This window comes from Lysinibacillus zambalensis, from assembly GCF_040183165.1.
In the GTDB taxonomy this organism is placed as follows: Bacteria; Bacillota; Bacilli; order Bacillales_A; family Planococcaceae; genus Lysinibacillus; species Lysinibacillus zambalensis.
Map to the genome: position 1 here is coordinate 1 of NZ_JBEGDG010000012.1, position 115,343 is coordinate 115,343.

Here is a 115,343-nt window from a genome sequence, read left to right on the forward strand (position 1 = left end):
ATTTTCACTACTTTCAATAAAACGCAGTGTAGTAAAATCATGAATTTGCTGCGGATTTATCGATGGTTGGAAGTCAATATGGAAGTGAGTCGTTAATTTTTGGTGAATGTACAGTTAAAGTTGGATTCTTCTTTAATAGATTCTCTTCCATGCAGTATCGGTAAAAAGATTTTAATGCTGTTAATTTCAAATTAATAGATTTCGCCTTAAGACCTTTTTCTTCCATAGAAGCAAGCCAAGCTCGTATTTCCATTGCTTTTACTTCGTCATAATTTTTCTCACAATGTAAAAAAAATTGTTTAATGGATATTTTGTAACTCCGTATTGTTTCTGAGCTAAATCGAGCTTGGTAATCATTGAAAAAAGATTGTTGAATTTCATTATTCATACTTTCACCCCATAATATTATGATAAGCTAACATTATATCTTCTGTTGGAATCCGTGCGTAAACTCGAGTCGTATTTAAATCTGCATGCCCCAATTCATCGGCAATAAATTGAAGATCTGCTCCTCTTGCTAGCAAATTTGTCGCAAATGTATGCCGACAACAATGAGGAAATAAAGGTTTTGAAAGTCCGGCCATTTCCCCTAGCTTTCTAACAACATTATAGATCCCATTCGATTGAAGGTTATTTCCAAATTTATTCATAAATAAAGGATCTTTTTTTTCATATGTTCTAGTTAGTAAATACTCTTTTAAAATAATGGCACATTCCACTGAAAAGTGTATTTGTCTATATTTATTCCCTTTTCCTAGTATTTCAGCTGTTCTGCGATCCAAATTAACATTCTCAATACATAGTTTCGCGACTTCTGCTCTCCTACATCCTGAAGAAAATAGAAAAAGAAATAACGCTCGGTCACGAAGAGGCAATTTTTCTGCGGCCAATTTCACCTGAGCATATTCTTGCTCATTTAAATAGTTAGGTAATCCTTGAGCTATTTTAAGTCTCCATCATGTTTTCATTACCATGTTTTCTAAATACTCTTCCTCTAGACAAAATTGAAAAAAAGAAGAAAGAGTTGATAAAAAGAGATTTAATGTTTTCGTATTTTTGCCAGGTGAAAAATTATTCAACCATGTATGTACATCCCCCGATGTTAATTCTCCCAAAGAAACTAAACACTCCGAAAAGAATCTCTCTAGTATCCATCGATATTTTGTAATAGTGGCTTCTGCTTTATTAGTCAACATTAAACTCAATAAATATTCATTTATAACTTTTCTTGTTAATATCGGGATATCTTCTCGAGTGCTTTCCAAGTATTTCAGTGTCACTTTTAGTCTTTTAACTCCTTTCAGGTTAATAAATTAGTATAGTTATTTACCAAATTTATATTTTTTAAACCTTTAAATAAAAATGGGATAGTTATATAAAAAGAAAAGTTTAAATGTTCATTCGAAATATAATCTATAGGCATATCTATATTTATGCTTAAAAATACAAAACAAATTTGAAAAAGCTTCTTTTAGAAAAGACAAATTAAGACTTTTTAACATTACAAAACTGAGCTATTGATGGAACAATTATAAAACCATTCTCATGAGATAAAATAAAAATAGGTCTAATCTTTATAAGAGGAAATGTTCTTCGATAGTGGAAAATAAGATTGTGGAAATCCTTGAAGATGAACAAGTAGTTGAATTTGTTGATGAAATAACGAGGAGATTATGTCTGTTATTTATCGTTTATACGATAAGACTTTAAGGGATTTAGTAAATCGCTAAAGATTTTTCTATTACTCCAAACCAAAATCATTTTGTTCTTCAACAAAGGTAAAGGAAATTGACTAACTAGGCTGTAACAGGGCTAAGCCCATACAAAGTTGTTGTACATACTATATAATTTGATTAACATCGTATTGGTATTTCAATGGAGTATAAAAAGGAAATAGCTAGCTTTTGCTATTTTAAACACTTTCCCTCTTCATATAGAATAAGTTTTTTTACATCCATTCATTATACATTTCCTTACGAACATGATTGAACAATTTGGTATATATACGGATAGTTTGTTACTTTTCATGTCCCAATACGATCCGAATACACTCGATTGGACTTTTCAAGTAATTACAAAACCATACTTACGCAACTTTAACATTGTTGTAGGTATACCGTCAGAATTGAATAGTACAAATAAGGCGGGGTAATTATCTGTCCACTGACCCTACAGGCAAGAGAGTTATATTTTAGTATTAAATCAATCGGGAGATAAATATTAAAACTTACATACAGAAGTCACCAAAGTTAGATAACCTTTGTACATAAGTTTTATTTAGTTTAAAATTAGTATTTTTCGATAAACTAGTGCCTATAAAATATTTTTTGCAAAAGGAAAAAAGCTCTGAAGAGATGTCTCAACAGAGCTTTTTTCTTGTTATTTAAATCTTTGATGCAAGTTAAGCTTACTTAGTAACAGTTACGTTAATAGTACCAGCTTTGATAACTTTACCGTCAGCTTTGTCTTTCACTTGAACAGTGATAGTTGCGTTACCTTCTTTAACACCAGTTACTTTAATTTTTCCAGCATCTTCAATTACTGTAGCAGTACCAGTAGCAGAAGAAGTTAAAACAAGAACTTCAGTGCCTGAAACTGCAACAGTATCATTAGCAGTATCATTAGCAGCTTCAGCTAAAGTTACATCTTTTAAATCGATTTTTGCAACTGTAGCAGCAGCATTGTAAGCTTCAATAGCAGTATTTAAAGCTGCTTTTGCATCATTTAAGTCTTTTGCTGTAGCAGCTGTATTGTTTTTAACTAATGTTGCTGCATCAATAGCTTTTTGTAAAGCATCTTTAGTTCCTACAACTTGGTTACCAGCTTCTACACCTTCAGTACCAGTAGCTTTTGCTGCTACTGCATTAGCGATTGTAGTGTTTAAATCTTTTTTGGCAGTATCAAGTGCTGATTCTGCACCTTTTTTATCCAACTCTACAGAAGCTTTTTCGATTTTAGCAATAGTATTACCAGCTACATCAGCCACAAAACGTGGGTTTGCAACTTCAACTGTTGCAGCAACTAAATTTGGATCGTTCTTAAGAGTTAAGATAACAGTTTTACTAGTATCCACACCATCTACCTGAGTTGGTTTATCTAATTTCACACCAGTAATTTCAATTTTATCTTTTGTATCTGTATCTAGACCATTTAATACTTCGAAATCTGTTTTTGCGTCACCTGTAAGTTTAACAGCTTCGTTGAAAGTAATTTTAATTTCATTTTGGCTATTTTCAACAGAAGTTATATTTTCAGCATCAACAGTAGCTGCAATTTTGTCAGCAACTGGAACTGGTGTTTCTGTTTTATCAATTTTGTTACCTAATACATCAATAGTTGATGGATTTGAAACAGTTAAGAATACTTTAGTATTATCTTTTGTAACTGTAGCATCTTCATTTAAATCTGATTTTAATGTGAAAGTTGCTGTTTTACCATTACTAGAAAGTTCATAATGAGCAATTTCAGAATCAGTAAATTTGAAGTCACCTTGAACTAGTGATTGAATTGGGTTAGCGAATTCTACTTCAACTTTATTTTTTGCAGTAGCTTTAACTGTTTTAATAGCAGTTGCTGTATGTGGCTCAACAACTCTCTCTTTAGTTAATCCATCTAAATGATTGCCAGCTAAGTCTTTAACAAGTTGTACTTTTACTCTGAATTTAGAGTTTTCATTATTTTTCTCTGCTTCTGGAAGAGCTTTAGAGAAGTTAAGAATAACTCCTTTTGCATCTTGAGTTACAGTAAATCCTGAAATCGTTAATTTTTTACCATCTGTGTCAGTTACAGTATATTTATCTACATCAACGATGTTACCGTCTCCACTTGTAGCCATCGCTTCACTAAATGCAACATAAAGTTGTTTTTCGCCTAAGCGTGTTACTTTGTCAAATGTTGGTGGAGTAACATCTTTAACTGATAAAGTTGTAGTGTATGGAAGCATTACATTTTTCAATGTAGTGTTATCAGCTACACCATTTACACTTAATGTGTAATCAGTAGTATCTTTTAAATTACCAAGTAAAGTAATTGTTACTTCTTTATCTTTATCTACATTAACAGTAGTAGAGATTGGTTGAACTTTACCATCTTTATCTTTAATCACATAGTTAGCAGCTTTTTTAGCTGTATCTTTATCTAATGATTTTGTAAATTTGATAGTGATTTGTTTGTTGTTAGAATCTTTAACAAATGTAGAGCTAATTACTTCTGGACGAGTTTGATCGATTACAGGAGTTACTTGAACTTTAGTATCTTTATCAATTGCGTTACCAGAGTAGTCTTTTACGTTAGTAACATATAAATCTGTTGTGTAAACAAGTTTATTGTCACCAGCAAATGTTAATTCATATTTATCATCAGCAAGTTGTTTTAAAGAAGAAGCTTGCTTTTTAGTTCCACCTTGCATCCAGTAGATGTTTGAAGCAAATACTTGTTCAACTGGCTCAGAGAATTTAAGAACTACTTTCTCAAATGAAGCACTAACAACTGATACAGTTGGAGCAGTTTTATCTTCAACAACATTGAATTTAGTGTCAGCTTTCACTGTTTTGAAGTTGTTGTAATCTTCAGTACCTTCAGCAGTTAGAGTGTGTTCTCCATCTGTTAAAGTATTAGATAATTTAAGGATTACTGTGTTTAAGTTAGGTTGGATTGAACCAACAACTACTTTACCATCAATTTGGAATTGTGATGTTGTAGCATTTCTAACTGGCTCGCTGAATTGAACGCGAATAGTTTTATTACCTAAAGCTTCAACTTTAGCTACAGTTGGTACTGTATTGTCAAGAGGCTTGAATTTTAAATCTTTTTCATTTAAAACTTTATCGCCAGCTTTAATGTTGTTAAGAGTTAATTTATATTCAGATTGATTCTCAAATTGTTGTTTAAGAGTTAACGTTACAGAGCGACCATCTTCAGAAACTACTGCAGTATCAACTTCTGGATCGTTAGTACCAGTAATTGCATAGTTACCCTCTTCAGAAGCTGTAGATGGATCAACTTTACCGTCAAATTCTACTACTACTTGTTTAAGGTTAGTTGCAGATACAGATTTAACAGCTGTAGCTGTTGTTACTACGAAAGTAACTTTTGCTTTGTATTCTACATCTTTGATTTTGAAAGTAACTTCTGTTTCTTTGTTAGGCTCTAAAGCTTTTTCTAAAGTAACAGTTTCTTTAGTACCATCTGTTAAAGTTACGTTTAAAGTTTTAGCGTCAACTACTTCGATTTTGTCAACTTTCACTTCTGGATCTGCAATCTCAAGAGCACGAGAGAATACTACTGCAAATTCTTGACGAGTGATTGAAGCATTTGGGTTTAGGTTTGTTTTACCATTAACTTCAACACCTTTGATAATGCCGTTTGCAACAGCAACTTCTAGGTAAGATTTAGCCCATGGTTTAACAGTTGAAGCGTCAGCGAAATCTTTAAGATCTGCTTCACCTTCTAATTCGAAAGCTTCTACAAGAATTTTAGCTGCTTCTGAACGAGTTAAGTTTTTAGCTGGTGCGAATTCAGTTGCACTTACACCTTCAAAAATTCCGTTTTCTACAGTAGCTGCGATTGCATCATAGTACCAAGCGTCTTTTTTAACGTCTTTGAAATCTACAGTACCTTCAGCTTCTAATTCAAAAGCGCCAGTGAAGATTTGAGCTGCTTCAGCACGAGTAATTGATTTAGTTGGGTTGAAGTTTCCTTTTTCATCCCCTGAGATAATTCCTGCGTCAACTAAAGCTTTAACATCTTCTTTTGCCCAATCTGAAACTTTATCGAAGTCCTTGATTGTTGTAGTTGATTCTGCTGCTGATGCTGCAGGAACGATTGCTGCTGCAACAAGTGCTGCTGTTGCTGATGCCGCGAAAAACTTACGGCCTTTGTTTTGCTTTGCCATTATTGTATTCCTCCCTAACATTTCCTTTAAATTGGTATTATCCTAACGAAGACTATAGTACTGCTTTGCCTAAATGTATGTATTATAGCTTCCTTGAATAATAATAAAACCTACAAGCAAATTTTTTTAGTAAAATTCACCAGAAAAACAGTATTAGAATGCCATTCTAGTAAATTTATTCACTTTCCACAATAATATAACACTATCTTTCTCTAAATTCAAGCATTATGACATAAATTTAGATATAGAAGATTTTTTTACCGGTTATATTATGGTAACCACTATAACCCAATATTTTTACCTTATTCAGGTTGGTAACATATAGAACCATTACCTATTATACCTGACTCTCAACATTATCCAAGCATTTTCTGGAATAGATACGAAATTGTCAAATATTAAAGACTTCCGTAAATAAATAGTCATAATTGTAAAGAAACAGAAATATATAACGCGATTTCCAAAGGAGGAATGTATTTTTCTTCATTATTATTACTATAAAAATGTATCTGTTCCCATGTTGTAACAATAGATTACCTATTTTTATGCTACACTTTTAATAGTTTGATAGGATCTTATCAACTATTGAAAGGGGCTTAAAGAATGAAAGGTAAACTCTCGATTTTCGGGGCCATGCTTATTGCGTTGTTCTACTTCGCACCTACAAATGCTGCAGCAGAAGATATTTCTAAGCACTGGGCCTACTATGAAATGAACTATCTGATCACACACGATTTAATGAAAGGTGATGATTCAGGCAATTATCGCCCGAACGATTCCGTCACTCGTGCTGAATTCACCGCATTTCTCGTAAGAGCACTTAACTTACCAGAAGTATCTACGAAACCGAACTTCTCGGATGTACGTGAAGGAGATTGGTATTATGGTGTCATAAAGCAAGCGAGTCACTATCAATTAGTTAAAGGCAATGCAGATGGAAAGTTTAATCCAAATGATAAAATTGATCGTCAGCAAATGGCTGCCATGCTAAAAAGAGCTCTCGATTACAAAAACATCAAGACGACTGCTTCCCCACTTAAGTTTAATGACAATGCTAGTATCGCTAAATGGGCCTATGCCGATGTACAAGAAGTCGTGTCATTAGGGCTGATTGTCGGTAAGCCGAACAATTCATTTGCGCCACTTGCCCAGGCAACACGTGCTGAGTCAGCTACTGTACTCTATCGATTGATACATTTAAAGGCACCTGAAGCTGGTGGCAAGCAATATACTACTACCAACTACTCACAGGATTACAAGGCTGTGGTGAGTAAACAGGCAAACAATAATCCAAAAGTAGATGGTGCTGGCGTTTTCACAGCTAGCGAGGCACTAGTGTCATACTATGTACACCCTAAAAGTTTTATTCAGGATAGCCCGTCCTTTTATCAATTCTTAAAATTATCGACGGCTGTTCCGAATCTAAATGAAAAAACAATCAACGAAAAAGCTCTTTATAATAAAGGAAGCTTAGTCGGTACAGCAGACGCCTTTATTCAGGCCGGTGTTGACCATAATGTCAATGCCATCTATTTGTTATCACATGCTTTGCATGAAACAGGCAATGGCGCTTCAGCACTAGCGAATGGTATTGAAGTTGGTCTTGATAAGGACGGTAAAGCAGTAATGGTTACGACTGAAAATCGAAATAGCCTGACTGCTGTTAAGAAAACATACAATGTATATGGCATTGGGGCTATTGATGCCAACGCCAATAAAAATGGGGCTGAACGAGCTTATACAAATGGATGGTTCACGATCAAGGATGCGATTATTGGCGGGGCCCAATTTGTGAAAGATAAATATATTAGTAAAGGGCAGGACACATTATATAAAATACGTTGGAATCCTGAAAACCCAACGGTCCATCAGTATGCAACACATGTTATGTGGGCAGTGCTCCAAGCGCAAAAGATTTATGACATGTATGAATTAACGGGCGCCAATACTACGACTAAGTTAGTATTTGACGTTCCTGTTTATCAAAACCAGTCTTCCCCTACTTCGTTACCTACTCCTGCCAAGCAATATGCGGTAGATACAGCTTTAGCTGAGGCTACTGGACAGGCTACGGTTGACGACCTTAATATGAGAACTTATCCGAATACAACGGATGCTTCTTCGATCATCACGAAATTACCAAAGGATACATCGTTCACTTTGCTCGGTGAAAATGGCGGTTGGTACAAAGTTAAAGTGAATGGACAAGAAGGTTGGCTATTTAAAGATTATGTAAGTCTGAAAAATGGATTGCAGATTGTCGATATGAACATCACGCTAAATGTAAGAAGCGAGCCATCTACTACGTCTACCATTTTAGGTACCGTAAAACCAAAGAGCTTTATCATCGGTGTTGTAGATGCTAATGGTGATTTTGTAAAAAACGGTAACTGGTATAAGGTGATTTATAATGGCAAAACAGGATGGGTTTTTGGTGATTATATTGTGAATAATAAGTCACTTGATTCAAAATAGGTTTATAAAGACGGAGAGTGCGAATCAAAATGATTCGCACTCTTTCTTTATATACACCCAATTTTTTACACCCAGGTCCCCCCTGAAGATACGCTTATTTCTCTATAATATTTATATGCTATATATAATAGAAGAAACTCAAAATAAGAGGATTTTTTTACCATTTTATTTTATATCTTTCCGTCTTTTGAAAGGCACTTTATTAGATTAATCACTTTAAAATTGAAACTACATATTGGTAATTTATAAGATTGTGCAAAAAGTTGATTGGAGTGGAGACTGGTCGACTCCTCGGGGATCAGCAATAAAGGAACGAAGTGAAGGAAGCGGATCATCGGACGCCCCCAGGAAGCTCTGCTCTGCGCGAAAGCGAAGCGACAGCAACAAATGTTTTATCTGTACGAAAGCGAAGCGACAGTAACAACAAAGCGACCAGTCGGAACGGAAATCAACCCTCAATTTTAGTAATAAGCCTAATATGCCATAGCAACTTTCCCTTCCCCTTCTCTTCACAATTCCCTCAATATTATTCTCCTGACGCAATGCCCATCAATCACCGAAAATTTCCTGTCAATATTGCTTTTGTGGTATTATAGATTGCAGATCAATTATGCCTTGGCATAATTGCGTCCGGTATCGGCTTTGTGCTTAGGCCTGCACGATGTAGGTCAGTTAGCCGTTATCGCATGGATGCGATGATTTTAGGCTAACATCCCCTAAGCAATCCTTGCCGATTTCGTGACATCCGCCGGAGGCTTTCACTTCTTTCAGCGGGTGTTTGGACACCCGCTGAAAGAAGTGAAAAAGGAATTAAAGAAAGGTTTGAACACTATATGAAGCATGTAACGATTATGGGCGTACCCTTTTTACATAGTAAACAGCAAGAGTTTGTTGATTTACTCGTTAATCGTATTGAACATGAAGAAAAGACTTTCGTTATTACAGCAAATCCCGAAGTCGTGATGCAGGCAAATGAAAATCCTACTGTCATGAATTATCTGAAGCAAGCTACTTACATTTGTGCAGATGGTATTGGCGTTGTGAAAGCTGCACAAATACTTGGTGATCCGCTTCCTGAGCGTGTTACTGGTTACGACACGATGGTACGACTTTTAGAAGTCGGCAATACAAAGCGCTTTAAGATTTATCTGTTAGGCGCGCAAAATGAAACGCTTGAAAAGACTGTAAAAAATATTCATCAAACGTATCCAAATGTTGACGTAGTAGGCTATCATGATGGATTTTTTGATTGGAACAAAAATGATATTGCAACTGAAATTGCTGCGTTACAGCCTGACCTTGTATTTGTTGCATTAGGTGTGCCAAGACAAGAAAAATGGATCACTGAAAATTTAGGTCAATTTAGCAAAGGTGTATTTATGGGGGTTGGTGGTTCCTTTGATGTTATTGCAGGAACAGTCAAACGTGCTCCTATGATCTGGCAAAAATTAAATCTCGAATGGCTCTACCGACTCCTTCGTCAGCCAAGCCGTTTTGGAAGAATGCTTGTCCTTCCTCGATTTGCTTTAAAGGTTTTCGCAATGAAATTTAAAGGTCAGGGAGCACCAAAATGAGTCAGTCCACATTTGTCAAAAGTACTCTTGTTCTAACAGTTGCTATGCTGCTTTCTAAAGTCATCGGTAGTATTTTCAGAATTCCGCTACAAAATATAGCGGGCGATGAGGTTCTTGGTATATTCAGTTTAGTGTATCCCGTTTATATGGTGGCACTCTATTTATCTGTTGCTGGAATCCCTATTGCCATTTCGAAGCTTATTGCGGAGGCCAATGCAAAAAAAGAAACAGATCAAGTGAAGAAAATTTATGTTACAGCAAGCATCCTAGCACTATGCTTTGGCGTCTTAAGTTTTGCTATCATTTATGGCTTTTCAACTGAAATCGCAAATGCTTTAGGGGGTCCGTCAACAAAAATTGCGTTAATTGTTGTTGCTCTTACATTGCTCGTTGCTCCTTATATGGCCGTCTATCGAGGATTTTTCCAAGGTTATGGGGATATGCGTCCGACTGCGATTTCTCAGGTAATTGAACAGTTAGTACGTGTTGCTCTAATTTTAATTGTTGCCTATTTCCTAGTTGCAATGGATTATTCAAATGACATTGTCGCTGGGGGTATTATGGCAGGCTCTGTCATTGGGGCTGCTGCATCACTCTTCTATTTACGCTTTAAATATTTCCGTTCTTCTGTAAAAGTAACGAGTAAGGAGAAATATAAATTTAACGATTTCTCACTCTGGGGTAAGACAATTTTAAAAATATCGATTCCGATTGCCATCGGTTCTGTCACAATGGCACTCTTTAACTTTGTTGACTCCTTTACAGTAACGTACGGCTTAAGAAGTGCTGGTGCTGACTCAAGTGAAATTAGTTTCCTTTATGGGATTTATGGTCGAGGCTTAACGCTTGTTCAAATTACAACTGTTTTTGCGTCCTCTATCATATTACCGCTTGTTCCACTAATTACGACAAAGCTAGCCGAACGTAAATTAGATGAAACACGAGGGATCATTGAGCGAACACACCGTATTACACATCTTATTTCCTGGCCAGCTGCTTTAGGGTTGTTAGCATTAACCTTACCTTTAAACCTCGCTCTTTTCACAGACTTAGAGGGAAGCTTAATGTTAGCGATTATTAACCTTAGCTCTGTATTTACATCTCTGACACTACTTGGTACAGGTATTTTACAAGGGATGAATGCTGCCAAAACAGGAGCCATCATCATTATTAGTGGCGTTGTACTAAAGGTATTTTCAAACATCTTCTTTATCCAAGCGTTCGGATTAGATGGGGCTGCCTATGCAACACTATTTGTTTACTTTGTTTTATTTATTGTAAATTCTATTTTTATTTATCGTGCAATTCGCTTCACTGTATTGGGGAAAGATACGATCAAAATCATCCTATCTTCTATGCTAATGGGAGCTGCAGTCGGTTTACCTACACTTTGGTTTGATATTGAAAACTGGTCAAGACTGTGGGCAATGGGTTATCTAGCTGTTGCAATTGCAATTGGATGTGTTATTTATTTCCTATTATTATGGCTAATGAATGCCATTCATGAAGAAGATTTAAAGAAAATTCCGGTTATCGGGAAAAAGGTTGTCATAAATAAGAGAGGTAGAAAATCTATGTCGAAACAGAAATGGCTTTGGGGAATTGTCATCCTATTGCTCGTCGTGTCTTCACCTGGAATTATGAAGAGGTGGAATGCTGAGCAAGCGAATGATGCCTATGAAATAGTGATTCCTTATGATGAAATTCAAGTAGTAAACAAGGAAAGCGATTTAACAATGGATAAAATCCTTTCCTCTTTAAAAAATGCAGGGCTTACAACAGTTAGCCTAGAGCCTTTAACATTAAAGGAAATGGAACATCAAAGCCTGATTTCCATTTACGATGAAAATGATTTAGCGGCACAACTACGTTTCACACCATATAAAGATGCTATAGATGTCAATAAGAGTGGATACTATATTAGCGTTCCTGAAAACGCAAGCTATCAACAGCTTATTAAAGACAGCATTAAACCAGAAGAAGTACAAATTGGAGATGAGTCTTTCTATTATCTTCCGAGCTCAAACCATCGTTATGGTTTAAAAACACCAATCGGTTACGATAAGCTGGCAGTTGAGATGATCAACAAGCATGATCTGTCACTCATTTTTAAAGTAGAAAATGCAGACAATAAAGCAGCCAACGATAAGACCGTTAAGCAATTGCTTGAATTAAAAGATTCATCAGCAGGCCGTTTACTTGGTTCAGGGGATGAGGCAATCGGATTTGGTCAAAAATCAGGTGATGCATACATTGAACAGCTAAGTAATGCAGGCTATTATTTCTACACAATTGAAAGCAATCCCCTTAAGGGTGAAGACAAAATTGCCAAAATGACTGATTATAATATGATTCGCTTGCACAGCATCAATGTAAACAGAGAAACAAAGTTAAAGCTTAATGCAAGCATTGATCGTACAACACGCGCTGTGAAAGAGCGAAATATTCGATCTATCTTCTATCATATTAAAACAAAAGGTAATGCTGAGAAAAATTTAGATGAAACAATTAAATATTTAACAGGCGTTCAAGAACAAATGCCAAATCATTTCAAGTCTGGCACGCCAAAACTATTTGATGTTGTTACAGTCCCAACATGGGTAACAGCACTTGTCTTATTAGCAGGTATCGTATTTACTTTCCTTATCTCAGAACTAGTGAAATGGATGCCACTTCGTATAGCAGCAGTTTTATTTATGAGTGCTTTAGCCATCGCGTACTTCCTTCTGAAAAGTACACTTTTCTTACAAGCATTCGCATTAATTATTGCAGTTATGGCCCCAACGTATGCAGTCATTAAAGCAGCTAAGGGCTCTAAAAATATTGCTTCGATCTTACTACAATATTTAAAAGCAGTAGCTATTAGCATCATCGGTATCGTTATTGTCATTGGATTATTAAATGGCAATGCATTTATGACAGGCTTTGAAGCATTTAAAGGCGTTAAGCTTGTTTATGTTGTTCCAATCGCAGGTGTATTAGTATTTGTGCTACTAGAACTTAACCGTCTAGTTGATCAAGATCTAAAGAAAACACTTTCGAACACCGTTACTTTATTAAATAAAGATTTAAAATATTGGCATGTTTTACTGGTAATGGTCGTTGCAGCTATAGGTTTATTCTATATTAGTCGAACTGGTAACTCTGGTTCCGTTAGTAATGCAGAATTGGCATTTAGACAATGGCTTGAGAACATCTTATATGTTCGACCAAGAACGAAGGAATTTTTAATTGGTTTCCCATTCTTTGTTTTATCGCTATATGTGATGGGCATTAATCGAAAATGGGGCAGTATCCTTCTAGTACCAGGCGTTATTGGATTCTTGTCTATCGTTAATACTTTTACACATTTACACATCCCTGTTGAAGTGTCGGCATTACGTACACTTTATAGCGTTATACTTGGTTTTGTCGTAGGACTAGTATTTATCTTTATCTTCAAGATCGGTTACCGTTTTATTTCTAAAGCAGTCGCGAGGTGGTCATAATGCATGTTGTATTATCTGGCTACTACGGATTCGATAATGTCGGCGATGATGCGATCCTGCTTTCCATTATCCAAGCTCTAAGAAAATGTCAACCTAATATAGACATTACGGTATTATCGAATAATCCAGCGGCCACTGAAAAAACATATGGCGTGAAGGCCGTGAATCGTTGGAAAATGAACGAAATCAAACAAGTGCTAAAAACAGCAGATGGGCTCATCAGTGGTGGCGGTAGCCTCATGCAAGATCAAACAGGAATGAAGACGATTCCTTACTATGCGGGCGTTATTCAAATTGCAAAATGGTTAAAAAAACCTGTATTTGTTTACGCTCAAGGTATGGGTCCAATCAATCATCCTGTAAGTAAATTTATTGTCCGCAAAGCCTTTAATAAGGTAAAAATAACAGTACGAGATAAAGCCTCACAGTCTCTTTTAACAGAGATTGGTGTCAAAAACGAGTCTTTAATAGTACCGGATCCAGTTATCGGCCTTAACGGTAGCACCTTCCATACTGATTGGTTAGCAGATGCGTCCTTATCAGCGAACACTTATATTGCTATAAGTGTTCGTGACTGGCCATCAACAGTAGATTACAAACAAAAGATAGCGAACAGCCTCGATCAATTAGTACGTCATGGTGAACAAATTGTCTTCTTGCCAATGCACGGTGAGCACGATGCAAAGTCTTCACAAGAAGTAGCAGCACTTATGCAAGAAAAGAGCATCATTGCCCCTGCTGATTTATCGATCGAAGAAAAAATTGCAGTAATTGGTCAATCTAAATTGTTAATTGGGATGAGATTGCATTCACTAATTTTCTCATCCATCTACGCTACCCCATTTATTGCGATTTCTTACGATCCGAAAATCGATGCATTTGCTGAAATCATGGATCAACCCATTGTTGGACATGTTGAAGTAAATAATTGGGACGGGACGTTATTGTTCGAACAAACTGTAAAAGTAATTGAACAATTACCGACCATCCAAGAAAACATGCGTCAAAAAGTCCAAGCGTTCCAAGCTGCCGCAGAGACGACAGCAAAACTAGCATTAGAGGCTTTCACAAAAGCATAGAAGTTAAATAAAAATGATGAATTTCAATAAAAATTGAAATTCATCATTTTTTTTGGAACTCTAACAATTTTAAAATGGATTGAGCCTGTTGCATATGCATCGCTAGTACATATTGACTTGCCTGCATTAGAATTTGGGCCTTCACCATATTCATCATTTCTTTAGCGATATCTGCATCACGAATGCGAGACTCCGCATCTTGTAAATTTTCTGCCGTGTTTACGTTCGCATTATAAGCATGCTCTAGACGATTTTGATAGGCACCTAGTCTTGAGCGCTCGCTTGATACACGCTTTAAAGCCTCGTCCATTGAGGAAATAGCTTTATCGGCATCCTCACGAGTTGCAATAGATGACGTATCGTCCAAGCCCAATGCTCCAGCACCCATATCGTTAATAAACAGCTCGATACTTTGACCTGAGTTAGCACCTGCCTGAATTTTAATACCATTTGTAGCATGATCCCCATTTAGCAATGTCTTCGTATTAAACTCCGTATCCTTCGAGATGCGCTGAATTTCTTTTTTTAACTCCTGATATTCTAAATCAAGATTCTTCCGATCACTATCCGTTAATGTGTCGTTGGCAGCCTCGACTGCGAGCTCACGCATACGCTGAACCATATCATGTACTTCATTTAGTGCTCCCTCAGCTGTTTGAACAAGTGAAATACCGTCCTGAATATTCTTCGCAGACATGTTCAAACCACGAATTTGCGCCCGCATTTTTTCAGAAATCGCAAGTCCCGCTGGATCATCAGCAGCACTATTAATACGGTACCCAGAAGAAATTCGAAGCATTGCCTTACTCATTGCCCCGTAATGTCTATTCATATTATTTAAAATGGACATCCCCGTTGCTGACCACTTCCCAATCATCATTTCACCACCCCCTATTGATAAGTATATCGGTCTTTGTGACATTCTCTTTAACTCATTTTGGTAATCGTTTCTAATTTAGTAAGCCCTATATAGTAATAGCTTCTCATCCGCTTTTATGATTTCGACTTTAGACCCATATCGATTTTACGTTGGCGCAATTGTGCCCGGCTTTAGGGCAACAGTGGTTTTTGTGCGAAAGCGTAGTGTTAACGTAGCGACAGCAAAAGTGGTTTTTGTGCGAAATCTTACTATCAGCAACTAGATAGCTTTTGGCGAAAGCGTAGCGACAGCATGATGTTGGTTTCTAAGGCGTTTTGAAGTTCTTAGCCTGTGTTTCCCTATTTCAGCAGGAACCTCATCACCTTCAGAGGTGGAAGTCTTTCTGAAGATAAAAGCACCCACTTCTCTTAAATAGAAAGGGTGCTTACATAAAATACCGTGTATTCAATTTTCGAAACCTCCGAGTTGATGGTTCTTCTGTTGTAGTAGTTCAAAAAAGAGATCTTTATTATGATCTAGTAATGCCTGGTCGATTAAATAATCAATGTTTTTCTGCTCCAATTCTGTAATGAGCTGATCTACTTCGCCAACAGTCACTGAAGATACAAGTGGTAACTGAGGCTTCGGCGTAGCGCTTTCAAGAATTGGTGCTAGATGATCATGAACATTTGTAATTAATAATAATTGATATAATGGCAATCGGATAAAACGATTCCCTTTCTGGAAAACAAACACCTCAGATATATTTTCAATTTGCTGTGTATTCAAGTTGATAATCATCTCTTTACCTTCAATGGGAATGAAATGGAAAATCTCATTCTCTTTTAATATAGAGAAATATTGATAAGCAAATACTAGACGCAGTTTATCTCCAGTAATCTTCGTATAAAATGGCTTCATATATTGAACTTGCATCATCCTTCATCCCTCCCTATTTATCTGATTATTCAGATTTTAACACAAATAAATTATCTTGTTAACTATCTTCTCCTTGATTTTTTTCTTTCAAATCATTCGGCTTATCATGAACGCATTTTAATCGTATAATGGAAGGACAGTCTTTTTTTCTTTATACTTACATGCCCACTAGCTATACATTTTGAAAGGAGTGAGGTTATGGCATTGTCTATTGCCCAATTAGCTAAGGAACACCAAGAATTTATCCTTGCCAAATTACAGGAAGCTGAACAGGCGTTACATCCTTCCTCTACTGAAGACGAAGAGCTAGTGCGTCGTGCTGTTTTTTCAGTGCGGAACAAATCAGTTGTCTTTGAACGTTTTAATGGAGCAAGTTCTATATTATATGCAAGCGTACAGGATGTCAGACCTGCTTCTGTAGAAATTGATTTTGCCAAAGAGGAGTTGAGCTGTAACTGTCCTCAGCTAAAATGGTGCAGACATCAAGTTGGCGCATTGCTTGCCCTCTATCAGTATTTTGATTCTGTGCAAAATTGGTCAAGCGCTTGGCGTGCGCAAAAATCAGTGCAATTAAAATCATTAGCAGAAGAACGAAGTCCAGAAAGCTGGAAATTGATGGTTGATGAAGTCATGAAACGTTTATTACCACCTGGGCGTATTTTAGAAGGGTATAGCCTTTCTGCTATACGGACAGATGCACTGGAGCGACTTCAACGGCATATGCCGTTTGAGCGTGAGTGGCAGCCACTTTATAAGCTTTTTATGGAGCTATCGATCTTTAATACAATATGGCGTCATTTAAATGAGACAAAAGGACATTCGTTAGATTCTCCTTATATGAAATATTTTATTGATCAAAGTGTCCAATCATTCGAAAGTATTTTGACCGAACTAACGGGCCGATCACGACTTTTTGCCACTGACCCATTCTATGATGCGATTCAGGAATTAGTTAGGAAGTTTTTATTGGAACGACAAGGATTGTTTGCGGAGCGACTACAAATTTATATGCTGCTTTGGGCAGTACTTTTTTATGAAAAGCCACGACGCGAACAGGAATTAGCACTTATCAATAACCTTGAAAATCCTTCATCTGAGATTTCTTTGCAGTCCTTACAACTGCTATTTTATGTACTGCTACAAAAAGAAAGTTTAATACAAGAAAGAATTGCTCATATTGATGTACAACAAATGCAGGACCTTTTTGAACTAGCTACCTTTGCAAAACGTGCTGGTGAATCACTTGCACAAGCCATTATTTTACGTGCGATGCTACCATTTACCGAAGTCTTTTTACAGCAAACTGTGCCAGTTGTAAAGCGAGCTCAATACGTACGTCAATTCCAGCTTTTATACGAAGACATACAGCTTACAGAGGAAGAGGAAGCTACATTATATAGTGCATTTGGTGTTTACGGGCTTCAGCCGTTTTCGTTCTTTCTTATTAAAAAAGGACGTTATCGTGATTGGGCAGCCCTTCATCAGCTAAACCTCTCCTCCCTTTCCTATTTAGAAATGTGTGGATTAAAGGATGTGCTTCAAGTTGCTCCTGCAACAGTATTGCCCTTATATCATCTATATGCTATGGCTGAAATTACACAAAAATCTCGTCTGAACTATAAGCAGGCTGTACGAATTTGGAAAAGTATGCGCAGTGCAGCAAAGCGTGCTGGTAAAACTGCTTATTTCGAAACATATATGCAAACCATTCGTGCAGAGTATAAACGACTCCGTGCATTACAAGAAGAAATTGAGAAAGGAAACTTAGTATGATGACTATAAATGCTCCTTCCCCGTTTTCAAAAAAATTACAGCTTCGGATTCATGCTGCACAGGAAGGATATTTTACGTTACAGGGATTTACTGCTGATGGTGCAGCAATGGACGCAGACTCACTCATTTCTTCATTATTTTTTAACTATGAAGCGAATGTCTATGGGATATTAACCAATCGTTCAGAGCTTACTATTGAGGTTTCAACTTCTGAGCTCCTTGATATTTTTTCACAGCGTTATCTACACCCTTTTATTGAATGGCAAGGTGTAAACACAGAAAGTCAGGTGTTGCTAGAAAAAGCATCTTCTTTACAAACGTATTGGCAGGAGCCATCGCTCTGGTCACATGCAGTTATTGCAGATGATTTTTCTTCACTAACATTCCCTCTGGACGGTGTTGAAACAGCTTTATTAGAAACAGCCGTGCAGCAAAAACTGGCTCAAGCAGGTCTATTACTGTCTGATTTACCAAAACTAGTACCATTTTTCTTGCGTGGTGGCTGGCCATTAGACCAGGAACGACAAGCAGGTACAGTTAAAGTCTCCCTACGCTTAAGTGAGCCTGAGGAAGATTCAGATGTGTGGCTTTTAGAAACAGTACTGAGCACGGCTACAGCTAAGAACTACTGGACACCTGCTATGCGAAAGCAATCACTACCAATCGCTGATGCTCTACCAGCAAAATGGGAAATGTATGCTGAAGCTATTGAACAACAACAAGGTCAAATTGTAGATCTTCTTTCTATCGAAGATGTAAGTAACGATATTTTCATCCGTATTATGCTTGAAGATTTACAAGTTCGAACATTTTTACGTGAAGATTTAGCAAGATTACAGGCACTCGGCTTTGACGTTGTATTACCGGCTTGGCTTAAAGATTTAAAACAGTCAAAAATGCGTGTTCGTGTAAGTACTGGCAATGTATCGACAAAGAAGGTTGCTGGACTAGATGATATCTTAACATTCAAATGGCAGTTTTCTATGAACGGACAGTCCATTTCACCTGAGCAATTTAAAAAGCTTGTGGAAGAGAAACGCGAATTCATTCGTATAGGTACTGAATGGTTTAGAGTCGATGCAAACTGGATGCAAGAGATGCGTACATTGATGCAGCAAGCAGAAGATGAAAGCTGGACTGTTCGCGAATTACTATTTCGTGAGCTACCAGAGGATTTATCCTTACCTCTTGAAGAAGAGGATGCCGATGATGAAATGCGGGATGACCCGATTTTTGCATTTGAATTGCAACAATCGCTTAAATCCTATATGGAACAGCTTCAAGAGAAAAAAGGACTTCCTACAGTACCCGTTCCTACACCTTTACAGGCTGAATTACGACCTTATCAGCATGAAGGCTTCGAATGGCTTGTCTTCATGCGCGAACAAGGCTTTGGTGCGTGTCTAGCGGATGATATGGGCCTTGGTAAAACGGTTCAGCTTATTTCATATTTGCTTTATCTTTATGAATCAACTGAGGATACAAAGCCAGCCATCATTATTTGTCCTACTTCAGTGTTAGGCAACTGGCAAAAGGAACTTGCCCGTTTTGCTCCTTCCTTGATTGTGCATACGCATTATCAGGCGAATCGAGCAAAGGAGGATGCTTTTAAACAGCTAGTAGAAAGAGAAAAACCACATGTGATTTTATCTACTTACGGCACCGTATCTCAGGATGCTGAGTTTTTACAGGAAGTAAACTGGGCAACGGTTGTACTGGATGAAGCTCAAAATATTAAAAATATGCAAACGCTCCAATCAAGAGCTATTCGTAAATTAAATGGTAAGCATCATATTGCTTTAACAGGTACACCGGTGGAAAACCGTTTATCTGAGCTATGGGCAATTTTTGACTTTATCCATAAAGGCTATTTAGGTAGCTTCGGTCGCTTTAACGAAGAGTTTATTTTACCAGTAGAACGAGATGAGTCTGAGTCACATAAACAGAAGTTACGTACAAAAATTCAACCGTTTTTACTTCGTCGTACAAAACGTGATCCACACTTACAGCTTAACTTACCAGATAAACAAGAGTCTCATGATTATTGCCCATTAACAACTGAGCAAGCCTCTCTATATGAAGGATATATATTAGAGACGCTCGATCAGCTCGAGCAATTAACAGGCTTTCAAAAAAAGGGACGCGTCTTAAAGATGCTCAGTAAGCTAAAGCAATTATGTAATCATCCTGCCTTGTATTTAAAAGAACCTTTCGAGGATGCAGAATCAATGCTGACTCGTTCTACGAAATTAGAACGTATCGTGCAAATGGCTACAGAAATTGTGGACAACGGCGAGCAATGCCTCATTTTCACTCAATATATTGGAATGGGACAATTACTACAGCATTGTTTTAGTGAACTATATAATATTGATGCACCGTTCTTAACAGGTGCCATGCCTAAGCAGCAGCGTGACCGCTTAGTTGAGGCTTTTCAGGCAGGAGATTTCCCAATATTTATCCTTTCCTTAAAAGCAGGTGGAACAGGGCTAAATTTAACAGCTGCAAATCATGTATTACACGCAGATCGCTGGTGGAATCCAGCTGTTGAAAATCAAGCGACAGACCGTGCATATCGAATTGGTCAAACACAATTTGTGCAAGTGCATAAGTTTGTGACTATTGGTACGATTGAAGAAAAAATCGATAAAATGCTAGCTCAGAAATCTGCATTATCAGAAGAACTAATTCAATCAAGCAAATGGTTAACTGAATTAGAAGATGATGAACTTCGTGATTTAATGACGCTCGATTTTTAAAGATTTATATATGTGCGCCAAGAGCAAAACGTTCTTGGCGCTCTTTTTTTTTCAGCGGACATTGCTGTTACTTCTTCCCTACTTACTTCATATTAATATTTAGTTGTGTTTAAGGCTCATTGCTGAGCGGTCTTCAGCAATGAACTACGTTATTTGAAAGGTATACATCATTCCTCTCTAAATTGATTACGGTGCAAGTATAGAAGGAAAATGGCGGATCAGACAGCTTGTACTTGCCCCGTATGTACCATTTAGGACTGCGATACTACTGGTAATTGTACTTCTACCTCAGGTAGTACAAAATCGGTTAAGCCGTCCTGCTCATCAGTTGGCTTTGGCAATACAATAGCCCCATCACGATCCCTTGGCTTAAGCTGATAAAATCGGACATCTTCTACGACTACTTCTGTTATAAAAACCTTTGTGCTATTTTCATTTAAAAATGATCTTGATTGAATACGACCATTCGCCCCAATTAATGAGCCTTTTCCGCAATATTTGACGATATGCTCTGCCAGCCTTCCCCAAACTGAACAAAGAATAAAGTCAGCATCCACTTCCCCACGACTGTTTTTGTAATTGCGATTAATGGCTAGTGAAAAATGTGTTTGCACGCGGTTTTCAGATAGGTGTCGTAACACTGGATCCTTTGTTAACCTTCCGACCAGTCCGACTTGGTTCATTGATTCACCTCCTTTGCTGTTGATTGCTCTCATCATACAAAAATTAATTCAGCATTGGCAAAAGTCGATTTTTATCATTTCCTTCAGTTTTTAATCATAAATTGGGTAAATTGAGGCTTTTACTTTTCTAGTATTGAATGATTTTTTGAGCTGAATGCTTTACCCTGTAGTTGCAAATGCTAATTGTTGAAATATGCAATTTCGCAGTTTTTATTCAATGCGCAAAAAACTGCATGGACCCTTCCATAAACAGGGCTAATTGAATATGTTATACTAAAAAGGATGACCGACTTAGGAGGATATTACATAATGAAAACATTTAAGATGCTTTCCTTTGACCTTGTCACAAAAGAGGGCAAGCAACCTTTCCCTTTAGTCGATGGTATTATTATTAACCAGGAAAATAGCCATCAATCTTGGATTCTTGAGCTGTTTATGGACCGACAATATCGTTCAACTTTTGATGAACTTTTAGCGAATGCTACTGTCTTTAATGTACGTGCAGTTATTTCATTTCCAGATAATGAGCCTGCTCCTTTCCAGGTTGCCGTACATACAGTTCAAGAAATTGGCGAGCACATCTCTGTCCTGTTAAAAGGGAAGCTCAAGATAAAACGCTCGAAATATGCCGAACAATTGCTCGCCGAATTGCTAGCTGAGGGTGTCACTTTAGATAAGTTATTGGACCGCTTCTCACACGATATGAAAGAACGACCAAAACTAAAAAATGATTGAACTTCATTTAACGATGCAAATGTATTTGCATCGTTATTTTTTATTGGACAGGTATAAATTTTAAGGTACAATACGATGTAAAAATTAGAGGAGGTAACTATACTTGACTATTGCTATTAGGAAAAAGCCCGTAAAATTACTGTGGCTTGAGGCTTTAAAGCGGCGGTTGTTCGATGAGGACCCTGATTTTGATTATTATAATGAGCAATTTCGACGATTCGATGCCGGCTTTGCTGGTGAAAGGAGAGTTGACCGTGAATGGCTTGAATTAATATGTTCCTATACTTTTTTAGTATTACATAATTTAATTCTGATGAATACGGCACAGCATTCACATCAACTCGATACACTCTTCATTTGCCAGAATTTTATGCTAGTAATTGAAATTAAAAATATTAACGGACGCCTTGATTTTGACGAAACTACTCATCAGTGTATTCGTACAAAGCCAGATGGTACTGTTGAAGGATTTCCAAATGCACTTACTCAGACCCAACGACATATGCAATTTCTTAAAGTTATTTGCCAAAACTATTCTCTCCCCATCGAGGGCGCAGTTGTTATTTCCAACCCCTCCGCTATCATAGCAAGTCATCCAAACACAATCCCTATTTTCCATGTTTCAGGACTTCACAAACATCTTCAATCCCTATTTAAAAAATATACACAAACTATTTTAAGCGAAGAACAGCTAACACAAATTGCTCAACAACTTCTCAGTCTACATCAGCCATCGAAAATTCCGGCTTCTCTTGATTCTTCACGATTCCGACAAGGCGTGCTTTGTCCAAAATGCCAATACAAATCCCAAATGCATTTTGCTCGTGGGATTTGGAAATGTTCATACTGCCACTATGCAAGCGAAGAAATTTTCGCTGAAGCCTTACAAGATTATCGATACTTAGTTGGACCGACCATTACCAACAAACAGTTACGAGAATTTTTCAATATTCATTCCAGTGATGCTGCCAATCGTTTACTTAGAAAATTTCAATTTCCCTATACAGGTTCTTATAAAAATCGCGTTTACCAATTACCTGAGAATTTGGTGGACTATATGAAGCCGTTTTTCAGCTCTTCTTGAGGGGGTACGTGTGGGAGAGTGGCTTTGCTTCCACTTTGTGGGGATTTCTTATCTTTCGCGGGGGATTGTTTCTCCTCCGCGGGATTTACTCCTTCCGCGGGTATTTGCTTCCCTTCCGCGGGTATTTCCTCCCCTTCCGCGGGTATTTGCTTCCCTTCCGCGGGTATTTCCTCCTTACGCGGGTATTCGCTTCCCTTCCGCGGGTATTTGCTCCCCTTCCGCGGGTATTCACGTCCCTTCCGCGGGTATTTCCTCCCCTTCCGCGGGTATTCGCTTCTCTTCCGCGGGTATTTGCTCCCCTTCCGCGGGTATTCGCTTCTCTTCCGCGGGTATTCGCTTCTCTTCCGCGGGTATTCGCTCCCCTTCCGCGGGTATTCGCTCCTCTTCCGCGGGTATTTGCTTCCCTTCCGCGGGTATTCACGTCCCTTCCGCGGGATTTACTCCTTCCGCGGGTATTTGCTTCCCTTCCGCGGGTATTCACGTCTCTTCCGCGGGTATTTGCTCCCCTTCCGCGGGTATTCACTCCTTCCGCGGGTATTCACGTCCCTTCCGCGGGTATTCGCTCCTCTTTCGCGGGTATTCGCTCCTCTTCCGCGGGTATTCGCTTCCCTTCCGCGGGTATTCAAATTAAGCCCATATAATTGTGTAAAAAGAAAAAGATCACACACCCTTCATCAAAGCGATTTGAAATAAAAAAAGAGTGTTCCATTGGTTGGAAACACTCCTTTTCAAATTATCGCGTAACTTTCTCTTCAACGATCTTTTCTTTAACTTCACCAGTAGTATTTGTTCCTGGTGTCGTTGTTGTACCTGGTGTTACAGTACCTGGTGTTGTTGTTGTACCTGGTGTTGTAGATTCTGGAAGAATATTGTTACGGTTAGCATCATTAACGTCACGATCGTAATCGCCGTTTCGTGATGGATCTAATGCGTCTTCTACTCTGTCAGCTCCTCGGCGAACGTCGTTCTTAACGTCATTGTTAACGTTGTTATCCGCTGGTCTATCTTCTACAGCTCTATTTCCCCAGTTACAACCTCCAAGGAATAATGCAGCAAGAATAATTGCCAAAAATGACATTCTCCACATATGAAAAAACCTCCTTCCTCCGGTGCTATGTCATCAAATACAAATGTATGTATTTGTGATCCTACATAGATTGCCCGGGAAAGGAGGGAACTATCCGATTTTTTTACAAACTATTTTTGTTTTTCTTTTAACAATTGTTCAATGTATGCTGCTTCTGCTTTACAGTTGTAGCTATAACTTGTACCTAGCTCTTTTTGCAAGGCCTCAATTGTTTCAATTTGTTTAGCTGTTGGTTCTTCATTTAAAATTTTTGCAATTACTTCGTCGATTTTCTGCGCCATCTCTTCATGGAATTCAGTATTCATCAAAACATCTGCTGGGATTTTTTCGATCCATGCGGCATTTTCTTGAAAATAAGTTTGCCAGCTAGCAATGAAGTCTTCCATAGAAAAACGCTCCTCTTTCCAATCAATACTTGCTAAGTATGATTCAAAAGATGTTGAAATCGAACGCGTAATGCTAATTTTAACACCTGAAGACAATTCCTTATACATCTATATAATCCTCCTACGTTTAAAAACAAAACTACATGTATTATTCACAATCACATATAGCGCCATTGCATTTTTATAAAATACCGTAATACCTTTAATTGTACTCCCTCTAATAAACTATTAGAAGATTAACAGTTAAGACAATTTTCGATATAATTATTTTAAATCTTTTAGCCTATAATTGCAAATTACACCTGTTTTGGTTGTGCAGGTCCAATAGCGAATAAAATATCCGCTTCACATACTAGTTCCCCATCAACTGTCGCCACACCGTGACCTTTGCCCATAACTCCACGTAGTTTCACGAACTCTACTTCTAATCGAAGTTGATCTCCCGGTACTACTTGTCGCTTGAAACGACAGTTATCAATACCCGTCAAGAAAGCTAGACGACCTTTGAATTCCTCTGCGTTTAATAATGCTACGCCACCAACTTGTGCTAGTGCCTCTACAATTAAAACCCCAGGCATTACTGGATAGCCAGGGAAATGTCCATTAAAAAAGTCCTCGTTCATAGAGACATTTTTTAAACCGACTGCACGCTTACCTTCTTCTAATTCAACGATACGATCAACGAATAAAAAAGGATAACGATGTGGTAAAATTGCTTGAATTTGTTCTGCTGTTAACATTTCTTTTCCCCCTTGAATGCTTAATATCAATTTCGCCTTGGCGTAATTGCCGCTGTCGCTTCGCTTTCGCGCAGAAAACATTTGCCGCTGTCGCTTCGCTTTCGCGCAGAAAACATTTGCCGCTGTCGCTTAGCTTTCGCTACAGATAAACAAAGTGTCCGGATTTTGAATGGTGCCTAAAAAATTATGTAACATCCGCCGGAGACTATAATCTTCATTCAGTAAATAAACCATTACATAAATAATTATGTAAAACAAAGTATGGTAAAGAATATTATTATTCTTTACCATTCATAATATCAAATATATGCTGCCATGTTTCTGGTTTGAAAACGTCCATGGCTTTACCTTGTCCAATTACACTATAGCCAATTATTGTACCTAAAATTGCGGCAACAACAACTAAGATGATAATAAGTACAACGCGTAGCCAAATCGGAATCAGCCGTATTTGCACCCATCGAACCTCTCGTTGCTCTCCATTTGAGCCGTGTTCCTTCTCTTCTGGTGGCGTATCGGTTTCTTTTGTTTGCATAGAACCTCGACTTGAATCGTTTGTCATAAATTGTACTCCTCTTCATTCCTTACTAAACAGTAATTATGGATTTACTATCGAATACCATTAATGAGCCCAAGCATTTGATCTGCTAAAGTGACAGTTCTTGCATTGAATTGATAAGAACGCTGTGTTTGAATTAAATCCGTCATTTCCTTTGAAAGATTTACATTCGACATTTCTAGCACACCGTTCTGCATACCAATTTGCTGACGATTTGCACCTTGTAAATTAGTGACAACTTCAGCTTGCGTATATCCTAACTGAGCTAGGTTATTCGGCAATCCAACATAGGATCCAGAAATGTCCTCCATAAGCTGTGGCTTTTGGAACTCTGTCACCCCTACATTAGTACGAATAAAATCTCCATTTGGATATGATGCCTCTAATACGCCCCCATCACGAATCGCGAAACTTTTTACATTATCCGGTAATGTAATAGCTTGCCCGTTTTCGTTTGCCAATGGATATCCATCTGCAGTTACAACCATTACTGTTCCATTATTTAATGGTGATAAATAAAAGTCACCTTGACGAGTATACACTGTTTTTGTGCCATTTTCACCATCTGGCATTAAAATATTGAAATATTGTTTTGCTTTTGTAAAAGCTAAATCAAGATCTCGACTTGTTGTTTGTAGAGAACCTTGTTTTTGATTAGATTGGATTTGTCCAAGCATTGCACCTGAACCGTAACGGATACCCACAGGTGATTGTCGATCAGCACGATCTTGCTTGTCATTGTTAAATTGCTGATAAAGCAATTCATTAAATGTAGCTTCTTTTGATTTATAGCCCTGTGTATTGCTATTGGCAATGTTATTACTAATTGTATCTAGTCTGTTTTGTAATTGCCCCATTGTGTTTGTTGCAGTCATCATTGTACGTAGCATGATCAAACGCCTCCTGTTCGCCTATTAAACTTTCCCGATTTCATTAGCAGCTTTTTCCATACTGCGATCATAAGCTTGTAACACTTTTTGGTTAGCCTCGAAAGCGCGATATGCTGTCATTAAATCGGTCATTGTGCGACTAGAATCAACGTTTGAGCCCTCTAGATAATTTTGACGCAGTGTAAAGGATACGCCATTGGCACCGTAAGCTGTCGGTAAGTTCTCACCGTTTTCTGTTCGAATTAAACCATTATCCTGTTTACGTAGCATGTTCGGATTCGTTGCATATGATACGCCAACACGAGCTACTTGCTGATCATTAACATAAATTGCTCCGTTCTCATCTAAGCGGAAATCATCATTCGGTAGCTGAATGCGTTGGCCTCTGTCTGATAACACATACAGTCCTTGTGGATTTACTAAATAGCCTTGACCATCTAATGTGAAATTCCCGTTTCGTGTATATGCTTCTCCGCCTTCTGGATGTGCTAAACGGAAGAAAATAGATCCGGTAGTACCATCTGCATTTTGCGGTAAGTTTCCATCGATCAAAGCCATATCTGTCGTGAAATCAGTGCTATAGATTTGGCCTTGTATGTAATTTGGCAATGTTTCTTGCATATAAATCCCTGTATTTAATGCGCCAACTTGGCTCATATATTGAGAACCCGCTTGCTGATTAGCAGGTGCATTCGTTTTTCCTACACTTGACATGAGCATGTCAGGAAATGACCGAATTGTTGATTGGTCTGCTTTAAATCCTGGTGTATTCGCATTTGATAAATTATTACTTAGCAATTCTGTTCGTCTTTGTTGTGCAATCATACCAGTTGCAACTGTATAAAACCCTTTAAACAAAGGACTCACCTCATTATCTTTTTATAAGGATGCGGGAACTCGATCAATATTTTCAAGCATAATTCCTGTACCAATTGCTACACAATCCATAGGTTGTTCAGCAATGAACACAGGTACCTTTAATTCTTCGATTAATAGTTGGTCCATACCGTGTAGTAAAGCACCACCGCCAGTAATAATGACCCCACGATCAATAATATCAGCTGATAACTCTGGTGGCGTTTTTTCTAATACATTTTTTGCAGATTGAACAATCATAGCAACCGATTCATGTAAGGCACGTTCAATCTCTTCAGAATGAATTGTTATTGTACGCGGTAAACCTGTCACCATGTCTCGACCACGAATATCCATTGAATCGTTTCGGCTACCTTTAAAGACTGTACCGATTGTAATTTTAATGGCTTCTGCAGTACGTTCACCAATTAGTAATTTGTATTCTTTTTTAATATATTGCAAAATATCATTATCAAAAATGTCTCCGGCTACCTTAATGGACTCACTCGTTACAATATCACCCATTGATAAGACTGCAACATCTGTTGTTCCGCCGCCAATATCGACTACCATATTGCCGCTAGGTTGGAATATATCCATGCCTGCACCGATTGCAGCCACTTTTGGTTCTTCTTCTAAGTATACTTTTTTTCCACCTGATTTTTCTGCGGCTTCACGGATAGCCTTTTGCTCAACACTAGTAATGTTCGTTGGACAGCAAATTAAAATACGTGGCTTAGCTAAAAATCCTTTTACATTTAACTTATTGATGAAATGTCTTAGCATGGCTTCTGTAACGTCAAAATCCGCAATGACCCCATCTCGTAGTGGGCGAATTGCAGTAATGTTACCAGGCGTACGACCTACCATTTGGCGAGCCTCTTCCCCCACAGCTAATACTTTATTTGTTTTTTTATCAATCGCCACAACAGATGGTTCATTTAAGACGATTCCTTTACCTTTAACGTGTATTAATACGTTCGCAGTTCCTAAGTCAATGCCAATATCTTTCGAAAACATTTTATAATTTCTCCTTCCCGCCATTTCCAACTACAAAAACGTTCATTTTTATCTGTTTATCTAGAATATTCTATCACAACCTATTGGTAATTTCACCTAATTTTAGTGAATAGAACTTCATTCCTTTTAATTATATGAACACTTCATGAAAAGAAGAAATTGTTAAACAATTTTTTCAAGGTCCATCATCAAATAGTTTAAAATGTAATTTTTTAATAAACGTTATGTGAATAGGTTGATTGAAGTGGAGACTGGGTGACTCCTTGGGAATTAGCGTCACAGATGAGACCCTGCAGCGAGCAACGCGAGTGAAGCGGGTAGAGGAACGAAGGCTAAAAGCATCACGTCCTGTGATAACGCCTTCGTGACCAACATCCTGTTGCCCCGACGCCCCCAGGAAGCTTTGCTCTGCGCGAAAGCGTAGTGCTAACGTAGCAGCAGCAATTGTTTTAACTGTGCGAAAGCGTAGCGGCAGCAACAACAAATGTTTTTAACTGTGCGAAAGCGTAGCGACAGCAACAACAAATGTTTTTAACTGTGCGAAAGCGTAGCGACAGCAACAACAAAGCGCCCAGTTGGAACGGGAAATCAACCCCTCGTTATTGTGAGCAGCTATTTATGAGGAAATGGAAATATGTATCTAGCTTGTCCTTTGCATTTAAAAAAAGAACGAATCATTCATGACTCGCTCTTTCTTTCCACTTGTTTTTCGTTGCCTCTCCTCCGCGAATATGACGTACGGCCTTATGGTAGGCGAGTATTTCCTTTACTTGCTCAGCTAATCCTTCATGAATTGTTGGCAGTCGCTCTGTTAAATCTTTATGCACCGTACTTTTTGAATAACCTGTCATTTTCGCGAGGACACGCACAGTCTCACGCGTCTCAATCAATAATTCACCGAGGCGTATACAGCGCTTCCGAATGTGCTCGTGCACGTTCTTCGTCCTTTCCACACAAATTCACAAATGGCGTTGGCATCAGATGCACGTCTGCGCATTTCTTCACATTATGTGAGGACAAAGCTGTTCAGAACACATTTTACATTTTCACGATAAAATACTGATTTTTTATGCATTTTTTAGTATTCGTTTCTCACATAGAAAATGATCATTTTCATTGTTTAGAAGAAAACAAAATGGCCTATTATCAATTATACCTCGGCATAATTGATAATAGGCACGTTGTTGGGCATAAATTCCTCTATTTCAGCAGCCGCTGAAGTAGGTTAAAAGCCTAGTAATTTTTTCGGATTAATATATTTTCCGTTTTCAAGTACTTCGAAATGCAAGTGAATGCCAGCTGCTTGGTTCCACTCATTGTCAGTCGCTTTTCCTAGAGCTTGACCTTGTGTTACCTCATCGCCTTCTTTGACAGCAATGTCTTTTACAGAGCTATACTGTGTTTCCTTACCATTTGCGTGCTCGATCACAATTTTATTACCTGTAAATGCGTCAAGCTTTACTTGTTTTACTTTACCGCTTAAAGCAGCAAGTACTTCGAATTCTTCACCATTCATAGAAAGAGAAATACCAGAAGATGTCGTAAATGTTTGATTAAATACCATTAGTGCTTTTTCACGTGACTCAGCATTTGCCTCTACATCATAAAACTCTTGTGAAACTTGAATTTTATTAAGATTTGCTTCCTTGAACGGGTACTTCATATTTTCTGTTCTTGCATTGGTTTCAACTACAGGACCTGAATCTACTTCTGCTACTTCTGGTAATGGAGCCTCTTCTACTTTTGATACAAGACTATTGTAACCAAGTAGTATACCTGCTAGCATTAGAGCTCCACCAGCGTAAACAGCTGGCCAAAACCATGGTTTCTTCTGTAATTGAACTTTTTCATCTTGATTTTGAGAAGTTTTACTATTTTTATCCTCTCTCATTTTCATCACCTCTAGTTGCAGTGTGAACAACTAGAAGTTATTTTAAACATGCATCTATCTTTTTTATCTCAATATCTTGATAATAGTAGTGTAAAATTTCGGCAGCAGTTTTCCCATCGCTTGCCATAGCATCTGCCCCATATTGACTCATCCCTACCCCATGCCCGTATCCTTTCGTGCTCACCAACACTTTTCCAGCAGTGGAATTATATGAGATTTTAAAGTCTGTTGATGCTATTCCCAAAAGTGTTCGAACCTCTCGCCCTGACCATATATTCTTCCCTAACTGCATGCGCTCAACACGTCCTGAATCATTTAAAAAGAACTGTACACGGTTGAAATCATTTGCCTGCCATTTAACAGGCCACAATGCATTCCACTCAGCCAATGTCCATTCTTTCATCGCTGCAAACTTTGGTGATGATTGATCCGTATTACTCGCGACGCTTTGTAAATAGGGTACATCATTGCCACTAAAACCGTAGGCACTTTCTGTTTTCCCATTACTAGTAGAGTGAAACATTGCCGTAATTAATTCATTATTATATAGAAGAACTTGTCCTTTCGTTTCGTTAATCGCCTCGACAATTTTCTTTTCATTCCCCGGGAAATTGCTAGTCCAATTCTCTTTTCTTTGTTCCTTATTGTAAAAAACTTGTCTAGCAACAGTAGGAGCGATAGCTATTTTACCGTAATTTGTCGATTTCAACGCGTAAGTTCTCGCAGCAATAGCCTGTGCCTTTAAAGCTTCTTTTTTAAATGAAACAGGCATTTCTGCAGCTACCACACCAGTCACATACGTTTCTAAAGGGATTTTCTCCGGTTGTCCCTCCACTTCTATGAAGATTTCACAAGCTTGTTCTGTTGTTGCAGGCGCATCCTCAACCGTACGTCTCTCACCAAATGCCACAGGAAGCATATATAATGCTCCAGTCAAACAAATTATGCCTATACTCATTATCCATTTTTTCATAAGGAATAATATGCTGAAACTTTTCAAAATATGCGATTGAGGGCTCTCATAAAAATCTCTTATCACCATAATGTGAAGTTGATTTCCGTTCCGGCTGGGCGCTTTGTTGTTGCTGTCGCTACGCTTTCGCACAGTTAAAACAATTGCTGCCGCTACGTTACCACTACGCTTTCGCACAGAAAACACCCGCTTCGCTCCAGGGTCTCGGGCCAACAGATGTTTTTTGCGCGAAAGCGAAGCGGCAGCAGAGGGTTTTGGTTCTGTTTGTGCGAAAGCGCAGCGACAGCAACAGCACGATGTTGGTCACGAAGGCGTTATCACAGGATGTGATGCTTTTAGCCTTCGTTCCTCTATCGCTAATCCCCAAGGAGTCGCCCAGCCTCCACTCCAATCAACTTATAACTTGACATACGTTTTAGAAACGCTAAATAGCAACTAACATCCTCTTAAATGGTAGAAATACTCTTCTTTTAGCAGATACATTGTCACCGTTAAGACAGGTTTAGTCCTCTTTCCATCTAATGATTACTAAAAAATCTTCCTGCTTTACTATCGTCAGCTTGGATTAAACTATAAAGAAAAAAACCCTTTGCTCTTAAGCAAAGGGTTGGGAAATCTATTTAGTTTGTTGGTAATTCTACAGTTGTTTTTTCTTCAACGATAACGTCCTCTACTGGTACACGTTCAATTTGTGCGCCAAGTGAAGCCAATTTGCCGTGGAAATCAACATAACCACGATCTAAGTGATGAAGTTTTGTAACTCTAGTCACACCTTCAGATACAAGGCCAGCTAAAATTAGTGCAGCCGCAGCTCGTAAATCAGTCGCCATTACTTCAGCACCCTGAAGATCTATTGGCCCTTCGATAAACACAGAACGTCCTTCTATTTTAGCGCCGGCATTCATGCGACGGAACTCCTCAACATGCATAAAACGATTTTCAAAAACCGTTTCCGTAATAATACTCGTACCTTCAGCAGTTAACATCAAGGCCATCATTTGAGATTGCATATCTGTTGGGAAGCCTGGATGTGGCATAGTTTTAATATCAACAGCTTTTAATGGTTTAGGAGCGCGTACGCGGATTCCTTCATCTAGCTCAGTGATTTCTACACCCATTTCACGCATCTTTGCAATTAATGCTGTCATATGCTCAGGAACCGCATTTTCAATCGTTACATCACCTTTTGTAATTGCTGCTGCAACCATAAATGTACCAGCTTCAATACGGTCAGGAATAATCTGATGCTCTGTTCCATATAATGTATCGACTCCTTCAATACGAATTGTATTCGTACCTGCTCCGATAACACGACCACCCATATTATTAATGAAGTTTGCAAGATCTACAATTTCAGGCTCTTTCGCTGCATTTTCAATTACAGTCGTTCCTTGCGCTAACGCTGCAGCAGTCATGATATTTTCAGTTGCCCCAACGCTAGGGAAGTCCAAATACACATTTGCGCCTTTTAAACGTCCATCTGCCTTTGCCTCTACAAAACCATGACCAAACGAGATTTTTGCTCCCATAGCCTCAAAGCCCTTTAAATGTAACTCAATTGGACGAGAACCGATTGCACAGCCCCCAGGTAAAGCAACACGAGCATAACCATTTCGAGCAAGTAAAGAACCCATCACTAAAATCGATGCACGCATTTTACTTACATATTCAAATTGAGCTTCACTAGAAAGTTCTTTTGTTGTGTCGATATATACTGTATTATCCTCAGGTATATATGTAACAGCCGCATTTAGACTTTTTAGTACTTCATTTATAGTAAAGACGTCTGCTAAGTTAGGGACTTCCTTAATTACATTTTCTCCTTTAGAAGCAAGTAAAGCTGCTGCTAGGATTGGTAACACCGCATTTTTTGCGCCCTCTACGCGTACTTTCCCCTGTAGCTGTTGGCCGCCAGTCACTATTATTTTTTCCACCCTATGTCCCTCCGAATTCAATCTATTAACCTATCAAAATTTTATTTTAAAAAGAAGTATAATGTCATAATCAGTAAACAAACAACTTTATAGTACAACTTTTCTTACGCTCGTTCAAGCGTCCAAATCACTATTTTACGTCATTTTTTAATATTTTGCTATTTATTTATTGTACGCATGATTTTTTTTTTTGTGAATGACCAATAACATGGAAGATAAGCGTAAATTTTTAATATATACCCAAAGATTTGTGAACAAAAACCGAAATCTCACAAATTTCTTTTATTACATATTTCAAAGGACCACATAAATTATTTTATAAAGCCCTGTGAAATATGTAGATTCAACAGCTAACATATAAAAAGTAGTAAGGGCCTCTTAAAATAAATACGGAAGCTTCCCAGACCAATTTGAAAATTGGAGAAAGAAATTTGAAACGGCTGATCCTATTGCCACACTTAATAAAATATAAATTAATTGGACTTGAAATACTTTATTCTTCTTAAAAAGCTTTTCTAACATAAACGCTTGTAGTGCATAAAAGGTAATAGCGATAAAAAATATGTGCGATAAAATACCTATTAAAGCTTCCTGCCCTACTGCCCTATATAATTCCATGTTGTTCCTCCATATTCCTTCCTCTAACCACTGTGGAATAATGTTAAAAAACGGACAGATGTTGAATCTGCCCGTTAAAATTTGAATTAGATATTACCCTCATGAACGTTGATACGATTCAACGCACGTTTTAATGCTAGGTCAGCACGTTTGAAATCAATGTTATCTTGTTTATCTTGAAGACGTCCTTCAGCACGTTTAACGGCTTCTTTAGCACGTTTAACATCGATGCTTTCAGCAATTTCAGCAGATGGCGCTAAAATTGAGATTTTTTCAGGGCGAACTTCAATAAAACCACCGCTTAAAGCTACAAGTTCAGTTGAACCGTCTTCTTTTTTAAGCTTCACTGCACCAATTGCAAGTGGAGCGACCATAGGAATATGGCCTGCAAGAACACCGATTTCTCCTGAAGTTGTTTTTGCGATTACCATTGATACTTCAGAATCGTATACTGGGCCGTCGGGAGTGACAATATTGACTTGAACTGTCTTCATATTTTTTCCTCCTCGTCCCTAGTATTAAACCTCTACGCCCATGCTTTTCGCTTTTTCAACTACTTCATCAATAGAACCAACTAGACGGAAAGCATCTTCTGGTAGGTGATCCCATTTGCCATCAAGGATTTCCTTGAATGAGCGAACAGTTTCTTTAACAGGTACATAAGAACCTTTTTGACCAGTAAATTGCTCCGCAACGTGGAAGTTTTGAGATAAGAAGAATTGAATACGACGAGCACGTTCTACTGTTTGTTTATCTTCATCAGATAATTCATCCATACCTAAGATAGCAATGATATCTTGTAATTCACGGTAACGTTGGATTGTACGTTGTACACCAGTAGCGATAGCGTAGTGCTCAGCGCCTACGATTTCAGGTGATAAAGCACGAGAAGTCGAAGCTAATGGGTCAACCGCAGGGTAGATACCCATTTCTGATAATTTACGCTCAAGGTTAGTAGTTGCATCTAAGTGGGCGAAAGTTGTAGCTGGAGCCGGGTCAGTATAGTCATCGGCTGGTACATAAATCGCTTGGATAGAAGTTACAGAACCTTTGTTAGTAGATGTGATACGTTCTTGTAATTTACCCATTTCAGTTGCAAGTGTTGGTTGGTAACCTACCGCAGAAGGCATACGACCTAATAGGGCAGAAACTTCAGAACCTGCTTGTGTGAAACGGAAGATATTGTCGATGAATAAAAGTACGTCAGCACCTTGCTCATCACGGAAGTATTCTGCCATTGTAAGACCAGTTAAAGCTACACGCATACGTGCACCTGGTGGCTCATTCATTTGACCGAATACCATCGCTGTTTGCTTGATAACGCCTGAATCGCTCATCTCGAAGAATAAGTCGTTCCCTTCACGAGTACGCTCACCTACACCAGCGAATACAGAGATACCTGAGTGCTCTTGTGCGATGTTGTTGATTAATTCTTGGATTAATACAGTTTTACCTACACCGGCACCACCGAATAGACCGATTTTACCACCTTTGATATATGGTGCTAATAAGTCTACTACTTTGATACCTGTTTCAAGAATTTCAACTGTAGTTGAAAGTTCATCGAAAGATGGCGCTTCGCGGTGAATTGAATCACGACGAACGTCAGCTGGAATCTCTTCACCTAAGTCGATTACTTCGCCTAGTACGTTGAATACACGACCTAAAGTAACTTCACCAACTGGTACTGAGATAGCTTTTCCTGAATCTGTTACTTCTGCTCCACGTTGTAAGCCATCAGTAGATGACATTGCAATTGTACGAACAGAATCATCACCTAAATGAAGAGCAACTTCTAATGCAAGAATTGTTGGTTCTTCATTAGGACGTTCAATCTTAACTGTTAATGAGTTATAGATTGCTGGTAATTGGCCATTGTCAAATTTTACGTCAACAACTGGACCCATTACTTGAATAACATGTCCTTTATTCATTACTGTGTATCCTCCTATCGTATTCTTATACGACATTGGGAAGCTGGGCCTATTCTAAGGCTGCAGCTCCACCAACGATTTCTGTAATTTCTTGTGTAATCGCCGCTTGACGCGCACGGTTATATTGCAATGAAAGATCTGAAATAAGATCAGATGCATTATCAGTTGCATTTTTCATAGCCGTCATACGAGAAGCATGTTCACTTGCTTTTCCATCTAATAATGCGCCGTAAACTAAGCTTTCCGCGTATTGTGGAAGTAATACTTCTAGAATTGCTTCACCAGATGGCTCAAATTCGTAAGAAGCATTACTGCTAGCAGGTGCAAGATCCGTTAATGGAAGAAGTTTTTTCTCTGTCACTTCGCTAGCAATAGCGCTGACAAAGTGATTGTAGTACATATAAAGTTCATCATACGTACCGTCAATGAACATACCAACAGCTTTACGAGCGATTTCTTTAATATCAGCAAATGATGGTTGGTCCGGAAGACCGATAACATCGCTGATGACATTATGATCACGTTTCACAAAGTAGTCACGAACAACACGACCTACCGCTAGAATCACGTATTCGTCTTTCGATTTATGACGCTCATCAATTGTACGTTGTACTTGACGTAGGATACTTGAGTTGTAAGCACCTGCAAGACCACGGTCAGAACCAATGACTAAGTAAGCTGTTTTCTTAACAGGACGAGCAGTTAACATTGGATGTCCACTGTCTTTTGTCCCTGAAGCGATCGCGCCTACTACGTCCTGGATTTTTTCCATGTAAGGAACGTACGCTTTAGCGTTTTGCTCTGCACGACGTAACTTTGAAGAAGAAACCATCTGCATCGCTTTCGTAATTTGTTTCGTACTCTTTGTAGAATTAATACGACCTTTTATTTCGCGTAAGTTTACCACTGGTATTTCACCACCTTTTGTTTTTTAATCAAGTGACTGCTCGAACTTATTCTGATTTAGCGAAAGTTTTTTTGAATGCATTGATTGCTTCAACGTAATCCGCATCAGGAGCAAGCTCTTTTGTAGTACGAACGTGATCTAAAACGTTTGTGTGGTTTGAATCTAACCAGCTTAAGAATTCATTTTCAAAGCGAACGATATCTTGTACTGGAATATCATCTAAGTGACCTTTAGTTAATGCATAAAGGATGGCAACTTGTTTTTCAACTTTAAGTGGTTTGTTTAGGTCTTGTTTAAGAACTTCAACCGTACGTTTACCACGCTCAAGTTTAGCAAGTGTAATTTTATCTAAATCTGAACCGAATTGAGCAAATGATTCAAGCTCACGGAATGCAGCTAAGTCAAGACGTAGTGTACCCGCAACTTTTTTCATCGCTTTAATTTGAGCAGATCCACCTACACGTGATACAGAAAGACCGGCGTTAATCGCTGGACGTACACCTGAGTTGAATAAGTCAGATTGTAAGAAAATTTGTCCATCAGTAATTGAGATTACGTTAGTTGGGATGTATGCAGAGATATCCCCAGCTTGTGTCTCAACGAATGGAAGAGCTGTAATAGAACCATTTTGATATGTTTCATTTAACTTCGCAGCACGTTCAAGTAAGCGGCTGTGTAAGTAGAATACATCACCAGGGTATGCTTCACGACCTGGAGGACGGCGTAGAAGAAGTGAAAGTTCACGGTAAGCTGATGCTTGTTTAGAAAGATCATCATACACGATTAAAACGTGCTTACCTTGTAACATGAATTCTTCTGCCATAGAAACACCAGCAAATGGTGCTAAGTAAAGTAATGGAGCTGGTTGAGACGCAGCAGCAGTTACAACGATTGTATAATCTAATGCACCGTGCTTACGTAACGTTTCAACTACACCACGTACAGTTGATTCTTTTTGACCGATAGCAACGTAGATACAAATCATGTTTTCACCGTTTTGGTTTAAGATTGTATCGATTGCTACTGATGTTTTACCAGTTTGACGGTCACCGATGATTAACTCACGTTGACCACGACCGATTGGTACTAAAGCGTCAATCGCTTTGATACCAGTTTGTAGTGGTTCGTGTACTGATTTACGAGCCATTACACCGAAAGCTGGGCTTTCGATTGGACGAGATTTTGTTGTGTTGATTGGACCTTGTCCATCCACTGGTTGACCAAGTGGGTTTACAACACGGCCAATTAGTTCTTCACCAACTGGTACTTCCATGATACGACCTGTACGACGAACTTCATCGCCTTCTTTGATGTCAGCATATGGACCTAAGATTACGATACCAACGTTACCTTCTTCTAGGTTTTGAGCCATACCCATAACACCGTTAGAGAACTCTAAAAGCTCTCCAGCCATGGCGTTGTCGAGGCCATGAGCAAGTGCGATACCGTCACCAATACGGATAACTGTACCAACTTCGCTTACTTTAAGTTCAGATTCATAATTCTCAATCTGTTGTTTAATCAGACTGCTGATTTCTTCAGCCTTGATGCCCATGTATGTCACCTCTCACATTTCTAAATTATTAACCGATTAATTCACGTTTTAAGCGCTCAAGCTTGTTCGCTACTGAGCTATCATAAATATGATTACCGATTTGAACACGAATACCACCAAGAAGTGATGGATCAATTTCGTTTGTAATGTTTAATGTTTGTTTCCCTACAAGTTTCGCAAATGTTGTAGAAATATTAGCGCTTTCTTCAGCAGAAAGTGCACGAGTAGAGAATACTGTTGCATCTGCAGAACCTTGTGCCTGTGCAGCAAGCTCAGCATATGCGTTCGCAATAAGCTTCACTTCGTTTACACGTTTTTTCTCAACAAGTAGTTGAACTGTGTGTAAAACCTCTGGAGATGCACCTGCAAAGATTTCAGCTACCATTTGTTTCTTACGTTCGATAGAGAACTTAGGAGCATTTAAAAGTGTTAAAAAATCAGGAGATTCTTTGACTACTTTTGTTAGCTCGTTTAAGTCTGCTCCAACTTCAGCAAGAATGTTTTTTTGTTGCGCTAATTCAAATAGCGCTTGTGCGTAACGTTTTGCTACAGTTGAATTACTCATCGAGCTTCCCCTGCCTTCGCAATCGTCTCTTCAATTAGAGCACGGTTGTCTGCCTCAGAAATCTCTTTGCTAAGGACTTTAGATGCTGCAAGTACAGATAATGAAACGACTTCATCACGTACAGCTGCAATAGCTTTTTCTTTTTCAGACTCAATTTCACGTAAAGCCGATTCTTTTAAGCGGTTTGCTTCATTGCGAGCTGCAGTAAGAATTTCTTCTTTTTGCATTTCGCCTTGCTTCTTAGCGCCCTCAACAATCGATTGTGCTTCCGTACGAGCTTCTTTAAGAAGGCTCTTTTGTTCTTCTAAATATTGGTGAGAATCTTTGCGAGCTTTTTCAGCTGCTTCGATTTCACTAGCTACTAATTCTTCACGTTGTTGCATGATGCCCATAAGTGGACCCCAAGCAAACTTTTTAAGTAAAAACATTAACACTAGGAAAATGATTAATGTTGCTGCGATGTCACCACCGTTGAAACCGGCACTAGCGCTGCCTAGTACAAGATTATCTAAAAACACGATTGTTTCACTCCCTTCAAGAGCTTTGACTTCAACATAATAAATTAATTAATTACTTGAAAAACTACCTATTTTAAAAAGCTATATTTACACATAGCTTTTATCAGTTCCAAAATGAAGGGCGAAGTTTCATCTAGAGATTTCTGCTTCGCCACTAGAATTCAGTGTAAAACTGAATTATTTGTTCATTACGATGAATGCGATTACTACTGCGATGATTGGTAGGGCTTCAACTAATGCTACCCCGATGAACATTGTAGTTTGAAGAACGCCACGAGCTTCTGGTTGACGAGCGATACCTTCTACTGTTTTTGAAACGATAAGACCGTTACCGATACCTGCACCAAGTGCACCTAGACCGATTGCGATTGCTGCTGCTAATAAACCCATTTGAAAATTTCCTCCTTGGAATTGTTTGTTTTTTTGGTTTAAGCATAAGAATTATGCTTTATATTAATGGTCATCGCTCACTTTATGAGCCATGTAAACCATTGTTAACATTGTGAAGATAAAGGCTTGGATAAAGCCGATGAAAATAGAGAAACCTTGCCATGCCATCATTGGAACAATTGCTCCGATGAATCCAATTGGACCCGTAACAGCTAAACTTGCGATTAAGCCAAGTAAAATCTCACCTGCATAAATGTTACCGTAAAGACGAAGACCTAATGTTAAAGTGTTCGCAAACTCTTCAACGATTTTTAGCGGGAACATGAATGACATTGGTTTGAAGAATGTACCAACATAATGGCCTGTCCCCTTCATTTTAATACCATAGAAATGTGTTAAGGCTAAAATCATTGCTGCAAGCGTCATTGTAACAGTTGGGTCAGCTGTAGGTGATTTCCACCAAAGTTGGTGATCATAGACGATAGAGAATGGAAGACCTAATAAGTTAGATACAGCGATAAACATAATTAACGTGATACCTAAAATATGGAATCGTCCACCAGTTTTCCAGTCCATGTTGCTTTTGATGATGTTCTTTACGAAATCCATAATCCATTCCATAAAGTTTTGCATACCTGTAGGTTTTAACTTTAGGCTTCTAGTTGAGATAAATGCGATTAAGAAAACGATTACAGCTGCAACTAGCAACATCATTACAGTTGAAAGGTTGAATGTTAGTGTAAAAAGACCGAAATCAACTACTTTCAATGGAGCTTCATGATTCATTGTTATTTTTCACCTCTCTTTCTAATTTAAAGCACATTAGCGGTTCCTTACATGGGACACAATTCTCTCGACAAAGAGAAAAAGGTACGGAATCATTAGCCCTATGACCGTGCTAATTAAGTGAAAATAGTTTGGCAACGAAATGGCTAGAGCGACTGCCGCTACACCTGATCCAAAGCGGAGCATTGTACCAAGTGAGCCTATTTTCTTCCCTTCACTAATGGATCGATCAAACTTCTCCATACGGCGAACTAAAATCCAAAAATTATACGTACCAAATAATGCACCGATTGCGATGCCCGCAAAAAACGTCTGATAGGGCGTAAATCCCCAGCCTAATGCACAGAGTGCGAGCAAAAAAAATAACGCTCTCTTCTGCATAGCAAAAATGTGATGCAAATCTAGCATTGGTTTATAATCTCCTGAATCATTTTTTCGAGTAAAGAAACATTTGCTGACCACTATGTGAAATCAGAAAAGAGCAGTGAAAAACACTACTCACAGCGGAATAGTAACGGGAGAGCGTCATTTTGAAATTACAGGTGTAAATCCCAAAAAAATCTTACACCCCGAAACGCACAAAACGTTGCAAATCGACAGCTTTTGGTTTGAACTGTCAATTTAGTAGAAACTTGATGTAACAAGTGTTTCAACCTCTATTTACGAATAGAAACCCTTATCATTCTTACCCTTTGTAAGCATACAATAGGAGATATTTGAAGTCAATTAGTAAAGTAGAAAAACTTCACAGCCACTATAGTCTTGACAAATTGTTGACAAATTTGTGTATGGAAATTCATAGTTTCAAAAACACAGTCAACGTTTATGCAAAAAAAAGCTAATTTGCGACACATATATGCTCGCAAATTAGCCCGCCTACCGCAATTAGTACATTAGACTCATTTTTCATTTCTGAAAAGGGATATTACTTGCTTTTTTGTAAAAAATCCAAAAGAGCCTTCACAATATACTCTGAAGCATGTCCATCTCCATAAGGATTTGACGCTTTTGACATAGCTTCATAAGCATTTGTATCTTCTATTAATTGTTTAGCTAGAGAATAGATAGTATCTTCTTCCGTTCCTGCTAGCTTTAGAGTCCCTGCTGCAATACCTTCTGGGCGCTCCGTTGTATCTCTTAGTACTAGAACTGGTTTACCTAATGAAGGTGCTTCCTCTTGGACACCACCAGAATCCGTTAAAATCATATAAGAATTAGCCGCAAAGTTATGGAAATCAAAGACTTCAAGAGGTTCAATTAAATGAACACGCTTATGATCTCCTAAAATTTCATTCGCTATTTCTCGTACAGCTGGATTCATATGAACTGGGTAAACTACTTGTACATCGTCATGCTCTGCTAAAATTCTTGTTATCGCTCTGAACATATGACGCATAGGTTCACCTAGATTTTCACGACGATGTGCTGTTAATAAAATCATACGGTCTGTGCCTATTTTGTCTAAGACAGGATGTGTGTAATGTTCACTTACTGTTGTAGCTAATGCGTCGATTGCTGTGTTACCAGTGACATAGATAGTATCAGGGTTTTTATTTTCATCTAAAAGGTTTTTCTTTGATACTTCTGTCGGTGCGAAATGAAGATCAGCCATAACGCCTGTTAACTGGCGATTCATTTCCTCTGGGTATGGTGAATACTTATTCCAAGTTCGAAGACCCGCTTCCACATGTCCGATAGCAATTTGGTTATAAAATGCAGCTAGACTTGCAATGAAAGTCGTTGCTGTATCACCATGTACTAAAACAATATCCGGTTTTGCTTCTTTCATGACTTTGTCTAAGCCTTGTAAAGCATTCGTCGTCACGTCAATTAATGTTTGACGATCCTTCATAATATTCAAATCGTAATCAGGTGTAATTTTAAATGTTTCTAAAACTTGATCGAGCATTTGGCGATGTTGGGCTGTTACCGTCACAATCGATTCTATTTGCTCAGGATGCTTTTGTAATTCCAATACTAGTGGGGCCATTTTAATAGCCTCTGGTCTCGTACCGAAAATCGTCATTACTTTCCATTTTTTCATCAAAACGATTTGCACCGTCCTTTGTTATATTTGTATGAAAAGTGCTTTACTTCCATTGATCTGCGTCATTTGTGGCAAGATCGAACTTTAGATAGAAGTAATTCGCCTAACATACTATGAAACGTCCTTCAATAATGAAGGACGCTCTCTATAGTTATAAGTTTCCTAAAAATTACATACTGAACGAAATTATCAAAAAAGTGTTCAGTATTATTTTGTACCGAATAGGCGGTCGCCTGCATCACCTAGACCTGGGACAATGTAGCCATGGTCATTTAATTTTTCATCAAGTGCAGCAATATAAATATCTACATCTGGATGATGTTTTTGAATTTCTTTTACACCCTCTGGCGCAGCGATTAAGCACATGAATTTAATGCTTTTCGCACCACGTTTTTTCAGTGAGTTGATCGCTTCCACTGCTGATCCACCAGTTGCAAGCATTGGGTCTACAATGATGAAATCACGTTCTTCTACATCTGCTGGAAGTTTTGCATAGTATTCTACAGGTTTTAACGTTTCTGGATCACGATAAAGACCGATATGACCAACTTTAGCAGCTGGAATTAGATTTAATACGCCATCTACCATGCCAATACCTGCACGTAAAATCGGTACAATCGCAAGTTTCTTACCAGAAAGTACTTTTGTCTTAGCAACAGTAACCGGTGTCTCAATTTCAATTTCTTCTACTGGCATCTCACGTGTAATTTCGAATGCCATTAATGTTGCCACTTCGTCTACTAGCTCACGAAATTCTTTAGTTCCTGTATTCTTATCACGAATATAAGTTAACTTGTGTTGGATTAGTGGATGATCAAATACGTATACTTTGCTCAAAGGGATTCTCTCCTAACCGTTCGGATTCATTTTTATCTCAACTAGTATAACAGAAAAAAGGAGTCGTCTCAAAAATAAATTTGGGCCAACTCCTTTTCAAGAATGTTTCCTACATATGCTAGCGATTATTTATCAAGTATTGTATCTACTTGTTCTATTGTCATTGGTTTGTAATAAAAATATCCTTGTCCTACTGTACAGCCTAATGCGCGTAAAATCTCAACTTGCTCTTTGTTTTCAATACCTTCAGCAACCGAAGTCATTCCTAGGTTTAATGCTAATTGAATAATAGATCGGACAATAGCGAGTGTCGCACCATCATCAATAGCATTAATAAAGCTACGATCTATTTTCAATTCAGTAAATGGCAGTCTTTGTAAATAACTTAAAGATGAAAAGCCTGTGCCAAAGTCGTCCACCGAAGTTTTAAAGCCGTAGCCCTTTAATTCCTGGATAATAGAAAAAGCTGTCTGAAAATCAACTAGGCCAATATTTTCCGTCACCTCTAAAATGATATATTTCGGATCAATATCATATTTCCGAACGAGCCCCAATGTATCCTGTACAAAATTAGCATAATAAAAATGATCCGGCGAAATATTGACAGCCACCTTCACTAATTTTTTCCCTAATGTCTTTCGCTTTGCTAACCATGAAAGAACCAACTCTAATATTTGAACATCGATTTCGCGTACCTTTCCTGCACCTTCTGCCACTGGAATAAAGATTGCCGGTGACACGAAACCTAGTTTTGGAGAAATCCAGCGAGCAAGCGCTTCAATACTATGAATTTCACCTGTTCGTAAATCAACCTTTGGCTGCAAATTCACTGAGATTTCTTTATTTTTTAATGCCTGTGCCAAATGGTTTAACACGGTCATTTGCTGCTCAAGTACATCATTTCTTTCTTGCGTAAATATTTCCGTATGAGTACCCGGTTTATTGGCAGCAAAGGATACAGCATTATCTGCAAAGCGAATTGCATCAGCCATTTTGATCTCATCGTTATATAAAGCAATACCCGTTTTTAGCGTAATATAAATGTTCTTACCACCTATAATAAAAGGCTGACGAATAATCTCTTTAATGCGCCTTTCATAATAGAAGAAATCTTCATCAGCTGTTGCATTGGACATGATTAAACTAGAGCTTGTAAATCTAGCAATATATTCGTTACGCTCATACTTCTCTTCATTTAAACGTTTGGCAATTTGCCTTAACAGCTCGTCTCCCGCTTCACGTCCATATAACTCGACAATATGATGGAATTCGCTTGGCTTTAAGATTTTGATGTTACCTTTTTGACTGCACTCTTTTTCTACCTTATTTAAAAAACCGTGTCGATTCGGTAGCCCTGTTGTGATATCGACATAGGCTAAATCCCATATCTTTTTTTGTGTTTTTGCATACGAATATGCCAACGCAACAAGAGCACCGATTTTTCGAAACATAAATTCAAAAAACTTCTTTTCATCACCATGTTGCTCTAACAATATTGCAAACAATCCAATTGCTTGCTGTTGTTGATTGTATATTGGCATAAACCACCCAAATGACTTTTTAGATAAATTGGCAAACCTTTTGTATTCTATCGGAATATCAATATCATCCAAATTTTTCACTAGAATGGACGTCTCCCCTTGCATAACACTCTTAAAAAAATCATTGTTTTCACAACAATCGGGTAAACCTTTTATTTTATCGTTCCCTCTATAAATCTGTAATTGATTTGCCTCCGTTTTGACAAGTACCATACTTGATATATTCGGCATAAAAAATTCATCTAAACTACTGCAAACAATGCTCATCTTTTTATCAAAGGAATTGTCCTTTTCAATCGCTTCGTACATACCATTCTCAAGGCGCATTAAAAACTCTACGTTGTGATTGTACGTAACATCCTTCACAAGTACTAAAACAAATAATGTTTCATCTTTATTATTTTGAAATGGGAGTGCTTGTACCTCTGCCCAAAAAAGAGGTTTATCGAAGCAACTATGGTGCAATTTTGCTTGTACCAAAACTCCACTATGTATTTTTTGTTTAATCTTTTCAAGAGTTGTCTGTTCTTCGTTTGACAACAATGCAAAATAATCGCTATTTATTATTTGCGAACGTGTAGTATTTGTCAGCGTACAAAAAGAATCATTACATTCCAATACGCAATGATTATTTGTCGCATCAAAAATAACGTAGCTTTCTTTAGAATGATCCCCTAACCTACGAATTGTATTTAATAATATTTCATTTTCTATGGACATCGTTTTAGTAACCATACAGCCCCTCCTCCCTCTTACATTGTACATAAAAATTCAATAAATTGTCACTTTTATAAAAAATCCTTTTTTCACAAGGACATTATCTGTCTCACTCTTCTATACTATATCCTTTTATACTAAGTTTATGTAAATAAATTCAAAAATAAAAGTATTTTATTTCCATTCCAGAAAAATAACTTATCCTCGATACATTTTGTCGAGTTCCATTCCGCAGGCGTCCGCGAGAGTAGCTCGCAGCAGTGCCAATAAAAAAAGCTGTGATTAAAGTGCAAAGTACACTTTAACCACAGCCTTATCTTCTATTAAATTATGCGTATAATGGATGTTTGTCCGTTAAAGCTATTACGCGAGCTTTCGCTTCAGTTTTAACTGCTTCATCCTCTGGATTTTTAAGAACTGTAGCAATAATTGCCCCAACTTCTTTCATGTCTTCCTCATTGAAGCCACGAGATGTTACTGCTGGTGTACCAATACGGATACCAGAAGTTACGAATGGAGATTCTGTATCGTAAGGAATTGTATTTTTATTTGTTGTAATCCCTACTTCATCAAGTGCGTGCTCTGCTACTTTACCTGTTAAGCCAAGAGATTTCACATTAAGAAGTAATAAGTGGTTGTCCGTACCGCCTGATACAATTTCAACGCCTTCAGCCATTAATACTTCTGCTAAAGCTTTAGCATTCGCTTTAAGTTGTTTTGCATACTCTTTGAATTCTGGTTGTAACGCTTCACCGAATGCAACAGCTTTTGCAGCGATTACGTGCATTAATGGTCCACCTTGGATACCTGGGAATACAGATTTGTTAAGCTTTTGCTCCCATTCTTTCGAAGCAAGGATTAAACCACCACGTGGGCCACGTAATGTTTTATGTGTTGTAGATGTCACAAAATCAGCGTATGGCACTGGTGATTGGTGCTCACCAGTAGCTACAAGACCTGCGATATGTGCCATATCCACCATGAAATATGCTCCTACTTCATCAGCAATTTCACGGAATTTAGCAAAATCGATTTCACGTGGGTATGCAGAAGCACCCGCCACAATTAGTTTTGGCTTATGCTCTAATGCTTTTTGGCGTACATCTTCATAATCGATTACTTGAGTATCTTTTGTTACGCCATATTCAACGAAATTATATAGAATACCTGAGAAGTTTACAGGAGATCCGTGTGTTAAGTGGCCGCCATGAGATAGGTTCATCCCAAGTACTGTATCTCCTGGTTCTAAAATTGTGTGGTATACAGCCATGTTTGCTTGTGCACCAGAGTGTGGTTGTACGTTTGCATATTCTGCACCAAAAATTTCTTTCACACGATCACGTGCGATATCTTCCACAACATCTACGTGTTCACAACCGCCATAGTAGCGTTTACCTGGATAACCTTCAGCATATTTATTTGTTAGAACAGAACCTTGTGCTTCCATTACTGCTTCTGATACAAAGTTTTCTGATGCGATTAACTCAATATTTGCTTGTTGACGTTTTTTTTCCGCAAGAATTCCGTCTAATACTGCTTTGTCTTGTACTGCTAATTTTTCGTATGCCATGTTTAAAAAAGCCTCCTAAGTATAATCGTTATTTGTATACCACTGTTTTCAAAGGTAATTTTATTTATACACTGCACGCTCTCCGCCAATCAGCTTCGGACGCGTTGTTGCTATTGTCACAACCGCTTCTCCTACCATTCGCACAGAAGTACGAACCGGAACAGCTACTGCCTTTAAATGCATACCAATAAGAGTTTGACCAATATCAATACCTGCATTTGCTTGCACAGCTTCCACTACAACTGGATTTGTAAATTGCGTAAACGCATAAGCGGACATCGAGCCACCCGCAGTACGAACTGGTACAACTGTTACCGGTTCATAACCAAAACGTTCTGCCGTTGTTTCTTCCATAGTAATAGCACGATTAATATGCTCACAACCTTGGAACGCTAGATGTAGTTGATGTTTCTTGGCAAATGCCTGCAACGGCTCAAAAATCGCCTCTCCAATTTCAAGCGCGCCTGCTGTGCCAATTTTCTGACCAATCACTTCAGATGTCGAGCAGCCTACGACAAAAATAGTATTCGGTCTTAGGGTTACCTGCTCTTCAAATTCACTGAGTAACTGAGTCAAATGTGTTCGTATTTGTTGTACAACCACTATGCTCAGCCCCTTATTTCTAAATTATTTATATCCCACAGCTAAAAAGCTCTTTGAAGAACTTTCTAGCGTAGGACAAATGTTAACAAACTTAACTGCTTTTTATTGCTCAAGTTCAGCGATTTTTTCAACGCGTCGCGTATGACGACCACCTTCAAAATCTGTTTCAAGCCATACTTTAGCGATTTCACGTGCAAGGCCTGGCCCAATAACACGCTCACCCATTGCTAAAACATTTGAATCGTTGTGGCAACGAGTTGCTTTTGCACTAAATAAATCATGTACTAAAGCACAACGAATCCCCTTAATTTTATTTGCAGCAATAGACATACCAATGCCTGTACCACAAATTAAAATACCTTTATCAAATTCCCCGCTAGCAACACCTTCAGTAACTGGTTTTGCATAATCAGGATAGTCTACTGAATCCGCAGATTGTGGACCAAAATCTTCGTAGCTGATATTTAACTCACCTAACAGCTGCATAATCTCACGACGTAAGTTATTGCCTCCGTGATCAGAAGAAATTGCTATTCTCACTGGGTTCCCTCTTTTCGAAATTATAGTCAACACTAGTGTACCACTTCTTTCCCAAGAATAACATGATTTTTCTTGCATTTTTATGCTGATTTCTCCTGAAAGACGAACATTTCTTGTAATTGTTCATAAAATCATTCACTTTCAAGGTTGTTTTCCTGTGGATATTGTGAATATCATGTTGATAAATTCGGATAACGGCATTTTGTTGTAATATTCTATCTTCTAAAGTTTGTTTCCTTTTTCAATTACAGTGGACATACTATATCAGTATTTTTTCTATGTATTACCAGTGTTTGATGGTGTAGAACGTTCGGTGAGTAGATGTGGGTGCAGCGGGGTGCGCCGGGGTGCGAATTCTTTTTAGGTTGAAGCTCTATCTGACGTTTTGACGGTTTTATCCGCGCTTTCGGCTTTCTATCCATCATTTTGGCGGTTCTATCCACGATTTTGACGATTCTATCCACGATTTTGACGATTCTATCCACGATTTTGCGGTTTATCCGTCGGTTTGGCTGTTCTATCCGTCGCTTGGCCGACTATCCTTCGATCACGCTTTGCTTTCCGTCGCTCTCCTCTCTTTATCCGTCGCTTCCGCCGTTCTATCCGTCGGTGCTGCTCTTCTTTCCGTCGCTTGGCCGACTATCCTTCGATCACGCTTTTCTTTCCGTCGCTCTTCTCTCTTTATCCGTCAGTTCTACCCTTCTTTCCGTCACTTGACCGACTATCCTTCTCTCCAGCTCCTCTTTCCGTCGCTCTCCACTCTCTACCCTTCGCCCCGCTGTTCTATCCGTCAACACCGCTCTTCATTCCATCACTCTCCTCTCCAAAAGCCACCACACACAATCCCCTCACCCCAACAAAAAAACTGTAGCAAACTCAAACCTCATCTGAGTTTATCTACAGTCTATTATCTTCGCATTTAGGCTTGTCTATCGAATTGTTGAATCATTTTGTGTAGTTCTTCAGATTGTTTCTTTAGGCCTTCTGCTAGTTTTTCTACTTGCTCAATGGCGTATGCTTGTTCTTCTGCTGCGCTGCGGACTTCTTGTGCGCTGGCTGACGTTTCTTCTGCGATGGCTGCCACTTCTTGGGATTGATGGGCAGTTGTTTCGATGTTGTGCATTTGTTGTTCGATTAATGAAGAAATTTCTACAATGGCTGTTGCCATTTCGTGTACGCTTGAAGACATGCCTTCTACGGCTGTTGTCGTCTCTGATACGCGAGCAGCTTCTTTTGTCGCAAATGCCACTTGCTGATTCATTTGTTTGACTACAACCTCAACGTTTTGTTGCATTGATTGAATAAGGGTTGTAATGCCTTGTACTGCTTTCGCACTTTCATCCGCTAAGCCACGAACTTCTTCTGCTACAACAGCAAAACCTTTTCCATGTTCTCCAGCACGCGCTGCCTCAATAGAAGCATTTAACGCTAGTAAATTTGTTTGTGCTGCAATATCGCCAACTAGGCTAATGATGCGTTCTACCTGACCAGCGTTTTCCTCTAGAAGATGAATGCTTTCTAATGCCTCATTATTGCCAGCTGCAATTTGTTGAATACTATTTACTAACGTTTCGATTGCATTTGTTGTTGTCGTTAAATTATGTAGAATCTCTTTGGATTGCGTTGCTGATGCTTCTGCTCTACTATTGACTTCTGTAGCTAGGGCTCGTACATCTTCAATTGCTTCGGCTGTATCTTGGACTGCCGTTGCTGATGTCTCTGCACCAGAAGAAATATGCTTTACTGTAGAAGCAATATTCTCTGCTTTTTTTGTTGCAATAGCTGCTTCATCAGATAGTTGGATAATTGATTGATTGGTTTGCTGGAAGTTACTATCTATGCTTTCCACCATTCCTCTTAAGTTTAACACCATTTGTTGGAATGCCTCTGCGACAGAACGAATTTCATCACTTGTTTTCGGCATTTCTACATCCTGTCCAATTTTCCCTTCCGCTACTCGGGAAGCTGAATTTTCGAGCTGTTGTAAAGGTTTAATTAAGATTACACTGAAAATTGCAGCCAAAATGCCTGACCATACTATCCCTGACACATAAGTAAAAATTTCAAACAGTTTACGATTGATTTCTGGGAAAAAGGTAGGTTGTAAATATTCGATAAATATAAAACTAATACTGTAAGTGATTAGTGCAAGAAAACTAACAAATAATACTAGTTTAAATCGTAAACCAAACTGCTTTTTCATAGCGACCCTCAATTCTTTTCAATTTTTTTTACTAATCGTTCTACTAATGTTGTTAATTCTGCAAATGTTTCTTTATAAATTCCTATACTACCACCGTAAGGATCTACAACATTTCCGCCACTAACTTCGCTTGCATATTCTTTTAAAGTAAAAACTTTTTGTTCAGCATTTGGGAAATTAGCAATAATTGTATCTTTATGAGCTGTTGTCATTGTTAAAATTAGATCAGCCCACTCCATTTCAGTTATTGATAATTGCGTTGCTAAATGCTGATGCGTCATATTTGCTTCATATAATACTTGTTGTGCATGTGCAGACATTTCTGCATTTGGCATCGCATAAATGCCCGCCGAACGAACTTCTACATTGTCCAATTGTTTATGTTTTAAAATAACCTCTGCCATAGGACTGCGACAAGTATTCCCGGTGCAAACAAATAGTATTTTCACACTTATCACCCTCCACTGATTTTTCTATTGCCGGATAGCTAGGAAACCCATAATAATGAAAAAAATTCCTGTTATGATTTGAAATTTATTGCCAAGTAACGTCTGACTTTTACGCGCAATGACTAATGACCCATAAGAGCAAATAAGTGCACTGACACCCGCACTTATAATAAATACCATTTTCTCTAAGTTTAGCATACCAAATGAAACACTTACTGAAAAGGTATCTAGGCTTGCAGTCACGGCTAAAAGTATTGGTGAAATTGTAACTTTTTCATCTTTCCTCGAAAATAATAGCAAATGTATGCCCATACAAAATAATAAAATACTTGATATCCATTGTCCCCATTCTAAGAGGAAACGCATTAAATAGCTTCCTAATTCGAAGCCTAATAGCGGGAAAAGCATATGCAACGCAGCTGTCCATACTGATAAAAAAAATCGATACTTAACATTTGGCAGTAATACATATAAGCCAATCACATCTACAGACGTTATTATACCCGCAAGAATTCCCTGCAAGAAAGCACTCCTTCGCTCTCTAATATTTTATCATTTTATGCTCGAAAATACAGTAATATCATAATACAATTTCCTTACAATATGGTGCTAAAAGTCACTCTATCAAAAAAACAATCAGCTTCCACTATGGTAAAAACTCGCTATACTTGCACAACTACAGCTCAAGTACAAAAGTCTAAGTAGATACCCCCACTGATTGATACAAAAAAATAGTATGCCAGAGTTACCTCTAACATACTATTTTCTAGGTAGTTTATTTACGAAGTATACCATTTCCCGCCAGCTGCTTTCTCAAGTCGATTCATAATTGCAGCCCCTACTCCTTCAGTCGATGTAGTAGTCGCTAGAATTATTGTAGCCGCTGTTTTATCGCAAGCTCTTAGGGCATGATACAATGCCGCACCCATTTCTTCTTTACTACCAGCTTCTCCTACTGAGAAATAATAATCAGCCTTGCTGTCAACAAAACTAGCTGGTGCAAGTAACGCTACTTTATGTCCTTGTTTTTGTAATTGATGTACAGCCTCATGAACTTTTTTCAAATCACAATCAATTAATAGCACAGGGGCGTTAGGTGCATAGTGTGTATATTTCATACCAGGGGCTTTCGGAGTAGTCTCTAATGTCTGCTCTGTTTTTGAAGGTTGAAGTACTGGACCGATTTTAGCCTCTAACATTTCTTTTGTAATTCCGCCTGGACGCAAAATTACTGGAGGTTCGTGTGTAACGTCTAACACTGTGGATTCGAGCCCGATCCCAGTAGTACCTCCATCTAAAATATAAGGTATGTACCCTTCCAAATCATCTTGAACATGTACAGCTTCTGTAGGACTCGGCTTCCCACTACGATTAGCACTTGGCGCAGCAAGTGGCTTTTTTAATTGTTGCAGTAAGTCGAGTGCAACTGGATGATCTGGCATACGGATGCCGACAGTAGTAAGACCAGCTGTCACACTGTCTGCCAACACATTTGGCTTTACAGGCATGACAAGTGTCAGTGGACCTGGCCAAAATAAATCCATGCATTTTTTTGCTACTTCTGAAATATGCTCGATATAGAGTTCAACTTCCTCTTTCGTGCCAATGTGAACAATTAGCGGATTGTCTGAAGGACGACCTTTTGCTTCAAATATCTTTTTGACTGCTGTATCAATTGTTGCAATAGCTCCAAGCCCATAAACCGTTTCTGTTGGAAATGCTACGACCTCACCTGCATTTAAGATATCCACAGCCTGTGCATAATTTGTCTGACTATTCACATTTCTATCCACAATTTTGCAAACGGTTTCCATAATTAAAACCTTCCTTCAATTATTCGTTTTTACTGAATTATCCACATAATGTTTATAACTTATTAAAAATTGTGCATAAGTTATCTGAATTTGTAAACAATTCATTCAAAAAAACCTTTTATCCATTCCCATATAAAAAATGTAACTGGTTCCTTTTCTTCTTTTATTTCTTCTTTCTGTTCATCTTTATCGGGCTCACAAATTGAGGGGAATATGCTACACCACCAGTTATCACCACGTGCATCACCGATTTTCACAACAATCGATTGATATAAATTTTGTGGATAAAGTACTGCGTTATGTCTCTTCGGTGGAAATAAGTTATCCCCAATTACAACCTGTGTATGAAGCTGTGGATAATTCTTTTTGATTTCCGCTTCAATTTCCTGTTTCAATGAAAGCATTTGCTCGTTATCCACAGTTTTAGCTCCAGCACTTGCAACTACTTGCTTAAAATACGGCTTTAAATTTTGGACAAGCTGTTCCTTTTCAAGCTGATCTTGTGTCGTATTGCTATTTGCAATCACGCGTATACGAAAATCATTTTCTTGCTCTTGATTGCTAGCTTCTTTCGCAAAACCTACTAATGATGGAATATATAAAATACATAATTGTAAAGAAATCGCAATGACTACTAATCTTGCAAAAGCTAAAAAGATATTTTGTTTTGGTAATCTAATAATCTTGTATTCGTTTAACATAAAAATCCCTCCTTGCTCCACATTGTGGGCAAGAAGTAGATACTTTATACATGAATTTCACAAAAAATCATTCGGGGCTTACCGTTTATATCTTTTTCTATCGAAACTGTAGCCTGCGGAAAACTATTTTTAAAGAATTGAGTGACCTGCTCCCCTTGTGTATATCCGATTTCAAGACCAATGAGGGCTGGTTTATTCATAAGGGGTGGAAGCTGTTCAGCCAATTTTCTATATAAAATGAGTCCGTCTTCTTCTGCAAAAAGAGCACTATGTGGTTCATGCTCTAGCACAGTATTTGACATCTCTTTTGCTTCATCAAAAGCAATATACGGCGGGTTCGATAAAACGATATCAAATTTCTCACCTGACAGAGGTTTCGTTAAATCCCCTAGTCGAAAATCAATATCCGCCGCCAATCTTTGTGCATTTTTTTGCGCCGTAGATAAAGCAGCCTCAGATAAATCAGTGGCTACGACTGTTAGCTCTGGACATTCTAACTTCATAGAAAGAGCAATTGCACCACTACCGGTACCGATATCCGCAAGCTTCAAGCTTTGGTTTTCAAATATTTTGTTCATACGATTAATCGTTCCAAGTACTAATTCCTCCGTCTCCGGTCTAGGAATAAGTACTGACTCATCGACAATAAATGAACGGCCATAAAATTCTTCACTACCGATGCAATACTGTACAGGTCGTCCACTCGCATGCTCTTCGATAAGTTCTTTAAATTTCTCTTGTTGTTCAGCTGTTAATGCGTCTTGAAGGTGTAACATTACTTCTGAATAGCTAGTGCCAAGTATATGCTGCATGACAATACGTGCCGCTGTTTCCTCACGACCATTATCCACTAAAAAAGAAGAAGCCCATTGAAGGGCCTCCATTACATTATTATAGGTCATCATTTAATCGCTCTAACTTCGATGCTTGCTCTTCTAAAATGAGCGTATCAATGATTTCGTCTAGTCTACCTTCGACGATTTGATCTAGTTTTTGAATCGTTAAACCAATACGGTGGTCTGTAACTCGGTTTTGTGGATAATTGTATGTGCGAATACGCTCAGAGCGATCGCCTGAACCTACAGCTGATTTACGTGTAGCATCGATTTCCTTTTGTGCTTCTTGCAAATACATATCAGCAACACGAGCACGCAGAATTTTCATTGCCTTTTCACGGTTTTTAATTTGTGATCGTTCGTCCTGCATCGATACAACAACACCTGTTGGTAAGTGGGTCATACGCACAGCTGACATCGTTGTATTTACCGATTGACCACCGGCACCAGAAGATGCAAATGTATCTACTCGGATATCTTTCTCATGGATATCCACATCTACTTCTTCAACTTCAGGTAAGCAAGCTACTGTCGCTGTCGATGTATGGATACGCCCTTGAGATTCTGTTGCTGGTACACGTTGTACACGGTGTGCGCCATTTTCAAATTTGAATTTTGAATATGCACCTTGACCGTTAATCATAAATATAACTTCTTTATAGCCGCCCATTGGGTTTGGCGTCGCTTCCATTATGTCAATTTTCCAGCCTTGTGTCTCTGCATAACGAGAATACATACGGAATAAATCGCCCGCGAAAATATTCGCTTCGTCTCCACCAGCTGCCCCACGAATCTCCATAATAACGTTTTTATTATCATTAGGATCTTTTGGAATTAATAGAATACGTAAACGGTCTTCTAACTCTTCTTGCTGTTCTTTTAGAAGGTTGAATTCTTCTTTCACCATTTCATGCATATCAGGATCTTTTTCATTATCTAGCATCTCACGAGTATCAGCTAATTGCTCTTTTACACTTTTATATTCACGATATGCATCTACAGTTTCCTGGATATCTGATTGTTCTTTAGAATATTCACGTAATTTTTTACTATCATTTACAATATCGGGATCACTTAAAAGCTCTGTTAACCTTTCGTAACGATCCTCTACTGCTTGTAATCGATCGAACATGGATTTCACCTCTATTAAATTTTTTATGGATCATCACCAAAACGTGTGGTTGATTTCCGTTCCGTCTGGGCACTTTGCCGCTGACGCTTCGCTTTCGCGCAGAGCAGAGCTTCCTGGGGGCGTCGGGGCAACAGGATGTTGGTCACGAAGGCGTTATCACAGGACGTGATGTTTTTAGCCTTCGTTCCTCTATATTGCTAATCCCCGAGGAGTCGCCCAGTCTCCACTCCAATCAACTTATTTACATAGTGGACGTTTTAACAAAAGTCATCCATAACTTTTGGTGATGAACCTTTTTTATGAAGTTTGCTCTTACTGAAAAAGAGAAACTTACATTAATATTACGCTAAACGCGGAAGAATTTTTTATAAACATTTATTATTTCCACTACTTAGTATAAGGAAATCTTCGCATGTATGCTACTTTTTCTTCGTTCTATCAACTGGAGCATTTTGCCTTATAGCGGCGGATTCGCGTGACATTTACGACACACCGGATAGTATGAATCATTCCCGCCAATTTGAATTTGATCACCTGTATAAACAGGCTTTCGACTTTCATCAACACGTAAATTCATTGTCGCTTTTTTATGACAGAACCAGCAAATCGTTTTCATTTCCTCAATTTTATCTGCATATGTAAGCATATACTGACTGCCTTCAAAAAGCTCATTTTGGAAATCGTTTTTTAGACCGAAGCCCATAACTGGAATATCTAACTCATCTACGATATATGCTAACTGCAAAACATGTTCTTTTTTTAGAAATTGTACTTCATCAACAAGTACACAGTATGGTTTTACAGCATTGTTTTTTACTAGCTCAAAAATATTTGTATCATCATTAACAGGAATGGCTTGTTGACGTAAGCCTACTCGACTTGAGATAAAGCCTACTTCATCTCGCGTATCTATGCCTGGTGTAAACATCATTACAGGTTTTTGTTGTTCTTCATAGTTATGCGCAACTTTTAAAATTTCTATGGATTTACCACTGTTCATTGCACCGTGTTTAAAATATAGCTGTGCCATTTTGTCTTCTCCCTTTCTTCATGTCGAGCTGGATACTGAAAAGACTCGCATCAACGTATTTCTTTAACTTCTTTCAGTAGTTGTTTCCCACCTCTGTCGGGGCGAGGTGAATGCGGATTAAAGGCGTTCTTTGTGCAAGTACAAAGCCGATTCCTGACGCAATTATGCCGAGGCATAATTGATTATACTGAAAAAAATACCTGCCAAGCACATGCTTGGCAGGTATTAAACTAACATTAGTTTTTAAGACCGTATTTTTTGTTGAAACGATCCACGCGACCATCAGCAGACGCGAATTTTTGACGGCCAGTATAGAATGGGTGACAGTCGTTGCAGAACTCGACAACGATGTTTTCTTTTACTGAACCAGTTTTGAAAGTATTACCACAAGAGCAAGTTACTGTTGCTTCTTTGTAATCTGGATGAATTCCTTGTTTCATATTCGTTTTCTCCTCTCGCCCTGAACCATCTGGAACAGAGTATTATCGAACTGTACCTTACATAGCCCGAATATGTCGGCTACATATGTACACGTTACATACTTTGCAATATTACCATATGAAATATACATTTGACAATAGTTTTGAATGTATCAATGATTAGTTATTTAAAAAATTTAAACACTTCTCCGACTGCAGAGTCTATCATAAATGAGAAAACAATCGAAGATAAAATAACTGTTACTACTAAATAGAAAATAAAACCATAAAAACTATCAATGTTTTTAGATTTATTACTTAACAACTTAATCATGACAAACATAGGGATAATACCAATAGCTAACGCAAATCCAATGTATATCATCGTTGTTGAATACGAGAATGATTTCAACAATCCTAATAAAATACTTAAAACCATAATAGCTATAGGTAGTGTATAATAATTTCCTATTTTACTAATAACATTTGTAAAACTTAGACTTTCAGAAAATAGTTTTGCCGTTAAAAATATAGCAAAGATACTTATTACTATTAGTAAAGAAATGAATAACGACATGTAAAAAAATACTTGAATGAAGGATGGAGCAATGCTTTCAAAGAAACCAAATCCTCCTGAAAAGAATTGTTTTATTAATGTGAATACTGATATTGCTGTTAATACAACATAGATAATCATACTAATAATACTATTTTTCCAAGTAGCTTCTACATTAAAATTTGCGGATGGCATTTTTAATTGTTCTACAAAATAATTAACGTATAATTTAGATTGCTTTTTAATTAATTCAATTTGCTCATTACTTTGCGTAGTATTCTGAGCAGTCTGCGTATATTGTGAGTGTGGTTGTTCATCACTCATGCTATGCGTTGTTGCTGCTCGTTCTTGTGCAGCATTTTCAATCGGAGCTCCACATTTCCCACAAAATCTTCCGTCATCCTGCGCATGACCACATGCTAAACAGTTTTTCATATGTACACCTCATTAACATTTTGTCTTTTTCGTTTGTAAGACGAAAAGACATATTTCTTTTTTATGTTCATAACTAGTGGAACCTTCTTTATAGCTCGATTGCAACTTTACTACAGTATGTACAAAACAATACTTCCTCACTATTTTGCTCCCCGCAATTTGTGCAAAATTCCACTAATAATACCCATTACCTATATATTATAACAAAACTATACAACGAAAAATTGCAAAATAATAGATTTGTTTACTAATTTATTCAACCTTGGATGAATACTTTGGAGATTTATCGGAATAAAATCTCATTTTATCGGAACAATCTTGGCTTTTACCGGAATAACTTCAGTTTAATTCACGTTATCGTAAAAAAATCACCATCAATTATTGCTAGTCGATGGTGATTTTTTATAGTTAACCTCGTACTTCACGATAGTCATTATCCACTAATCCTATTTTTTTATTTCGTTCTTTGAATCGAATATTGTGGGAAGACACGTACGCCACTTTTGGTGCATCTGGCTCTAAATAAAGCTTTGCACTATTCAACGCTAAAATACCATCCGTAAATGCACCCGCTATTAATCTTACCTTAGAAGGATGATCTACAAAATCTCCTGCACCATAAACCCCTTCTATATTTGTTTCACGCTTTTCGTTGACAATAGCTACTCCGTCTTGAATATTTAAACCCCACTCTTCAAGTGCGCCATAATCACATTTTAAGCCATGATTAACGATGACTGCGTCCACTTCTAATTGTTCGACTTCGTCTGTTTCTTTATTGGCAATTGACACGGACTGTATTAAATCACCATCACCATGCAATTGCACCACTTCGTAAGGTGTTTTTATAGATATAGAGGATTCGCGCATTTTTATAACATTTTTTTCATGACCACCAAATTCATCACGTCGATGAACAATTGTTACACTAGCAGCAATTGGCTCTAGCTCATTTGCCCAATCCACAGCAGAATTACCACCACCAGAAATTAAAACATGCTTATTACGGAAAATTTCTAATTCCTGTACTGTGTAATATAAATTTGTCACCTCATAGCGATCTACTCCAGCTATATCGAGCTTTTGCATAGAAAGTACACCATATCCAACTGCTAAAATGACCGTTTTCGAATAGTGTTTCTCGCCTGTTGAGGACGTTAACATAAATGTACCATCACTCTGCTTTTCTAATTTTTCAACTTTTTGATTTAATACTATCGTTGGATCAAATGTTTTTGCCTGTTCAACTAGTTGTTCGATTAGCTGTCCACCTAATATTGGTGTTACAGCACCAACATCCCAGATCATCTTTTCAGGATAAATTAACATTCGACCACCAAGCTGAGAGCTATATTCTATAATTTTTGTCTTTAAGTCGCGCATCCCACTATAAAAAGATGTATAAAGGCCTGCGGGTCCCCCACCAACAATCGTTACATCATACATTTCTATCGTCATATTCGGCATTCCTCATTTCATCTTTTATTTTTCACTCTTTTTCTTTTCTAACAGCATATTTGTCACTTCTTCTACTTGGGCAAGTACAGCAATCGGGTCAAACGCCCAAAATCTTTCTGCATCTAAATAAAATACATTGTTATTTTTCACTGCATCCATTGACTTCCACAAAGAATCTTCTCTGTTTAACTCGGCACCATTCGATTCATCTAAGAAAATATAATCTCCCGCATATTCAGGTAATACTTCATAAGAGACTTGCTTGTACGTTTCCCCAGTTTCAATTAATTCCTTTTGAGTACTTTCGGGTGCTTTTAGTTGCAATTGCTTATAAATTGCTTGCCCACCACGATAAATACCATCACCGTATAAATAAAAGTCTTTGCTGTATGCCCCAAAAATTGAATACGTTTCATTTGGATCTAAAACTTCTGCTAACTTTTCACGATTTTCTGAGACTTTCTCTGCAAACATTTTCAGCCAAGCTTCTCCTTCAGCTTGTTTTCCTAAAATTTCAGCGAGCCCTTTTACTTCTTCTTCCACACTACGGTAGGTTTCATAGGGCAATACAACAGTCGGTGCTATTTTGGATAGCTTTTCATACGATTCTGCATCCGCTTCAGCTGTAATAATTAAATCTGGCTTCAAAGCTAAAATAGATTCAACTGCACTTTCCCCTGTATTTTCTATATCATCAATTTGGTCTTGAATGTGGACATTATCTAAATCCCGTTGTGTCGCACCTACTGGCTTTATCCCTAATAGTAATGAAGTTGGCAAATATGCATCCACTACAAGTCGCTCAACTTTTGTAGGAATTTCAATTTCTCCATTAATAGTGGATATCTTTTTCGTCGTTGCTTCTGTCTCTGCTTTAGGATCACCGTTCACCGATGTCTCGTCATTGCTACTACATCCCACAAGCATAAGTGCTACTATAATTAAAAATATAGTTCGTTTTTTCATCATTCCACTCCTCCGAAATTGAAATACTCCCTTTTATTCCTTTAAATGCGCTAATAAATATAAGAAATAGGGTGCTCCTAAAACTGCTACTACAATCCCGGATGGAATTTCTGATGGCTCTAAGATTAAGCGACCGATTGTATCAGCCATTAAAACTAATAATCCACCTAAGAGTGCGGCAGCAGGCAGTAAAAACTGATGTTTAGCCCCAACGAGCTGACGTGCCAAATGTGGAGCAATTAATCCAACAAATCCAATCCCCCCACTTACTGACACACTTGCCCCAGCTAATCCTACAGATGCTGCAAGAAGCCAGCGACGCTCCCTTTCAATTGAAGCTCCCAAACCGACTGCTGTTATTTCTCCTAAATTTATCACGTTCAAAACGCGGGATTTTGAATACACAAACGGTAGTAAAATTAGTAACCATGGCAATAAAGATAATACGAATCTCCAATTTGATCCCCAAATACTCCCCGCTAGCCACGTTGCAACGAATTGATAATTTTCAGGAGTTAAACGCAGCGTCAGCACAATCATCGCTGAGCTAATACCCGCAGCTACTGCAATACCTGTTAATATTAAGCGCATTGGGGTAATTCCTTCATGACGTCGATAAGAAAGTATATAAATTAAAACAGCTGTCATCCCTGATCCTACAAATGCTAACACCGGCAGTAAAAATACAGGTGCTGCTTTAGTAGATGGAAAAAATGAAATATAAAGCATAACTGCAAGTCCAGCTCCTGCATTTATACCCAAAATGCCTGGGTCAGCTAGAGCATTTTTAGAAATACCTTGTAAAATAGCCCCTGAAACTGCTAAGCCCATCCCCACTAAAACTGCAATAACGATACGAGGCAGCCTAAATTCAAACAAAATAAGTTGCTGTTGGGCATCGCCCTGACCAAAAAGTGTTCGAATAACCTCCATTGGTGTTAGCTTTATAACCCCTGTATTCATACTAATGACAAATGTGATGACTATTAGTAAAGCTAGTGTACCTAGAATTAAGAAGTTTTTCTTTTTAGCTTTTTGTTGAGTTACTGTTAAAAAACTATTACTCATAGTTCTTTTCCTCCTTTACGGGCTATATATAGGAAGAATGGAACTCCGATAAACGCAATTAGCGCTCCAATTGGTGTTTCGTATGGTGGATTGATCATCCTTGCAACAAGATCAGCCAACACAACAAGTAATGCTCCATAAATTAATGAACATGAAATAATCCAACGATAATCGTGTCCAACTATGTATCTCATAAAATGCGGAACTATTAAGCCAACAAACCCGACTGCTCCAACGACTGATACTGCTGCTCCTGCCAACACTAAAACAATTACCATTCCCCATATTTTTACTACGGTAGTACGTTGTCCAAGTCCTACGGCAATTTCTTCACCTAAACTTAGTAATGTAATGGAACGTGATAAAATTAGAGCACCAATCATTGACGCCAGTATCCATGGCGATAATATTTGAAGATGATACCACTTTGTACCTGAAACACCTCCTGCATACCAGAAGGCTAAGTCTTGTCCAATACGATAATAAAGAGCAACGCCTTCTCCTAGCGCACCTAATAGAGCACTTACGGCAGCACCTGCCAACACTAATCGCATCGGCGTTAGGCCACCTTTTGATAGCGAACCTACGCCATAAACAATCGCAACACCTAAGCCCGCTCCAATAAATGACCATAAAACTATATACATGTACGATAAATTAGGGAAAAAAGCAAAGCAGATTGCTAGCATAAACGCAGCCCCAGAATTTAACCCTAATAATCCAGAGTCAGCCAATGGATTGCGTGTCATGCCTTGCATAATCGCACCTGCGACCGCAAAGCATCCACCTACTAATCCTGCGCCTAACACTCGTGGTAATCGAATATCATGTATAATTTGATGCGTTGTTACATCCGGTGAAAAATGAGTAATAGCTGTCCATACAGTACTCAATGAAATATCTGCGGCACCAAATGAAATAGACAAACCGATTGCAAATATTAACCCTATCACCCCAACAATTAAAGCTACTACACCACGGACTGGATGAGATCGCTGTTGTAGTTCATCTAAATCTCTGAGCCCTCCTACTCCTGTCGACGTAGTCATACACTTCCTCCTTAATCCTTACAATTCAATTTCCTACTTAACGCTATTCTTTCATGTCGTGCAGTTGGTAAGATAAGCAGATAGGATTTTTACTATATGGGCAGACAGCCATTTCTGCATCAATATTGAACACCTTTTGTAAATTTTCCTTTGTCATCACTTCATTTGGCTGACCATTCACAATTAAATGTCCATCTCTCATAGCAATCATAAAGTTTGAAAAACGAGAAGCATGGTTCAAATCGTGTAATACCATCACAATCGTTCGTCTTTCCTCTTTATTTAGCTTTTGTAACAGTAATAAAATATCGAGCTGATGTGCTAAATCTAAATACGTAGTAGGTTCATCAAGTACTAAAATATCTGTTCCTTGAGCTAATGCCATGGCAATCCATACTCGTTGACGTTGCCCACCGGATAGTGCCTCTATCGGACGATCACTAAACTCTCTAAGACCTGTAACATCGATAGCCCAATGAATATATTCATAATCTTCCTTGTGCAATGTACCAAACCCTGCTTGATGAGGAAAACGGCCATAGGATACTAGTTCAAAAACTGTTAATCCCCCTGGAGCTGTTGCTGTTTGAGGCAAAATTGCCATTCTTTTTGCTACTTCTTTTGTCTTTAATTGATGAATTGCTTTTCCATCTAAGTAAACTGCTCCATCTTGGGTCCGTAGTACACGTGCAACTGCCTTTAATAAGGTAGATTTGCCACAGCCGTTTGGACCAATAATCGTTGAGATTTGTCCTTTTGGAATTTCCACACTTAAATCATGAACAATGAGCGTCGAGGAATAACCAATAGCTACACGATCTATTTCAAGAACTGACATATAAACCTTCCTTCCTTTTATCAATTCGCCTTGGCGTCATTGCGCTAAGTGACGATAAAATGACAAATTACTAGCTTAGATTTGTAAGCCAAATTGCGCTGTATACAAACCATAATAAGCATTTTTTCTATCCATTAATTGCTCATGAGTGCCTTCTTCTATAATTCCTTTTTTCGATACAACGACAATTCGATCAGCATCCTTTATCGTTGCTAAACGGTGTGCAATCACTAATGTTGTACGGCCTATTGCGAGCTCGTTTAAAGCTTGTTGAATTGCCTGCTCGGTTTCTGTATCCAAAGCAGATGTTGCTTCATCCAAAATCAATACTTTAGGATTTTTCAAGAATATACGTGCAATCGATAATCTTTGCTTCTGTCCGCCTGATAATTTCACGCCACGTTCACCAATTAATGTATCCATGCCATCAGGTAGCGCTTTAATGACATCTGTAAGCTGCGCTCTCTGTGCAGCAAACCAAATATCTTCCTCACTCGCGTTTAAATTACCATAAGCAATATTTTCTCGAATTGTGCCATCAAACAAAAAGACATCCTGTTGAACAATTCCTATATGTGAACGTAAAGATTGCAGCTTAAAATCTCGTATATCGATGCCATCAATTTTTATTGAACCTTCATTTACTTCATAAAATCGTGGTAATAAACTGCAGATGGTAGATTTCCCTGCACCAGATGGACCTACAAGCGCGACTGTTTCACCAGGATGTACCTTTAAATTAATATGGTGTAAGGTATGATTATTTTCAGAGTAACCAAACGATACATTAGTAAATGTAATTTCTCCTCCAATTTCATCAATAGCTTTTGCCTCTGGACGATCAGCAATTTCAGGTGCCGTTTCTAGAAATTCAATGTATCTTCTAAACCCTGCCATTCCTTTCGGATAACTTTCAATAAACATATTAATTTTATTGATTGGGTTTAAGAGAATACCTGATAATAAAATAAATGCAATGAATTCACCATTTGTTAAATGGCCTTCTAAAACGAAATATGCACCTACAAATAGCGTGAATAATGACAAAATTTTTGTGAGAATGCCTGAGATTGCTTCATTCCAAGCCATTACTTTATAAGAAAAAAGTTTTGTCATTCGAAATCTTTCATTGTTTGCTTTAAATCGTTTAATCTCATGCTCTTCATTCGTAAAGGCTTGTACAACACGAATACCACTTACATTGTTTTCAACACGTGCATTAAAATCTGCAATATCCCCAAACATTTGACGGAATGCTTTGGACATTAACTTCCCAAAAATAATCGTTAAAATTAAAATGATTGGAACCAGTAGGAAAATTAGTATTGTAAAGGTTGGATCAATGTAAAACATAACTCCGAATGTACCTACAATCGTCATTGCAGCAATAAACATATCCTCTGGTCCATGATGTGCAAGTTCACCAATGTCCATTAAATCATTCGTCAATCTTGAAACTAGGTGCCCTGTTTTATTGTTATCGAAATAACGGAACGAGAGCTTTTGAACGTGACTAAACGCTTCCCTTCTCATATCCGTCTCAATATTGATTCCTAACATATGTCCCCAATACGAAACGATAAAATGTAAAATAGAATTAAAAATATATAAAACAAATAATAATAAACTAGCCATAATAATCCACTTTAGTTCACCGTCTGGTAGAATATCATCAATCACCTTATTTAAAACGATTGGAAATGCTAATTCGATAAGGGCTACTAGTATGGCACAGGAAAAATCCAAAATAAATAATCCTTTATAGGGCTTGTAATATGAAAAAAAACGCTGTAATAACATTGAGGAAGCCTCCTATTATCAATATCATTCATAGTATTCTATAAATAAGCTACCCCATCATACACAGGTAGCTCACATTTCTTTGCCATCTTCATTCAGATGTGGTGATTAACCGTTTTTTTCATTCAAATTAATTCGAAAACGCTGATTTCCGCTACAGGCTACTCACTTTGTTGCTGACGCTTCGCTTTCGCACAGATAAAACATTTGTTGCTGACGCTTCGCTTTCGCACAGATAAAACATTCGTTGCTGACGCTTCGCTTTCGCGCAGAGCAAGGCTTCCTGCGGGCGAGCGCTGAGCCGCTTCCTCCGCTACGCTTCGTGCAGGGTCTCGTCTGTCTCGCTTTCCCGTGGGAATCGAGTAGCCCTACGCTACAATCAGTTAAAAACGGGAATATATTAGCAAAATAGCAACAAAAAAATCCTTTTATTATTGCTCAATATTAAATCTATTTTTTCTAATCAACACACCTGATCTTCATTACTTTTGTTGAGCCTTTGAAAACTCTACTATTTTTTCAGCCATATCTTCGGCTTGATGTAATCCAGAGAGTGGATCAGAAGCAAAATAATATTCTGGTTCTAATTCTATTGTTTTATTATTTTTGACAACATCTAGATTTTTCCAAGTGGAAGGGAATTTCTTCTCTTTATTAAAGAAATTAATAACAAAAACATAATCCCCAACATAGTCTCCTACCACTTCATAGGAAATTTCATAACGCCCACCTGTAGATTCTTTTGTATCGAAAAGCTCCTGTACCTTTTCCTGAGGCTTCATATTAAGCATTTGATAACGTGCTCTACCACCTGACACACTTGAATTCCCTACAACCGTTGCATTTTTTTCGAATACGTCATAAATAGTAAAAGTAGCTCCTTCTGGGATAACATTATTTATTTTTTCCTGTGCTTGCGCTATACGTTTCTCAAAATCTTGAACAAATGCGTTAGCTTCGTCCTTACGACCTAAATATTCTCCCATCGCTTTAACTTCCTCGGTAGCCGATTTATGCGCTGTTTCCGAAAATACAATAGTTGGAGCAATCTTTTCATATTTTTCTACATCTTCTTTATTCCATGTAATGATTAAATCTGGCTTTAATTCTAAGATCTTTTCTAATGATGCACTCCCATCTGTACCAATATTGGAAATATCACCTTCCTTGTAATAAGATTTTAAAAATGCTGCAAAGTCTAAGTTAGCTGTCACTGCTCCTACTGGAATAACATCCAACGCTAGAATTTGTCCAAGATACCAGTCTGTCACTACCCGTTCTGCTTTAACTGGAATTTCTACTTGTCGTCCACTATCATCTGTCACAGTTCTAGTCTTTACTTCTTCTGACTTAGGCTCATTTTCTTTATGTTCAACAGATTGTTTTGTATCTTCTCCACATGCTGCAAGTAAAACGAATAAACTTAGCAAAAATGGTATCTTTACATGCCTACTTATTTTTTTCATCATTATGTTATTTTCCTCATTTTCATATTGTTTTGCTTGCGCGAGCTGATTCTTATTGTATTGAAAATGATTCTCATTTGTAATGGCGATTTCGGACAAGTTTGATGTATATTTCAGCCTAAAATTACTTGGTGCCATGTTTGTTGCCTTTTTAAAAACCCGACTAAAATAATATTCATCTTCAAATCCAAGCGAAATAGCTATTTCTTTTATGCCGTATTGATTTTCTACCAAGTAATGCTTCGCCTTTTCTATTCTTAGTTGCTGTAAATAAATTTGTGGACCTACTTCATAACGAGCCTTAAAAATACGTAATAAATGACGTGCACTAATGTTTAGTAAATCAGCAAGTGCCTGTATGGATAAAGATTCATGTAGGTTTTTCTCTATATACAGACGTGCTGCTTCTGCCCTATCAATGTCGTGCGGTTCCCCCTGCCCCTCAGCCAGTTCTCGAAAAACACGGTAGACGAACTCATAAAAGGATGCTTTCACTGATAAATGCTCTTGAATAGAGCCCGACTGCCATTTGCTGTACATATCTTGCAAAATTGTATGTAAGGCTACTGGATTTGCAGGTATACAAGAGAAAGTTGTTTGGAATGGCTGATATTGTATCTGTAAATGTTGCATAAAAGCATCTTTGTAAATTACATCCCCTTTATAGGAGATAAGGAAGTAGCTAATGCTTTTTGGTGCCGTAATATGAAAGGATTTGGACTTTCCAATATGGAAAATACTAAAGTGCTGTACATGATAAGGTTGCTCATCAATGACAATTTCTGCATCTCCTGCTGTGATGATAAGGAATGCGCTATTTTTTAAAACCTTTGTCATTCGAACATCGGTATTACTAACATAGTCAATTTGCTTTAACTGGATATTTGCATTTTGCCATAGAAGCATATAAGCGTCATAATTCATTTCCGTCTCCTTTTAAAAATAGAATTATATGGAACCATTATATTGATAATGATTATCAATTTCAATTATTTTTGATTAAATAAAAAAATCACCATCGACTATTGCTAGTCAATGGTGATTCATGGTTATAGTAGGCCTTTGCCTTTAGTAGCTTTTTTCATATCTTCATTTAGCTTATCAAAGAATTCTTCATTTGATTTTGTTGTACGTAATTTTTTCATGAAGCGCTCCGCGAAATCAGGTGCGTCCGAGAATGTTTTACGAATTGCCCATAGCTTTTCAAGTTGCTCAGGCTCAAGTAGAAGCTCTTCCTTACGTGTACCTGAACGGCGGATATCCAGCGCAGGGAAAATACGACGCTCTGCTAATTGGCGATCAAGATGCAGCTCTAGGTTACCTGTTCCTTTAAATTCTTCATAAATGACCTCATCCATACGAGATCCTGTATCTACTAAAGCAGTCGCTAAAATTGTTAAACTACCGCCTTCTTCAATATTACGTGCCGAACCGAAGAATCGTTTTGGTCGATGGAACGCCGCAGGGTCAATACCACCTGAAAGCGTACGACCGCTCGGAGGAATAACTAAGTTATACGCTCGTGCTAAACGTGTAATAGAATCCATTAAAATAATAACATCACGCTTATGCTCAACTAAGCGGCGTGCACGTTCTAACACAATTTCTGCAACTTTCACATGATTTTCTGGAACCTCATCGAAAGTCGAGCTCACTACATCAGCATTCACTGAACGTTCAATATCAGTTACTTCCTCAGGGCGTTCGTCAATTAGTAATACAATTAACTCTGCATCTGGGTAATTAGTTGTTATCGCATTCGCGATTTCTTTTAATAATGACGTTTTCCCTGCTTTTGGTGGTGCAACGATCAATCCACGCTGCCCGAAGCCTACAGGTGCCACTAAATCCATAATACGCGTCGATAAATTGCGCTGTGTAGTTTCAAGCTTAATTTGTCGATCAGGATATAAAGGCGTTAATGCAGGGAAATGCACACGTTCTTTAGCTACTTCTGGGTCTTCACCGTTAACAGCGTCTACTTGTAGTAGTCCGTAATAGCGTTCATTTTCTTTAGGTGGACGTACTTTACCAGATACCTTGTCCCCATTTCGTAGGTCAAAACGACGAATCTGAGAAGCAGAAATATAAATATCCTCTTTACTTGGAGAGTAGTTAATTGGTCGAAGGAAGCCAAAGCCTTCTTGCGAAACAATTTCTAGTACACCTTCCATAAAGAAATAGCCTTCTTGCTCCGAACGAGTTTTCAAAATAGCAAATATTAATTCTTTTTTCGTTAGCTTGCTATAATATGAAATTTTATATTGGCGTGCTAGGGCATAAAGCTCCTTTAACGTCATGTTTTCTAATTGAGCGATTGTCAATGCAGACATGTGCACAACTCCAGTCTTTTTCAAAATATAATTTTCATTTTTGGGGTTTTCATAGAAGTTTTTTGCGATAGGCCTATATCACCTTGGCATAATTGTTACACTTTACTTTCAATACAATAGCATTTTGCTACATGAAGATAAAGTTAATCTTTTCGTACCTGTCAGCATTTTCAGTTGTTCGTTAGAAATTAAGCAGGGCGATAGATACTTCAATTAACTAGGCAAAGCATTGAAGCATAACATGGCCTTATAAAACTATGGGATGGTTGAAAATTTAGAAGAAGGTACCTAGTGCAAAAAAGATGCACTAGGTATATTTTAGAAGAAAATTTTATTTATAGCTAGGTTTTTTATCAAGAGCATGACGACCTTCTACAAATCGTACAGTTCCAGATTTAGCTCGCATAACTACTGAATGAGTTAATGCGTAGGCTCCTTTATACTGAACACCTTTTAATAGCTCACAATCTGTTACAGCAGTCGCTGCAAAAATAGCATCGTCACCTTTAACTAGGTCATCTAAATAAAGAACTTTTTCTACGTCTACACCCATTTTTTCACAGCGTTCTAACTGTTCAGCATCTTCTGGCACTAGCTTCGCTTGGAAGTCTCCACCTAGACATTTTAAAGCAACAGCTGAGATAACACCCTCTGGTGCACCACCTGTACCAAACATAATATCAATGCCAGTTTCATCAAAAGCAGTATTGATAGCTGCTCCAACGTCACCGTCTTGAATAAATTTAATACGTGCTCCAGCTTCTCGGATTTCATCAACAATTGCTTGGTGACGTGGTCGATCTAAAAGTGTAGCTACTACGTCCGAAATATCTTTATTTTTAGCTTTCGCTACTTGTAATAAATTATACGTAACAGAAGCGTTAATATCTACCTTACCAGCCGCTTCTGGTCCTACTGCAATTTTCTCCATGTACATATCAGGCGCGTTTAACAGATTCCCTTTATCTGCAATAGCAAGAACTGTCATTGCACCATTTGTACCCTTCGCTACAATATTCGTACCTTCTAATGGGTCAACTGCAATATCTACTTTAGGACCACCATTGCGTAAGCCAAGCTCTTCACCAATATAAAGCATTGGCGCTTCATCCATTTCACCTTCACCAATCACTACTGTAGCATGCATTGGAATTGTATCGAACATTACGCGCATCGCTGTCGTTGCTGCATCATCTGCCTCAATTTTTAAACCGCGACCCATCCATTTCCCGGATGCGATTGCTGCTGCCTCTGTTACTCGTACTACTTCCATCGATAAACTACGTTCCATTGTCTTATTTGCCTCCCGTTATCGGCATGTTTCTTCGCCGAAACATTCAAATTACCTCTATTGTAACATAGTTAGTTCAAAACTTTTAGCTCTCATTATTCCTTTGTCTCTGCTACGCGTGCCATTATTGTTTCACGTCGAATATCAGCGCCTAAATCACGTAATTTCTCAATAAGTGAGCTATACCCACGTTCAATATGATAGATATCGTGAATTTCTGTTTCACCTTCAGCTAAAAGCCCTGCTAATACTAATGCAGCACCAGCACGAAGGTCTGTAGCTGTTACAGTTGAACCTTGTAATTTATTAGGGCCTGTAATAATAGCTGTATTTCCTTCAACGCGTGCAATGGCATTCATACGACGAAGTTCATCAATATGCTTAAATCGAGCTGTATAAATCGTATCTGTTATCTTTGAGGAACCAAATGCTTGAGACATTAATACAGAAAGTGGTTGCTGAATATCAGTCGGGAACCCTGGATACACTAATGTTTTTACATCGACGGCCTGCAATGAGGAAAGGTCCGTTTTGGGTACAAAAATACTTTCTTCATCAATTTCGATTTTTACACCCATTTCACGAAGCTTTGCAATAATCGCCTCTAAATGCAATGGAATAACATTATCAATGGTAATGCCTTCACCTAAAGCGGCAGCCATTATCATAAACGTAGCAGCTTCAATACGATCTGGAATAATTGTATGCTCCGTACCATGAAGCTCCTCTACGCCTTCAATACGGATAACACTAGTACCCGCACCTTTAATATTAGCTCCCATGTTAGTAAGAAGAGTTGCTACATCAATAATCTCTGGTTCTTTTGCTGCATTTTCAATAACCGTACGTCCTTTTGCAAGAACAGCAGCTAACATAATATTAATGGTTGCTCCCACACTGGCAACGTCTAAAAATATTTTGGCACCAATTAATTCATCAGCACGTAAATAAATCGCTCCATGCTCATTCGTAACTTTCGCACCCAATGCCTCAAAGCCTTTAATATGTTGATCAATAGGACGTGGCCCTAAGAAGCAGCCTCCCGGTAAACCAATCACAGCTTTTTTAAAACGCCCAAGCATGGCTCCCATTAAGTAATAGGAAGCACGAAGTTTTTTCACGTTGCCGTTCGGTAATGGTAAAGCAATCATTTCCGTTGGATCAATTGTCATTACGCCATCCTCAAATGACACTTCCCCACCGATTTCCTCTAATAATGCCTTTAACGTCCACGCATCAGAAATTTCTGGTAACCCTCCAATTGTCACTGGAGAGTTCGCCAAAATCGATGCAGGAATTAAGGCGACTGCACTATTTTTTGCACCACTAACTTTTATTGTACCCTGTAGGCGATTTTCGCCTGTAATTTTATAAACATCCATTTTGCGTTCTCCCTCATGATTGGAAAGTAATTTTTTCTGCAATTGGCTCACTATATAATCTTATTATTCGCCTTTTCTCTTATTCCAATCCGCTAAAAATCCTTCAATTCCTTTTTCCGTTAGTGGATGATTGAAAAGTTGCTTTAATACTTTAAATGGAGTAGTCGAAATATGTGCACCTGCAAGTGCTGCAGCTGTTACATGTTGCGGATGACGAATAGATGCAGCAATAATTTGCGTATCGATATTATGGATTGTGAAAATATCTGCAATCGTTTCAATTAGTTCTACACCGTTTTGACCCATATCATCTAAACGACCGATAAATGGTGATACATATGTAGCACCTGCACGAGCAGCCATTAATGCTTGGTTGGCACTAAAGATTAATGTTACGTTCGTTTTAATACCTTTGTCTGCAAAGAAGCGACATGCCTCTAAGCCAGCTGGAGTCATTGGCAGTTTAACTGTAATATTCGGAGCAATTTCAGCCAATTCTAAGCCTTCTTTAATCATACCTTCTGCATCTAGAGCGATTACTTCCCCACTCACTGAGCCATCTACAAGCTCTGAGATTTCACGAAGTCGATCATGGAAAGAAACATTCTCTTCTTTTGCAACTAATGATGGGTTTGTTGTAACACCTGATAAAATACCCCATGCGTGTGCTTCTTTAATCTCTTCAAAGTTTGCTGTATCTATAAAAAATTTCATTATTTTTTCCTCCTAATCACTGTTTTGACTCATCATCCTACTTGAAGTTGATTTCCGTTCTGACTGGGCGCTTTCTTAGGACCAATCAGTTGGAACGGCAATCAATTTACTATACAACTTTTGGGATAAGCCTGCTATTTAAATTTTTGCCAAAAATTTTTTATTTCAAAAACAAGAGAAGGTCGATAACAACATCAACACTTCTCTTATATGTGTATTCATCTCTGTTTTTTTTGCGTATTAGATACTAAAATTATGCTTTTTGCGCACTGCCAAATTCACGGATTTTCCCAATAACTGTCGCTTTAATCGCTTCACGTGCTGGTGCAAGGAATTTACGAGGATCATAAACAACTTTATCGTTTTCAAGAACTTCACGAATTACTTTTGTAGCAGCAATTTGATTTTCAGTATTGACGTTAATTTTTGCTGTACCTAATGAAATTGAACGTTGAATATCTTTTGTTGGGATACCTGTACCACCATGTAATACTAATGGAAGGTCTGCTAAGTTTGAGATTTCTTCCATTTCTTTAAAGCCTAAGTTTGGTTCGCCTTTATAAGGACCATGTACAGAGCCAAGTGCTGGCGCTAAACAATCGATATCTGTCATCTCAACCATTTTACGGCATTCTTCTGGATCAGCGTACATAATACCACCGATTACGCCATCCTCGTCACCGCCTACTGTGCCAAGCTCAGCTTCAACAGAAACACCTTTCGAATGAGCATACTCAACTACTTTTGAAGTAGTCGCAACGTTTTCCTCAAATGGATGATGAGAAGCATCGATCATTACAGAAGTAAAGCCTGCATCAATAGCTTCTTTACATTTTTCAAAGCTTGAACCATGGTCAAGGTGAATAGCTACAGGTACCGTAGTACCATAAGATTCCATTAAACCTTTTACCATGTGTACAACGGAAATAAATCCGCCCATATATTTTCCTGCACCTTCAGAAACGCCTAGAATAACTGGAGATTTTTCCTCTTCTGCTGCTTGTAAAATTGCTTGAGTCCACTCAAGGTTGTTAATGTTGAACTGACCAACCGCATAACCTTCTGCTTTTGCTTTAATTAACATCTCTTTCATAGATACTAATGCCATACTAAAAATCCTCCTCTTAGGACTATCTTTTCTACATAGATATGCTATTTAATCATAGCAAAAACAAAGTAACCTGAAAAGCATTTCAGGTTACTTTGTTTTCTGCATGAAAGCGAAGTGCAACGTAGCGGCAGTGCCAACCGTTGTGTAGCGCAACGAAACGAAGGTTACGTGAAAGCGGAGCGACAGCGTCCAACCGTTTTGCAGTGTTAACGGAACAAGGTTACGCGGCAGCGGAGCGGCAGCATCCAACCGTTTTGCAGTGTTAACGGAATAAAGGTTACGCGAAAGCGGAGTGACAGCGTCCAATCGTTGTGCAGTGTTAACGGAACGAAGGTTAGCCACAGTACGATCAAATAGTGTTACATGAAGGTAGATGTCGATATTTTTCGAAAGTTGGGTGATCAATATAAAAAGTTGGTCGATAAATCTCAATACTGCAGAAAAATAAAAGAGGATCATCGGACGGAAATCACCCCCTCGTTATGGTGATGAGTCATTTATTGTGGAAGCAAAATAATAGTAAAATGGTAGAAAACTTCTATAATAACCAAGAAAAACAGGCGGTGTTGACCACTGCCTGTTCATCTAAGCACTTACTATTTTATTAACCTCATCACGCACTTCAAAAATATCAAAAGGCTTAGTAAAATATCGAATAGCTCCTAAATCTAATGCCTCCTGTACAACGTCCAATTCACCATATGCTGTCATCATGAAAACCGGAAGTTGTGGCCATCGCTCTTTTAAGTGCTTTAAAATTTCTATGCCATCCATTCCTGGAATTTTCATGTCTAGCAGGACACAATCTATTTCCTCTTCCTCAGCATACTTCAGTGCTTCCATACCATTTGCAGCTAAATATGTACCGTAACCTTCTTTTTTCAACACTTCATTTAAAAGTAAACGAATTCCTGGTTGATCATCGACAATTAGTACTCGTTTCACATTTCATTCCGCCCTTTTTTAGTTATTATTTTTACGTAAAATTCTCTCTATTATGTAATATTCTCCTTTAACCTATTAATACCTTCTATTATTATAAATTATCTACTTTTGCTTTATGCTCTTTTCAAACCTATAATATTGATTGAGGTGGGACTATGTCAAAAATATTAACAACACAACTAAGTGGTTTATTACAAAGAATATCACAAAATGAAGAGGAAGCAATTGAAGAAACAGCGCGATTACTTGCGCAAGCGGGTATTAGTGAAGGTAATGTCTATTTCGCATGCTTTGGCGAAATGCAAGTTGTCGAATTAAATGCATTTCAAGCTGTGGAACGTTTTACGAAGTTAGTCCCTTGGACAAAAGATACAGTAATCACAGAAGCAGATCGTGTATGCATTTTTACACGTAGCGCACACGATGAGGATGCATTAGCATTAGCACAGCAATTAAATAATCAGTTTATTCCATTTGCAGCCGTTGCTAGCGAAGTGGCTAATGCCGAAAATCCACTGGCAGATTTAGCGTATACGTATATTTCAACACGCATGCGAGGTGGTTTATTACCGAACGATTTAGGTGAGCGCATAGTTGTGCCACACGCTATTGCTGCCCTTTTTGTTTATGAAGCCGTAAAAATTGCGTATGATGAAATGCTTGGTCTTGATGACGAAGAGCTATAAAGAATCTATAAAAGGAGTTGTCTCAGCACTAGAGACAACTCCTTTTATATAGGAATACTTTGAAGATTTATCGGAACAATTTTAACTTTTATCGGAATAATCTCGTTTTGCCGAAGAGCTAAAAAAAGAGTTGTCTCAGCACGTGAGACAACTCTTTTTTGTATTATTTAAATGTTGCTCCGATAAAATCACGGAACAATGGCTGTGGACGGTTTGGACGTGATACTAATTCTGGGTGGAATTGGCATGCTACGAAGAAATTATTTTCTGGTAACTCGATAATTTCTACTAATTTTCCGTCAGGACTTGTACCTGAGAAGACAAGACCTTCTGCTTCCATCGCTTCACGATATTCATTGTTAAATTCATAACGATGACGGTGACGCTCATAAACAAGCTCTTGACCATACGCTTGGCTTGCCTTCGAGCCTTCTTTTAACTTACATGGGTATAAACCTAAACGTAATGTACCACCGATGTCGACATTGTCGTTTTGATCTGGTAAGAAGTCAATAATTGGGTATTGTGTTTGTGAATCTAACTCTGTTGAATGCGCTCCTTGTAAACCAAGCACGTTACGAGCAAATTCTACTGTTGCCAGTTGCATACCTAGGCAAATACCTAAGAATGGTACATTATTTTCGCGAGCATATTGTGTCGCTAAAATTTTACCTTCAACTCCACGATCGCCGAAACCACCTGGAACTAAAATAGCGTCAGCACCTTTTAATAGCGTAGCAACATTGTCAGCATCTACATGCTCTGCATTAATCCAGTCAATTTCAATATCAGAATTAAATGCATAGCCTGCATGTTTTAATGCTTCTACAACAGAAATGTAAGCATCTTGTAGTTCTACATATTTACCTACTAATGCTACTTTTCGTTTATTTGGTAAGCTCTTCACTTTTGCTACAAGCTCGCGCCATTCTTCCATATCCGCTTCTGGTGCTTCAATGCCAAAATGGTCAAGTACGATATCATCAATATCTTGTGCATGTAGGTTTAATGGTACTTCATATAAATGCTCTGCATCACGAGATTCAATAATTTCGTGTGGCTGTACATCACAGAATAAAGCTAGTTTTTCTTTCATATCTTGTGGCACTTCTTGCTCTGTGCGGACAACGATAATATTTGGTTGAATACCTAAAGAACGTAATTCTTTTACAGAGTGCTGAGTTGGTTTTGTTTTAAGCTCACCTGCAGCTTTAATGTAAGGAATAAGCGTACAATGAACGTACATTACGTTGTTATGGCCTAAGTTCGTTTTCATTTGGCGAATTGCTTCAAGGAATGGTAATGATTCGATGTCCCCAACTGTTCCGCCTACTTCTGTAATAACTACGTCTGCGTTAGTTTCGCGACCAGCGCGTTGAATACGATCTTTGATTTCATTTGTAATATGAGGAATTACTTGCACTGTTCCACCGTTGTAATCACCACGGCGTTCTTTTTGTAATACAGATTGATAAACACGACCTGATGTTACTGTAGAATGTTTTCCTAGGTTAATATCAATGAAACGTTCGTAGTGACCTAAGTCTAAGTCAGCTTCTGCGCCATCATCTGTTACGAATACCTCACCATGTTGATAAGGACTCATTGTACCTGGGTCAATATTGATATATGGGTCAAATTTTTGAATCGTCACTTCTAATCCGCGATTTTTTAATAAACGACCTAGAGATGCTGCTACAATCCCTTTTCCAAGTGAAGACACAACCCCACCTGTTACAAAAATATACTTTGTCATGAAAAAATTCCTCCTTATGTTGTACTAGAAATTGTTAGTAAGAAAAGTACATTCACGCCACATGCCGATTCTAAGCATTGATGCCAATGTTTTGACAGGCTAAGAAAATAAATATTTCTCATCCCTAAAATAAGAAAAGCCGAGAATGCCTACAAATATGTAGTCGATTCGAAGCTGTCATCGTTTCTATCTCTTTTCTACTTTCCTTTTAAAAAGATTTAACATATATTCAATCACCGCTTACTATACATCATGAATAATTTAGCGCCTTACTATTCATTCCGTAATTATAAACATGGGAGAACTTGATTGAATAAAGTTAAAAAATAAAAAAACGCTCCTCCTGCATAGGTTTGCAGGGGGAGCGTATTACATACACGGTCTTTCTCCTTTAATAAGGAGCCCAAGTAAAAGATTAAACGGAACCGTGATAGAAGTCAAGATTTTTTACTACAAGGATAAAAGAAAGAAAATTTCAAAGAGTAATTATCATCAATTATACCTCGATTTCCATGACATCCTTAGAAGGCTTACTAACTTATTTTAGCGGATGTTTGCTGAAATAAATTAGACTTCATCCTCTTCTTCAAATTCATCTTCTTCTTCATCGATAAAGTCTTCATCGATTTCTTCATCGATGTCTTCTAAATCTTCTTCATCAAAGTCGATATCTTCTTTATCATCTGCTTCATCTTCTTCTTCTTCTTCATCTAGATCTTCTTCAACGAATTCTTCATAATCTTCATCAAAGTCAATATCTTCTTCTTCTAAATCTTCTTCATCCTCAAGGGCTGCTTTAGATTTTTTCTTATGCGTTTTAACAGATGGAGCTGTTTCTTCTTCAATCTGTTCAACTTTATACCATTCACGTAAGCCCCAGCCTGTTTCTTGATTAAATAAGAAGCGGCCATCTACATTTATATCCGTGTAAAATTGTAGTAGGCGAGCTTTTATTTCCTCATCACTATAGCCAACAAGCTCTTGAATAATTGTTAATAAGTCATTAAAAGACACTGAGGCACGTTTTTCATTTAAAATTGCATAAGCTAAGTTAATTAACGATTCTTCCGCTAATTGTTCTTTTGTCATTTCACGAAAATTCATTCGTGCACTTCCTTTCTCTCATCACATTGGACGTTTTAAAATTCATATAGCTTTATTTTCGGAGCGCAGCAAAAAAAGGCCGCACAAAAGTAACTTCCCATCATAAGCATAATACCCATTATATACAAAGTATTATCCTCATTGCTAGCTTCAATTACTGTTTTTTATATCACGCATCTTTTTTATCCCCAAGTAAAACAAATAGACAGATAATAATAGTAAAGGAACAGCGCCAATTTGCTTATCATACAGGAAAATAACTCCTACCACCAAAGCTAAAATAATGATGTAGTTAATAGCCGATTTCATCATCTATTGCGTCTCCCCTTTTTTTTACATTTCTATTATAACGGAAATAAAAAGAAGTGCCTAATCCTAAGACTAGGCACTTAAAACTATACAAACATTTTGTACAAAATAGAATAAACGTTAACGATCATTACATATTACGACGATATTGTCCGCCTACCTCGTATAAAGCATTCGTGATTTGCCCTAAGCTAGCGACTTTTACGGTTTCCATAAGCTCAGCGAAAATATTACCGTTGTTTACAGCTACTTGTTGTAAACGAGCAAGAGCTGCTGCATTCTCGCCTTCATGTTGCTTCCAGAAAGCCTGTAAATTACGAATTTGCGTCTCTTTTTCTTCCGTTGATGCACGCGCAATTTCCATATTGTTAATTTCATCTTCAGAAGGCGGATTGGGATTTAAGTATGTGTTTACACCAATGATTGGTAACTCACCTGAATGCTTTAGCATCTCGTAGTGCATAGATTCCTCTTGAATCTTACCACGTTGATATTGTGTTTCCATTGCACCTAGTACGCCACCACGATCATTGATACGATCAAACTCTTCTAGTACCGCTTCTTCTACAAGATCTGTTAACTCTTCTACGATAAACGCTCCTTGTAATGGATTTTCGTTTTTCGCTAAGCCATGTTCCTTCGTAATAATCATTTGAATAGCCATCGCACGACGTACAGATTCTTCCGTAGGCGTTGTAATAGCTTCATCATATGCATTCGTATGCAATGAATTACAGTTATCCTGTAATGCCATTAACGCCTGTAACGTTGTGCGGATATCATTAAAGTCAATCTCCTGTGCATGCAAACTACGTCCAGATGTTTGAATATGATATTTCAATTTTTGCGCTCGTTCATTGGCGCCGTACTTATCACGCATAACAATTGCCCAAATACGGCGAGCTACGCGTCCAATAACTGTGTACTCTGGATCAAGTCCATTAGAGAAGAAGAATGATAGATTTGGCGCAAAGTCGTCAATATTCATTCCTCGACTTAAATAATATTCTACATACGTAAAGCCATTTGCTAATGTAAAGGCCAACTGTGAAATTGGATTCGCACCAGCTTCGGCAATATGGTAACCAGAAATAGATACAGAGTAATAATTACGAACTTTATGATCGATAAAGTATTGCTGAATATCTCCCATCATACGTAACGCAAACTCTGTTGAGAATATACATGTATTTTGCCCTTGATCTTCCTTTAAAATATCTGCTTGCACGGTTCCGCGTACAACCTGTAATGTTTTCTCGCGTGTCTCCGTAAATTCTTCAACTGTTAAAGGTCGATCCAGTTCTTTCTCACGTAGTTTCACTTGCTGATCAATAGCCGTATTCATGAACATTGCCAAAATAACCGGTGCTGGACCGTTAATTGTCATCGATACAGAAGTTGATGGTGCACATAAATCAAAGCCTGCATATAGCTTTTTCATATCTTCTAACGTACAAATAGAAACACCCGACTCTCCAACCTTTCCATAAATATCAGGTCGGTAATCTGGATCCTCCCCATATAGCGTTACCGAATCAAATGCTGTTGATAAACGTTTCGCATCATCATCCTTCGATAAATAATGGAATCGTTTATTCGTACGCTCAGGCGTTCCTTCGCCAGCAAATTGTCGCTTCGGATCTTCCCCTTCACGCTTAAATTGGAATACCCCTGCTGTATACGGGAATTCACCAGGTACATTTTCTTTATAAACCCAGCGTAAAATTTCACCATAATCTACGAATTTCGGCAAGGCTACTTTAGGAATTTTCGTACCTGATAAACTCGTTGTCTTTAAAATTGTTCGAATTTCCTTATCTCGAACTTTCGTTACTAATTCATCTCCAGCATACGCTTCTTTTAAAGCATGCCAATTATCTAAAATACGTTTAGATTCAGCCGTTAATTCATCTCTGACACCTTCCGCTAAAGAAGTAAGAGATGCAATTAATGCATCATTTGGCGCCTTTTCCTTGATTGTTTCAATAGATCCCTCTAATTGGAATAGACGGCGAGCAAATTCCACTTGTTGCTCTGATTTTTTATGATAGCCACGCACAGTGTCCGTGAGTTCTCGTAAATAATAACGACGGTCGTTTGGAATAATCACATCTTGCTTTTGCGTTTTCGCAAATTGCTCATAACCCGTCTCCCAATGACTACCTGTCTTCGTATTAATGATATTTACTAATGCTGCAAATAAAGCATTCGTTCCTTTATCATTAAATTGACTAGCAATCGTACCGTACACAGGCATATTATCAAGTGATTCATCCCAAAGCTCTCGAGAACGTTGATATTGCTTCTGCACTTGACGTAGTGCATCCTCAGAGCCTTTGCGTTCAAATTTATTGATGGCAATCACATCCGCAAAATCAATCATGTCAATTTTCTCAAGCTGTGTAGGCGCACCAAATTCACTTGTCATTACGTACATAGATAGATCAGTGTATTTTGTAATTTCCGCGTCACCCTGACCAATACCACTTGTTTCAACAATGATTAAATCATAGCCCGCTACACGCGTTACATCTAGCACGTCTCCAATGGAAGCAGTAAGCTCTGTACGAGATCCACGAGTTGCTAAACTACGCATATATACGCGATTATTGAAAATCGCATTCATACGAATTCGGTCACCAAGTAAAGCCCCACCTGTCTTTTGCTTTGTCGGATCGACAGACAGAATAGCTACGCGCTTATCTGGAAACTCTTTCAAGAAACGACGAATTAATTCATCTGTTAAGGAAGATTTACCTGCACCACCTGTTCCCGTAATACCTAATACAGGCGTCCCTTTTGAGCGTTTGCGAGCTTCCGCTAGCATCTTTTTCGTTTCTTCATCTTCATTCGATTCAGCCGCAGTTAATAAGTTTGCTAAAATTTCAGGTGTTTCTGTTGATAGAGCATCCAGCTTTTCTTGATAGCTACCTATAGCAGTTGGGAAATCAGTTCCTTTAATTTTCTCATTAATCATCCCTTGTAATCCTAAAACACGCCCATCCTCTGGTGAGAAAATCCCAGCAATCCCGTAAGCATGTAGCTCTTTAATTTCACGCGGTAAAATAACACCACCGCCACCACCATAAATTTTAATATGTGGCGCCCCTTTTTCACGCAGCAAATCATACATATATTTAAAGTATTCCATATGTCCACCTTGATAAGATGATACTGCAATACCTTGCGCATCCTCTTGAATCGCAGCATTTACGACTTCTTCCACGGAGCGGTTATGCCCTAAATGGATTACCTCTACACCGCTTGATTGCAAAATACGTCGTATAATGTTAACCGAAGCATCATGTCCATCAAATAGACTTGATGCTGTAACAAAACGTACGTGATTTTTTGGACGATATACTTCTACCTTTGTCATATGAAATCCCCACTTTCTCCCCTTAATCAATTACACCTTTGTGTGATGAAACAGCTTTCTATTTATAAAAAAATCGGTAATTGCAATGTCGCTTTATGCAATTACCGACAACCCCTTTACAGAACTTATTAGAACCCCTTTATGCCTGAAATGAACAATGTTATTTGCATTTCAATAAATTCGTCAATCGAGTGCTGACGATGGAGCGCCCATTTACGGAATGCCCAGCTTTGTCCAGAAACGACTAAATTATTTGCTGCTAAGTGAATTTGTTTATCTGTCATCGTTATTTCACCTGACTGCACACAGCGTTTTAGTAATCGCTCAAAAGTAGCAACCATCTCAAACTCTTTACTAAATACATAGCGTTGTGCTTCTTTCGACAGCGATTTTGTTTCCTGATACATGATTGTCAGCTCATCAACCAAACTATCAATTTGCAAGAAATACTCTCGAATCATTTCCTTTAGCTCTTCAATCGTTCCTGCCTTAATTTCAAAACTTGAAAGTCGCCCCATCGCATGGTGATAAATACTATCACATACAAGGTAAAGGACGTCTTCCTTCGTACGAATATATTCATATAATGTTCCGATACTAAAGCCTGCAGCTTTTGCGATTTCTCTCGTTGTGGCACGGTGAAACCCTTTTTCTTTAAATAATTTAATGGCTCCCTCTATCATCTGTTCTCGACGAATGGCGATGAGATTTTCATCTTTTACTGTTGACTGTACTTGGGGTCTTTTATCTTTTTCTGTCATACGTTACTTTGTCAACATACGAGAGATAACAAGTCGTTGAATCTCTTGTGTACCTTCGTAAATTTGTGTGATTTTTGCATCACGCATGAAGCGCTCAACTGGATAATCCTTCGTATAACCATATCCACCAAAGACTTGAACCGCCTCAGTCGTTACACTCATCGCCGTATCCCCAGCCATTAATTTTGCCATTGCAGACGCCTTACCATAAGGTAGACCATTCGATTCTAACCAAGCCGCTTGGTATGTAAGCAGTCGAGATGCTTCAATTTGAGTTGCCATATCTGCAAGCTTAAAGGATATACCTTGGTTAGCAGTAATCGGCTTACCAAATTGCACACGCTCTTTACCGTATTCAACCGCTGCATCCAATGCACCTTGCGCAATCCCTAAAGCTTGTGCGGCAATACCATTACGTCCTCCATCAAGTGTTGTCATCGCAATTTTGAAGCCTTCTCCCTCAGCTCCAAGCAGGTTTTCTTTCGGAACGCGACAGTTATCAAAAATAATTTCAGTTGTAGGAGATGAACGAATACCTAGTTTTTTCTCCTTCTTCCCTACCGAGAAGCCTTCAAAGCCTGCTTCAACGATAAAAGCAGATGTGCCATGTTTAGCTTCTGGATCTGTTACTGCAAATACAACATATGTATCTGCTACTCCACCGTTTGTAATGAAGATTTTCGAGCCGTTTAAAATATAGTCATCGCCATCACGTTTTGCATATGTTTTCATGCCACCAGCATCCGAACCAGATCCTGGCTCCGTTAAGCCGTAAGCACCGATATGTTTACCTTCTGCCATTGGACGAAGGTATTTTTGTTTTTGTTCTTCATTACCGAATTTAAAAATCGGCCAACCCGCAAGTGAAGTATGTGCTGATAAAGTTACCCCTGTTGAAGCACATACACGTGATAATTCTTCTACTGCAATGACATATGCAAGATAATCAAAGCCTGCACCGCCGTATTCTTCTGGCCATGGAATACCTGTTAAGCCTAGCTCTGCCATTTTATCGAAAATTGCACGGTCAAACTCTTCGTTCTCGTCACGTTCAGCTGCTGTTGGTGCTACTTCATTAATAGCAAAATCACGAATCATTTCACGTAATTGCTCATGCTCTTCTGTTAATTGAAAGTTCATTGTCCATTTCCCCTTTTTCGTTAGACTCAGTTTTGTTGATTTCTATATGTGATGATGTTTCGCGGGATTAACGGTCTTCCCTGTACAATCGTCAATCTCCTTGAAAAATCAACTCCGCAATAACATCAGACTTTATTTAAGTAAATGTTTACTAATGACTAGCTTTTGAATTTCGCTTGTACCCTCGTATATTTCTGTCACCTTTGCATCTCGGAAATAGCGTTCTACAGGATAGTCTTTTGTATAGCCATAGCCACCAAAAATTTGTATAGCGTCTATCGCTGTTTGCACGGCTGTACGAGAGGCAAAAAGTTTCGCCATCGAGGCCTCGGCTCCGCATGGCAACCCTTTTGTGCGTAAATCTGCTGCTCGAAAAACTAGTAATTTTGCTGACTCTACAGCAGTTGCCATATCAGCAAGCTTGAAGCCAACCCCTTGTTGCGCTGCAATAGGCTTTCCAAATTGGACACGTTCTTTTGCATACGCAGTAGCTGCCTCTAGCGCCGCTTCGGCAATGCCTAGAGATTGAGCTGCGATTCCAATACGTCCAACGTCTAAGTTAGCCATTGCAATTTTAAAGCCTTCCCCTTCCTCCCCAAGAAGGTTTGCAGCTGGAATGCGACAGTTGTCGAATGTTAGTTGAACTGTACGTGAGCCATGTAAGCCCATTTTATGTTCATCTTTACCTATGATTAAGCCTGGTGTTCCTTTTTCAACTATAAATGCTGAAATACCACGTGTTTTTCCAGCAGGATTCGTTGAGGCAAAGACAATATAAACATCTGCTTCTCCACCGTTTGTAATAAACACCTTGGAGCCATTGATGACATATTCATCTCCATCTCGCACCGCTTTGGATTGTAAAGAGCCAGCGTCAGAACCAGCGCTAGGCTCTGTTAAACAAAATGCCCCTAAATATTCACCCGCAGCAAGCTTTGGAACATAGCGTTTCTTCTGTTCATCGTTACCGAAATAAATGATAGGATTTGTTCCAACCGAAGTATGCACGGATAAAATAACACCCATTACTGCGCTAACCTTTGATAGTTCATTGATCGCAATTATGTACGATGTGAAATCCATCGCTGAGCCGCCTAATTCCTCAGGCGTTGTAATCCCCATTAAACCTAATTCTCCCATTTGCGCAAGGAGTTCACGCGGAAACTCTCCTGCTTCCATACGCTCTACCCACGGTTCAATTTTATCCTGAGCGAAATTTCGAACCATATCACGCATCATTATTTGTTCATCTGTAAATTGTAAATGCATCTATAATGTCACCCCTGTACGTTGTCCCGTAGCATTTCATTTCATTTGAATCGTCCCATCCCCATAGGATTATTCATAAACGTAAAAGCCTCTTCCGGATTTTTTACCTAGCCATCCTGCTGCCACATATTTACGAAGCAATGGACAAGGTCTATATTTACTATCGCCTAAGCCCTCATGTAAAATCTCCATGATGGATAAACATGTATCAAGGCCAATAAAGTCTGCCAATGTTAACGGTCCCATCGGATGATTCATGCCTAGCTTCATTACATCGTCAATGGCTTCTTTCGATGCTACCCCTTCATACAATGCGTAGACCGCTTCATTAATCATTGGTAATAAAATACGATTCGAAATAAAACCTGGGAAGTCATTTACTTCCACCGGCGTTTTCGATAATTTTACTGTCATGTCTTCAACTGCTTTGTAGACTTCATCACTAGTAGCTAACCCTCGAATAATTTCTACAAGCTTCATAACAGGTACTGGATTCATAAAGTGCATACCAATCACTTGCTCTGGACGATTTGTAACAGCTGCAATTTCCGTAATTGGTAAAGATGATGTATTCGTAGCTAAAATGGCGTGTGCCGGTGCAATCTGATCAATTTGCTTAAAGATGGATTGCTTCACTTCCATATTTTCCACAGCTGCCTCAATGATAATATCTACATCACTAGCATCCTGTAAATCTAGTGACATATTAATACGACCTAAAATGGCTGCCTTCTCATCCTCCGTTTTACGCCCCTTTTCGACATCACGTGTCAGATTTTTCGTAATGACTCCTAAACCGCGTTCGAAAAATTCTTGTTTCATGTCATTCAGTTTTACATCATAGCCAGCTTGTGCACAAACTTGTGCAATGCCAGAGCCCATTTGCCCTGCACCAATAACCATTACTTTTTGAATTCCCATCATTCGTGTCCCCCTGTTTTCGGTACTTCAATCATAATCGCATCGCCTTGCCCTCCACCTGAGCAGATAGCAGCAATTCCGATACCACCGCCACGACGTTTTAATTCATGAGCAAGTGTTAAAATAATGCGTGCTCCAGATGCTCCGATTGGATGACCTAACGCAACTGCACCACCGTTAACATTGATCTTTTCAGCATCTAGATCCGCTAGCTGCTTGCTGACAAGAGCTACTGCTGCAAATGCTTCATTGATTTCAATCAAATCAATATCAGCTAATGATTTCCCCGTCTTTTTAAGTAATTTGTTAATGACAAGCCCTGGTGTTTGCGGGAAGTTCTCTGGTTCAATCGCAAGCTCTTCATGGCCGATAATCACCGCAAGCGGCTCTCTTCCTTCACGTGCTGCACGTTCCTCACTCATTACTACTAAGGCACATGCCCCATCGTTAACGCCAGGTGCATTACCTGCTGTAATCGTTCCATCCTTGTCAAAGGCTGGCTTAAGTTTTGCAAGTACCTCTATTGTTGTACCAGCTCTTGGTGCCTCGTCCGTATCGACATGAAGCGGCTCTCCCTTACGTTGTGGAATTTCCACAGGTACGATTTCTTCAGCAAAGTAACCCTTCTCAATTGCTGCAAGTGCACGTTCATGACTGCGAACAGACCAAGCATCCTGCTCCTCACGGCTTAACGAATATTCTTTGGCCGTTACATTGCCGTAGATTCCCATATGCGGCCTTGTCTTATCGAAAGCACATGTTAAGCCATCATATAGCATGCCATCTACCATTGTTGAATCGCCCATGCGTAAGCCTGTTCGACCGTTTTGTAGATAATACGGTGCATTGGACATAGATTCCATACCACCAGCGATTATTACTTCTTCGTCCCCTAATCGAATTAGCTGATCCGCTAGTGTTACAGCACGCATCCCTGACGCACAAACTTTGTTAATCGTTTCTGTTTTCACTGCTATCGGTAAGCTTGCTTTGATCGCAGCCTGCCTTGAAGGAATTTGGCCCTGTCCCCCTTGTAAAACGGAGCCTAAAATTACTTCATTCACTTCAGCAGGCGAAATATTCGCTTTCTCAAGTGCCCCTTTTATGGCGATCGCGCCTAAATCACTAGCGCTTAATGCTGATAGTGAACCCCCAAACTTACCAAATGCAGTTCTTGCTCCTGCTAAAATTACTGCTCTATTCAAGTAAAACACCCCTTTTGTTTTACGTTCTAGAAGAAGTATAAGAGCATTAATGTTGACTGAACGCTCGCTCGACCTCTATCGATGAAAAATGGGAGTATCAATTATGCCACGGCATAATTGTTTCCAGAATCGGCTTTGTGCAAGCACAAAGATCTCCTTTCCGATTCCGTGACATCCGCCGGAGGCATTAACTTCTTTCAGCGAGTGTTCAGACACCCGCTGAAAAAGTTATAGTTAACTCCCATTTCCATTTAATCTTATTCTACAAAACAATTATTTATTGTGCAATTTATATTTTTCAGATAACTAAAATATTTCTGCAATAACCGTCATTTTTCTGCGTTAACCTCTGCTTTCTCGTTTCGTTCGACACTATCCACAGAAGCTACTACTTCTTCAACCATTACATCCGCTGCTTCTTCAACAGACTCCTCGACAGCTTTCACTTTTTCACCAAATACTGAACGCTCTAATAGTTCTGCAACATCGAATGTACCGATTGTATCTTCAACCTCTTTTGCCTTCGTACCATCCTCAAGCATCGTTAAGCAGTAAGGACATCCAGAGGAAATAACTGAAGCATTCGTTGCTAAAGCTTGCTCTGTTCTTGCTACGTTAATTCGGTTGCCGACATGCTCTTCCATCCACATTAAGCCGCCACCTGCACCACAGCACATTGCTTCCTCACGATTACGCTCCATTTCCACAAGCTTAATACCTGGAATACCTCGTAAAATCTCACGTGGTGCATCATAAACATCGTTATAACGACCTAAATAACAAGAATCGTGGAACACAATCGTTTCATGAACTTCATAATTTAACGCTAGACGATTTTCATCAATCAATTGATTCAATAGTTCAGTATGGTGGTAGACCTCGCCCTTCCAGCCAAAGTCTTGGTATTCATTTTTAAAGATGTTGTAAGCATGAGGGTCAATTGTAACGATTTTCTTCACGTCGTTTTTCTCAAATTCATCAATATTCGCTGTCGCCAGCTCTTGGAATAAAAACTCATTTCCTAAACGACGAGGAGTGTCCCCAGAGTTTTTCTCTTTATTTCCTAAAATCGCAAACTTCACGCCTGCCTCGTTTAATAGACGACAGAATGCTAGGGCAATTTTTTGTGAGCGGTTATCAAACGCCCCCATCGAACCTACCCAGAATAAATATTCCATTTCTTCGCCTGATTTTTTCAGCTCTTTCACTGTTGGAATATGAATTGTCGGATCTAAGTCACGCCAATTTTCTTTTTCTTTACGGTTTAAGCCCCAAGGATTGCCTTGACGTTCGATATTTGTCATCGCGCGTTGTGCATCAGGGTTTACTTTTCCTTCAGTCATTGTTAAGTAACGGCGTAAATCAATAATTTTATCGACATGCTCATTCATAACAGGGCATTGATCTTCACAGTTTCGGCAAGTTGTACATGCCCAAATCTCTTCTTCTGTAATGACTTCGCCGATTAAAGAAGGGCTGTAGATATCTTCAATAACTGCCCCCTCAGCACCAGCTGCCATCGCTAACTGATTCCCCTTTGTTTTAGCAAAGAATTGATATGGTACCCAAGGCTTTTGCTTTGTCTCAACAGCACCTGTAAATGTTAAATGATCACGTAGCTTCACGATTAAATCCATCGGTGATAGCATTTTCCCTGTCCCTGACGCTGGACACATATTTGTACAACGTCCGCACTCTACACAAGAATATAAATCTAGCATTTGTTTTTGTGTGAAGTCTTGAATACGTCCAACACCAATTGCTGGAATATCCTCTTCATCTTCAGCATTTTCTAATGCTTCAAAATCGATTGGTGTTAAAGTACCTGTACGATCTAAACGATTCATGTACACATTGATTGGACTCACAATTAAGTGGAAGTGCTTCGATTGTGGTACATACACTAAGAATGTTAATAGAATTAATAAGTGCGCCCACCACATTACATAGAAAACAACTGCCGCTGCTGATGCTGGTAAGAAGCTAAAAATAGCAGCAATGCCAGAAGCAACTGGCTCTGTATAAGTTAGTTCTTCACCATGCCAAATTAGTCCCATACCATTTGCAAGCAATGTGGATACCATTAACCCGCCAATGAATATTAAAACAAGCCCATTTTTCCAGCCTCGTTTTAGACGTACTAGCTTTTCTACATAACGACGGTAAAATGCCCACACAACCGCCACTAAAATCATTAATACTACAAGCTCTTGGAAAAATGTAAACACACTATAGAAAATGCCAAGCGGCAAATGTGATCCAGGTGCTAACCCCTTCCAAATTAAATCAATGGCACCTAGCTGCACCATCAAAAATCCATAGAAGAACATAACGTGAATTAAACCACTCTTCGGATCTTTTAATAGCTTATTTTGGCCAAGTACATTGACCATAAGATAACGAATTCGTTCTTGAACACTTTCATCAAACTCAACCTTTTTCCCCAATTGCACAAACTTATAGCGTGTTTTTAACAGATAGAAAAATAACCCTACTGCATAAAGCACAACCACGACTGTTAGAACAATGTTTGCAATTACTAATGGACTCATGGTTGGTCCCCCCTTTAGTTTGTCGTAAGTTTCTCTCTTTGTAGTAAATTTGCTAGTTCAATCATTATATTCCTATTCTAATAAATGAGTGAGCATTCAGTCAACATAAAACGGAAATATTTCTGATAATTTTATATTCTTACATTTTACAAGATAAAAAGCCACCCTGAATTTTCAAAGCGAGCTATTAACCACTATAGAGATTTATTCATTTATATTATGAATCTATCTTTTAATTGTCTTCAGATATTCAAAAAGCCGATTTGCATCATGTTTTTGATGACAAATCGACTTTTTCAAGTGTGCTAGATTTCAACGTGATGCCTTTAGCCTTTCGTAAAAACCAAAATTATTCCGATAAAAGCTAAAATTGTTCCGATAAATCTTCAAAGTATTCTTCGAAAAACGAATTCATTACAATAACGTAGAGTTCATCCACAACTTTTAGTGATCAAGTTATTTTTTAAACACATTGCCGCTTCGAATATATTCAATATCCGCAACATTCAATCGGAAATTCACAACACGTGCAACCGCAAATAAATAATCAGATAGACGGTTTAAATATTTTTGTACAATTGTCGGTACATCTTCGATTTCCTTCATAAGCGTTACCATTTGACGCTCTGCTCGACGCGCTACTGTACGAGCAATGTGTAAAGTTGCAGCTGCTGGTGCACCGCCTGGTAGAATAAAGCGTTGTAACGGTGGTGCTTCATCTGACAATGCATCAATACGCGATTCCAACACTTCAATCGGCTGCTCTGTAAGCTTATAATGACGCTCCTTCATAACATTAGCAAGGTCTCCGCCTGCATCAAAAAGCTCATGCTGAATCGTTTCTAAATCAATTAAAATATCCTTGAATAGCTCACGATCTAGTTCACTAATAGCCTTACCAATAAAAGAATTTAATTCATCGATGGCCCCATATGTCTCTACGCGTAAGCTATCTTTGTCAACGCGTCCACCGATAAGACTTGTTTTCCCTGTATCGCCTGTTTTCGTGTAAAGCTTCATTTCTCTCATCTCCTAGAATTGTTTTTTATCAATTTCGCCTTGGCGTAATTGTTGCTGTCGCTACGTTAGCACTACGCTTTCGCACAGATAAACAATGCGTCCGGATTTTGAATTGTGCCCGCACAATTCATTCCCTTGAAAATCCGTGACATCCGCCGGCGGCATTATCTTCATTCAGCAAGTGTATCTGCTGAATGAAGATAATTTTTTATTGCCTGCACAGTCGTTTCAAAAACACCTCTACCGATGATCTTACCTACATCAGTAATGGGACCGCCGTACAGCATTTCTTCCCCTTTTTGTGTCGCTGCAATCAATAAACTATCTGTAGCAGTACCTGTTGCAATCGTACCACTAAGCTCATCACGAATATTTTCTGATTGCATTGCCTTTGTTTTCGCCTCATTAGCTGTCATCATTGCTTGGAAAAACGCTTCTTCTGATAAACAGCCATTCACGATGACCCACGTATTTATAGTACCAATATATGGTTCATCTTGTCTTTCATGTGCACGAGATACATCAACAGCATTACCAACCCCAGCCGTAACAGCTACAAGAACGCTACCAAAAGAAGCTTGAAATTCATTAATAGCTACAAGATTTGTTGGGACAGCTGTTAACATGACGACTGTACTTGTAGATGAAAAGTGCTCCTTTAGTAAAAATTCAGCGACCTCTCTCTTTACATCATTAATCACATAATCTATTGGTACAGAGCGATTTAACAGACAATCATACCAACCGATACCCGGATTATGGACAGCTGAGGACACCGTTTTTAAAGGAAACTCTGATTGAAGCTTAATGTACTGATCTGTAACAGTGAAATTTTCTTTTTTAATGACAGCACGTTGCTGATGTTCAACGGTGGCTGGCATCATTGTAATTTGAGGCTTTGGAATTTCTGGATGTGCATAAGTTGCCACTCGAGCATGATAGACATCTTCAATTTGCGAAGCGACTAATACTTCATGCGGCGCCCCAAATGCCCGCATCCGTCCTTCCTCCATTAGTAATAATTCATCACAGTAAAGAGAAGCTAAATTCATATCATGCAGTACCATAATAACGGTCAAACCACATTCTATTGCTTCCTTTCGTACCATATCTAAAATTTGACGTTGATGCGCAATATCTAGATGGTTGGTCGGCTCATCTAGCAGCAATATTTCCGCTGTTTGTGCAAGCGCTTGGGCGACAAAAACCCTTTGCTGTTCACCGCCCGACAAAAATTCCATCGGTGTCTGTTCATAGCGTTTTACACCTGTTTGCAGCATTGCATGTTGCACTGCTTGTTCATCACGAGCAGACCAGCTTGAAAAGAAGCCTGTTTGATGTGGATAACGTCCAAGAGATACAGCCTCCCTTACACTGTTTGAAAATGTATTAACATGTAATTGTGGCAGCACTGCCATCTTCTTTGCTAATGCACGAGCAGTGTAAGAGCTACTGTTTTTACCATCTACTAATACAGTGCCTGCAGTTGCTGGTAGTATGCCACTTATTACTTTTAACAGTGTGGATTTCCCACTACCATTCGGCCCTAAAATCCCTAGTATTTTACCTTTTTCAACGGAAAAACTTATATCGTGGACGATCGGTACGTCTTCATAACCACCGGAAAGATGTTCAACAACAATCATGCCCGTACCCCCTTGCCTCTACGTTGTTTATAAAAAATATAGGAAAAAACGGGCGCCCCAATAAATGCAGTAATGACACCAATCGGCAGCTCTCTTGGCATAATAATTGTTCTTGCTATTAAATCACAAATAATTAGCAAAGTTGCCCCATTTAAAAATGATAACGGCAATAAATGACGATGATCTGAACCCCAAACCATTCTCGTCATATGAGGAACAACTAAACCAACAAAGCCAATCGTTCCAGAAACAGCTACCGCTGCTCCTGTCAACATGGATCCACCTACTAAAATAATATATTTACTACGTTTAACATTGACACCTAAATGCTTCGCACGTTCTTCACCATATAACAGAACATTTAACTCACGTCTTTGTGTCCAAAGCATAATAGAGCCAATAATGACAAACGGAATGATCATCTGAACGTAAGGCCAACCACGCATCGATACTGAACCGAGCAACCAACCGATTACTTGGCGTAGCTCCTCACCAGATAATGCAATCATTAATGAAATCAAGGAACCTAAAAACGAACTAAATATTACCCCTGTTAAAATAAGAGTTTCCATTTTTAGTGAACGGTCTACTATTCTAGCAAAACCCATAACAGCAAACATTGTTAATATGGCCCCTATCATACTAAAGACTGGCAATGTAAAATGACCGATTACAGGTATTGAGACACTAAAGAAAATCGTCATCACTGCGCCAACTGATGCACCGGAGGAAACACCTAACGTATAAGGATCAGCCAAAGGATTTTTTAATAGGCCTTGAAAAGCTGCCCCTGCAATAGCAAGTGATGCCCCTACAAGCCCTGCTAGCATCACTCGAGGTAAACGAATCTTCCATAAAATATTGGCAGCTGTTTCATCGGCCGCCGTATTCCACAATACTTCTAATGGAATATGAACCGAGCCTATCGCTACACCACACCAGATGCTAATGATTAAAAGCGTAATTGCTGTTACATAGGCTACAATTGTTTTACTCATTTAAACGCCTCTGGGTAAACGGCCTTTGCTAATTCCTCAAAACCATCTGCTAATCGAGGACCTTGACGACTTGTCATACTTTCATCCACTTGTACAATAGCTTTATTTTTTACGGCAGTTACTGTCTCAAAGCCTGGACGTTGTGGAATTTTCGTTAAAATATTTGGTACATAATTATATGCCACAACAATGACATCTGGATTTTTCGCAATAATTTGTTCAGCTTCAATTGGATACCAGTCATTTACATCTGCTGCCACATTTTCGGCATGAATCATTTCTAGCATTTCATTCATAAATGTACCTTTACCAGCTGTATAAATCTGTGGCTCATCAGACGATTCTAAAAAGACTTTCTTTGGCTCAACACCCTTAAGTTTTGTTTCAACTTCTTCAATTTTATCCTTCATATTTGCGACTATTTTTTTAGCCTCTTCTAGTTTTCCCGTTGCACGACCAAGCTGTTCAATCGTTGTGTAAGTTTCATTAAAGTTTTTTGCATCCGCTACAACAAATACTTTCACACCGGCAGCCTCAAGCTGTTCAATTGCTCCTTTTGAATAACTCATACCGGATGCATGTGCAAAAACGATATCTGGCGTTAACGCAATAATTTGTTCAATATTATAATCTACACCGCCAACCTTATCTTTTTTAGTAGCCTCTGCTGGATAATCGTCATTATCTGTTACACCTACTATTTCATCATTTAAGCCAAGACCAAATAAAATTTCAGTGTTACTTGGAATGAGAGAAACTATTTTTTCAGGAGGTGCTTCTAGCGTAATATCTTTGCCAACAGCATCTGTTATCGTCATTGGAAATGTTGCTTGATCTACTTTAGATGTCTCTTGCTGCTCAGCAGATGACGGCTTGTCATTTGTCGCCTCTTTTGTGTTGCACGCTGCAAGCAAGCCAACAGCTAAAAATGCTGATAATCCTATTTTCCAAAATTTCTTCATGTGAATCCCCCTTAGTCTATCTGTGCATAAAGTTAACGACTTGTTTATCTGATTGATCGATACATTTTAGGTTTTATCGTTTAAGGTTGTGGAGTTGTTTATCTCTCAACGTTGTGGGGATATCGTCCAACTTTTTAAGTTTATCACCCAACTTTGTGGATTTATCGACCACATCGTGTGTTTCCGCACAACATTATGGGGTTATCACCCAACATTTTAGGCTTATCGTCCAACTTTTTAAGTTTATCACCCAACTTTGTGGATTTATCGACCACATCGTATTTCCGCACAACATTATGGGGTTATCACCCAACATTTTAGGCTTATCGCCCAACTTTTTGAGTTTATTACCTAACGTTGTGGGGGTATCGCCCTCTTTTTCAAATTTATCGATATTCAGCTTACAAAACAAATACCCCTCATCATAAAAAAAATGAGGGGGTCAAATTTGCACAATATACATATACAAAATCCACCATCCTATCCTCGTAGGCTACAACGTGTTTTCTATAAAGGCAGGTCTCCTGGCTCGTGCTTCATACGCTTTTTCAAGCCTTCCCGAAATTTTCAGTGGCGCAGATTGAAAAAACTCACACTTACAGTGGCGGGACCGCATCGGAATTACACCGATTTCCCTTTTCACTTTACTTAAGTAAAGAACCTTTATAATATTCAGTTGATTGTATTATACATGAAAATCAAAGAAGTCGCCTCCATTCGAGACGACTCTTCATCAAATCAATTATGCTCGTCATAATTGCCACAGGACGTGGCGTGCTTAGACTGGGTTCCTCTATTTCAGCGGATGTTTGGACGCTGAAAAAAGTTAAACTATGTCAGAAAAATACTGTACCGTTTTCATTGGTGCACCCATTTCTCGTAATGCCCATGTATTCTCTAAATAAATGTCTGCTAGCTTCTCATATTTACCGCCGAATCTTTGTGCCCATTCAACTGCTACAACACTTTCATATAAATGTGCCATTTGCTCTGCGACCTTTTTTGCTTCAAACGTTTTTGTTGCATCATCTAAACGGCTAAATGTTTGCCAAGTTGAATCTAGTTTTGCTAATTGCCCTACTACAATTTCAACTAATGGACTGTCAGCCAGTTTTTCTAGACGTTCCTCCATAACACGAACAAACATTTCGTGCACATGAAACTTATCTACTAAACGAATGAGCTCTAAAGCTAAAATATTTGCAGTCCCCTCCCATACGGTAAGGACCTGTGCATCTCTTAATAACCGAGGTGTAACAAAGTCTTCAATATAGCCGTTTCCGCCATGTAATTCAATGGCTTCACTCGCATAATGTACAGCTTGCTCAGCGGTTTCTTTTTTCATGATTGCAATATACAAGCGGTTCAAAATGATGTCCTCTTTATTCCCCTGTCCACTAGTTACTTTATCGTATAGCTGAATAAGATCAAAAACCGTAGCAACTTCTACATGAAGCTTGGCAGCAAATTTCCCTAGTGTATCCTGGATCATAGGATATTGCGTTAAAGGCTTACCAAATGCATGGCGATTTGTCACATAGTGCTTCGCCTCTAAATAGCCGCGACGCATGATGCCGATAGAAGCAACTGCATTGCAAATTCTTGATAAATTAAGCGCCTCCAACATATAGTAAATCCCTTTATTCAGATCACCAACAACATATGCGAGCGCCCCATCAAATTCCACCTCACCAGAAGGTACTGCTCTAACACCAAGTTTATCCTTTAAACGCCGAACGCGCAGGTTATTAACTGTGCCATCATCATTTCTCCATGGAACTGCAAACAATGTTAAACCCTTTGAGCCTGCACGAGCCCCTTCTATGCGTGCCAATACCATAGTCACTCCACACATTCCAGCGTTAGATGCAAAATATTTCTCACCATATAAACGATACTGATTGCCGTCCTGCCTTGCCTCTACAACATTCGCTCCGACATCAGAGCCACCTTGGCGCTCCGTTAAAAATGTAGCCCCCTCATAGAGCTCTGTCTCTCCAGTTGCACAAACATGTGGTAAAAAGCGCTCCTTCACCTCATCACTCGCATAATGATCAAGCAGATAAGCCGTTGCCATCGTTAACGTAACAGGACAGTAAAAGCCTGGTTCAGCATGTGATAGTATATAGCCTTGAGCAAAGCTATACACATAGTTGCCCTTTCTACCTAATTGCGGAATATCTTTATGCACATAGCCAACAATGCCAGTATTGTACGTCTCTTCAATTGTTTTTTTATAACCGTCATTGACCCAAATCTCTGACACTTCTTCACCATAGGCATTATACCTTTGTAATCGAGGTTCACCCTCTCTATCCGTATGTTTAGCTCTCACATCAATATCTCCTGCACAAAGCTCACCGAAATCTGTTAGCTCACGTGTTGCATATTCCGCAAACTCTTTATCTAGCATCATTTCTAAAACGTTTTGAAGTGTATCATTCTCTTTAAAAAAGTTTGTTGTTTTCATTTCTTCCTGCTGTAAAACCTTCATTTTATCTCACCTCTTGTCCTTTCAACGTTTGTTTTAGTATTTTGCCTGATGCATTTCGTGGTAGCGCTTCTACACGTTCGAACATGCGTGGAATTTTATATTTAGCAAGATGCTCCTCCAAATAAGCTTTAAGTTCGTTCTCGTCAATTTCTGTTTTAGCAGCATAAACAGCCTTCACGGTTTCTCCCCACTCCGGATGTGGTACACCTATTACAGCAACTTCAAATATTCCCTCATAACTCAACATACGATCTTCAATTTCTTTCGGATAAATATTCACACCGCCTGAAAAAACGACATCCTTTTTACGATCAACAATCCAAATATAGCCGTCCTCATCTAAGCGAGCTAAGTCACCTGTTTTCAGCCAGCCATCTATAAATGCAGCCTTTGTTGCGATATCATCCTTGTAATAGCCCAGCATATTGCTCTCACCGAATAACACAATTTCTCCTACTTCACCAACACTGACATCTTCTCCAATGTCGTTGATAATACGCAGCTCTGCTCCAAGTGGTGCACGTCGCCCAACGCTCCCCGCCTTCGTTGCATGCTCTTCACCAAGCAATATTGAACCGTTTGGCCCAGCCTCTGTTAAGCCATAGACACAAGTTAAATTTTCTGTTCTAAAAGCTTTTTGTAAATGACGGACTTCGTTTTGTGATAACGGTGCGCCACCATATGCCCACCATTTCATCGATGATAAATCAGCTGTTTGCAATCTTGGCAGTTGGGCAGTTAACAAATATGCAACAGGCGCTCCAAAGAAATGCGTCGTCCGCTCCTGCTCTATTGAATCAATAAATAAATCAGGTGTAAACGTTGGTGTTAACACGTTTGTTGATCCTACAAGTACCCCTGCCATTAAAAATAAATGTAATGGAGCTGAATGCGTTAATGGCATCATAAGAAGGATCCGGCTTTCTGGCTTTACTTCCATTTCCACTGCAATCATTTGCGCTACAGATAAAATATTGCGATAGCTAAACAACACACCCTTTGGTTTTCCCGTTGTACCCGATGTATATAAAATCGTTGAGACATCATCTTCATTCAACTGGCAATCAATGGTTTGAGTGCTTGCATGTTCAATAAGTGTTTCATAGTTTAGCCAGCCAGCGTACTCTTGACCCGTTTTGATTTTTAAAGGAACTACCGTGATGTTTTCAACTGCTGCAAAAATTGCCTCATGCACTAAAATAGCTTTAGCATCAGCATGCCGAGCTACATACTCGACCTCCTGCAACGTAAATTTCGCATTTACCGGTACGACAATAGCCCCGATGCGCTGAATAGCAAAATAGCTAACAACAAACTCTACAACATTTGGCATAAAAATGATTACTTTATCGCCTTGTCGCACACCCTGCTCTACTAAAGCATGACTAAAACGTGTCACTTGCTCATCTAAATCACGATAAGTTACTCGTCTGCCCTGACAAACAACCGCTTCACTCATAGGGTACTTTCGCGCATTACGTGCTAACAAATTCGAACTATTCATCAAGCATCTCTCCCTTTAAAGTCGCTAATTTTTCTGTAAATATGCCTTGTAACTGCTGTATCTCCTTTTTCATCTGTACAAGCTCTGCAATTTTGCCGTCAATCTCTTCAATTTTTTGTTCCCCATACTCGACCGTACGCTCCAACTGCTGAATGCCCGTGCGATCATAATCAAACAGCAACACCATCTCCTTAATCTCCTCAAGTGAAAAACCGTACCGCTTTCCTCGGAAAATAAGCTTAAGCTTCGCTAATTCTTTTTTTGAAAAGGTTCGCTGATTAGTAGATGATCGATTGGGATGAAGCAGCCCCAGCTCCTCATAATAACGAATTGTCCGTGTTGAAACATTAAACTGCTTAGCCACTTCTTGAATCGTCTTCAACACCATCTCCCCCTTCTCATTTTTCATCAGTATATCATTGACGCTAACGTAAACTTCAACAAAATATCTGAATTTTGCAGAAAATTATAGTTTTAGAGAGATGAATCTGATTATTTCGGAGATATTATCTGGCACTTTGATGGTTCTATCCACGGTTTTGGAGTTCTATCCATGGTTTTGGAGTTCTATCCACGGTTTTGGGGATTCTATCCACGGTTTTGTGGATTCTATCCGTCGCTCTGGAGGTTCTTTCCGTCGCTTCTGATTCTTTCCCCTCGCTCTGCCGGTTCTTTCCGTCGCTTCGACTATCCTTTCCGTCGCCACGGCTATTCTTTCCGTCGCTCTGCCGGTTCTTTCCGTCGCCCCGACTGCTCCTTCCGTCGCTTCGGATTCTTTCCGTCGCTTCGACTATTCTTTCCGTCGCTTCGGCGATTCTTTCCTTCGCCACAGCTACTCTTTCCGTCGCTTCGGATTCTTTCCGTCACCTCGGCGGTTCTTTCCGTCGCCCAGGTTACTCTTTCCGTCGCTTCGACTATCCTTTCCGTCGCCACGGCTGCTCTTTCCCTCGCTTCGGCTATTCTTTCCGCCTCCCCGGAATCTTTCCCTCACCCCGGCCACTCTTACTGTCGCCCCGCCATTCTTTCCCTCACCTCAACCGCTCTTGCTACCTAAAACAAAAAAACCCCCGGCACATGATTGTGCCGGAGGCTGGAAAGACGATTATTACATTTTTTCTGGTGCTGATACGCCGATTAAGCGTAGTGCGTTGGCAATTGTTGTACGCACAGCAGTGATAAGGGCTAAGCGAGCTTCTGTTAGCTCTTTATTTGAAGCATCTAACACTTTTTCAGCGTTATAGAAGCTGTGGAATGCAGCTGCTGTTTCTTGAATATAGTTGGCGATACGGTGTGGTGTACGGTGCTTCGCAGCATCTGCTACCATTTTCGGGAAGTCGCCCACTTTTTTCAGTAAATCGATTTCTTTTTCAGCAGTTAGTAGGCTTAAATGATCTGTTGTTGCAGCAAAGCCTTGCTCATTTGCTGAGCGTAAAATTGAAGAAATACGTGCATGTGCATATTGTGCGTAGTACACTGGGTTTTCGTTTGATTGAGAAACGGCAAGGTCAAGGTCAAAGTCCATGTGAGAATCGCCTGCTGTTTTCACGAAGAAGTAACGAACTGCATCTAAGCCAACTTCTTCTACAAGCTCACGCATTGTAACTGCATTCCCTGTACGTTTAGACATTTTGAATTTCTCACCGTTTTTATAAAGTTGAACCATTTGGATGATTTCTACTTCAAGTGTATCACGGTCGTAACCAAGCGCCTGAATGGCAGCTTTCATACGTGGGATATAGCCGTGATGATCAGCACCCCAAATATTAATTAATTTATCGAAGCCGCGTACAATTTTATCTTCATGATATGCGATATCTGGAGTCAAATATGTGAAAGAGCCATCATTTTTAATTAACACGCGGTCTTTATCGTCGCCAAATGTTGTCGAACGGAACCAAGTAGCACCGTCTTCTTCAAATACATGGCCATTCGCTTTTAGTTTATCTAAAGCTACTTCGATTTTGCCGTTTTCGTATAGTGATGTTTCTGAATACCACTCATCAAAGTTTACACGGAAGTTTGCAAGGTCTGTTTTTAACTTGGCTAATTCTAACGCTAAACCATGTTGACGGAAGAATGCAAAACGTTCTTCTTCAGATTTTGATAAAATTGCATCGCCATGCTCACCTGCTAGTTTACCAGCGATTTCAATAATATCTGGACCGTGGTAGCCATCCTCTGGCATCTCAGCATCCAATCCTAAAGCTTGCTTATAACGAGCTTCAAGTGAATACGCTAAGTTATTAATTTGGTTACCTGCATCGTTAATGTAGTACTCACGAGATACTGCGTAACCTGCCATATCTAACACATTACATAATGAATCCCCTACAGAAGCTCCACGTGCATGACCTAAATGAAGATCTCCTGTTGGATTTGCAGATACGAATTCAACTTGAACTTTTTCTCCTGCACCAGCATTTGAACGGCCATAATCAGCACCTTGCTCAAGCACTGCTTTTACTACACCTGTTAGGAAATCTTTACGCACAGTGATATTCATGAAGCCAGGGCCAGCAATATCGATTTTTTCAATATCTGTCCCTGCTGTGTCTAGATTTTCTAAAATTGCTTCTGCAATCGCACGAGGTGGTTTTTTTGCTAACTTCGTTAATTGCATTGCAATGTTTGTTGCATAGTCCCCATTTGCCTTATCCTTCGGTGTTTCTAGGTGAATATTTAACTCTGTGCCAGCTTCGACTAAACTAGCTTTTTCAACAGCCTGCGCAATTGCCACTTTAATGGCTTGTTGTACTTGTTCTACTGCGTTCATCATTGTACCTCCGTAAATGTAATGTCTAATGTATAATTGCCAACGGATTGCCCACCCATTAGTAAATCGTACTGTACATGGAAATCTCCACTTACTGCCTGCTTTGTAAATGTCATTTCCTTCGTGTCTATGACGAGTGGCATTGAACCTAATTCACTTTCATAATGACCCATTTGTTGTTCAATTATGTTAAGTGGTAATCGCATTTTTACTGCTCCATTACGCATAATTAATGCCTGTTCATTGCCTAGCTTCATAGTTGTGCGGATGGTTTTATCCTCTTGCACCTCTTCATATTTCAAATATATGCTTCCTGCTTTTTCAAGTAGCTGCCCTGTTAGCAACATTTCATAACCTTCAGATTCCCCCTCAATTGGGCGAATTGTAGAAATGAGCTTAATGTTCACCTGCGATCTTGCTTCGTTCGCCATTATGGACGCTCCCTTTTAATGTTTTTACTATAACCTTTTTATTATAGGATGAATACTCATATTTTTTCAAGATAGAAGTAAGTATTCTATCCGATGTTTGTTCAGAATTACTTACCATTTAAGTATTGACACAATTTCCCTGTAAATCTACAGTTATATTATAAAGTTTGAATTTTTAATTATTTTATTGAAATGGGGGTTGCTTTATGTTAACACTTGAACAAATTCATGCTGCTAAACGAAGAATTTCTCCTTATATATTTGAAACGCCTATTATTCGATTAAACGGGCTCGATCATCTTTTAGGATGTCACGTCTACATAAAAGCCGAGAATATGCAAAAAACAAACTCCTTTAAGCTTCGAGGGGCTCTCAATAAAATGCTTTCCACACCATTAGAACAATTACAAAAAGGCGTAGTTGCTGCATCCTCAGGAAATCATGGCAAAGGTGTTGCATATGCTGCCAAACTGTTAAATAGTAAGGCAACAATTGTTCTACCGGATTCAGCTCCTACCGTTAAGGTTGAGGGAATACGTGCCTTAGGTGCAGAAGTTGTACAGTGTAAGCTAACAGAAAGACATGTCCTTACTGAAAGACTTAGTCGTGATCATGGCTATTGCAACATACATCCTTATGATGATTACGATATTATGGCAGGACAAGGAACAGTAGGCTTGGAAATAGTAGCACAGCTCCCAGATGTCGATACTATAGTTGTGCCTATTGGTGGTGGTGGATTATTAAGTGGCATTGCAACTGCTGTCAAATCCATAGCCCCTCGTATCAAAATAATCGGTGTGGAGCCAGCTGCTGTTTCGCGTTATACAAAAAGCTTAGAAGCTGGTGAAAGATTGCTTTTAGCCGAACACAAATCTTTGGCAGATGCCCTACTAACTTTACAGCCAGGGGAACGGAATTTTCCAATTGTCCAAGAGCTTGTCGATGAGGTTGTAAGTGTAGATGAGGCTTTGATCCAACGTGGGATGAAAACCTTACTCTCCGAGGGTAAAATTATCGCAGAACCCTCCTCTTCTATCGGAATTGGCGCTGACATATTGCTTTCGCTAATATCACTGACTATTTAAATCCTCCGAAATGACCTCATTATTGCTTTCTTTTTTAATTTGACCGATTCTATTTTTTCCCCATTCATACATCATTTCAACGATTGGTAATAACGTCATCCCTAGTTCAGTCATTGAATACTCGACTTTCGGAGGAACTTCTGGAAACACTTCTCGATGAACAATCCCATCTTCCATCAGTTCACGTAATTGGTTTGATAATATTTTATGAGATATTTTCGGAAAAAGTCTTTGAAGCTCACTGAAGCGATGCGGTCCTTCGACGCCTAAATGCCACAGAATAACAACCTTCCATTTACCGCTTATGATCGATAAGGTAAGTTCTTTTTCACAATGATAATCGTTATTTATTATTCTCTCTTTTATCTCTTCTCTTAATTTATCTGTCATAAAGCGTACTCCCTTTTCCTATAAGTAACTTTTAGTAACCTCCGCACAAAAAAGTGCACTCTTCACAATGTAGAAAACCGTAGTAAAATGAGGTTAGTCTTAAAGACAAATCTTAATCTATTTTTTCGTCTAAATAAAACGATCTTATCTAAAGGAGAGAAAAACATGCAAGCAATCGCAGGTAAAGTGGCGTTAGTTACAGGAGCTGGACGTGGAATTGGACGCGCAACAGCAGTAGCTTTTGCGCAAGAAGGTATTCACGTAGGTCTTGTTGGACGTACACTTGAAAATTTACAACAAGTAGCAGAGGAACTAAAACAATATGATGTGAAGGTAGCCATCGCTACGGCAAACGTAGCGGATTTAGACTCTATTACTACAGCCGTTGAATCTATTCGCGGTGAGCTTGGCGCGATCGATATTTTAGTAAACAATGCTGGTATTTCAAAATTCGGTGGCTTCATGGACTTAACGCCTGAAGAATGGACAAATATTATCGATGTCAACGTAAAAGGTGTGTACTACACGACACGCGCTGTATTACCAGAAATGATCGAGCGCAATACAGGCGATATCATTAATATTTCCTCAACAGCTGGTCAAAAAGGTGCACCGATTACAAGCGCATACTCAGCTTCAAAAGCTGCAGTTATCGGACTAAGTGAGTCATTAATGCTTGAAGTGCGTAAGAAAAATATTCGCGTTACAACATTAACGCCAAGTACAGTTGCTACAGATATGGCTGTTGAACTAAACTTAACAGACGGCAATCCAGAAAAAGTAATGCAAGCAGAAGATTTAGCAGATTTAATGGTTGCACAACTAAAACTTCACCCACGTGTTGTCTTAAAACACGCAGGACTTTGGTCGACGAACCCTTAATAGAATTCTTTGAAAGATCAAGGCGCTATCCGATGTATTTGGGGTGGCGCCTTTCTTTTTTAACAATATGCTCCTATGAAATCCATACAGTTTATGGCTACTTTCTTTAGGAATTGGATGGGCAAATTGTTTCTTAGTTAGAGCTTAAAGTTACCCCCACTCACCCGCTTCTTTTCGAAGACCCTACTTATTTTATCCAGCTTACGCAAAAGGTTGTATCGCAATACTTTAATAGCACCTTCTTCCAGCACCACAATTGAAGAGAATTATTTCCTTAAGAAATGTATAGCCTCTTTTTTCGCCTTCTAATTAATTATCGATCTATACCTTCCGACTATTTTAAAATTTTTTTAACTATAACTAACTTTTTATAGTTGGTAAGACGTCCAATAATTAGTAATAAAATCATTTAAACAAAAGGAGAAATAATTATGAAAAAAACAACTAAAAAATCTTGGATGATTGTATCAGCACTAACAATAGGGATGGCTGTCTTCACGCCACATCAAGCTGAGGCTACAACAACAACAAACGAAATAACGGTTAAAGCTGAGCAACAAATTAAAGGATCTATTAAAAGCGTTTACGGAGATAGCATCGCAATTAAAGGGAAAGACGGCAAAAACTATTATATCGACCTTCAGAAATTTTCAGATAAGCAATTAGAAAAAATGAACTTAGTAGAAGGTCAGGAAATCTCTGTAGAAGGTAGCTTAGTACAAGATTATTCAGATTTCTATACGTTTGACACATATAAAAAAAGCTTACCTAAAGAAATAACAAAAGAAGACCTAGCAAAATTAGAAAAGTTATTTAATCAAACGAAGAAGTTAGAAAAAGAAGAGAAATATGATGAAGTAGAAAAAGTTAATCTTGAAATGGATAAAATCACAAAGCCGTATATTTTAGCTAGCTGGGTACCTATATCTTTTGAAGAGTTCATTGAAGAGTATGGATTTAGTGAAAAAAATATAATTATTCAAGAAAAAGATCAAAAACAACTGAAAGATATTTATAAACAGTGGATAAAACTAGAAAAATCCAATAAAGAAGAGGACGCACAAGAAAAATTTGATGAATTCCTGAAGGTCCTTCAACCTTACTTAGATGCTCTAAATCCACCGTTAACATTTGAAGAATACATCTCAGATTTGGAATTAGATATCCCGGCTGAGGCCATGCCAAAACTAAAAACTTTATACAATGATGCTAAAAAAGCTGATAAAGATAATAATGATCAATTATCTGACAAGCTATGGGGTGAATTCGATGAAATGATTAATCCTTATTTTAAGCCATTTAGCTTTGAAGATTACTTGTCTGACTTTGATTTCGAAATCAAGGCAAATGATCAAAAACAATTAAAAAAGCTTTATGAGGAAGCAACAGCTCTTGATAAAAAAGGTGACTATGAAAAATCTCAGGAAAAATGGGATGCTATCGACAAAATTTTAACTCCATACTATGAAGCAAATAAAGAAATACTAATCTCAGCTTCTAAAGTAACGATAAACGGTAAAGTTTATACTTCAAAACATTAATCTATATTTCGGGGTTATCCCAAAATCATTAAACAATGATTTTGGGATTAACCCCTTTCTTATCTTTATAGCCCTATACACTCATTGCGAGTATTTTTCTCGCCATATTATTTGGTTATTAACAGTCTGCGATTTTGCTGAGTCCCAAATTGCCCCACTAATCAACTAACCTTAAATTTCAGAGTTGGTGACAACTTTGCTCTAAGCAAAAAATTGGATTACGTATACACATGCTACGATTCTTATGAATAATGCTGTCCCTGTAAAAGCCATTACCGAATACGATTAGGAAATACTTCTGAAATGATTCAAGCGCAAACGGTATCTGTATTTATTTAGTCAGAGTTTAAAGGAAAATGGAGCTAGCTTAAAGCTACCCCCATTCCTATTCATTACTTATTTTACCCAGCCTAAAATCATTTCTCTCAATAACTTCGAAGCTGTATTTGCTGTCATTTCTGATGTGTCGTAGATTGGTGCTACTTCAACTAGGTCAAAGCCCACTACATTGACGTTACTTGCCGCAATCGCATGGATTGACGCTAGTAATTCTTTGGATGTAATGCCTCCGCAATCTACTGTTCCTGTACCTGGTGCATGTGCTGGATCAAGTACATCTATATCAATCGTAACGTAAACATTGCGACCTGCTAAAGACGGTAATACCTCTTTTAATGGCTCTAGCACTTCGAATTTTGAAATGTGCATGCCGTTTTCCTTCGCCCATTCGAATTCTTCTTTCATACCTGAACGAATACCAAATGAATATACATTTTTCGGTCCGATATGTTCAGCAATTTTGCGAATAGGTGTTGAGTGTGAAAGTGGCTCTCCTTCATACTCTTCACGTAAGTCTGTATGTGCATCGAAGTGGATAATTGCTAAGTCATCATATTTTGCTGAAACAGCTTTCATAACAGGCCACGATACTAAATGTTCGCCACCCATACCTACAGGGATTTTACCATCTGCTAAAAGCGTCTCGATATATTTTTCAATTTCATCTAACGAGCGCTGTGCGTTGCCGAATGGTAACGGAATATCACCCGCATCAAAATATTTCACTTCTTCTAACTCACGGTCTAAATATGGGCTGTATTCTTCTAGACCAATGGATACTTCACGAATACGCTGCGGGCCAAAACGTGAGCCCGGACGGTAACTAACTGTCCAGTCCATTGGCATACCATAAATGACCGCCTGAGCATCCTCATATGTAGGATGACTTTTTATAAAAACATTTCCTGAATAAGCTTCATCAAATCTCATTAATAGACCTCCACTTTTAGAAATTAATCCTATTATATTCATTTTCATCAGTTCATTACAAAATTGATTTCCGTTCCAATTGAGGGTGTCCAATCCCCCTCCAATCATTTTTCCACATGAAATCTATTTTATAACTTTTGATAATGAACCTCTTTAAGGGCTTACAGGAATGTAATGAAACCTCTATCCCTGTATCCTCGTATACATTATTGGAACGTCTAGCAGAATTCGATTAAAATCTACAATGTGCTATTCTTTTGTCGAATGCTAGCATTTCAAACAGTACAAAAAAAGTATAGATGTTTTTGAATAAAGTGCAATAGTTTTTACCAATAATTTCGATTAAATATGAATGTTCAAACACATACTATACGCAAGTGTGAGAAAACGAGGTGAAGTCGGATGAAGAGAAAAAGCTATCAACGTAAGCAAAAACGTTCAAAGCGTACACGTAAAGCACTTACCTATTTTGTTGCCTTTACATCCGCAATTGTAGTAGCATTTATAGCTTTACGCGTCTATGTTCAAGTGGCTGGTGCCCCGCCTTTAACCGTACCGAAAGCCTCTATTTTTTTAGATGAAAATGAGAACCAAATTGGGGATCACTTTGCGAATGAACGACGTTACTGGGTTAGTCTTGATGAGATGTCTCCCTATTTAAAGCAAGCAGTAGTAGCTGTTGAGGATAAAGATTTTTATAAGCATGGCGGTTTGGATTTTTCTCGTATCGCTGGTGCAATATTAGTTGATATTAAGGCTGGAAGTAAAGTTCAAGGAGCAAGTACAATTACACAACAATATGCTCGGAATCTATATCTTTCACATGAGAAATCGTGGACACGAAAATTAAATGAAGCACTGTATGCTTATAGATTAGAAGTTTTTTATGATAAAGATGAAATACTAGAAGGTTACTTAAATACTGTTTACTACGGCCACGGTATGTACGGCGTAGAAGCTGCAAGTCGATTTTATTATGGAAAATCTGCAAAAGACTTAACGCTTGCAGAAGCAGCAATGTTAACTGGGGTTCCAAAAGGGCCAAGTATTTACTCCCCTATTGCTAATTTAGAGAAGGCAACTAATCGCCAACACGTTATTTTAAAATTGATGACCGATCAAGGTGCTATTACGCAAGATGAAAGAACACGTGCAGAAAGTGAAAAGCTTGTCTTAAAGAATGATAGCTGGGTAGCCACAAAATCTGTAGCACCATTTTTCCTTGACGTAGCATGGCAAGAGGCTAGTGAAATTTTGAAATCAAAAAATCTCGACATTAGTGAGGGTGGCTGGACTATCCAAACAACGATTAATCTAGAACATCAGAAGGCAGCTGAAGAAGCTGTAGCTAAACATATGCCTGCTGATGATTTACAAACTGCTTTTGTTAGTATGAAATCCAATACTGGCTCCGTTACAGCATTAGTTGGAGGTCGTGACTATGCTGCAAGTTCTTTTAACAGAGTTACACAGGCAAAACGTCAGCCAGGCTCGACCATTAAACCTATTTTATATGCGGCAGCTTTAGAAAATGGTTATACACCATTAACATTATTAGATGTAGGTGAGACAACTTTCACTTATGATCATGGACGGGCCACATACTCACCTAAAAATGTTAACGGTCAATTTGCAAACCATGATATGACGATGGCACAAGCTATCGCTATTTCTGATAATATTTACGCTGTTAAAACTTTAGAGGAGATTGGCTTTAAACCATTTCACGAAATGGCTGATCGCTTCGACGTGACTATTGGTAAGAAGGACAATTTATCCATGGCACTTGGAACGACAGAAACAACATTATATGAAATGACGAATGCTTATAATATTTTAGCATCGCAAGGTAAAAAAACTACGCCTACTACTATTGTTTCTATTAAAAATGCTAACGGCGATACTATCTACGAAAATAAAGAAGTTAGTAAAGAAGACGAAACAGTTCTCTCAAAAGAAAATACGTATATCTTAACAGAGATGATGACAGGTATTTTCGATCCAGTCTTTAGTGATTATTCTCCCGCTACAGGGATTAGCATTCGCTCTCGTATGACGCATACGTATGCAGCAAAATCTGGCTCTACTAATAGCGACCAGTGGCTGATTGGATTTACACCTAGCTTAACCGCCGGTGTATGGAACGGCTATGACCAAGGAAAAAATCTAACGGAAAAAGAAGATACTGCTGCTACTAAGCAAATTTGGATCGACTTTATGGAGACTGTCAATAAAGGAACAAAGAACGAGGATTTCAAAAAACCGAAAGGCGTTAAAGGTGCGGTCATCGATATTGAATCAGGTAAATTAGCGACAAATGCCTGCCCTCAACAACGTCTCATCTATATGGATGCTAAAGATGTACCAACTGAAAAATGTTCTTCAAACTTTGATATTCTCGATACCGATACGTGGGGAGAGTTCTGGAATATGCTCCCATTCAACATTTTTAAAAATTAACGAATCATGCGGAACCTTTATTAGCAATAAGCGTTTTATTAGCGAAGGCTCTCGACAAAGTAACAGACATATACGAAAAAGAAAAGCTTCCTCTTCCCCGGAGCTGTGTCCGTGGGAACAGAAAGCTTTTCTTATTTATGGTTCGCGAAGTAGATGAGAATCATGGGGCATTTGGCTTGGGTTTGGGTTGTTCAAATGCCGCATAGCGCTCATCACATTCGCAGAACCAAGTGTCCTAGCTTACTAAAATGTAAGTTCTTTATCAAGTTTACTTGGTTTCAAACCCACTTTCAACCTTATATGAAAGCGATTATGAAATGTCACAGATTGTTCAATCATTGTAGGTCTATTAAACAAATAAACCTTGACGCAATTGCTCCTCACTACGAGCCCATAAGTCCGGATTTAGCTCACCTAGGAAAGAAGCTAACACCTTTTTAGACGGCGCATCCATATGCTCTACAATAATGTGACGCTTCATAGATTTATCCATTTTATTTACATGATCAGCTAAAACTTTATAGCCACGACGCTTTTCACGATTAACTACCATTTCACACGCAGTTACACCCGCATAGTAAGGTCCATCCGCTTTATGGTCGATTGTCACCCATACTAGCCAATACGCTTTCCCACCTTCTGAATCAGCGCGATCTGTCGTAAATTTAATACCTCGTTCCACATCACTGCGAGCATGCATAGCACCGATTTCAACTGATGCCGTCCCCTCTTCTATATCGATAATGACTGGCGATACGTTTTCAAGCGAAAGCGAACCGATACCAAATCCCTTATGTCCGTCTGTTGGATCATTTTTAATAATAGTAAAGCCCATTTTTTGTTTTGGTTTTTCTTCATTTGCCATACTTTAACTACCTCCATTCTGCTATTATAAAAGTAAAGCATTGTTTATGCGCATTAGCATCGTAATGAACGCTGCTAGCAATGTGCAAATGCCTACATATAAGTAAGAAGTTTATAGTATACTTTCTTATAAACTAACTATACAACATTATTCAATAAAGGAGGCAATATTATGCCATACGTAACAGTGAAAATGCTTGAAGGTCGTACAGAAGAACAAAAACGTGCACTCGTAAAAGAAGTAACAGAAGCCGTTTCTCGTACAGTGAATGCGCCACCAGAAAATGTAACAGTCTTCATCGAGGAAATGTCTAAAAACCACTACGGTGTTGCAGGCGTACGCTTCAGCGATAAATAAAGATTAGAACGGGTAGAGCACATAAAGCTCTACCCATTTTTAACGTATGGTAGCCTTCTAGTGCTTTGTAACGTTTAGAAGCTTGTTACAGGCGTTTTACGGTTCTAGATACGGAATAGGACCAACTCCCCCTTAACTCGTAATTTGAATACTAGGATGTGTTTTATGACATGAATAAATTTAAACTGCCACTACTCATTTGTATGCTTATCGTTGGTCTCTTACTTATTTTCATTAACCCCATTCAACATGCAATTATCTCCCATTTGAGTAAACAATTAAATACAACTGATTACAGCGCTGAGGAGATGGCCAAAAACAAAAATGCAGATGCAGATTTTGAATTTGAAGCCGTACAATCCCTTTCCATAGCGGAAGTCTTAAAAGCTCAGACAACCGCCAGTAAAATGCCTGTCATCGGTAGTATCGAAGTCCCTAGTGTGGATATGAAACTTCCTATCGTCAAAGGAGTTGGTAACGCTTCTCTTGCCGTTGGAGCAGGCACGATGAAGCCTACTCAAAAACTTGGACAAGGAAACTACGCATTAGCAGGTCATTATTTTGAGGAAAAAGATATTTTATTTGGCCCCTTATATAAAGCTAGCATAGGAGATACAATTTATTTAACGGATTTAACAAATATTTATGAGTACAAGATCACAACTAAGGAAATCATCTCTGCAACAGATGTTTATGTTATTGATGATATCCCTGATAAAACTCTTCTAACCCTCGTTACATGTGCTGATGAGGGTACGAAACGACTTGCCGTTCAAGCAGAATTTGTCGAGCAATATCCATTCGACAAAGCACCTGCAAAACTATCAGATACCTTCTAGTATAAGAAAAACCCCAAGATTTTTACGATCTTGGGGTTTTCTTATTGAAAATTATTTCACTTCTGTATTGCGACGACGCAATAAGAATAATGCACCTAGTACAAGCGCTACACCGATTAGTGTAAGAGCTGTTTGGTTTGCTCCATTTGTTTGTGGCAGTTTGCCTTGCGCATTTAACTGCGCTTCCATTTCTTTTGCATCTGCTTTGATTTTATCAATATCCAGATATTTATCTACTTCGGCCTGTTCCTCTTTAGATAACTTGTTGTATTTATCGAGGAAATCCTTATATTCATCTAATGTATCTTTATCCGCTGTAGAAGGCTTGTATGGCTTTAATTCTTTTCCTTGATCAATAACTTCTTCTACAGTTGGTTTTTCAGGTTTTGTTGGGTTTGTTGGATCTTTTGGATCTATTTCGTTACCTGAACCATCTGGATTTGTTGGATTAACTGGCTTCTCTGTCTCTGGTGTTGGTTTTGTTGGTTTTTCTGGATCAACCGGCTTTTCTGGATCCGGATCTGGGTCAACTGGTTTCCCTGGATCAACTGGTTTTCCTGGATCAGGATCTGGGTCAACTGGTTTCCCTGGATCAACTGGCTTTTCTGGATCAGGATCTGGACCTGGATCTGGGTTAGGCGTCCAGCCACCACCGTCGCCTCCACCACTTGTTGATTTAGGCTGTACTTCTGCAGAGCATGTATCTTTTACAGTAAATGAGCCAATTAAACTACTTCCCTCATATACATTGTACGTACCTTGTTTAATAGTTTTGTTTGGTAATAGAACCGTTCCTGCAATACTAGTTGTGAAAACTTCACTACCATCTTCACCTTTAACGATATTACCTTTAGCATCTTTTATTGTTATCTTTGCATTCACGTTAGGCGTTCCAAGTACCGTCTTTACTGTTAATGTAAATTCAGGACAAGCAGGTGCTGCTGATACTTCTGCTTCACATTTAACTGAATATTTAACAGTTATATACCCAATGAATAGATGACCTTGATATACACTATATTCACCTGAAGGAATGTCTTTAGATTGAATCGTAATTTGACCTAATTCATTTGTCGTTTTGCCTGTAGCAATAATTGCTCCTGTTGCTTTATCTTTAATTGTGATATTGCTAACATTAGGGCGTGGATTGCCATTTTCATCCTTCACCGTTAATGTGAATAGCTCACATTTTGGTGCTGGTTGAACCGTTTTTTCACATTCGATATTTGTTTCGAAAGTACCAATTTCTTCACCATTTACTTCAACTGTGTAAACACCTGGTTCTAAATCAGTTAATTCAATAACACCTGTTGTAGTTGTTGTGCTAATAATTTCATTTTTGTTAGCATCTTTAACAACGATTTTTGAAGTATCGTCAGTAATATTATTACCATCAACATCTTTAACTGTTAATTTAAATTCCTCGCATTTTGGTGCCTGTTTAACAATAAATTCATGCCCACAGTCTTCTGTATACGTTAAAGTTACTGTCCCCAAGAATTGGTTACCTTCATATACAGTATATTCGCCTGGCTTCACGCCATTATCAGAATTAGTTTTGTTTGATTCAAAAATAAACTTACCTGATGCATCAGTTGATGCCTTTACTTCTGTAGTACCTGATTTCAATGTTAACTCTTTAATATTTGTACGGATGTTTCCGTCTGTATCTTTAACCACGATTGTGAAGTTTTCGCACTTAGGTGCGGGTTGAATACTCGCGTTACAGTTTTCACTGTACTCTACAGTAATTGTTTTTAACGTCTCGCCATTATAAATAACTTCATACTGACCTGCTTTAACTTGTTCTGGAGTAAAAGTAACTTTACCGTTTTCAACAGTATGATTTTCTGATAATCCCGTCGCTTTACTTACTAATGTTACTGTTCCATCCACTAATTTACCGTCAATATCGTATACCGTTAATTCAAACAGTGAACATTTCAAAGGGCTTTCTGGTATGTTGGCGATTTCAACAATTTGTTTACCTTCAAAAGGACCTGATGTTGCTTTTTTATCTCGATTTAATGTAAAGATTACATCCGGATTTTCAAAGCCATCAACTTTTGTTTCTTTTAACGTATATTTACCCTCAGCTAATTTTAATCCGAAGTCTAATACACCGTTTTCATCTGTTTTAGCACTAATTAATGGTTTATTTCCTGTGTATTGGCTGTATAAAGTAAACTCAACATCTTTCATTACTTCGCCTGTTGCAGCATTCGTTTTTAAAATGACAAATGGCACTTTAACTGTTGATGCTTGGTTACCATAATTAAAATCAGCAATTGACCAGCTATCTTTTCCACTTGTTTGACTGCCACCTTGATAGCTTACTTCTACTTCATTTTCAGCATCAGAGCCTGATTCACCTGTAAATACTGTTTCGTATTCTATATAGTATGCTGCAGTCACATTCCCTAAATTAAGAGTGAATGTACCATTTTTCATATCTACATTTAATGTATACGCACTTGGATCTACAAGTGTCTTCTGTTCAGCTGGATTACTTGGAGTTGTTCCAGATAATGCAACTTTATATACTTTAAATGTAGCTTCTAAAATCAATTGTTCTGGGTTACCTTCAGCATCTTTACCTACTGTGTCGGTAATGACTACATTGTCTAATTTGGATTGTGCGTAGTTAAACTCAAAATTCCACTTAGCTACTGCAGAGCCACGATCAGCTTGATGACCCATTTTGTTTAAAATTTTATCTGTATGATTTACATCAACTGTTTTTGACCACGATGCATTCTCACCTTCATCGCTTGTTAATGTAGCTGTATTCGTAATACGTACTGGGTTCCCATGTGGGAATATGCCATCTTTATCTACTGATTCATATGTCACTTTATAAGGACTATCAATATTCCCTAGTTCAAGCTTAATTTCGTTCTTTTTATCTGAAGTATTTTGAATCTCTATTGTTTCTGTTCCTGTGAAAACACCACTTGCATTTAGTTCACCTTTTTGAACTACAATATTTCGAACTATTTGTGTATCTGGTAATTTATCCTCAAATACAGCATTTTTTAAAGAATTGTAGTTAAAGTTAAATTCAACATCCCAATAGAAGGTTTTTGTTTCGTAATTATAATGACCTTCTTTTTTACCATTTGTTTTTTGTTCATTTCGAATCTCTTGTTCTGCTGAAGCAGATGGAGAATTCGGTAAATTATTATTTGTCATTGTTACTTTATTATGATATTCAATTGCATTTGTTCCAGCATGTCGAATATCGTATTCTGTATCATACGTAATTTCGATAGGCTCATTTATCGCTTTGTTTAAAATAATTGTAAATCCGGTTTTTTTATCCTCATTAATGCTTAACGTGTAATCTGCTTTATTAACCAATTTATTACCTACTTTTACTTCTAAAGTATTTTCTATTAACTTTAGATTTTTATCTGTAAAAGTATCAACAAACTTCGTACCAGCAGCTAAATCATAGCCTGCTTGGTTCGCCACAATCTTCCATGACATCGTTTTATTTTGATAGTCAATGCCATTTGCAGATTTGTTTAGTAATAAATATTCTTTATAATAATAAGAAGTATCTTCTACCGATTCTGACATATCCGGGCGTGTTACTTCATTTTTTACCGCAAAACTCTCTGTTGGATACACGTTATCTTTTGGCTTTGTTACATATTTGATAACATATGGTTTTGTTACAGGAGCATTAAATATTAATTTAAAGCCGTTTCCATCTTTCTCCACTTTGTAAGAAATAGTGGCAGGAGTATTACCATCTGCCTCAAATACTTGTACCTCTCCAACTAACTCTTGAGTATCGGTCCAGATGTCCGTTAGTACGGCGTTTTCCTGTGAAATATTGCGGTTATTGAAGTTGTAATTAATCGTCCAATATGTTGCTAAGTCACTAGCAGTAGGACCTGTATGCGTTTTTGCTAATGGATCACCAAAGTTCACGTT

Annotated in this window: 96 protein-coding genes, 2 pseudogenes and 1 riboswitch (1 of these 99 running past the window's edge); of the genes and pseudogenes, 16 read left to right on the forward strand and 82 right to left on the reverse strand. The window is 38.5% G+C overall.

What is annotated here, in order from left to right; all coding sequences use genetic code 11:
- Positions 1–73: 73 nt before the first annotated feature.
- From ABNX05_RS15850 to ABNX05_RS15865, 4 genes are all read right to left on the reverse strand, one after another.
- A complete protein-coding gene (locus ABNX05_RS15850; RefSeq protein ID WP_349660608.1) occupies positions 74–388 on the reverse strand; it encodes a tyrosine-type recombinase/integrase in 315 nt (104 codons plus the stop codon).
- A 4-nt stretch (positions 389–392) separates the two neighbouring features.
- On the reverse strand, positions 393–944 hold the full coding sequence (locus tag ABNX05_RS15855) for a tyrosine-type recombinase/integrase (protein ID WP_349660710.1): 552 nt from the start codon (positions 942–944) through the stop codon (positions 393–395).
- A 12-nt stretch (positions 945–956) separates the two neighbouring features.
- Complete coding sequence (locus tag ABNX05_RS15860) at positions 957–1,280, reverse strand: site-specific integrase (protein WP_349660609.1); 324 nt, start codon at positions 1,278–1,280, stop codon at positions 957–959.
- Positions 1,281–2,407: 1,127 nt separating this feature from the next.
- Positions 2,408–5,893, reverse strand: coding sequence for an S-layer homology domain-containing protein (locus ABNX05_RS15865; RefSeq protein ID WP_349660610.1), 3,486 nt, complete (start codon positions 5,891–5,893; stop codon positions 2,408–2,410).
- A 603-nt stretch (positions 5,894–6,496) separates the two neighbouring features.
- Here ABNX05_RS15865 and ABNX05_RS15870 point away from each other — a divergent pair.
- The 5 genes and pseudogenes from ABNX05_RS15870 to csaB all read left to right on the forward strand — a co-directional run bounded on the left by ABNX05_RS15870 (position 6,497) and on the right by csaB (position 14,509).
- Positions 6,497–8,368, forward strand: coding sequence for an S-layer homology domain-containing protein (locus ABNX05_RS15870; protein ID WP_349660611.1), 1,872 nt, complete (start codon positions 6,497–6,499; stop codon positions 8,366–8,368).
- Positions 8,369–9,201: 833 nt separating this feature from the next.
- On the forward strand, positions 9,202–9,942 hold the full coding sequence (locus ABNX05_RS15875; protein WP_349660612.1) for a WecB/TagA/CpsF family glycosyltransferase: 741 nt from the start codon (positions 9,202–9,204) through the stop codon (positions 9,940–9,942).
- Positions 9,939–11,486: pseudogene (locus ABNX05_RS15880) on the forward strand (putative polysaccharide biosynthesis protein); the annotation flags it as partial. The gene ABNX05_RS15875 and the pseudogene ABNX05_RS15880, both read left to right, overlap by 4 nt.
- Positions 11,487–11,675: 189 nt before the next feature.
- A pseudogene (locus ABNX05_RS15885) lies at positions 11,676–13,430 on the forward strand (DUF5693 family protein); the annotation flags it as partial.
- Positions 13,430–14,509 (forward strand): polysaccharide pyruvyl transferase CsaB, encoded by a 1,080-nt coding sequence (gene csaB, locus ABNX05_RS15890; RefSeq protein WP_349660613.1) that lies wholly within the window; start codon positions 13,430–13,432, stop codon positions 14,507–14,509. The pseudogene ABNX05_RS15885 and the gene csaB, both read left to right, overlap by 1 nt.
- Positions 14,510–14,552: 43 nt before the next feature.
- On the opposite strand, the gene ABNX05_RS15895 is transcribed toward csaB, so the two are convergent.
- Positions 14,553–15,386 carry a flagellin N-terminal helical domain-containing protein gene (locus ABNX05_RS15895; RefSeq protein WP_349660711.1) on the reverse strand — a complete coding sequence of 278 codons (834 nt, stop codon included), beginning with the start codon at positions 15,384–15,386 and terminating at the stop codon, positions 14,553–14,555.
- Positions 15,387–15,833: 447 nt separating this feature from the next.
- On the reverse strand, positions 15,834–16,307 hold the full coding sequence (locus tag ABNX05_RS15900) for a transcriptional regulator (protein ID WP_197139708.1): 474 nt from the start codon (positions 16,305–16,307) through the stop codon (positions 15,834–15,836).
- 198 nt (positions 16,308–16,505) lie between these two features.
- Here ABNX05_RS15900 and ABNX05_RS15905 point away from each other — a divergent pair, with 198 nt between their 5' ends.
- Positions 16,506–18,080 carry a hypothetical protein gene (locus ABNX05_RS15905; RefSeq protein WP_349660614.1) on the forward strand — a complete coding sequence of 525 codons (1,575 nt, stop codon included), beginning with the start codon at positions 16,506–16,508 and terminating at the stop codon, positions 18,078–18,080.
- The gene (locus ABNX05_RS15910) at positions 18,077–20,839 is read left to right on the forward strand and encodes a DEAD/DEAH box helicase (protein WP_349660615.1); all 2,763 of its coding nucleotides are present in this window, start codon (positions 18,077–18,079) and stop codon (positions 20,837–20,839) included. The genes ABNX05_RS15905 and ABNX05_RS15910 overlap by 4 nt, the downstream gene beginning before the upstream one ends.
- 251 nt (positions 20,840–21,090) lie before the next feature.
- On the opposite strand, the gene ABNX05_RS15915 is transcribed toward ABNX05_RS15910, so the two are convergent.
- Positions 21,091–21,522, reverse strand: a complete 432-nt coding sequence (locus ABNX05_RS15915; RefSeq protein ID WP_349660616.1) for a single-stranded DNA-binding protein — start codon at positions 21,520–21,522, stop codon at positions 21,091–21,093.
- Positions 21,523–21,831: 309 nt separating this feature from the next.
- Between ABNX05_RS15915 and ABNX05_RS15920 the strand changes: the two genes are divergently transcribed.
- Both ABNX05_RS15920 and ABNX05_RS15925 read left to right on the forward strand, forming a co-directional pair.
- Positions 21,832–22,257 carry a YwpF family protein gene (locus tag ABNX05_RS15920; protein WP_079559428.1) on the forward strand — a complete coding sequence of 142 codons (426 nt, stop codon included), beginning with the start codon at positions 21,832–21,834 and terminating at the stop codon, positions 22,255–22,257.
- Positions 22,258–22,360: 103 nt separating this feature from the next.
- Positions 22,361–23,341 carry a nuclease-related domain-containing protein gene (locus ABNX05_RS15925; protein ID WP_349660617.1) on the forward strand — a complete coding sequence of 327 codons (981 nt, stop codon included), beginning with the start codon at positions 22,361–22,363 and terminating at the stop codon, positions 23,339–23,341.
- Between the two features lie 733 nt (positions 23,342–24,074).
- On the opposite strand, the gene ABNX05_RS15930 is transcribed toward ABNX05_RS15925, so the two are convergent.
- The 52 genes from ABNX05_RS15930 to ABNX05_RS16180 all read right to left on the reverse strand — a co-directional run bounded on the left by ABNX05_RS15930 (position 24,075) and on the right by ABNX05_RS16180 (position 74,800).
- Entirely contained in the window at positions 24,075–24,428 is a 354-nt protein-coding gene (locus tag ABNX05_RS15930; RefSeq protein WP_349660618.1) for a hypothetical protein, read from the reverse strand.
- 110 nt (positions 24,429–24,538) lie between these two features.
- Entirely contained in the window at positions 24,539–24,922 is a 384-nt protein-coding gene (locus tag ABNX05_RS15935) for a hypothetical protein (protein ID WP_349660619.1), read from the reverse strand.
- 188 nt (positions 24,923–25,110) lie between these two features.
- Positions 25,111–25,554 carry a 3-hydroxyacyl-ACP dehydratase FabZ gene (gene fabZ, locus ABNX05_RS15940; RefSeq protein ID WP_079559425.1) on the reverse strand — a complete coding sequence of 148 codons (444 nt, stop codon included), beginning with the start codon at positions 25,552–25,554 and terminating at the stop codon, positions 25,111–25,113.
- 277 nt (positions 25,555–25,831) lie between these two features.
- On the reverse strand, positions 25,832–26,116 hold the full coding sequence (locus ABNX05_RS15945) for a DNA-directed RNA polymerase subunit beta (protein WP_197139693.1): 285 nt from the start codon (positions 26,114–26,116) through the stop codon (positions 25,832–25,834).
- Positions 26,117–26,163: 47 nt separating this feature from the next.
- A complete protein-coding gene (locus tag ABNX05_RS15950; RefSeq protein ID WP_349660620.1) occupies positions 26,164–27,003 on the reverse strand; it encodes a flagellar hook-basal body protein in 840 nt (279 codons plus the stop codon).
- Between the two features lie 24 nt (positions 27,004–27,027).
- Positions 27,028–27,861 (reverse strand): flagellar hook-basal body protein, encoded by an 834-nt coding sequence (locus ABNX05_RS15955; protein WP_349660621.1) that lies wholly within the window; start codon positions 27,859–27,861, stop codon positions 27,028–27,030.
- Between the two features lie 21 nt (positions 27,862–27,882).
- Complete coding sequence (locus ABNX05_RS15960) at positions 27,883–28,878, reverse strand: rod shape-determining protein (protein ID WP_079559421.1); 996 nt, start codon at positions 28,876–28,878, stop codon at positions 27,883–27,885.
- Positions 28,879–29,552: 674 nt separating this feature from the next.
- The gene (locus ABNX05_RS15965; protein WP_079559420.1) at positions 29,553–29,813 is read right to left on the reverse strand and encodes a sporulation transcriptional regulator SpoIIID; all 261 of its coding nucleotides are present in this window, start codon (positions 29,811–29,813) and stop codon (positions 29,553–29,555) included.
- Positions 29,814–30,103: 290 nt separating this feature from the next.
- Entirely contained in the window at positions 30,104–30,769 is a 666-nt protein-coding gene (locus tag ABNX05_RS15970) for a peptidoglycan DD-metalloendopeptidase family protein (RefSeq protein WP_349660622.1), read from the reverse strand.
- A gap of 37 nt (positions 30,770–30,806) precedes the next feature.
- Positions 30,807–31,742, reverse strand: a complete 936-nt coding sequence (gene spoIID / locus ABNX05_RS15975) for a stage II sporulation protein D (protein WP_432760153.1) — start codon at positions 31,740–31,742, stop codon at positions 30,807–30,809.
- Between the two features lie 620 nt (positions 31,743–32,362).
- Positions 32,363–33,676: a UDP-N-acetylglucosamine 1-carboxyvinyltransferase gene (murA, locus tag ABNX05_RS15980; RefSeq protein WP_349660624.1), complete on the reverse strand. Its 1,314-nt coding sequence runs from the start codon at positions 33,674–33,676 to the stop codon at positions 32,363–32,365.
- Positions 33,677–34,054: 378 nt separating this feature from the next.
- A complete protein-coding gene (locus ABNX05_RS15985; RefSeq protein ID WP_349660625.1) occupies positions 34,055–34,294 on the reverse strand; it encodes a DUF1146 family protein in 240 nt (79 codons plus the stop codon).
- A gap of 86 nt (positions 34,295–34,380) precedes the next feature.
- Entirely contained in the window at positions 34,381–34,788 is a 408-nt protein-coding gene (locus tag ABNX05_RS15990; RefSeq protein WP_079559415.1) for a F0F1 ATP synthase subunit epsilon, read from the reverse strand.
- A 24-nt stretch (positions 34,789–34,812) separates the two neighbouring features.
- The gene (atpD, locus tag ABNX05_RS15995) at positions 34,813–36,228 is read right to left on the reverse strand and encodes a F0F1 ATP synthase subunit beta (protein ID WP_323654278.1); all 1,416 of its coding nucleotides are present in this window, start codon (positions 36,226–36,228) and stop codon (positions 34,813–34,815) included.
- Between the two features lie 49 nt (positions 36,229–36,277).
- Positions 36,278–37,135, reverse strand: coding sequence for an ATP synthase F1 subunit gamma (atpG, locus tag ABNX05_RS16000; protein WP_323654277.1), 858 nt, complete (start codon positions 37,133–37,135; stop codon positions 36,278–36,280).
- Positions 37,136–37,181: 46 nt separating this feature from the next.
- Complete coding sequence (gene atpA, locus ABNX05_RS16005; RefSeq protein WP_349660626.1) at positions 37,182–38,690, reverse strand: F0F1 ATP synthase subunit alpha; 1,509 nt, start codon at positions 38,688–38,690, stop codon at positions 37,182–37,184.
- A 28-nt stretch (positions 38,691–38,718) separates the two neighbouring features.
- Entirely contained in the window at positions 38,719–39,255 is a 537-nt protein-coding gene (locus ABNX05_RS16010; RefSeq protein WP_349660627.1) for a F0F1 ATP synthase subunit delta, read from the reverse strand.
- The gene (gene atpF, locus ABNX05_RS16015; protein WP_349660628.1) at positions 39,252–39,773 is read right to left on the reverse strand and encodes a F0F1 ATP synthase subunit B; all 522 of its coding nucleotides are present in this window, start codon (positions 39,771–39,773) and stop codon (positions 39,252–39,254) included. The genes ABNX05_RS16010 and atpF overlap by 4 nt, the downstream gene beginning before the upstream one ends.
- A gap of 177 nt (positions 39,774–39,950) precedes the next feature.
- The gene (gene atpE / locus ABNX05_RS16020; RefSeq protein WP_049668022.1) at positions 39,951–40,163 is read right to left on the reverse strand and encodes a F0F1 ATP synthase subunit C; all 213 of its coding nucleotides are present in this window, start codon (positions 40,161–40,163) and stop codon (positions 39,951–39,953) included.
- A 63-nt stretch (positions 40,164–40,226) separates the two neighbouring features.
- Positions 40,227–40,949, reverse strand: coding sequence for a F0F1 ATP synthase subunit A (atpB, locus tag ABNX05_RS16025; RefSeq protein WP_349660629.1), 723 nt, complete (start codon positions 40,947–40,949; stop codon positions 40,227–40,229).
- Between the two features lie 36 nt (positions 40,950–40,985).
- The gene (locus ABNX05_RS16030) at positions 40,986–41,357 is read right to left on the reverse strand and encodes an ATP synthase subunit I (protein WP_349660630.1); all 372 of its coding nucleotides are present in this window, start codon (positions 41,355–41,357) and stop codon (positions 40,986–40,988) included.
- Positions 41,358–41,874: 517 nt separating this feature from the next.
- On the reverse strand, positions 41,875–42,996 hold the full coding sequence (wecB, locus tag ABNX05_RS16035) for a non-hydrolyzing UDP-N-acetylglucosamine 2-epimerase (RefSeq protein ID WP_349660631.1): 1,122 nt from the start codon (positions 42,994–42,996) through the stop codon (positions 41,875–41,877).
- A 207-nt stretch (positions 42,997–43,203) separates the two neighbouring features.
- Positions 43,204–43,833: a uracil phosphoribosyltransferase gene (upp, locus tag ABNX05_RS16040; protein ID WP_079559406.1), complete on the reverse strand. Its 630-nt coding sequence runs from the start codon at positions 43,831–43,833 to the stop codon at positions 43,204–43,206.
- A 125-nt stretch (positions 43,834–43,958) separates the two neighbouring features.
- Positions 43,959–46,109, reverse strand: a complete 2,151-nt coding sequence (locus ABNX05_RS16045; RefSeq protein WP_349660632.1) for an EAL domain-containing protein — start codon at positions 46,107–46,109, stop codon at positions 43,959–43,961.
- A gap of 310 nt (positions 46,110–46,419) precedes the next feature.
- Positions 46,420–47,661, reverse strand: coding sequence for a serine hydroxymethyltransferase (gene glyA / locus ABNX05_RS16050; protein WP_349660633.1), 1,242 nt, complete (start codon positions 47,659–47,661; stop codon positions 46,420–46,422).
- A 60-nt stretch (positions 47,662–47,721) separates the two neighbouring features.
- On the reverse strand, positions 47,722–48,264 hold the full coding sequence (locus tag ABNX05_RS16055) for a TIGR01440 family protein (protein WP_349660634.1): 543 nt from the start codon (positions 48,262–48,264) through the stop codon (positions 47,722–47,724).
- A gap of 102 nt (positions 48,265–48,366) precedes the next feature.
- Positions 48,367–48,804 carry a ribose 5-phosphate isomerase B gene (rpiB, locus tag ABNX05_RS16060; protein WP_349660635.1) on the reverse strand — a complete coding sequence of 146 codons (438 nt, stop codon included), beginning with the start codon at positions 48,802–48,804 and terminating at the stop codon, positions 48,367–48,369.
- A 919-nt stretch (positions 48,805–49,723) separates the two neighbouring features.
- Positions 49,724–51,007 carry a methyl-accepting chemotaxis protein gene (locus ABNX05_RS16065; protein ID WP_349660636.1) on the reverse strand — a complete coding sequence of 428 codons (1,284 nt, stop codon included), beginning with the start codon at positions 51,005–51,007 and terminating at the stop codon, positions 49,724–49,726.
- 8 nt (positions 51,008–51,015) lie between these two features.
- Positions 51,016–51,456 (reverse strand): low molecular weight protein arginine phosphatase, encoded by a 441-nt coding sequence (locus tag ABNX05_RS16070; RefSeq protein WP_349660637.1) that lies wholly within the window; start codon positions 51,454–51,456, stop codon positions 51,016–51,018.
- A 24-nt stretch (positions 51,457–51,480) separates the two neighbouring features.
- The gene (locus tag ABNX05_RS16075) at positions 51,481–51,978 is read right to left on the reverse strand and encodes a manganese efflux pump MntP (protein WP_349660638.1); all 498 of its coding nucleotides are present in this window, start codon (positions 51,976–51,978) and stop codon (positions 51,481–51,483) included.
- Between the two features lie 257 nt (positions 51,979–52,235).
- Positions 52,236–53,270, reverse strand: coding sequence for an L-threonylcarbamoyladenylate synthase (locus ABNX05_RS16080; RefSeq protein WP_349660639.1), 1,035 nt, complete (start codon positions 53,268–53,270; stop codon positions 52,236–52,238).
- 101 nt (positions 53,271–53,371) lie between these two features.
- Positions 53,372–53,971 carry a stage II sporulation protein R gene (locus ABNX05_RS16085; RefSeq protein ID WP_349660640.1) on the reverse strand — a complete coding sequence of 200 codons (600 nt, stop codon included), beginning with the start codon at positions 53,969–53,971 and terminating at the stop codon, positions 53,372–53,374.
- A gap of 44 nt (positions 53,972–54,015) precedes the next feature.
- Complete coding sequence (gene prmC, locus ABNX05_RS16090; RefSeq protein WP_349660641.1) at positions 54,016–54,876, reverse strand: peptide chain release factor N(5)-glutamine methyltransferase; 861 nt, start codon at positions 54,874–54,876, stop codon at positions 54,016–54,018.
- A complete protein-coding gene (gene prfA, locus ABNX05_RS16095) occupies positions 54,863–55,939 on the reverse strand; it encodes a peptide chain release factor 1 (RefSeq protein WP_349660642.1) in 1,077 nt (358 codons plus the stop codon). The genes prmC and prfA overlap by 14 nt, the downstream gene beginning before the upstream one ends.
- A gap of 457 nt (positions 55,940–56,396) precedes the next feature.
- Entirely contained in the window at positions 56,397–56,969 is a 573-nt protein-coding gene (locus tag ABNX05_RS16100) for a thymidine kinase (protein WP_349660643.1), read from the reverse strand.
- A gap of 236 nt (positions 56,970–57,205) precedes the next feature.
- Positions 57,206–57,409: a 50S ribosomal protein L31 gene (rpmE, locus tag ABNX05_RS16105; protein ID WP_010857976.1), complete on the reverse strand. Its 204-nt coding sequence runs from the start codon at positions 57,407–57,409 to the stop codon at positions 57,206–57,208.
- Between the two features lie 163 nt (positions 57,410–57,572).
- Positions 57,573–58,379, reverse strand: coding sequence for a DUF6574 domain-containing protein (locus tag ABNX05_RS16110; RefSeq protein ID WP_349660644.1), 807 nt, complete (start codon positions 58,377–58,379; stop codon positions 57,573–57,575).
- A gap of 88 nt (positions 58,380–58,467) precedes the next feature.
- The gene (locus ABNX05_RS26410; protein ID WP_432760155.1) at positions 58,468–58,554 is read right to left on the reverse strand and encodes a zinc-ribbon domain-containing protein; all 87 of its coding nucleotides are present in this window, start codon (positions 58,552–58,554) and stop codon (positions 58,468–58,470) included.
- A 233-nt stretch (positions 58,555–58,787) separates the two neighbouring features.
- Entirely contained in the window at positions 58,788–59,837 is a 1,050-nt protein-coding gene (locus tag ABNX05_RS16115) for an NAD(P)/FAD-dependent oxidoreductase (RefSeq protein ID WP_349660645.1), read from the reverse strand.
- 24 nt (positions 59,838–59,861) lie between these two features.
- A complete protein-coding gene (locus ABNX05_RS16120) occupies positions 59,862–60,806 on the reverse strand; it encodes an ABC transporter substrate-binding protein (RefSeq protein WP_349660646.1) in 945 nt (314 codons plus the stop codon).
- A 30-nt stretch (positions 60,807–60,836) separates the two neighbouring features.
- Positions 60,837–61,871 (reverse strand): FecCD family ABC transporter permease, encoded by a 1,035-nt coding sequence (locus tag ABNX05_RS16125; protein ID WP_349660647.1) that lies wholly within the window; start codon positions 61,869–61,871, stop codon positions 60,837–60,839.
- On the reverse strand, positions 61,868–62,920 hold the full coding sequence (locus ABNX05_RS16130) for a FecCD family ABC transporter permease (protein ID WP_349660648.1): 1,053 nt from the start codon (positions 62,918–62,920) through the stop codon (positions 61,868–61,870). The genes ABNX05_RS16125 and ABNX05_RS16130 overlap by 4 nt, the downstream gene beginning before the upstream one ends.
- A 43-nt stretch (positions 62,921–62,963) precedes the next feature.
- A complete protein-coding gene (locus tag ABNX05_RS16135) occupies positions 62,964–63,758 on the reverse strand; it encodes an ABC transporter ATP-binding protein (protein ID WP_349660649.1) in 795 nt (264 codons plus the stop codon).
- A 75-nt stretch (positions 63,759–63,833) separates the two neighbouring features.
- A complete protein-coding gene (locus ABNX05_RS16140; protein ID WP_349660650.1) occupies positions 63,834–65,558 on the reverse strand; it encodes an ABC transporter ATP-binding protein in 1,725 nt (574 codons plus the stop codon).
- A 482-nt stretch (positions 65,559–66,040) separates the two neighbouring features.
- The gene (locus ABNX05_RS16145) at positions 66,041–67,948 is read right to left on the reverse strand and encodes an AraC family transcriptional regulator (RefSeq protein WP_349660651.1); all 1,908 of its coding nucleotides are present in this window, start codon (positions 67,946–67,948) and stop codon (positions 66,041–66,043) included.
- A gap of 125 nt (positions 67,949–68,073) precedes the next feature.
- Entirely contained in the window at positions 68,074–69,357 is a 1,284-nt protein-coding gene (rho, locus tag ABNX05_RS16150) for a transcription termination factor Rho (protein ID WP_349660652.1), read from the reverse strand.
- A gap of 331 nt (positions 69,358–69,688) precedes the next feature.
- Positions 69,689–70,648 (reverse strand): class II fructose-bisphosphatase, encoded by a 960-nt coding sequence (gene glpX / locus ABNX05_RS16155; protein ID WP_079559386.1) that lies wholly within the window; start codon positions 70,646–70,648, stop codon positions 69,689–69,691.
- A gap of 95 nt (positions 70,649–70,743) precedes the next feature.
- The gene (murA, locus tag ABNX05_RS16160; protein WP_349660653.1) at positions 70,744–72,030 is read right to left on the reverse strand and encodes a UDP-N-acetylglucosamine 1-carboxyvinyltransferase; all 1,287 of its coding nucleotides are present in this window, start codon (positions 72,028–72,030) and stop codon (positions 70,744–70,746) included.
- A 63-nt stretch (positions 72,031–72,093) separates the two neighbouring features.
- Positions 72,094–72,744: a fructose-6-phosphate aldolase gene (gene fsa, locus ABNX05_RS16165; RefSeq protein WP_349660654.1), complete on the reverse strand. Its 651-nt coding sequence runs from the start codon at positions 72,742–72,744 to the stop codon at positions 72,094–72,096.
- A 253-nt stretch (positions 72,745–72,997) separates the two neighbouring features.
- A complete protein-coding gene (locus tag ABNX05_RS16170) occupies positions 72,998–73,852 on the reverse strand; it encodes a class II fructose-bisphosphate aldolase (RefSeq protein WP_349660655.1) in 855 nt (284 codons plus the stop codon).
- Positions 73,853–73,942: 90 nt separating this feature from the next.
- A complete protein-coding gene (locus ABNX05_RS16175) occupies positions 73,943–74,314 on the reverse strand; it encodes a hypothetical protein (protein WP_349660656.1) in 372 nt (123 codons plus the stop codon).
- A gap of 126 nt (positions 74,315–74,440) precedes the next feature.
- Positions 74,441–74,800: a response regulator gene (locus tag ABNX05_RS16180; protein WP_349660657.1), complete on the reverse strand. Its 360-nt coding sequence runs from the start codon at positions 74,798–74,800 to the stop codon at positions 74,441–74,443.
- Between the two features lie 155 nt (positions 74,801–74,955).
- Here ABNX05_RS16180 and ABNX05_RS16185 point away from each other — a divergent pair, with 155 nt between their 5' ends.
- Positions 74,956–75,486 (forward strand): DUF2529 family protein, encoded by a 531-nt coding sequence (locus ABNX05_RS16185; RefSeq protein ID WP_349660658.1) that lies wholly within the window; start codon positions 74,956–74,958, stop codon positions 75,484–75,486.
- Positions 75,487–75,649: 163 nt separating this feature from the next.
- Here the strand turns inward: ABNX05_RS16185 and pyrG are convergent, their stop codons facing one another.
- From pyrG to ABNX05_RS16280, 19 genes are all read right to left on the reverse strand, one after another.
- The gene (pyrG, locus tag ABNX05_RS16190) at positions 75,650–77,242 is read right to left on the reverse strand and encodes a CTP synthase (RefSeq protein WP_349660659.1); all 1,593 of its coding nucleotides are present in this window, start codon (positions 77,240–77,242) and stop codon (positions 75,650–75,652) included.
- A gap of 567 nt (positions 77,243–77,809) precedes the next feature.
- Positions 77,810–78,346, reverse strand: coding sequence for a DNA-directed RNA polymerase subunit delta (gene rpoE / locus ABNX05_RS16195; RefSeq protein WP_349660660.1), 537 nt, complete (start codon positions 78,344–78,346; stop codon positions 77,810–77,812).
- 150 nt (positions 78,347–78,496) lie between these two features.
- Entirely contained in the window at positions 78,497–78,658 is a 162-nt protein-coding gene (locus tag ABNX05_RS16200; RefSeq protein WP_170938864.1) for a hypothetical protein, read from the reverse strand.
- 127 nt (positions 78,659–78,785) lie between these two features.
- Positions 78,786–82,034: a fused isobutyryl-CoA mutase/GTPase IcmF gene (gene icmF, locus ABNX05_RS16205; RefSeq protein WP_349660661.1), complete on the reverse strand. Its 3,249-nt coding sequence runs from the start codon at positions 82,032–82,034 to the stop codon at positions 78,786–78,788.
- A 128-nt stretch (positions 82,035–82,162) separates the two neighbouring features.
- Positions 82,163–82,795 carry a TetR/AcrR family transcriptional regulator gene (locus ABNX05_RS16210; protein ID WP_197139646.1) on the reverse strand — a complete coding sequence of 211 codons (633 nt, stop codon included), beginning with the start codon at positions 82,793–82,795 and terminating at the stop codon, positions 82,163–82,165.
- 3 nt (positions 82,796–82,798) lie between these two features.
- The gene (locus tag ABNX05_RS16215) at positions 82,799–83,935 is read right to left on the reverse strand and encodes an acyl-CoA dehydrogenase (protein WP_349660662.1); all 1,137 of its coding nucleotides are present in this window, start codon (positions 83,933–83,935) and stop codon (positions 82,799–82,801) included.
- Between the two features lie 132 nt (positions 83,936–84,067).
- Positions 84,068–85,204, reverse strand: a complete 1,137-nt coding sequence (locus ABNX05_RS16220) for an acyl-CoA dehydrogenase (RefSeq protein ID WP_349660663.1) — start codon at positions 85,202–85,204, stop codon at positions 84,068–84,070.
- Positions 85,205–85,273: 69 nt separating this feature from the next.
- On the reverse strand, positions 85,274–86,125 hold the full coding sequence (locus ABNX05_RS16225) for a 3-hydroxybutyryl-CoA dehydrogenase (RefSeq protein WP_349660712.1): 852 nt from the start codon (positions 86,123–86,125) through the stop codon (positions 85,274–85,276).
- A complete protein-coding gene (locus ABNX05_RS16230) occupies positions 86,125–87,330 on the reverse strand; it encodes an acetyl-CoA C-acetyltransferase (protein WP_349660664.1) in 1,206 nt (401 codons plus the stop codon). Before ABNX05_RS16230 ends, ABNX05_RS16225 begins: the two co-directional genes overlap by 1 nt.
- A gap of 329 nt (positions 87,331–87,659) precedes the next feature.
- Positions 87,660–89,882: a heterodisulfide reductase-related iron-sulfur binding cluster gene (locus ABNX05_RS16235; RefSeq protein WP_349660665.1), complete on the reverse strand. Its 2,223-nt coding sequence runs from the start codon at positions 89,880–89,882 to the stop codon at positions 87,660–87,662.
- A gap of 456 nt (positions 89,883–90,338) precedes the next feature.
- Positions 90,339–90,902 (reverse strand): cob(I)yrinic acid a,c-diamide adenosyltransferase, encoded by a 564-nt coding sequence (locus ABNX05_RS16240; RefSeq protein ID WP_079559371.1) that lies wholly within the window; start codon positions 90,900–90,902, stop codon positions 90,339–90,341.
- Between the two features lie 170 nt (positions 90,903–91,072).
- On the reverse strand, positions 91,073–92,548 hold the full coding sequence (locus ABNX05_RS16245) for an adenosylcobinamide amidohydrolase (protein WP_349660666.1): 1,476 nt from the start codon (positions 92,546–92,548) through the stop codon (positions 91,073–91,075).
- Positions 92,545–93,546, reverse strand: coding sequence for a FecCD family ABC transporter permease (locus ABNX05_RS16250; protein ID WP_349660667.1), 1,002 nt, complete (start codon positions 93,544–93,546; stop codon positions 92,545–92,547). The genes ABNX05_RS16245 and ABNX05_RS16250 overlap by 4 nt, the downstream gene beginning before the upstream one ends.
- On the reverse strand, positions 93,543–94,508 hold the full coding sequence (locus ABNX05_RS16255; RefSeq protein WP_349660668.1) for an ABC transporter substrate-binding protein: 966 nt from the start codon (positions 94,506–94,508) through the stop codon (positions 93,543–93,545). Before ABNX05_RS16255 ends, ABNX05_RS16250 begins: the two co-directional genes overlap by 4 nt.
- Positions 94,509–95,005: 497 nt before the next feature.
- Positions 95,006–95,188: riboswitch (cobalamin riboswitch) on the reverse strand.
- Positions 95,189–95,334: 146 nt separating this feature from the next.
- Positions 95,335–97,002 carry an acyl-CoA dehydrogenase family protein gene (locus ABNX05_RS16260; RefSeq protein ID WP_349660669.1) on the reverse strand — a complete coding sequence of 556 codons (1,668 nt, stop codon included), beginning with the start codon at positions 97,000–97,002 and terminating at the stop codon, positions 95,335–95,337.
- A gap of 1 nt (position 97,003) precedes the next feature.
- A complete protein-coding gene (locus ABNX05_RS16265) occupies positions 97,004–98,506 on the reverse strand; it encodes a class I adenylate-forming enzyme family protein (RefSeq protein WP_349660670.1) in 1,503 nt (500 codons plus the stop codon).
- Positions 98,499–98,888: a MerR family transcriptional regulator gene (locus ABNX05_RS16270; RefSeq protein ID WP_349660671.1), complete on the reverse strand. Its 390-nt coding sequence runs from the start codon at positions 98,886–98,888 to the stop codon at positions 98,499–98,501. The genes ABNX05_RS16265 and ABNX05_RS16270 overlap by 8 nt, the downstream gene beginning before the upstream one ends.
- Positions 98,889–99,611: 723 nt before the next feature.
- The gene (gene argS, locus ABNX05_RS16275; protein ID WP_349660713.1) at positions 99,612–101,279 is read right to left on the reverse strand and encodes an arginine--tRNA ligase; all 1,668 of its coding nucleotides are present in this window, start codon (positions 101,277–101,279) and stop codon (positions 99,612–99,614) included.
- Positions 101,279–101,710 carry a YwiB family protein gene (locus tag ABNX05_RS16280; protein WP_323648762.1) on the reverse strand — a complete coding sequence of 144 codons (432 nt, stop codon included), beginning with the start codon at positions 101,708–101,710 and terminating at the stop codon, positions 101,279–101,281. Before ABNX05_RS16280 ends, argS begins: the two co-directional genes overlap by 1 nt.
- A gap of 206 nt (positions 101,711–101,916) precedes the next feature.
- Between ABNX05_RS16280 and ABNX05_RS16285 the strand changes: the two genes are divergently transcribed.
- Positions 101,917–102,798 carry a threonine ammonia-lyase gene (locus ABNX05_RS16285; RefSeq protein ID WP_349660672.1) on the forward strand — a complete coding sequence of 294 codons (882 nt, stop codon included), beginning with the start codon at positions 101,917–101,919 and terminating at the stop codon, positions 102,796–102,798.
- Here the strand turns inward: ABNX05_RS16285 and ABNX05_RS16290 are convergent.
- On the reverse strand, positions 102,784–103,188 hold the full coding sequence (locus ABNX05_RS16290; RefSeq protein WP_349660673.1) for a winged helix-turn-helix transcriptional regulator: 405 nt from the start codon (positions 103,186–103,188) through the stop codon (positions 102,784–102,786). The genes ABNX05_RS16285 and ABNX05_RS16290 overlap by 15 nt on opposite strands.
- A gap of 165 nt (positions 103,189–103,353) precedes the next feature.
- Between ABNX05_RS16290 and ABNX05_RS16295 the strand changes: the two genes are divergently transcribed.
- Positions 103,354–104,070: a 3-ketoacyl-ACP reductase gene (locus ABNX05_RS16295; protein ID WP_349660674.1), complete on the forward strand. Its 717-nt coding sequence runs from the start codon at positions 103,354–103,356 to the stop codon at positions 104,068–104,070.
- 431 nt (positions 104,071–104,501) lie between these two features.
- Positions 104,502–105,611: a hypothetical protein gene (locus ABNX05_RS16300; RefSeq protein WP_349660675.1), complete on the forward strand. Its 1,110-nt coding sequence runs from the start codon at positions 104,502–104,504 to the stop codon at positions 105,609–105,611.
- A 396-nt stretch (positions 105,612–106,007) separates the two neighbouring features.
- Here ABNX05_RS16300 and speB read toward each other — a convergent pair whose 3' ends face one another.
- Positions 106,008–106,880 (reverse strand): agmatinase, encoded by an 873-nt coding sequence (gene speB / locus ABNX05_RS16305; RefSeq protein ID WP_349660676.1) that lies wholly within the window; start codon positions 106,878–106,880, stop codon positions 106,008–106,010.
- A 402-nt stretch (positions 106,881–107,282) separates the two neighbouring features.
- On the opposite strand from speB, the gene ABNX05_RS16310 reads away from it, so the two are divergent.
- The gene (locus tag ABNX05_RS16310) at positions 107,283–109,340 is read left to right on the forward strand and encodes a transglycosylase domain-containing protein (protein WP_349660677.1); all 2,058 of its coding nucleotides are present in this window, start codon (positions 107,283–107,285) and stop codon (positions 109,338–109,340) included.
- Between the two features lie 349 nt (positions 109,341–109,689).
- On the opposite strand, the gene ABNX05_RS16315 is transcribed toward ABNX05_RS16310, so the two are convergent.
- Positions 109,690–110,205, reverse strand: coding sequence for a YwhD family protein (locus ABNX05_RS16315; RefSeq protein ID WP_349660678.1), 516 nt, complete (start codon positions 110,203–110,205; stop codon positions 109,690–109,692).
- Positions 110,206–110,376: 171 nt separating this feature from the next.
- On the opposite strand from ABNX05_RS16315, the gene thmT reads away from it, so the two are divergent.
- Together thmT and ABNX05_RS16325 are read left to right on the forward strand one after the other, a co-directional pair.
- A complete protein-coding gene (gene thmT / locus ABNX05_RS16320; protein ID WP_053484500.1) occupies positions 110,377–110,562 on the forward strand; it encodes a 2-hydroxymuconate tautomerase in 186 nt (61 codons plus the stop codon).
- A 170-nt stretch (positions 110,563–110,732) separates the two neighbouring features.
- Positions 110,733–111,401 (forward strand): class A sortase, encoded by a 669-nt coding sequence (locus tag ABNX05_RS16325; protein ID WP_349660679.1) that lies wholly within the window; start codon positions 110,733–110,735, stop codon positions 111,399–111,401.
- A gap of 51 nt (positions 111,402–111,452) precedes the next feature.
- On the opposite strand, the gene ABNX05_RS16330 is transcribed toward ABNX05_RS16325, so the two are convergent.
- Positions 111,453–115,343, reverse strand: the 3' portion of a protein-coding gene (locus ABNX05_RS16330; protein WP_349660680.1) for a collagen binding domain-containing protein. It continues 1,293 nt past the right edge of the window; only the last 3,891 of its 5,184 coding nucleotides appear in the window; its start codon lies beyond the right edge, outside the window — the gene reads right to left on this strand; it ends in the stop codon at positions 111,453–111,455.

What these genes read in the sequence shown, in the direction of transcription:
- ABNX05_RS16115 (WP_349660645.1), bottom strand. Translation starts at nt 59,837, where the DNA reads ATGACGATAGAAATGTATGATGTAACGATTGTTGGTGGGGGACCCGCA.
- ABNX05_RS16125 (WP_349660647.1), bottom strand. Translation starts at nt 61,871, where the DNA reads ATGAGTAATAGTTTTTTAACAGTAACTCAACAAAAAGCTAAAAAGAAA.
- ABNX05_RS15930 (WP_349660618.1), bottom strand. Translation starts at nt 24,428, where the DNA reads ATGTGGAGAATGTCATTTTTGGCAATTATTCTTGCTGCATTATTCCTT.
- ABNX05_RS16120 (WP_349660646.1), bottom strand. Translation starts at nt 60,806, where the DNA reads ATGATGAAAAAACGAACTATATTTTTAATTATAGTAGCACTTATGCTT.
- ABNX05_RS16285 (WP_349660672.1), top strand. Translation starts at nt 101,917, where the DNA reads ATGTTAACACTTGAACAAATTCATGCTGCTAAACGAAGAATTTCTCCT.
- ABNX05_RS16240 (WP_079559371.1), bottom strand. Translation starts at nt 90,902, where the DNA reads ATGAAGCTTTACACGAAAACAGGCGATACAGGGAAAACAAGTCTTATC.
- ABNX05_RS15850 (WP_349660608.1), bottom strand. Translation starts at nt 388, where the DNA reads ATGAATAATGAAATTCAACAATCTTTTTTCAATGATTACCAAGCTCGA.
- ABNX05_RS16170 (WP_349660655.1), bottom strand. Translation starts at nt 73,852, where the DNA reads ATGGCATTAGTATCTATGAAAGAGATGTTAATTAAAGCAAAAGCAGAA.
- ABNX05_RS15865 (WP_349660610.1), bottom strand. Translation starts at nt 5,893, where the DNA reads ATGGCAAAGCAAAACAAAGGCCGTAAGTTTTTCGCGGCATCAGCAACA.
- argS (WP_349660713.1), bottom strand. Translation starts at nt 101,279, where the DNA reads ATGAACGCAGTAGAACAAGTACAACAAGCCATTAAAGTGGCAATTGCG.
- ABNX05_RS16030 (WP_349660630.1), bottom strand. Translation starts at nt 41,357, where the DNA reads ATGCTAGATTTGCATCACATTTTTGCTATGCAGAAGAGAGCGTTATTT.
- ABNX05_RS16080 (WP_349660639.1), bottom strand. Translation starts at nt 53,270, where the DNA reads ATGGAAACCGTTTGCAAAATTGTGGATAGAAATGTGAATAGTCAGACA.
- ABNX05_RS15920 (WP_079559428.1), top strand. Translation starts at nt 21,832, where the DNA reads ATGAAAACATTTAAGATGCTTTCCTTTGACCTTGTCACAAAAGAGGGC.
- atpA (WP_349660626.1), bottom strand. Translation starts at nt 38,690, where the DNA reads ATGGGCATCAAGGCTGAAGAAATCAGCAGTCTGATTAAACAACAGATT.
- ABNX05_RS16310 (WP_349660677.1), top strand. Translation starts at nt 107,283, where the DNA reads ATGAAGAGAAAAAGCTATCAACGTAAGCAAAAACGTTCAAAGCGTACA.
- ABNX05_RS16065 (WP_349660636.1), bottom strand. Translation starts at nt 51,007, where the DNA reads ATGAAAAAGCAGTTTGGTTTACGATTTAAACTAGTATTATTTGTTAGT.
- ABNX05_RS16300 (WP_349660675.1), top strand. Translation starts at nt 104,502, where the DNA reads ATGAAAAAAACAACTAAAAAATCTTGGATGATTGTATCAGCACTAACA.
- ABNX05_RS15870 (WP_349660611.1), top strand. Translation starts at nt 6,497, where the DNA reads ATGAAAGGTAAACTCTCGATTTTCGGGGCCATGCTTATTGCGTTGTTC.
- glpX (WP_079559386.1), bottom strand. Translation starts at nt 70,648, where the DNA reads ATGGAACGTAGTTTATCGATGGAAGTAGTACGAGTAACAGAGGCAGCA.
- ABNX05_RS16290 (WP_349660673.1), bottom strand. Translation starts at nt 103,188, where the DNA reads ATGACAGATAAATTAAGAGAAGAGATAAAAGAGAGAATAATAAATAAC.
- ABNX05_RS16130 (WP_349660648.1), bottom strand. Translation starts at nt 62,920, where the DNA reads ATGACTACGTCGACAGGAGTAGGAGGGCTCAGAGATTTAGATGAACTA.
- ABNX05_RS16260 (WP_349660669.1), bottom strand. Translation starts at nt 97,002, where the DNA reads ATGAAGGTTTTACAGCAGGAAGAAATGAAAACAACAAACTTTTTTAAA.
- ABNX05_RS16250 (WP_349660667.1), bottom strand. Translation starts at nt 93,546, where the DNA reads ATGAGTAAAACAATTGTAGCCTATGTAACAGCAATTACGCTTTTAATC.
- fabZ (WP_079559425.1), bottom strand. Translation starts at nt 25,554, where the DNA reads ATGTTAACAGCAGAACAAATTCAAGCAATTTTACCACATCGTTATCCT.
- ABNX05_RS16215 (WP_349660662.1), bottom strand. Translation starts at nt 83,935, where the DNA reads ATGAACTTTCAATTAACAGAAGAGCATGAGCAATTACGTGAAATGATT.
- ABNX05_RS16200 (WP_170938864.1), bottom strand. Translation starts at nt 78,658, where the DNA reads ATGATGAAATCGGCTATTAACTACATCATTATTTTAGCTTTGGTGGTA.
- spoIID (WP_432760153.1), bottom strand. Translation starts at nt 31,742, where the DNA reads ATGAAAAAATGGATAATGAGTATAGGCATAATTTGTTTGACTGGAGCA.
- fsa (WP_349660654.1), bottom strand. Translation starts at nt 72,744, where the DNA reads ATGAAATTTTTTATAGATACAGCAAACTTTGAAGAGATTAAAGAAGCA.
- ABNX05_RS16085 (WP_349660640.1), bottom strand. Translation starts at nt 53,971, where the DNA reads ATGTTAAACGAATACAAGATTATTAGATTACCAAAACAAAATATCTTT.
- prfA (WP_349660642.1), bottom strand. Translation starts at nt 55,939, where the DNA reads ATGTTCGATCGATTACAAGCAGTAGAGGATCGTTACGAAAGGTTAACA.
- ABNX05_RS16110 (WP_349660644.1), bottom strand. Translation starts at nt 58,379, where the DNA reads ATGAAAAACTGTTTAGCATGTGGTCATGCGCAGGATGACGGAAGATTT.
- ABNX05_RS16325 (WP_349660679.1), top strand. Translation starts at nt 110,733, where the DNA reads ATGAATAAATTTAAACTGCCACTACTCATTTGTATGCTTATCGTTGGT.
- ABNX05_RS16220 (WP_349660663.1), bottom strand. Translation starts at nt 85,204, where the DNA reads ATGCATTTACAATTTACAGATGAACAAATAATGATGCGTGATATGGTT.
- ABNX05_RS15945 (WP_197139693.1), bottom strand. Translation starts at nt 26,116, where the DNA reads ATGACAAACGATTCAAGTCGAGGTTCTATGCAAACAAAAGAAACCGAT.
- rpmE (WP_010857976.1), bottom strand. Translation starts at nt 57,409, where the DNA reads ATGAAACAAGGAATTCATCCAGATTACAAAGAAGCAACAGTAACTTGC.
- ABNX05_RS15900 (WP_197139708.1), bottom strand. Translation starts at nt 16,307, where the DNA reads ATGATGCAAGTTCAATATATGAAGCCATTTTATACGAAGATTACTGGA.
- icmF (WP_349660661.1), bottom strand. Translation starts at nt 82,034, where the DNA reads ATGACAAAGGTAGAAGTATATCGTCCAAAAAATCACGTACGTTTTGTT.
- ABNX05_RS16315 (WP_349660678.1), bottom strand. Translation starts at nt 110,205, where the DNA reads ATGGCAAATGAAGAAAAACCAAAACAAAAAATGGGCTTTACTATTATT.
- ABNX05_RS16145 (WP_349660651.1), bottom strand. Translation starts at nt 67,948, where the DNA reads ATGAATTATGACGCTTATATGCTTCTATGGCAAAATGCAAATATCCAG.
- speB (WP_349660676.1), bottom strand. Translation starts at nt 106,880, where the DNA reads ATGAGATTTGATGAAGCTTATTCAGGAAATGTTTTTATAAAAAGTCAT.
- ABNX05_RS16100 (WP_349660643.1), bottom strand. Translation starts at nt 56,969, where the DNA reads ATGGCACAGCTATATTTTAAACACGGTGCAATGAACAGTGGTAAATCC.
- murA (WP_349660653.1), bottom strand. Translation starts at nt 72,030, where the DNA reads ATGGATGTTTATAAAATTACAGGCGAAAATCGCCTACAGGGTACAATA.
- ABNX05_RS15950 (WP_349660620.1), bottom strand. Translation starts at nt 27,003, where the DNA reads ATGCTACGTACAATGATGACTGCAACAAACACAATGGGGCAATTACAA.
- ABNX05_RS16135 (WP_349660649.1), bottom strand. Translation starts at nt 63,758, where the DNA reads ATGTCAGTTCTTGAAATAGATCGTGTAGCTATTGGTTATTCCTCGACG.
- ABNX05_RS16185 (WP_349660658.1), top strand. Translation starts at nt 74,956, where the DNA reads ATGTCAAAAATATTAACAACACAACTAAGTGGTTTATTACAAAGAATA.
- thmT (WP_053484500.1), top strand. Translation starts at nt 110,377, where the DNA reads ATGCCATACGTAACAGTGAAAATGCTTGAAGGTCGTACAGAAGAACAA.
- atpB (WP_349660629.1), bottom strand. Translation starts at nt 40,949, where the DNA reads ATGAATCATGAAGCTCCATTGAAAGTAGTTGATTTCGGTCTTTTTACA.
- ABNX05_RS16255 (WP_349660668.1), bottom strand. Translation starts at nt 94,508, where the DNA reads ATGAAGAAATTTTGGAAAATAGGATTATCAGCATTTTTAGCTGTTGGC.
- ABNX05_RS16010 (WP_349660627.1), bottom strand. Translation starts at nt 39,255, where the DNA reads ATGAGTAATTCAACTGTAGCAAAACGTTACGCACAAGCGCTATTTGAA.
- atpE (WP_049668022.1), bottom strand. Translation starts at nt 40,163, where the DNA reads ATGGGTTTATTAGCAGCAGCAATCGCAATCGGTCTAGGTGCACTTGGT.
- glyA (WP_349660633.1), bottom strand. Translation starts at nt 47,661, where the DNA reads ATGGCATACGAAAAATTAGCAGTACAAGACAAAGCAGTATTAGACGGA.
- rpoE (WP_349660660.1), bottom strand. Translation starts at nt 78,346, where the DNA reads ATGAATTTTCGTGAAATGACAAAAGAACAATTAGCGGAAGAATCGTTA.
- prmC (WP_349660641.1), bottom strand. Translation starts at nt 54,876, where the DNA reads ATGATGACCTATAATAATGTAATGGAGGCCCTTCAATGGGCTTCTTCT.
- ABNX05_RS16225 (WP_349660712.1), bottom strand. Translation starts at nt 86,125, where the DNA reads ATGGGAATTCAAAAAGTAATGGTTATTGGTGCAGGGCAAATGGGCTCT.
- ABNX05_RS16280 (WP_323648762.1), bottom strand. Translation starts at nt 101,710, where the DNA reads ATGGCGAACGAAGCAAGATCGCAGGTGAACATTAAGCTCATTTCTACA.
- ABNX05_RS15970 (WP_349660622.1), bottom strand. Translation starts at nt 30,769, where the DNA reads ATGAGAGAGGATAAAAATAGTAAAACTTCTCAAAATCAAGATGAAAAA.
- ABNX05_RS16210 (WP_197139646.1), bottom strand. Translation starts at nt 82,795, where the DNA reads ATGACAGAAAAAGATAAAAGACCCCAAGTACAGTCAACAGTAAAAGAT.
- ABNX05_RS15915 (WP_349660616.1), bottom strand. Translation starts at nt 21,522, where the DNA reads ATGAACCAAGTCGGACTGGTCGGAAGGTTAACAAAGGATCCAGTGTTA.
- ABNX05_RS15935 (WP_349660619.1), bottom strand. Translation starts at nt 24,922, where the DNA reads ATGTATAAGGAATTGTCTTCAGGTGTTAAAATTAGCATTACGCGTTCG.
- ABNX05_RS15990 (WP_079559415.1), bottom strand. Translation starts at nt 34,788, where the DNA reads ATGAAGACAGTTCAAGTCAATATTGTCACTCCCGACGGCCCAGTATAC.
- ABNX05_RS15985 (WP_349660625.1), bottom strand. Translation starts at nt 34,294, where the DNA reads ATGGAATTATATAGGGCAGTAGGGCAGGAAGCTTTAATAGGTATTTTA.
- rho (WP_349660652.1), bottom strand. Translation starts at nt 69,357, where the DNA reads ATGTCTGCATTGACAATCGCTCAATTAGAAAACATGACGTTAAAGGAG.
- ABNX05_RS16245 (WP_349660666.1), bottom strand. Translation starts at nt 92,548, where the DNA reads ATGATTGTTGTTGAACATCTTTCCGGTGGTTATGAAGACGTACCGATC.
- ABNX05_RS15875 (WP_349660612.1), top strand. Translation starts at nt 9,202, where the DNA reads ATGAAGCATGTAACGATTATGGGCGTACCCTTTTTACATAGTAAACAG.
- ABNX05_RS15895 (WP_349660711.1), bottom strand. Translation starts at nt 15,386, where the DNA reads ATGATTGGGAAGTGGTCAGCAACGGGGATGTCCATTTTAAATAATATG.
- ABNX05_RS15910 (WP_349660615.1), top strand. Translation starts at nt 18,077, where the DNA reads ATGATGACTATAAATGCTCCTTCCCCGTTTTCAAAAAAATTACAGCTT.
- ABNX05_RS16175 (WP_349660656.1), bottom strand. Translation starts at nt 74,314, where the DNA reads ATGATCCTCTTTTATTTTTCTGCAGTATTGAGATTTATCGACCAACTT.
- ABNX05_RS15905 (WP_349660614.1), top strand. Translation starts at nt 16,506, where the DNA reads ATGGCATTGTCTATTGCCCAATTAGCTAAGGAACACCAAGAATTTATC.
- csaB (WP_349660613.1), top strand. Translation starts at nt 13,430, where the DNA reads ATGCATGTTGTATTATCTGGCTACTACGGATTCGATAATGTCGGCGAT.
- ABNX05_RS16265 (WP_349660670.1), bottom strand. Translation starts at nt 98,506, where the DNA reads ATGAATAGTTCGAATTTGTTAGCACGTAATGCGCGAAAGTACCCTATG.
- ABNX05_RS16295 (WP_349660674.1), top strand. Translation starts at nt 103,354, where the DNA reads ATGCAAGCAATCGCAGGTAAAGTGGCGTTAGTTACAGGAGCTGGACGT.
- pyrG (WP_349660659.1), bottom strand. Translation starts at nt 77,242, where the DNA reads ATGACAAAGTATATTTTTGTAACAGGTGGGGTTGTGTCTTCACTTGGA.
- atpD (WP_323654278.1), bottom strand. Translation starts at nt 36,228, where the DNA reads ATGAATAAAGGACATGTTATTCAAGTAATGGGTCCAGTTGTTGACGTA.
- ABNX05_RS16045 (WP_349660632.1), bottom strand. Translation starts at nt 46,109, where the DNA reads ATGGTTACTAAAACGATGTCCATAGAAAATGAAATATTATTAAATACA.
- ABNX05_RS16140 (WP_349660650.1), bottom strand. Translation starts at nt 65,558, where the DNA reads ATGTTATTACAGCGTTTTTTTTCATATTACAAGCCCTATAAAGGATTA.
- ABNX05_RS16235 (WP_349660665.1), bottom strand. Translation starts at nt 89,882, where the DNA reads ATGAGTCCATTAGTAATTGCAAACATTGTTCTAACAGTCGTGGTTGTG.
- ABNX05_RS15960 (WP_079559421.1), bottom strand. Translation starts at nt 28,878, where the DNA reads ATGTTTTCGAAAGATATTGGCATTGACTTAGGAACTGCGAACGTATTA.